The organism is Micromonospora sp. NPDC047644 (assembly GCF_040704315.1).
Taxonomy (GTDB): Bacteria; Actinomycetota; Actinomycetes; order Mycobacteriales; family Micromonosporaceae; genus Micromonospora.
The window spans coordinates 1-115,343 of the sequence record NZ_JBEYSY010000011.1; the positions used below are offsets into that span (position 1 = coordinate 1).

General features: G+C 72.5%; 84 protein-coding genes and 1 tRNA gene (1 of these 85 running past the window's edge). 61 read left to right on the plus strand and 24 right to left on the minus strand.

Annotation, left to right across the window (positions count from 1 at the left end):
- From AB0877_RS19065 to AB0877_RS19085, 5 genes are all read left to right on the plus strand, one after another.
- Positions 1 to 1,430 (plus strand): ATP-dependent helicase (locus AB0877_RS19065; protein WP_366610291.1); only part of this gene is annotated, 1,430 nt, incomplete at its 5' end.
- 1,038 nt (positions 1,431 to 2,468) lie between these two features.
- A complete protein-coding gene (gene mfd / locus AB0877_RS19070) occupies positions 2,469 to 6,101 on the plus strand; it encodes a transcription-repair coupling factor (RefSeq protein ID WP_366610292.1) in 3,633 nt (1,210 codons plus the stop codon).
- Positions 6,102 to 6,216: 115 nt separating this feature from the next.
- Positions 6,217 to 6,966 (plus strand): hypothetical protein, encoded by a 750-nt coding sequence (locus AB0877_RS19075; protein ID WP_366610294.1) that lies wholly within the window; start codon positions 6,217 to 6,219, stop codon positions 6,964 to 6,966.
- Between the two features lie 2 nt (positions 6,967 to 6,968).
- Positions 6,969 to 7,964 carry a nucleoside triphosphate pyrophosphohydrolase gene (locus AB0877_RS19080; RefSeq protein WP_366610296.1) on the plus strand — a complete coding sequence of 332 codons (996 nt, stop codon included), beginning with the start codon at positions 6,969 to 6,971 and terminating at the stop codon, positions 7,962 to 7,964.
- 98 nt (positions 7,965 to 8,062) lie between these two features.
- Positions 8,063 to 9,682, plus strand: coding sequence for a DUF885 domain-containing protein (locus AB0877_RS19085; protein WP_366610298.1), 1,620 nt, complete (start codon positions 8,063 to 8,065; stop codon positions 9,680 to 9,682).
- Positions 9,683 to 9,707: 25 nt separating this feature from the next.
- On the opposite strand, the gene nudC is transcribed toward AB0877_RS19085, so the two are convergent.
- Both nudC and AB0877_RS19095 read right to left on the minus strand, forming a co-directional pair.
- Entirely contained in the window at positions 9,708 to 10,577 is an 870-nt protein-coding gene (gene nudC / locus AB0877_RS19090; RefSeq protein ID WP_366610300.1) for an NAD(+) diphosphatase, read from the minus strand.
- Complete coding sequence (locus tag AB0877_RS19095; RefSeq protein ID WP_366610301.1) at positions 10,574 to 11,269, minus strand: hypothetical protein; 696 nt, start codon at positions 11,267 to 11,269, stop codon at positions 10,574 to 10,576. The genes nudC and AB0877_RS19095 overlap by 4 nt, the downstream gene beginning before the upstream one ends.
- A gap of 213 nt (positions 11,270 to 11,482) precedes the next feature.
- Here AB0877_RS19095 and eno point away from each other — a divergent pair, with 213 nt between their 5' ends.
- From eno to AB0877_RS19115, 4 genes are read left to right on the plus strand one after another with little or no spacing between them, the layout of a single operon-like run.
- Positions 11,483 to 12,766: a phosphopyruvate hydratase gene (gene eno, locus AB0877_RS19100; RefSeq protein WP_145786337.1), complete on the plus strand. Its 1,284-nt coding sequence runs from the start codon at positions 11,483 to 11,485 to the stop codon at positions 12,764 to 12,766.
- 32 nt (positions 12,767 to 12,798) lie between these two features.
- A complete protein-coding gene (locus AB0877_RS19105) occupies positions 12,799 to 13,437 on the plus strand; it encodes a septum formation initiator family protein (protein WP_366610303.1) in 639 nt (212 codons plus the stop codon).
- Positions 13,438 to 13,471: 34 nt separating this feature from the next.
- Positions 13,472 to 14,029: a DUF501 domain-containing protein gene (locus AB0877_RS19110; RefSeq protein WP_366610305.1), complete on the plus strand. Its 558-nt coding sequence runs from the start codon at positions 13,472 to 13,474 to the stop codon at positions 14,027 to 14,029.
- Positions 14,026 to 14,547, plus strand: coding sequence for an amino-acid N-acetyltransferase (locus AB0877_RS19115; protein ID WP_366610306.1), 522 nt, complete (start codon positions 14,026 to 14,028; stop codon positions 14,545 to 14,547). Before AB0877_RS19110 ends, AB0877_RS19115 begins: the two co-directional genes overlap by 4 nt.
- 1 nt (position 14,548) lies before the next feature.
- Here the strand turns inward: AB0877_RS19115 and AB0877_RS19120 are convergent, their stop codons facing one another.
- The gene (locus AB0877_RS19120; protein ID WP_366610308.1) at positions 14,549 to 15,439 is read right to left on the minus strand and encodes a PHB depolymerase family esterase; all 891 of its coding nucleotides are present in this window, start codon (positions 15,437 to 15,439) and stop codon (positions 14,549 to 14,551) included.
- A 97-nt stretch (positions 15,440 to 15,536) separates the two neighbouring features.
- Between AB0877_RS19120 and AB0877_RS19125 the strand changes: the two genes are divergently transcribed.
- The 13 genes from AB0877_RS19125 (at position 15,537) to AB0877_RS19185 (ending at position 27,530) form a co-directional block, all read left to right on the plus strand.
- A complete protein-coding gene (locus tag AB0877_RS19125; protein ID WP_366610309.1) occupies positions 15,537 to 16,577 on the plus strand; it encodes a helix-turn-helix domain-containing protein in 1,041 nt (346 codons plus the stop codon).
- Positions 16,578 to 16,599: 22 nt separating this feature from the next.
- Complete coding sequence (locus AB0877_RS19130) at positions 16,600 to 17,544, plus strand: Ppx/GppA phosphatase family protein (protein WP_366610616.1); 945 nt, start codon at positions 16,600 to 16,602, stop codon at positions 17,542 to 17,544.
- 156 nt (positions 17,545 to 17,700) lie between these two features.
- Positions 17,701 to 18,033, plus strand: a complete 333-nt coding sequence (locus AB0877_RS19135; protein ID WP_088986312.1) for a PadR family transcriptional regulator — start codon at positions 17,701 to 17,703, stop codon at positions 18,031 to 18,033.
- Positions 18,030 to 19,073: a hypothetical protein gene (locus tag AB0877_RS19140; RefSeq protein WP_366610311.1), complete on the plus strand. Its 1,044-nt coding sequence runs from the start codon at positions 18,030 to 18,032 to the stop codon at positions 19,071 to 19,073. Before AB0877_RS19135 ends, AB0877_RS19140 begins: the two co-directional genes overlap by 4 nt.
- Before the next feature lie 130 nt (positions 19,074 to 19,203).
- Positions 19,204 to 19,935, plus strand: coding sequence for a hypothetical protein (locus tag AB0877_RS19145; protein WP_366610313.1), 732 nt, complete (start codon positions 19,204 to 19,206; stop codon positions 19,933 to 19,935).
- Between the two features lie 234 nt (positions 19,936 to 20,169).
- Entirely contained in the window at positions 20,170 to 20,856 is a 687-nt protein-coding gene (locus AB0877_RS19150; RefSeq protein ID WP_366610315.1) for a dienelactone hydrolase family protein, read from the plus strand.
- A 19-nt stretch (positions 20,857 to 20,875) separates the two neighbouring features.
- The gene (locus tag AB0877_RS19155; protein ID WP_366610317.1) at positions 20,876 to 21,589 is read left to right on the plus strand and encodes a uracil-DNA glycosylase; all 714 of its coding nucleotides are present in this window, start codon (positions 20,876 to 20,878) and stop codon (positions 21,587 to 21,589) included.
- 22 nt (positions 21,590 to 21,611) lie between these two features.
- Entirely contained in the window at positions 21,612 to 22,397 is a 786-nt protein-coding gene (locus AB0877_RS19160; protein ID WP_366610318.1) for a DUF4129 domain-containing protein, read from the plus strand.
- Positions 22,394 to 22,978, plus strand: coding sequence for a hypothetical protein (locus tag AB0877_RS19165; protein ID WP_366610319.1), 585 nt, complete (start codon positions 22,394 to 22,396; stop codon positions 22,976 to 22,978). Before AB0877_RS19160 ends, AB0877_RS19165 begins: the two co-directional genes overlap by 4 nt.
- Positions 22,978 to 23,985: a MoxR family ATPase gene (locus AB0877_RS19170; RefSeq protein WP_091394243.1), complete on the plus strand. Its 1,008-nt coding sequence runs from the start codon at positions 22,978 to 22,980 to the stop codon at positions 23,983 to 23,985. The genes AB0877_RS19165 and AB0877_RS19170 overlap by 1 nt, the downstream gene beginning before the upstream one ends.
- On the plus strand, positions 23,985 to 25,427 hold the full coding sequence (locus tag AB0877_RS19175; protein WP_366610321.1) for a DUF58 domain-containing protein: 1,443 nt from the start codon (positions 23,985 to 23,987) through the stop codon (positions 25,425 to 25,427). The genes AB0877_RS19170 and AB0877_RS19175 overlap by 1 nt, the downstream gene beginning before the upstream one ends.
- Before the next feature lie 108 nt (positions 25,428 to 25,535).
- Entirely contained in the window at positions 25,536 to 26,096 is a 561-nt protein-coding gene (locus tag AB0877_RS19180; RefSeq protein ID WP_366610323.1) for a hypothetical protein, read from the plus strand.
- A 102-nt stretch (positions 26,097 to 26,198) separates the two neighbouring features.
- Positions 26,199 to 27,530 (plus strand): NAD(P)/FAD-dependent oxidoreductase, encoded by a 1,332-nt coding sequence (locus AB0877_RS19185; RefSeq protein WP_357207102.1) that lies wholly within the window; start codon positions 26,199 to 26,201, stop codon positions 27,528 to 27,530.
- A gap of 114 nt (positions 27,531 to 27,644) precedes the next feature.
- Here the strand turns inward: AB0877_RS19185 and AB0877_RS19190 are convergent, their stop codons facing one another.
- A complete protein-coding gene (locus AB0877_RS19190; RefSeq protein ID WP_366610325.1) occupies positions 27,645 to 29,504 on the minus strand; it encodes a hypothetical protein in 1,860 nt (619 codons plus the stop codon).
- A 101-nt stretch (positions 29,505 to 29,605) separates the two neighbouring features.
- Between AB0877_RS19190 and AB0877_RS19195 the strand changes: the two genes are divergently transcribed.
- From AB0877_RS19195 to AB0877_RS19210, 4 genes are all read left to right on the plus strand, one after another.
- Positions 29,606 to 29,686: transfer RNA gene (locus tag AB0877_RS19195), tRNA-Leu, on the plus strand.
- A gap of 106 nt (positions 29,687 to 29,792) precedes the next feature.
- The gene (locus AB0877_RS19200) at positions 29,793 to 30,608 is read left to right on the plus strand and encodes a Bax inhibitor-1/YccA family protein (protein ID WP_366610326.1); all 816 of its coding nucleotides are present in this window, start codon (positions 29,793 to 29,795) and stop codon (positions 30,606 to 30,608) included.
- 185 nt (positions 30,609 to 30,793) lie between these two features.
- Positions 30,794 to 31,552 carry a Bax inhibitor-1/YccA family protein gene (locus tag AB0877_RS19205; RefSeq protein WP_366610327.1) on the plus strand — a complete coding sequence of 253 codons (759 nt, stop codon included), beginning with the start codon at positions 30,794 to 30,796 and terminating at the stop codon, positions 31,550 to 31,552.
- A gap of 47 nt (positions 31,553 to 31,599) precedes the next feature.
- Positions 31,600 to 31,920 carry a hypothetical protein gene (locus AB0877_RS19210; protein WP_366610328.1) on the plus strand — a complete coding sequence of 107 codons (321 nt, stop codon included), beginning with the start codon at positions 31,600 to 31,602 and terminating at the stop codon, positions 31,918 to 31,920.
- Positions 31,921 to 31,932: 12 nt separating this feature from the next.
- On the opposite strand, the gene AB0877_RS19215 is transcribed toward AB0877_RS19210, so the two are convergent.
- The 3 genes from AB0877_RS19215 to AB0877_RS19225 all read right to left on the minus strand — a co-directional run bounded on the left by AB0877_RS19215 (position 31,933) and on the right by AB0877_RS19225 (position 35,120).
- On the minus strand, positions 31,933 to 33,195 hold the full coding sequence (locus AB0877_RS19215; protein ID WP_366610329.1) for an acetyl-CoA C-acetyltransferase: 1,263 nt from the start codon (positions 33,193 to 33,195) through the stop codon (positions 31,933 to 31,935).
- 66 nt (positions 33,196 to 33,261) lie between these two features.
- The gene (locus tag AB0877_RS19220) at positions 33,262 to 34,074 is read right to left on the minus strand and encodes an SGNH/GDSL hydrolase family protein (RefSeq protein ID WP_366610331.1); all 813 of its coding nucleotides are present in this window, start codon (positions 34,072 to 34,074) and stop codon (positions 33,262 to 33,264) included.
- The gene (locus tag AB0877_RS19225; protein ID WP_366610332.1) at positions 34,071 to 35,120 is read right to left on the minus strand and encodes an SGNH/GDSL hydrolase family protein; all 1,050 of its coding nucleotides are present in this window, start codon (positions 35,118 to 35,120) and stop codon (positions 34,071 to 34,073) included. The genes AB0877_RS19220 and AB0877_RS19225 overlap by 4 nt, the downstream gene beginning before the upstream one ends.
- Before the next feature lie 150 nt (positions 35,121 to 35,270).
- On the opposite strand from AB0877_RS19225, the gene AB0877_RS19230 reads away from it, so the two are divergent.
- Positions 35,271 to 35,627, plus strand: a complete 357-nt coding sequence (locus AB0877_RS19230) for a YkvA family protein (RefSeq protein WP_112582466.1) — start codon at positions 35,271 to 35,273, stop codon at positions 35,625 to 35,627.
- 72 nt (positions 35,628 to 35,699) lie between these two features.
- Positions 35,700 to 37,070 carry a cystathionine beta-synthase gene (locus tag AB0877_RS19235; protein ID WP_366610618.1) on the plus strand — a complete coding sequence of 457 codons (1,371 nt, stop codon included), beginning with the start codon at positions 35,700 to 35,702 and terminating at the stop codon, positions 37,068 to 37,070.
- Positions 37,071 to 37,271: 201 nt separating this feature from the next.
- On the opposite strand, the gene AB0877_RS19240 is transcribed toward AB0877_RS19235, so the two are convergent.
- From AB0877_RS19240 to AB0877_RS19260, 5 genes are all read right to left on the minus strand, one after another.
- The gene (locus tag AB0877_RS19240) at positions 37,272 to 37,781 is read right to left on the minus strand and encodes a GNAT family N-acetyltransferase (protein ID WP_366610333.1); all 510 of its coding nucleotides are present in this window, start codon (positions 37,779 to 37,781) and stop codon (positions 37,272 to 37,274) included.
- Positions 37,778 to 38,707 carry a ribonuclease Z gene (locus AB0877_RS19245; protein WP_366610335.1) on the minus strand — a complete coding sequence of 310 codons (930 nt, stop codon included), beginning with the start codon at positions 38,705 to 38,707 and terminating at the stop codon, positions 37,778 to 37,780. Before AB0877_RS19245 ends, AB0877_RS19240 begins: the two co-directional genes overlap by 4 nt.
- A gap of 351 nt (positions 38,708 to 39,058) precedes the next feature.
- A complete protein-coding gene (locus tag AB0877_RS19250; RefSeq protein WP_366610337.1) occupies positions 39,059 to 39,652 on the minus strand; it encodes a hypothetical protein in 594 nt (197 codons plus the stop codon).
- Positions 39,653 to 39,756: 104 nt separating this feature from the next.
- The gene (gene msrA, locus AB0877_RS19255; RefSeq protein WP_366610339.1) at positions 39,757 to 40,419 is read right to left on the minus strand and encodes a peptide-methionine (S)-S-oxide reductase MsrA; all 663 of its coding nucleotides are present in this window, start codon (positions 40,417 to 40,419) and stop codon (positions 39,757 to 39,759) included.
- A 76-nt stretch (positions 40,420 to 40,495) separates the two neighbouring features.
- Positions 40,496 to 40,918 (minus strand): HIT family protein, encoded by a 423-nt coding sequence (locus tag AB0877_RS19260; protein WP_366610341.1) that lies wholly within the window; start codon positions 40,916 to 40,918, stop codon positions 40,496 to 40,498.
- Positions 40,919 to 41,059: 141 nt separating this feature from the next.
- Here AB0877_RS19260 and AB0877_RS19265 point away from each other — a divergent pair, with 141 nt between their 5' ends.
- The 4 genes from AB0877_RS19265 to ilvA all read left to right on the plus strand — a co-directional run bounded on the left by AB0877_RS19265 (position 41,060) and on the right by ilvA (position 46,069).
- Positions 41,060 to 42,103 (plus strand): hypothetical protein, encoded by a 1,044-nt coding sequence (locus AB0877_RS19265; RefSeq protein ID WP_366610342.1) that lies wholly within the window; start codon positions 41,060 to 41,062, stop codon positions 42,101 to 42,103.
- Between the two features lie 111 nt (positions 42,104 to 42,214).
- Positions 42,215 to 43,357, plus strand: a complete 1,143-nt coding sequence (locus AB0877_RS19270) for a cystathionine gamma-synthase (protein WP_355005630.1) — start codon at positions 42,215 to 42,217, stop codon at positions 43,355 to 43,357.
- Between the two features lie 13 nt (positions 43,358 to 43,370).
- Positions 43,371 to 44,780 carry an amidase family protein gene (locus AB0877_RS19275; RefSeq protein WP_366610344.1) on the plus strand — a complete coding sequence of 470 codons (1,410 nt, stop codon included), beginning with the start codon at positions 43,371 to 43,373 and terminating at the stop codon, positions 44,778 to 44,780.
- Positions 44,781 to 44,848: 68 nt separating this feature from the next.
- The gene (ilvA, locus tag AB0877_RS19280) at positions 44,849 to 46,069 is read left to right on the plus strand and encodes a threonine ammonia-lyase (RefSeq protein ID WP_366610345.1); all 1,221 of its coding nucleotides are present in this window, start codon (positions 44,849 to 44,851) and stop codon (positions 46,067 to 46,069) included.
- A 97-nt stretch (positions 46,070 to 46,166) separates the two neighbouring features.
- Here ilvA and greA read toward each other — a convergent pair whose 3' ends face one another.
- Both greA and AB0877_RS19290 read right to left on the minus strand, forming a co-directional pair.
- A complete protein-coding gene (greA, locus tag AB0877_RS19285) occupies positions 46,167 to 46,664 on the minus strand; it encodes a transcription elongation factor GreA (RefSeq protein ID WP_366610346.1) in 498 nt (165 codons plus the stop codon).
- Between the two features lie 156 nt (positions 46,665 to 46,820).
- Positions 46,821 to 47,261, minus strand: coding sequence for a DUF4307 domain-containing protein (locus AB0877_RS19290; protein ID WP_366610348.1), 441 nt, complete (start codon positions 47,259 to 47,261; stop codon positions 46,821 to 46,823).
- 203 nt (positions 47,262 to 47,464) lie between these two features.
- Here AB0877_RS19290 and mca point away from each other — a divergent pair, with 203 nt between their 5' ends.
- The 6 genes from mca (at position 47,465) to purE (ending at position 55,410) form a co-directional block, all read left to right on the plus strand.
- Positions 47,465 to 48,346 carry a mycothiol conjugate amidase Mca gene (gene mca, locus AB0877_RS19295; RefSeq protein ID WP_091394187.1) on the plus strand — a complete coding sequence of 294 codons (882 nt, stop codon included), beginning with the start codon at positions 47,465 to 47,467 and terminating at the stop codon, positions 48,344 to 48,346.
- Positions 48,347 to 48,394: 48 nt separating this feature from the next.
- Complete coding sequence (locus AB0877_RS19300) at positions 48,395 to 48,688, plus strand: hypothetical protein (protein WP_238666652.1); 294 nt, start codon at positions 48,395 to 48,397, stop codon at positions 48,686 to 48,688.
- A gap of 178 nt (positions 48,689 to 48,866) precedes the next feature.
- The gene (locus AB0877_RS19305; protein WP_366610350.1) at positions 48,867 to 51,398 is read left to right on the plus strand and encodes a bifunctional diguanylate cyclase/phosphodiesterase; all 2,532 of its coding nucleotides are present in this window, start codon (positions 48,867 to 48,869) and stop codon (positions 51,396 to 51,398) included.
- Between the two features lie 52 nt (positions 51,399 to 51,450).
- A complete protein-coding gene (locus AB0877_RS19310) occupies positions 51,451 to 53,487 on the plus strand; it encodes a thioredoxin domain-containing protein (protein WP_366610352.1) in 2,037 nt (678 codons plus the stop codon).
- A 121-nt stretch (positions 53,488 to 53,608) separates the two neighbouring features.
- Positions 53,609 to 54,784, plus strand: a complete 1,176-nt coding sequence (locus tag AB0877_RS19315; protein ID WP_366610354.1) for a 5-(carboxyamino)imidazole ribonucleotide synthase — start codon at positions 53,609 to 53,611, stop codon at positions 54,782 to 54,784.
- 134 nt (positions 54,785 to 54,918) lie between these two features.
- Positions 54,919 to 55,410, plus strand: coding sequence for a 5-(carboxyamino)imidazole ribonucleotide mutase (gene purE, locus AB0877_RS19320; protein ID WP_366610356.1), 492 nt, complete (start codon positions 54,919 to 54,921; stop codon positions 55,408 to 55,410).
- A gap of 455 nt (positions 55,411 to 55,865) precedes the next feature.
- Here purE and AB0877_RS19325 read toward each other — a convergent pair whose 3' ends face one another.
- Entirely contained in the window at positions 55,866 to 60,761 is a 4,896-nt protein-coding gene (locus AB0877_RS19325; protein ID WP_366610357.1) for a permease, read from the minus strand.
- 150 nt (positions 60,762 to 60,911) lie between these two features.
- On the minus strand, positions 60,912 to 62,339 hold the full coding sequence (locus AB0877_RS19330; protein WP_366610359.1) for a UDP-glucose/GDP-mannose dehydrogenase family protein: 1,428 nt from the start codon (positions 62,337 to 62,339) through the stop codon (positions 60,912 to 60,914).
- Between the two features lie 250 nt (positions 62,340 to 62,589).
- On the opposite strand from AB0877_RS19330, the gene AB0877_RS19335 reads away from it, so the two are divergent.
- The 10 genes from AB0877_RS19335 to AB0877_RS19380 all read left to right on the plus strand — a co-directional run bounded on the left by AB0877_RS19335 (position 62,590) and on the right by AB0877_RS19380 (position 93,884).
- Positions 62,590 to 63,753, plus strand: coding sequence for an acyl-CoA dehydrogenase family protein (locus tag AB0877_RS19335; RefSeq protein ID WP_366610360.1), 1,164 nt, complete (start codon positions 62,590 to 62,592; stop codon positions 63,751 to 63,753).
- Between the two features lie 1,243 nt (positions 63,754 to 64,996).
- The gene (locus AB0877_RS19340) at positions 64,997 to 65,278 is read left to right on the plus strand and encodes an MbtH family NRPS accessory protein (protein WP_366610362.1); all 282 of its coding nucleotides are present in this window, start codon (positions 64,997 to 64,999) and stop codon (positions 65,276 to 65,278) included.
- Positions 65,278 to 73,332, plus strand: a complete 8,055-nt coding sequence (locus AB0877_RS19345) for an amino acid adenylation domain-containing protein (protein ID WP_366610363.1) — start codon at positions 65,278 to 65,280, stop codon at positions 73,330 to 73,332. Before AB0877_RS19340 ends, AB0877_RS19345 begins: the two co-directional genes overlap by 1 nt.
- A 39-nt stretch (positions 73,333 to 73,371) precedes the next feature.
- On the plus strand, positions 73,372 to 74,343 hold the full coding sequence (locus tag AB0877_RS19350; RefSeq protein ID WP_366610365.1) for a TauD/TfdA family dioxygenase: 972 nt from the start codon (positions 73,372 to 73,374) through the stop codon (positions 74,341 to 74,343).
- Complete coding sequence (locus tag AB0877_RS19355) at positions 74,340 to 74,894, plus strand: DUF6817 domain-containing protein (RefSeq protein ID WP_366610367.1); 555 nt, start codon at positions 74,340 to 74,342, stop codon at positions 74,892 to 74,894. Before AB0877_RS19350 ends, AB0877_RS19355 begins: the two co-directional genes overlap by 4 nt.
- Positions 74,895 to 74,901: 7 nt before the next feature.
- The gene (locus tag AB0877_RS19360) at positions 74,902 to 78,594 is read left to right on the plus strand and encodes an ATP-binding cassette domain-containing protein (protein WP_366610369.1); all 3,693 of its coding nucleotides are present in this window, start codon (positions 74,902 to 74,904) and stop codon (positions 78,592 to 78,594) included.
- Positions 78,591 to 84,329: an amino acid adenylation domain-containing protein gene (locus AB0877_RS19365; protein ID WP_366610371.1), complete on the plus strand. Its 5,739-nt coding sequence runs from the start codon at positions 78,591 to 78,593 to the stop codon at positions 84,327 to 84,329. Before AB0877_RS19360 ends, AB0877_RS19365 begins: the two co-directional genes overlap by 4 nt.
- Positions 84,329 to 91,498, plus strand: coding sequence for an amino acid adenylation domain-containing protein (locus AB0877_RS19370; RefSeq protein ID WP_366610372.1), 7,170 nt, complete (start codon positions 84,329 to 84,331; stop codon positions 91,496 to 91,498). The genes AB0877_RS19365 and AB0877_RS19370 overlap by 1 nt, the downstream gene beginning before the upstream one ends.
- Positions 91,499 to 91,510: 12 nt before the next feature.
- Complete coding sequence (locus AB0877_RS19375) at positions 91,511 to 92,287, plus strand: alpha/beta fold hydrolase (protein WP_366610374.1); 777 nt, start codon at positions 91,511 to 91,513, stop codon at positions 92,285 to 92,287.
- A 304-nt stretch (positions 92,288 to 92,591) separates the two neighbouring features.
- The gene (locus tag AB0877_RS19380) at positions 92,592 to 93,884 is read left to right on the plus strand and encodes a multidrug effflux MFS transporter (RefSeq protein ID WP_366610375.1); all 1,293 of its coding nucleotides are present in this window, start codon (positions 92,592 to 92,594) and stop codon (positions 93,882 to 93,884) included.
- A 47-nt stretch (positions 93,885 to 93,931) separates the two neighbouring features.
- Here AB0877_RS19380 and AB0877_RS19385 read toward each other — a convergent pair whose 3' ends face one another.
- Complete coding sequence (locus AB0877_RS19385) at positions 93,932 to 94,603, minus strand: hypothetical protein (RefSeq protein ID WP_366610376.1); 672 nt, start codon at positions 94,601 to 94,603, stop codon at positions 93,932 to 93,934.
- A gap of 23 nt (positions 94,604 to 94,626) precedes the next feature.
- On the opposite strand from AB0877_RS19385, the gene AB0877_RS19390 reads away from it, so the two are divergent.
- On the plus strand, positions 94,627 to 95,145 hold the full coding sequence (locus AB0877_RS19390; protein WP_203125586.1) for a hotdog domain-containing protein: 519 nt from the start codon (positions 94,627 to 94,629) through the stop codon (positions 95,143 to 95,145).
- Between the two features lie 143 nt (positions 95,146 to 95,288).
- Positions 95,289 to 97,286, plus strand: a complete 1,998-nt coding sequence (locus AB0877_RS19395; protein WP_366610378.1) for an acetoacetate--CoA ligase — start codon at positions 95,289 to 95,291, stop codon at positions 97,284 to 97,286.
- A 165-nt stretch (positions 97,287 to 97,451) separates the two neighbouring features.
- On the opposite strand, the gene AB0877_RS19400 is transcribed toward AB0877_RS19395, so the two are convergent.
- Positions 97,452 to 98,141, minus strand: coding sequence for a TIGR03089 family protein (locus AB0877_RS19400; RefSeq protein WP_366610380.1), 690 nt, complete (start codon positions 98,139 to 98,141; stop codon positions 97,452 to 97,454).
- A 154-nt stretch (positions 98,142 to 98,295) separates the two neighbouring features.
- Here AB0877_RS19400 and AB0877_RS19405 point away from each other — a divergent pair, with 154 nt between their 5' ends.
- Positions 98,296 to 99,441 carry a glycosyltransferase family 1 protein gene (locus AB0877_RS19405; protein ID WP_366610382.1) on the plus strand — a complete coding sequence of 382 codons (1,146 nt, stop codon included), beginning with the start codon at positions 98,296 to 98,298 and terminating at the stop codon, positions 99,439 to 99,441.
- A gap of 63 nt (positions 99,442 to 99,504) precedes the next feature.
- A complete protein-coding gene (locus tag AB0877_RS19410; protein WP_366610383.1) occupies positions 99,505 to 100,596 on the plus strand; it encodes a sugar phosphate nucleotidyltransferase in 1,092 nt (363 codons plus the stop codon).
- On the opposite strand, the gene AB0877_RS19415 is transcribed toward AB0877_RS19410, so the two are convergent.
- Positions 100,565 to 101,182 carry an NUDIX hydrolase gene (locus AB0877_RS19415; protein WP_366610385.1) on the minus strand — a complete coding sequence of 206 codons (618 nt, stop codon included), beginning with the start codon at positions 101,180 to 101,182 and terminating at the stop codon, positions 100,565 to 100,567. The two genes, AB0877_RS19410 and AB0877_RS19415, sit on opposite strands and share 32 nt — an antisense overlap.
- Positions 101,183 to 101,555: 373 nt before the next feature.
- Here AB0877_RS19415 and AB0877_RS19420 point away from each other — a divergent pair, with 373 nt between their 5' ends.
- The gene (locus AB0877_RS19420) at positions 101,556 to 102,548 is read left to right on the plus strand and encodes a winged helix-turn-helix domain-containing protein (protein WP_366610387.1); all 993 of its coding nucleotides are present in this window, start codon (positions 101,556 to 101,558) and stop codon (positions 102,546 to 102,548) included.
- Positions 102,549 to 102,559: 11 nt separating this feature from the next.
- Here AB0877_RS19420 and AB0877_RS19425 read toward each other — a convergent pair whose 3' ends face one another.
- Both AB0877_RS19425 and cofD read right to left on the minus strand, forming a co-directional pair.
- On the minus strand, positions 102,560 to 103,645 hold the full coding sequence (locus tag AB0877_RS19425; RefSeq protein ID WP_366610388.1) for a coenzyme F420-0:L-glutamate ligase: 1,086 nt from the start codon (positions 103,643 to 103,645) through the stop codon (positions 102,560 to 102,562).
- Positions 103,642 to 104,589, minus strand: coding sequence for a 2-phospho-L-lactate transferase (cofD, locus tag AB0877_RS19430; protein ID WP_366610389.1), 948 nt, complete (start codon positions 104,587 to 104,589; stop codon positions 103,642 to 103,644). The genes AB0877_RS19425 and cofD overlap by 4 nt, the downstream gene beginning before the upstream one ends.
- 97 nt (positions 104,590 to 104,686) lie before the next feature.
- Between cofD and AB0877_RS19435 the strand changes: the two genes are divergently transcribed.
- The 6 genes from AB0877_RS19435 to AB0877_RS19460 all read left to right on the plus strand — a co-directional run bounded on the left by AB0877_RS19435 (position 104,687) and on the right by AB0877_RS19460 (position 111,570).
- Positions 104,687 to 105,781, plus strand: a complete 1,095-nt coding sequence (locus AB0877_RS19435) for a hypothetical protein (protein WP_366610390.1) — start codon at positions 104,687 to 104,689, stop codon at positions 105,779 to 105,781.
- A gap of 294 nt (positions 105,782 to 106,075) precedes the next feature.
- Positions 106,076 to 108,619, plus strand: coding sequence for a bifunctional FO biosynthesis protein CofGH (locus tag AB0877_RS19440; RefSeq protein ID WP_366610392.1), 2,544 nt, complete (start codon positions 106,076 to 106,078; stop codon positions 108,617 to 108,619).
- 161 nt (positions 108,620 to 108,780) lie between these two features.
- The gene (locus AB0877_RS19445) at positions 108,781 to 109,059 is read left to right on the plus strand and encodes a hypothetical protein (RefSeq protein WP_355005597.1); all 279 of its coding nucleotides are present in this window, start codon (positions 108,781 to 108,783) and stop codon (positions 109,057 to 109,059) included.
- A 51-nt stretch (positions 109,060 to 109,110) separates the two neighbouring features.
- Positions 109,111 to 110,505, plus strand: a complete 1,395-nt coding sequence (locus AB0877_RS19450; protein ID WP_366610394.1) for a DUF4331 domain-containing protein — start codon at positions 109,111 to 109,113, stop codon at positions 110,503 to 110,505.
- An 18-nt stretch (positions 110,506 to 110,523) separates the two neighbouring features.
- Positions 110,524 to 110,853 carry a phospholipase gene (locus tag AB0877_RS19455; protein ID WP_366610395.1) on the plus strand — a complete coding sequence of 110 codons (330 nt, stop codon included), beginning with the start codon at positions 110,524 to 110,526 and terminating at the stop codon, positions 110,851 to 110,853.
- A gap of 459 nt (positions 110,854 to 111,312) precedes the next feature.
- The gene (locus AB0877_RS19460; protein ID WP_007455784.1) at positions 111,313 to 111,570 is read left to right on the plus strand and encodes a WhiB family transcriptional regulator; all 258 of its coding nucleotides are present in this window, start codon (positions 111,313 to 111,315) and stop codon (positions 111,568 to 111,570) included.
- Positions 111,571 to 111,749: 179 nt separating this feature from the next.
- On the opposite strand, the gene AB0877_RS19465 is transcribed toward AB0877_RS19460, so the two are convergent.
- Positions 111,750 to 112,199, minus strand: coding sequence for a metallopeptidase family protein (locus AB0877_RS19465; protein ID WP_366610397.1), 450 nt, complete (start codon positions 112,197 to 112,199; stop codon positions 111,750 to 111,752).
- 153 nt (positions 112,200 to 112,352) lie between these two features.
- Between AB0877_RS19465 and AB0877_RS19470 the strand changes: the two genes are divergently transcribed.
- The gene (locus tag AB0877_RS19470; RefSeq protein WP_124822852.1) at positions 112,353 to 112,721 is read left to right on the plus strand and encodes a DUF3499 domain-containing protein; all 369 of its coding nucleotides are present in this window, start codon (positions 112,353 to 112,355) and stop codon (positions 112,719 to 112,721) included.
- A 187-nt stretch (positions 112,722 to 112,908) separates the two neighbouring features.
- Here the strand turns inward: AB0877_RS19470 and AB0877_RS19475 are convergent, their stop codons facing one another.
- A complete protein-coding gene (locus tag AB0877_RS19475; RefSeq protein WP_366610399.1) occupies positions 112,909 to 114,255 on the minus strand; it encodes an aspartate aminotransferase family protein in 1,347 nt (448 codons plus the stop codon).
- Between the two features lie 714 nt (positions 114,256 to 114,969).
- Between AB0877_RS19475 and AB0877_RS19480 the strand changes: the two genes are divergently transcribed.
- Complete coding sequence (locus AB0877_RS19480) at positions 114,970 to 115,179, plus strand: DUF397 domain-containing protein (protein WP_366610400.1); 210 nt, start codon at positions 114,970 to 114,972, stop codon at positions 115,177 to 115,179.
- Here AB0877_RS19480 and AB0877_RS19485 read toward each other — a convergent pair.
- A protein-coding gene (locus AB0877_RS19485; protein ID WP_366610401.1) for an Lrp/AsnC family transcriptional regulator crosses the window boundary here: on the minus strand, positions 115,158 to 115,343 show its end. The gene runs 327 nt beyond the window's last position; the window shows 186 of its 513 coding nt (coding positions 328-513); its start codon lies off the right edge, out of view — the gene reads right to left on this strand; its stop codon occupies positions 115,158 to 115,160. The two genes, AB0877_RS19480 and AB0877_RS19485, sit on opposite strands and share 22 nt — an antisense overlap.

Sequence of the window (115,343 nt, forward strand, 5' to 3'; positions counted from 1 at the left end):
TCCACGGCGCGGTCGTCACCTACGCGCAGGTGGGCATGGCCCCGCAGGTGCACCGACGGCGCACCATGACCCGGCGCACCCTGGTCATCCTCGACGAGATCCACCACGCCGGCGACTCCCGGTCCTGGGGCGACGGGGTGAAGAACGCCTTCGAACCCGCCGTACGCCGGCTGATGCTCACCGGGACACCCTTCCGCTCCGACGACAACCCGATCCCGTTCGTCAGCTACGAGCGGAGCGGGGACGGGCTGCTGCGCTCCCGCGCCGACTCGGTGTACGGCTACTCCGACGCGCTGCGCGACGGGGTGGTCCGGCCGGTGCTCTTCCTGGCGTACTCCGGGGAGACCCGCTGGCGTACCAACGCGGGCGACGAGCTGGCCGCCCGGCTGGGCGAGCCGATGACCCAGGACCTGGTGGCCCAGGCGTGGCGTACCGCCCTGGACCCGGCCGGCGACTGGATGCCGCAGGTGCTGCGGGCCGCCGACGCCCGACTCACGGTGCTGCGCAACGCGGGCATGCCCGACGCCGGTGGTTTGATCATCGCCACCGATCAGCAGACCGCCCGCTCGTACGCCAAGCTCATCGAGCAGGTGACCGGTGAGAAGGCCGCCGTGGTGCTCTCCGACGACCAGGGCGCGTCCGCCCGGATCGCGACGTTCGCGGCGTCCGACCAGCGGTGGATGGTCGCGGTGCGGATGGTGTCCGAGGGGGTCGACATCCCACGACTGGCGGTCGGGGTCTACGCCACCAGCGCCAGCACCCCGCTGTACTTCGCCCAGGCGATCGGCCGGTTCGTGCGGGCCCGCCGGCCCGGGGAGACCGCGTCGGTGTTCCTGCCCAGCGTGCCGCACCTGCTCGGGCTGGCCAGCGAGATGGAGACCGAGCGCGACCACGTACTCGGTAAACCCAAGGAAGCCGACGGTTTCGACGACGACCTGTTGGAACGCGCGCAGCGCGACGACCAGGCCAGCGGGGAACTGGAGAAGCGGTTCGCGGCGCTCTCGGCCACCGCCGAGCTGGACCAGGTGATCTTCGACGGCGCGTCGTTCGGTACCGCGGCCCAGGCCGGCACCCCCGAGGAAGAGGAATACCTCGGCCTGCCCGGTCTGCTCACCGCCGACCAGGTTTCGCTGCTACTGACCAAGCGGCAGGCCGCACAGCTCGCCGCCCAACGCCGCCGTACGGCCGACGGGGCCGCTCAGCCGGCCGCTGCGGCCACGGCAGCGCCTCCCGCACCCATGAGCGCCGCCCAGCGTCGCGTGGCGCTCCGGCGCCAACTGAACGCTCTGGTGGCCGCTCGACACCACCGCACCGGTCAGCCGCATGGCAAGATCCATGCCGAGTTGCGCCGGCTCTGCGGCGGTCCGCCGAGCGCCCAGGCCACCATCGAGCAGCTTGAGGAACGCATCGCCACCGTGCAGACCCTCTAGACCGGCCAGCCGTGGCCGGTCGGTGGTCGGTAGGCGGCGCCTGTACCCCCGCAGATGCCCGGCCCGGCGCGGGCCCGGCGTGGAGCGGCGCAGGCCCGGCGTGCGGCCGGCGCGGGCCCGGCGTGCGGCCGGCGCGGGCCCGGCGTGCGGCCGGCGTGCGGTCGGCGACCGACGCGCGGTCGGCGACCGACGGCTGCTGGGCGTGCTGCTCCTGGCCGCCTCGACCGTTTCGACAATCCGGTGTAGTCGCGGTCCGTGCTTGCGGTGGTCGCGGTCCGTGCTTGCGGTGGTCGCGGTCCGTGCTTGCGGTGGTCGCGGTCCACGCTTGCGTTGTGGTCGCGGTCCCTGCTTGCGGTGTGGTCGCGGTCTGTGCTCGCGGTGTGGTGGCGGTCTGTGTTTGCGGTGTGGTCGCGGTCTGTGCTCGCGGTGTGGCGGCGGTCCGTGCTTGCGCCTTGATCCACTCGGCTTTCTTGAAGACGCGGTGTTCGAGCGAGGTGGAAAGCGCGACTTCACGGAACCCGAGTGGGTCAGCGGAGGCCCGGCTGGTGCTGCGGCTTGGCTGTCCAGAAACGGCGATGGATGCCTCTGTGCGGGCGTCCCGATCTCAAGATCGCGCAACATCCTGGTTCTAGTGGCTTCCCCGGCGTTCCGTGGCCACTACATCCTGGTTCGAGTGCGATCTTGGTGGCCATGGGCGCCACGCCGGGGCTCCCGTCACCCCAGAGGTGGCGTTTGTCCTCAAGATCCGTGCAGGATCAGGGATGTTGGTGTCTCCGTGCGTGTCGGAGGCAGCAGTATCGGGGAAGGTGTCGGATCTTGGGCGCGGGGCGCGGGGCGCGGGGCGCGGGGCGCGGGGCGCGGGGCGCGGGGCGCGGGGCGCGGGGCGCGGGGCGCGGGGCGACGCGCCGTGGTGGCGTCGGACCTCGGCGGAAGGGGGTGGCTGTCGGTCGACGGAGCTAGGCTTGTTGTCGCGCCCCCCCCGTCCGGCTGGACGAGGGGCCGCCGTCGTGTGCGTCGACTCCCCGGGAAGGATTTCCCTTGCTCACCGGTCTGTTCACCGCCGCCCTGGCCGACCCCGGCCTGGCCCGGGCGCGTGACCTGGCGCGCTCCGGTGCCGCCCAGGTCGACGGCCTCGACATCACCGCTCCGGCGGCACTGCGCCCGTTCGCCGTCGCGGCGGTCGCCGCGGACAACGACGGCGCCGGGCGACCGGTGCTGGCCGTGACCGCCACCACCCGGGAGGCCGACGACCTGGCCGCCGCGCTGGGCGGGTTGCTGCCGGCCGAGCAGGTGGTCGTCTTCCCCTCCTGGGAGACGCTGCCGCACGAGCGGCTGTCCCCCCGCTCCGACACGGTCGGCCGGCGGCTGGCCGTGCTGCGCCGGCTGGCGCACCCGGAGGCGACCGACGCGCACGGCGGCACCGGGCCCCTACGAGTGGTCGTGGCCCCGGTCCGTTCGCTGCTCCAGCCGCAGCTGAAGGGGCTCGGCGATCTGGAGCCGGTGCAGCTCGCCGCCGGTGAGGAGGCGGATCTGGAAGAGGTCGCCCGCCGGCTCATCGACATGGCGTACGCCCGGGTCGACCTGGTCACCAAGCGCGGCGAGTTCGCGGTGCGCGGAGGCATCCTCGACGTCTTTCCGCCCACCGACGAGCACCCGTCCCGGGTCGAGTTCTGGGGCGACGAGGTGGAGGAGATCCGCACCTTCGCCGTCGCCGACCAGCGGACCATCGAGCAGGTGCCGCTGCTCTGGGCACCGCCCTGCCGTGAGCTGCTGCTCACCCCGGCCGTCCGCGACCGGGCCGCCGCGCTCGCCGAGCAGCACCCCGAGCTGGCCGAGATCCTCGACAAGCTGGCCGAGGGCATCCCGGTGGAGGGGATGGAGTCGCTGGCCCCGGTGCTGGTCGGCCCCGACTCGCTGGAGCTGCTGCTGGACGCCATGCCGGCCGGCACCCACGTCCTGCTCTGCGACCCGGAGCGGATCCGCACCCGGGCGCACGACCTGGTGCGTACGTCGGAGGAGTTCTTGCAGGCCAGCTGGGCCGCCGCCGCGGTCGGCGGCCAGGCCCCGGTGGACGTCGGCGCCGCCGCCTTCCGCACCCTCGGCGAGGTACGCGCCGCAGCGGGCAAGCTCGGTCAGCCGTGGTGGACGCTCTCCCCGTTCGGATTGGTGGAGGGGGAGACCGCCGAGACGAGGCAGCCCTGGGAGGACGCGCCGGAAGAGGCCGCCGTCACCCCGGACGACGCCATCGCGGTGACCCTGGCCGCCCAACCGGCGCCGCTCTATCACGGCGAGACCTCGCGGGTGGTGGAGGACCTGAAGCGCTGGGCCGGTGAGGGTTGGTCGATCGCGCTGGTCTTCGAGGGGCACGGGCCCGCCCAGCGGGCGGTGGAGGTGCTGCGCGACGCCGGCCTGGGCGCCCGGTTGACCGAGGAGGTGCCGACCGCGCCCGTACCCGGCGAGCTGGTGGTCACCTGCGGTGCGCTGAGCAGCGGGTTCGTCGACGAGGCGTCCCGCTTCGTGCTGCTCACCGGCAACGACGTGACCGGCGGTCGGGGCACCTCGACGCGGGACATGCGCAAGATGCCGAGCCGGCGGCGCAACACCATCGACCCGCTGGAGTTGAAGACCGGCGACCACGTGGTGCACGAGCAGCACGGCATCGGCCGCTACGTCGAGCTGGTGCAGCGCACCGTCAACGGTGCCAGCCGGGAATACCTCGTCATCGAGTACGCGGCCAGCAAGCGGGGCCAGCCCGGCGACCGGTTGTTCGTCCCGACCGACCAGCTCGACCAGCTCTCCCGTTACGTGGGCGGCGAGCAGCCGACCCTGCACAAGATGGGCGGCTCGGACTGGCAGAAGTCCAAGGCCCGCGCCCGCAAGGCGGTCCGGGAGATCGCGGCGCAGCTCATCCAGCTCTACGCCGCCCGCAAGGCGTCCAAGGGGCACTCGTTCGGCCCGGACACCCCGTGGCAGCGGGAGCTGGAGGACGCCTTCCCCTGGCAGGAGACGCCGGACCAGCTCGCCGCGATCGACGAGGTCAAGCGGGACATGGAGCAGACCGTCCCGATGGACCGGCTGATCTGCGGTGACGTCGGCTACGGCAAGACCGAGATCGCGGTCCGGGCGGCCTTCAAGGCGGTGCAGGACGGCAAGCAGGTGGCGGTGCTGGTGCCGACCACCCTGCTGGTGCAGCAGCACTACAACACGTTCGCCGAGCGGATGAGCCAGTTCCCGGTCCAGATCCGGCAGCTGTCCCGGTTCCAGACGGCGAAGGAGACCGAGCGCACGCTGGAGATGGTCGGCGACGGCACCGTCGACATCGTCATCGGTACGCACCGGCTGTTGCAGACGGCGACCCGCTTCAAGCAGCTGGGCCTGGTGATCGTCGACGAGGAGCAGCGCTTCGGTGTCGAGCACAAGGAGCACCTGAAGACGCTGCGCGCGTCGGTCGACGTGCTCAGCATGTCGGCCACCCCGATCCCGCGCACCCTGGAGATGGCGATCACCGGCATCCGGGAGATGTCCACCATCGCCACCCCGCCGGAGGAGCGGCACCCGGTGCTCACCTTCGTCGGCGCGCAGGACGACCGGCAGGTGGCCGCGTCCATCCACCGTGAGCTGCTCCGCGACGGGCAGGTCTTCTACCTGCACAACCGGGTCGAGTCGATCGACCGCGCGGCACGGCGGCTGCGGGAGCTGGTGCCCGAGGCGCGGGTGGCGGTGGCGCACGGCCAGATGAGCGAGGAAGCCCTGGAGAAGGTCATGGTCGGCTTCTGGGAGAAGGAGTTCGACGTCCTGGTCTGCACCACGATCGTCGAGTCGGGCATCGACATCCCGAACGCCAACACGCTGATCGTGGAGCGGGCCGACCTGCTCGGCCTGGCCCAGCTGCACCAGATCAGGGGCCGGGTCGGCCGGGGCCGGGAGCGGGCGTACGCGTACTTCCTCTACCCGCCGGAGAAGCCGCTCACCGAGCACGCCCACGAGCGGTTGGCGACCATCGCCCAGCACACCGAGTTGGGCGCCGGCATGTACGTGGCGATGAAGGACCTGGAGATCCGGGGCGCCGGCAACCTGCTCGGTGGCGAGCAGTCCGGGCACATCGAGGGCGTCGGCTTCGACCTGTACGTGCGGATGGTCGGCGAGGCGGTCTCCGCGTTCAAGGGTGAGCGGCCCGAGGAGGAGACCGACGTCAAGATCGACCTGCCGGTCGACGCGCACCTGCCACACGACTACGTGAGTGTGGAGCGGCTGCGTCTGGAGATGTACCGCAAGCTCGCCGAGGCACGCGACGAGGAGCGGCTGGGCGAGGTGATCGCCGAGATGACCGACCGGTACGGCGAGCCGCCGGCCCCGGTGCAGAACCTCGTGGAGGTGGCCCGGTTCCGTCTGCTGGCCCGCCGCTACGGCCTGACCGACGTGTCCATGCAGGGCAAGCACGTACGGTTCGGCCCGCTGCCCCTACCGGACTCGAAGCAGTTGCGGCTCAAGCGCTACCACCCGGATGCCGTCTACAAGCAGGCCACCGACCAGGTCAGCGTGCCCCGACCGACCACCCGTCGGATCGGTGGCGAGCCGCTGCGTGACCAGGCGCTGCTCCAGTGGTGCGCGCAACTGCTCTCCGATGTGCTCGGTGCGCCCGCCGCACTCGCCGTGGCCGCGAGCGCCTGAGCCGGCGGTGTGCTCTCGACCAGGGGCGGTCCACGTCGACGCCGTCCCTGGTCGTGGCCTGAGCGAAGGTGGGGGGTGTCACAACCCCGGGTGACGGCGTGAGAGAGTGACGGCTATGCGTGCTCGCCGTCTTGCCGCCGTCGCCACTGTGGCGCTCGGCCTCGTCGCCCTCTCCGGTTGCCGTGCTGAGCCTGGTATCGCCGCTTACATCGGTGACCAGCGCATCACCGACGTTCAGGTCTCCACCGCGATGAAGGACCTGCGGACGAAGAACCCGACGCCGGAGTCCTCCGCCAGTGGACAGCCCGGGGCGGCGCAACCGACCCTGCCCAAGGTGGCCGACGTGGTTCGGACCATGGTGCTGACCAAGGTGTGCGAGAAGCTCTCCGCCGAGAAGAACTACCAGCCGCGTGGCCAGGTGGCGCCCGACCAGGCCGCCCAGCAGCTCGGTCTCGACCCGGAGACCGGGCACGTGCGGGAGGTGGCGAAGCTCTTCACCTGCCTGTCCGGGTTGCCGGCCGAGCCGGTCGAGCCGACCAAGGAGGAGATCGCCGACGTGATCGCCGCCGGTCGTGCGGCCGGCAAGATCCCCGCCGAGGTGACCGATGAGGCCGCCGTCCAGCAGCTCGACGGTGAGCAGCTGCGCGGCGCGCTGGCGACCAAGAGGATCCTGGCCGAGGCGGCCGGTCGATACGACGTCACCGTCAGCCCTCGCTACCGTCCGCTCGAGTTCCCGCTGCTCAGCTTCGCCGGCGACGCGCCCGCGGTGAGTGTGCCGCTGGGTGAGCCGGGCTCCGACGCGGTCACCGACATTTCCACCCCGGAGGCGACCGGGGCGCCGGAGGCCGAGGGCACGGCCAGCTGAGCATGACGGCACGGATCGTCCTCCTGGTCACCTCACCCCGGTTGCCCGCCGGCCTGCTGACGGCTGCGGCCTGGGACGTCGTACGCCAGCACCCGGTGTTGGCCGGCGCGGACAGCGAGTTGACCACGGCCGTTCGCCAGGCGGGCGCCGAGGTCACCGTGGTGGACGGCCCGGCGACGCAGCCGTTGCTGGACGCGGTGGCGACGCACGGCACCGTGGTGTGGCTGGCCGGTCCGGCGGGTGACGAGGCGCTGGCCCGGGAGTTGGGTCTGCGGCTGGCCCGGCAGCCGGGGTTGGCCGAGATGGAGTTGATGTACGGCTCGTGGGATCCGCCGGGTGCCCGGCTGCTCGACGCGGTGGCCGTGCTGGATCGACTGGCCTCTCCGGGTGGTGACCCGTGGAAGCGGGCGCAGACGCACCGCAGCCTCGCCGGTTACCTGCTGGAGGAGAGCTACGAGGCGTACGACGCGATCAGCGCCGACGACACCGACGCGCTGCGCGAGGAGTTGGGCGACGTGTTGTTGCAGGTGGTGCTGCACGCACGGCTCGCCGAGGAGTTGCCCGAGGACGAGCGGTGGACCATCGACGACGTGGCCGGTGGCCTGGTCGACAAGATGATCCGGCGTAATCCGCACGTCTTCGCCGGTGCCGAGGTGGGCACCCTGGAGGAGATCACCGAGAACTGGGAGCGGATCAAGCGCGCGGAGAAGGCACGGCACTCGGTGTTGGACGGGGTGGCCCTGAGCCAGCCCGCGCTGGCCCTGGCCGCCCAAATCCTGGAGCGCGCCGCCCGCAGGGGCATCAAGGTTCCACCGGCGTTGGCAGACACCCAGGTGGACGCCGAAGCAAGGTTGGGCGCGAGCCTGCTGGCCACGGTCGCCGCCGCCCGGGAGGCGGGCATCGATCCGGAAGCGGCCCTCCGCCGCGCCACCCTGGCCTACGCAGAGGCCATCCGCCAAGCCGAACCCCCCACCCCCGAGCCCTCTGACCCGCGTTGATCATGAAGTTGTTGCCACGACACGCCGATGTCGACGGCAACAACTTCATGATCGACGTATCAGGTGGCGGAGGGTGGGGCGGTCGGTAGGGTGGTGCGGTGGAAGCGTTCGGGGTGCTGGCTGAGCGGGTTGTCGAGGCGCTACTGGAGTCGCGGCCGGGGGTTGCCACCGCCGCGGGTGACCACCGCTTCGACGACCGGCTGCCGGATCTGTCCGCCGACGGGTTGGCTGCCGATCGGGCGATGCTCTTCGACGCGGCCAACGCACTGTCCGAGCTGGACCCGGACTCGCTCGACGTCGACGAACAGGTCGACCACGCCCTGCTCAGCTCATTCGTGGACCGGGAGCTGTTCGAGCTGACCGAGATCCGCTCGCACGAGTGGGATCCGCTGCGGCACAACCCCGGCCCGCTGCTGCACCCGCTGCTGGCCCGCCCGTACGCCCCCGCGGACGTGCGGCTGACCCACCTTGCCGGCCGGCTCGCCGCCGTACCGGACGTCCTCGCCACCGCCCGCGCGACGCTGCGGGACATGCCGCGCATCCATGCCGAAACGGCGGTGGGGCAGTTCACCGGCACGGCCGCGCTGATCCGCGACGAGCTGCCGGCGTTGCTCGCCCAGGCACCGGGCCACCTCGACCGGGTCGAGCCGGCGGCCACCGCCGCGATCGCCGCGCTGGACGAGTTCGTCGCCTGGCTGCGCACCGGTCTGGCCGCCGACGCCGGCCCCGGCCGTGACCCGCGACTGGGCCGACGCCGCTGGGAGGCCCGGCTCTGGCACACCCTCGACACCGAGTTGGGCGCCGCCGAGATCCAGCGCCGCGCCTGGGCCAACCTGGACCGGGTCACCGCGGAGATCCGCGAGGCCGCCGTCGAGCTGGTCGGTGGCCCGGCCGACGACGCGACGGTACGTCGGGCGTTGGACCTGCTGGCCGCCGAGCACCCGAACGACGCGACGATCGTCGAGCTGGCCGGGGTGACCCTGGACGAGGCGACCGACTTCGTCCGCGCACACGACCTGGTCACGGTGGTCGACGACCGGTGCGTCATCCAGGAGATGCCGGAGTTCGCCAGGGGGGTCGCGGTGGCGTACTGCGATGCGCCCGGCCCGCTGGAGACCGCCGTCGTGCCGACCTTCTACTGCATCGCGCCCACCCCGTCGGACTGGCCGGCGCAGCGGGTCGAGTCGTTCTACCGCGAGTACAACGACCACATGATCCGCAACCTGACGGTGCACGAGGCGATGCCGGGTCACTTCCTCCAGCTCGCCCACGCCCGCCGTTACGTCGGCGGCACCCGGGTCCGCGCGCTGGCCGAGTCCGGCCCGTTCATCGAGGGCTGGGCGGTCTACGCGGAGGAGATGATGACGGGGCTCGGCTTCGGCGGTCTGCCGGTGCGGTTGCAGCAGCTCAAGATGCAGCTGCGGATGACCATCAACGCGTTGCTCGACCAGTTGGTGCACGCCGAGGACCTGCCGGAGGCCGACGCGATGGCGTTGATGACCGGGCGTGGCTTCCAGGAGGAGGGCGAGGCGGCCGGCAAGTGGCGGCGCGCCCAACTGACCTCCACCCAGCTCTCCACCTACTTCGTCGGGTACAGCGAGGTGGCCGAGATTGCCGCCGCCCGCCCGGACGGGGTGTCGGTCCGCGACTGGCACGACGCCATGCTCGCCCACGACTGCCCGCCCCCGCGCCATCTGCGTACCCTGCTCGGTCTCTGAGGAGAAACGCCGGGCCGCGCGGGTTTCAGCGCCGCCCGGCGGTCACCGTCGCGTCGATCAACCAGCGCGAGATGGAGTACGCGGGCGGCAGTTGCGCCGGCAGCGCATCCAGGCCGAACCACTGCGCCCCGGTCAGCTCCCGCCCGTCGACGACCGGTTCGGCCTGCGGGTCGGCGGCACGGGCGGTGAAGCCGGCGAGCAGCACCCCGGGGCCGGAGATCGCCCACGGTTGGCTGCCGAAGTAGGCCAGCCGGTCGACGGGCAACCCGACCTCCTCACCGACCTCCCGGCGCACCGCCGCCTCAAGTGTCTCGCCGGCCTCGACGAAGCCGGCCACCAGCGCCCACAGTCCGGGCGGGCCGGTGGCGTGCCGGACCAGCAGCAGCTCGTCAGCGTGTCCGGGCGGCCCGGGTCGGGTGATCGCCACCAGTACGGCGGCGGAGAGCTGCATCGGCACGTACAGGCCGCAGTCGGGGCACTGTCGGGCGGTCTCGCCGGGTCGGTCGGTCAGCTCCGCTCGGCAGGCGCCGCACCACCGGTGGGTACGCCGCCAGGTCAGCACCGCCAGCGCCCGGCCGGCGAGCGTGGCGTGCGGCTCCGGCACCTCGGCGGCGAGTGACGCCCAGCCGCGCGCCCGGCCGGGAAGGTCGGTGGCGGTGGTGCTCAGGTCGGTGCCCCAGGCGGGCACTCCGTCGAGGGTGCCCAGCGGCACCCAGTCGGTGTCGGCGGGCAGGTCGGCGACCCGCAGCGGGTGGCCGTCGACGCTGGTCAGCAGCTTCGCGCCGATCACGGGCAGGGCCAGGTCGCCGGGGCCGGGAGGCCGGCTCCGATCGGCTCCGGGCAGGAACCCGGCGGGCGGCGCGACGGTGGTGGGCCCGCCCGGTGGATCGGTCACGAGCCGCCGGGGCGGCGGTCGACGACATCGGCGCCGGTGGGTGGTTCGAACGCGCTCTCGTCGACGGCCGCGGAGTAGTTGCTCATCGCCAGCTCCATCGGCTTGCCGTCGACCGGCCCGGTGAAGCTGCCGAGCACGCCCTCGGTGGTCACGCAGGCGGTGAAGTCGCCGGACGACGAGCTCTGCACCGCGACGCAGGCGGCGTGGTGCCCGGCGACCGTGGTGTCGCTCTGCTTGATGACCGCCTGGGGGTCGAGCGCGGCGGCGGTGAGCAGCCCGACCACCACCGGCGGCGTGACGAGGCCCTGCTGGTTGGCCTCGCCGAACAGCGTTACGGTGGGCTTGCTGCCGGGGGTGGGCGGGGTGATCAGCGTGCACTGCGGGCGGGCCCCGGTCGTCGTGCACCGGGTGATGGCCTCCGGGGTGACGGTGAGTTGCCCTCCGGGATAGGTGTACGTGGATCGCGCCGGGTCCTGCGCCTGCACGATCGCGGCGCGTTGGCCACCGGGCAACTGGTAGTCGGCCGAGTAGGTCAACTCCAGCGCCCGATCGAGCCGGGCGGCGAGGTCGTTGACGAGTTCCGAGCGGCCCATGGCGACTCCGGCGTCCTCGAATGTCTGACAGCCGGTGACCGTGAGCGACGCGATGACCGACACGGCGAGCATGCGGAGGGTGGTCGAGGCGGCGGGCATGGCGACCAGCCTGGTGGATTCGGTCCGCGCAGCGCAAACCCGTTGCCGGTTGACGCCCGGAAATCCGGGAATGTCCGTCGGTGCGGGGCGACTCGGGTGCGCGGGCGACGCCGTGCCGTTTCCCGTGGCCCGATACGCTGCGTTCAACACCTGCCTCAGCCGCACCGTCGCGGCCCACCCACGGACCGGATCACAACAACGAGGAGCGACTCAGTGGCAACCATCGAGGGAATCGTCGCCCGGGAGATTCTCGACTCGCGGGGCAACCCCACGGTCGAGGTCGAGGTCGGCCTGGACGACGGCACGGTGGCTCGCGCCGCGGTGCCCTCCGGCGCCTCCACCGGCGCGTTCGAGGCGATCGAGCTGCGCGACGGTGACGCCGACCGCTACCAGGGCAAGGGCGTGGAGAAGGCGGTCTCCAACGTCGAAGACAAGATCGTCGACCAGATCATCGGGTACGAGGCCAGCGAGCAGCGGCTGATCGACCAGAAGATGCTCGACATCGACGGCACCGACAGCAAGTCGGAGCTGGGCGCGAACGCCATCCTCGGGGTGTCCCTGGCGGTGGCGAAGGCCGCTGCCGGCAGCGCCGAGCTGAGCCTCTTCCGCTACCTGGGCGGCCCGAACGCGCACCTCCTGCCCGTGCCGATGATGAACATCCTCAACGGTGGCGCGCACGCCGACTCGAACGTCGACATCCAGGAATTCATGATCGCGCCGATCGGCGCGCCCACCTTTCGGGAGGCGCTGCGCTCGGGCGCGGAGGTCTACCACGCGCTGAAGTCGGTGCTGAAGAAGAAGGGCCTGTCGACGGGCCTCGGTGACGAGGGTGGCTTCGCGCCGAACCTGCCGACCAACGCGGCGGCTCTGGACCTGATCGCCGAGGCGGTCGAGAAGGCCGGCTACCGGCTCGGCAGCGACATCGTGTTCGCGCTCGACGTGGCGGCCACGGAGTTCTTCGACAACGGCACCTACACCTTCGAGGGTGCCGCGAAGTCCGCCGAGGACATGAGCACCTACTACACCAAGCTGGCCGACGAGTACCCGATCGTGTCGATCGAGGACCCGCTGGCCGAGGACGACTGGAGCGGCTGGCAGACGCTGACCGCCTCGATCGGCGACCGGGTGCAGATCGTCGGTGACGACCTGTTCGTCACCAACCCGCAGCGCATCGCCCGGGGCATCGCGGAGAAGTCCGCGAACGCGGTCCTGGTCAAGGTCAACCAGATCGGCTCGCTGACCGAGACCCTGGACGCGGTGGACCTGGCGCACCGGGCCGGCTTCAAGTGCATGATGAGCCACCGCTCCGGTGAGACCGAGGACACCACCATCGCCGACCTGGCAGTGGCCACCGGCTGCGGCCAGATCAAGACCGGCGCCCCGGCCCGCTCGGACCGCGTCGCCAAGTACAACCAGCTGCTCCGGATCGAGGAGGAGCTGGCCGACGCGGCGCGCTACGCGGGCGCCGGCGCGTTCCCGCGCTACCGTTCGGCCTGAGACGCACGAAGCCTCGGGGGAGGGGTGTGACGATGCAGCAGCGCCGCACACCGGGTGGTCAGCGTCCCGCCCGCCGGCCGGGTCAGTCCGGCCGGCCGGGCGGTGGGCGGGCCACGCGGGGATCGGTCCGGGAGGCCGGCGTACGCGCCGAGCCGCGCGCGGCCGGTCGCGCGCCGGGTGCTGCCCGTGGCGCCGAAGGAGTGCGCTCCGCGAATCGTCCCGCCGCCGCTCGGCGTACCGCTGCCGCCGGTTCGGTGAAGCGCCTCGCCGCACCCCACCCCCGTCGCTTCACCGGTCGGGCCACGGTGCTGTTCGCGGTCCTGATCGCGCTCGCGCTGGCCTACACCTATCCGGTCCGGGTCTACCTCGACCAGCAGGCCGACATCGAGCGGATGGAGGCGGCCCAGGCGGTGCAGGAGCGCGAGATCGCCAAGCTCGCCGCCGAGGCGGCCAACTGGAACGACGACGAGTACATCAAGACGCAGGCTCGGGAGCGGTTCTTCATGGGCGAGCCGGGCGAGAAGATAATGGTGGTCCTGCACGACCCGGAGGGTGCGGCCCGGGATGCCGGGAAGTCGGCCGGTTCGGCCCCACCAGCCGGGCCGGTGACCTGGTACGACACGCTCTGGTCGAGCGTGCGGGCGGCGGACAGCCAGCAGCCGGGCCAGTGATCCACCGACCAGCACACCAGGAGAGATGGGCACCGTGACTGTCGTACCACCGTCGGAGCCGGCTGCGGATTCCGTACCTCTGCCGCAGCGTGAGCCGGCCACCGAGGCCGACCTGGCCGCGGTGGCCGCGCAGCTCGGCCGGACGCCCCGGGGCACCCGCGCGGTGGCCCACCGGTGCCCGTGCGGCCTGCCCGACGTGGTGGAGACGACTCCCCGCCTCGCTGACGGCACCCCGTTTCCGACGCTCTACTACCTGACCTGCCCCCGGGCCACCGCCGCGTGCAGCCGACTGGAGTCGGCGGGGCTGATGAAGGAGATGGCGGACCGGCTGACGACGGATCCGGAGTTGGCCGCCCAGTACCGCGCGGCGCACGAGGACTACCTCACCCGCCGGGAGGCGATCGGCGAGGTTCCGGAGATCGCCGGCATCTCGGCCGGTGGGATGCCGGGCCGGGTGAAGTGTCTGCACGTGCACCTGGGTCACGCGTTGGGCGCCGGCCCCGGGGTGAACCCGTTCGGCGACGAGACGTTGGAGCTGGTCGACCCCTGGTGGTCGGCGGGGCCGTGCGTGGACGTGCCGGCAGCCGAATGAGCACGCAGGCCGCGGATCAGATCACGGTACGGCGGGCCCGCACCGGGGACGTGCGGGGCATCCGACGACTCGTCGACACCTACACCGACGACCGGCGGCTGCTGAGCAAGGCCACCGTCACCCTCTACGAGCAGGTGCAGGAGTTCCGGGTAGCGGTCCGCGCCGAGGACGACGTGGTGGTGGGCTGCGGCGCGCTGCACGTCATGTGGGAGGACCTGGCCGAGATCCGCACGGTGGCCGTCGACCCGTCCTGCCGGGGCCGGCGCATCGGCCACCGACTGGTCGGAGAGCTGATCGACGCGGCCCGCGAGCTGGGCGTGGCGCGGATCTTCGTGCTCACCTTCGAGAACCGGTTCTTCGGCTCGTTCGGTTTCCGCGAGATCGACGGCGCTCCGGTGCCGCAGCCGGTCTACGAGCAGTTGCTGCGCTCGTACGACGAGGGTGTCGCGGAGTTCCTGGACCTGGAGCGGGTCAAGCCGAACACGCTGGGCAACACCCGGATGCTGCTGCGTCTGTAGGTCAGGCTTTGCGGGGGTGGGCGGCGAAGAACTCCCACATCAGGTCGGTGGCGGACAGCCCCGCGGAGGATGCGGCGAGTTGGCCCGATGTCGCTCCCGGCCAACTGTGACCCATGTCGGCGATCGTGTAGACGCTGACCTCGCTGCCGTCCGCGCAGCCCGCCACCGTGTGCGTCACCCCGGGCACCCCGGACGCCTTCGGGCTCGGCCGGCACTGGAGCCTCTGCTGCCAGGTCTGCATGCCGGCCTGGAAGATCGAGGCGTAGCGGTCCTGGCCGCCGATGAAAGTGATCACGGAGACCGGGCTCTTCGGCACGTAACTGTCGGCGGTGGTCACGTTTCCGCTGTATCCACCGCTGACCACCCCAATCGCGGCGAACATGCCAGTGCTCTCCACCGCCGCTCGGAAGCTCATGTCGCCGCCGTTCGAGATGCCGGTGAGGAACACCCGGTTCGGGTCCGCGTGCCAGGTCTGCACCAGATGATCGGTGAGGGCCTTGAGGAAGCCGACGTCGTCCTCGCTTCCGCAGCAGATCAGCGCGTTGAAGCCGCCGCCCTGCCCGTCGGGGTAGGCGACCAGCACGTTGTCCTTGTCGGCTCGGGCGTCCAGGCCCGCCAACTCCCGCATCGACGATCCAAGGCCGGGATAGAAGTGCAGCGCGATGACCAGCGCGGAGGGTCTGCCTGGGTCGTACCCCGGAGGCGCGTGCAGCAGGTAGGTGCGGTCGCGTCCGTCGTGCCGCAGGGTGAGGTGGTGGTCGCCGGCCGCCGGTCGCTCGCTCGACGCGGACGGTGAGGCTGGTGGGGCCGACGAGGGTTGCCCCCGCTCACCACAAGCTGCGGCGACGATCATCAGGCAGAGCCCCGTTAACACCACCAGTGCTCGCCGCACGCCGGCCACCCCCCGTCGACCTCGCCGTCCACACTGGAGTTCGCTCGACCGCGGATCAACCCTTTCGGTCCTGGCCGAAGGCAGGCAGGCTGTTGCCATGCTTCGCCTCCAGCTCGGGTCGGCCGACCTGTGCCGGGTGCGGTTCGCCGATCGGCTGCATCCGGTCGGGATCGCGCTGCTGGCTGGTCAGTGGTTGCGCGATCCCACCGTCGCGGCGATGGCCCCGACCCTGGCCGAGCGGGTGGCGGCGGCCGAGGGCACGGCTGCCGCCCAGGCCGCCACCGCGATCCTGCGGCATCTGCTGCCCGACCGGGGACGTCTACCGGACTTCGTCACTCCGTTCGACGGCCTGGAGTCGGTGGAGGCCGGGCTGGAGGCGATCCGGGCCACCCCGGCGCGGCGGGTCCGTGACGAGGTCACCCTGGCGTACGCGGACACGTCGCCCAGCCCACTGCGGCGGCGGTTCGCGGCGGCCGACCCGGAGGTGCTGGACCTGTTCGGCGGGGCCGTGCGGACCTGGTTCGACGCGGTGCTCGAACCGCACTGGGCCGAGCTGGTGTCCGCGTACCGTCAGCAGGTGACGTCCGCCAGCCAGCGGCTGGCGCAGCATGGTCTGGCCAGCCTCTTCGCCGGTCTGCACCCGGGGATCCGGTGGCGGGAGCCGGTGCTGGAGGTGCGGACGTGGTGGGACGGCGACCTCCCCGGCACCGGCCACGGGATCATCCTGCTGCCCTCTCCGTTGGCCGGGCCGCGGCCCCGGGTGCTTGTCGAGGAGGGCTACCCGATCCTGCTCGTCTACCCGGTGGTCGTGCCCGCACGCGGGGCCCCTGTCGACGACGATGCCCTCGGTCGGTTGCTCGGCGTCACCCGGGCGCTGGTGCTGCGCCGACTGGCGACCGACGGGGGTCTGACCACCACCGTGTTGTCCCAGGCGGTCGGGATCAGTCTCTCCTCGGCCTCGGAACACGCCCGTGCGCTGCGCACCGCCGGTCTGGTGGCCAGCGAGCGCGAGGGCGGGGCCGTCCGACATCACCTGACCTCGCTCGGGGTGGCGTTGTTGCGGGGCCCGTCGGGCGACCTCGGCGAGTCGTGGCCCACGGCCAACCAAGCCGCCGGGTGGCCGCCCGTCCTGCCGTAAGGTTGCTGCCGTGACGACGCGTGTGGCGGCCATCGACTGCGGAACCAACTCGATCCGACTGCTGGTCGCCGACCTGCCCGACGCCTCCGCCGGGCCGCAGGCGCCGCTGGTCGACCTGACCCGGCGGATGGAGATCGTCCGGCTGGGGCAGGGCGTGGACCGCACCGGCCGACTGGCGCCCGAGGCGATCGAGCGGACCAGGGTGGCGTTGGCGTCGTACGCCGCGGACATCGAGAAGCTGGGCGCGCAGCGGGTGCGGATGTGTGCCACCTCGGCCTCCCGCGACGCCGACAACGCCGCCGACTTCACCGAGATGGTGCGGGCCACTCTCGGTGTCGCGCCCGAGGTGGTCAGCGGCGACGAGGAGGCCCGGCTGTCGTTCACCGGCGCGGTGCGCGGGCTGCCCGCCGACGCGAAGGAGCCGTTCCTGGTCGTCGACATCGGTGGTGGTTCCACCGAGTTCGTGGTCGGTGACCGGGCTGTCGGGGTGCGCTCGGCGATCTCGGTGGACATCGGCTGCGTCCGGATGACCGAGCGGCACCTGCCCGCTGACCCGCCCACGCCCGAGCAGGTCGCGGCAGCGCAGGCCGACATCGCCGCGGTGGTGGACCGGGCGCTCGCCGAGGTGCCCGGTCGCGAGGCGGCCACCCTGGTCGGCCTCGCCGGGTCGGTCACCACGGTGGTCGCGCTCGCGCAGGGCCTGCGGGAGTACGACCCGGAGCGCATCCACCACGCCCGGGTGTCGTACGAGGAGGTCGCCCGGGTGACCGCGGAGTTGCTGGGTCAGACCCGTGCGCAGCGGTTGGCGAACCCGGTGATGCACCCCGGCCGCGCCGACGTGATCGGCGCCGGTGCGCTCGTGCTACGCGTGATCATGGAGCGGGCCGGGATGCCGTCGGTGGTCGCCTCGGAGCACGACATCCTGGACGGCATCGCCTGGAGCCTCCAGCCGACCACGCGGCGCTAGCGATCTCGATCGACTCGTCTTCATTGAATCCGCGGTCTCCGAGCGCCTCGAACAGCCCGACTTCCTGAAAACCGAGTCGATCAACATTCGGCACGCCCCGGCGTGTCGGAGCCATCTCGTTGACGCTACTGCGCATTGCGCACTAGTGTGCAATGCGTGGACACCACACAGTTGTTGAAGGGCGTGCTCGATCTGGCCGTCCTGGCCGTGCTCCGGGAGGAGGACGGTTACGGCTACGACATCCTGCGCCGGCTGCGCGAGGCCGGCCTGGAAGAGGTCGGTGACGCCTCGGTCTACGGGACGCTGCGCCGCCTCTTCGCCGCCGGCCTGCTCACCACCTACGTCGTGCCGAGCGAATCCGGCCCGCACCGCAAGTACTACTCACTCAACGCGGCGGGGCGTGACCAGCTGACCCGCTCCGGCAAGCTCTGGCGCTCGTTCGCCACCACAATGGACACCTTGCTCGACGATCGGGGGTTGGCGGCATGACCGTCGCGGAGCAGGAGATCATCGACTATGTGGCGCGGGTCCGGGCCGCCCTGGCCGACCTGCCGCCCGGGCAGCGCGACGAGTTGACCGAGGATCTCGCCGACCACCTCACCGAGGTCGCCGCCGAGTCCGAGGGCACCCTGGTCGAGCGGTTGGGTGAGCCCGAGACGTACGCCGCCGAGCTGCGCGCCGCGGCGGGGGCGGCACCGGGCAGCGGGCGCAACCTCGACCAGCGGGTGGCGAGCGCGATGGCCCGGGTCCGCGGCCGGCTGCGCACCGTCGACACCCGGCTCGGCCCACCCCTGGGGTACGCGACGGCCAGCGACTTCCTCCGACTGTTGCGCCCGGCCTGGTGGGTGCTGCGCGGCTATCTGGCGGCGATGCTGGTCACCGTGATCACCACCGGTGGCGAATTCGGGCTGCTGCCGAGGTTCGGCGGCGAGCTGCTGGCCGGCCTGATCATGCTGATCGGCTTCGTGCTCGGCTCCATCTGGATCGGTCGTAGCTCGGCCCAGCTCACCCGTTGGCCGCGCTCCGCCGTTCAGGTCGGCAGCGCAGTGCTCGTGGTCTTCGCGCTCGCCGCTCTGGTGCAGGCCGAGGATCGGATGCGCTACGGCGACTACGGCTACGACCAGACCTCGGTCGACAGCCCGTACGACCGGGTCCGGGACGTCTTCGTCTACGACAGCGAGGGCCGCCTGGTGGAGAACGCCCGGCTCTTCGACCAGAACGGCAATCCGATCCGGCTCGGCTACCCGGACTGCTCCGAAGACGCCTATGCCAAGCAGGTACTGCGGGCGTACCCGTACTGCCCGGAGCAGGCGCCCTTCGTGCCACGTGCGCCGGGCGCGCCTCTTCCGGCCGGGTCACCGACAAGCACGCCGGACCCGAGCGGCACGGTGGACCCGACCAGCCCACCGGACCCGACCAGCCCACCGGAGCCGGGCGGCGCAACCGGACAGATCGGGACACCGTTGCCGGCCGGTACGGCCACCGGCGTGCCGTCGAGCGGAACGCCAACCCCCACCCCGACGAGCTGAACCACGGTGTGAACTGGATCATGCGGGTGATGCTGGGAAATGGCTGAACGGACGAGGCGAGCGGGACGGCACCGGAAATCAATGATCGTTACGGTGTCGTCTGCTCATCAACCCCTCGGAAGGAACCCCCGTGCCAGAGCAGGTCGCACCGCCCCCCGCGCCCGACGCCGCACATCCTGAGCCGGCCGTCGAGACGCCGCAAGCGGCCGCGCCGCAGCCTGCCGTGCCCCAGCAGCGGTCGGTCGAGCCGGACCCGGCCGCCGCGACGCCCGAAGCCGCCGCGACGCCGCCAGCGGCCGCGACGCCGCCAGCGGCCGCGACGCCGCCTGTTGCCGGGACGCCCGAAGTGGCCGGGACGCCCCAGGCGGCCGCGACGCCGCAGCCGGCCGGTACGCCGGCGGCCGAGACCCCGCAGGCCGCCGAGATGTCGCAGGCCGCCGAGATGTCGCAGGCGACGGAGCCGAAGGCGGAGAAGTCCGGTGGGAAGAAGGTCCTCGGCATCGTCGGCGCGATCCTCGCCGTCGTCGTCATCGCCGGCCTGAAGTTCGGTGTCGCCTCGGCGATCGGCGACTTCTTCAACAAGGACGCGACGGCGGACGCCAAGACCGGCGACTGCATCGCCGAGCTGCCCGAGGTCACCGGCACCGAGCAGGAGGAGGTCGACGGCGCCAAGGTCGTGGCGTGCACCTCCACCGACGCGGCGTACAACGTGGTCGGTCGGGTGGACGGCCAGAGCGAGGCGCAGGCGAAGGCCGACACCACCTGCACCCAGTTCTTCAAGGAGGGCGAGGAGGGGTACATCTTCTCCAGCATCGAGCCGGGCAAGACGGGCTACGTGCTCTGCCTGACCAAGAAGGTCTGACGACAGCGGCAGCTCGGCATCGACGGCGGCGGGGGCGGACCTCGCCGCCGTCGGCGTACCCGGAGTCACCGGGGGCGAGCAGCCGTCGGCGTACCCGGAGTCACCGGGGGGCGAACAGGAGGTGAATGCCACTGTTCCGGCGTCTTCCGGAGGGCCGCGTGGCGTGGCAGGCTACCGGCACGTAGGACCACTGGGCGACCAGCCAACGATGACTGACCGCTAGGAGGACGGCCCATGGGCGAAATGGTGAGCTACCGCAGCAACGGGGGCGCGAGCGAGGGGTATCTCGCGATACCCGCCAGCGGCACGGCCAGCCCCGCCGTCATCGTCATTCAGGAATGGTGGGGTCTGGTCCCGCACATCCGGTCGGTGGCGGACCGGTTCGCCGAGGCCGGGTTCGTCGCCCTCGCCCCGGACTTCTACCACGGTGAGACGACCAGTGAGCCGGACGAGGCGCAGCGGCTCCTGCTGGGGATGCGCATGGACGAGGCGGCGAAGGACATCGCCGGAGCGGCCGACTATCTCGCCGGGCGGCCCGAGGTCACCGGTAAGGTCGGTGCCGTGGGCTTCTGCGCTGGTGGCAGCCTGGCTCTCTGGTCGGCCACCATCTCCGAGCGGATCGTCGCGACCGCCGGTTTCTATCCCGTGCTTCCCTGGGAGTCGATGCGTCCCGACTGGGCCGACTACGCCGGCAAGGCGGCTGTCATCCACTGCTCCGAAGAGGACGGCACCTCGGCCACCGAGGGCGTACAGGCCGCCCGGCGGGCCATCGAGGAGGCCGGCGGCGACTGCCACCTCTACGACTACCCGGGCACCTCGCACGCCTTCTTCAACGACGACCGGCCGGAGGCGTTCGACCAGCGCGCCGCTGCCAGCGCCTGGGCCCGCACCCTGGAACTCTTCCGGGCCAAGCTTGGCTGAGACGCGTACCCCCGCACAGGTGGTCGCCCGCGCAGCGCGGGCGACCGACCTGGCCGACCTCGACGCGGCGGTGAGCGACTGCTTCGCCTGCCCGCGGCTGGTGCGGTGGCGGGAGGAGGTCGCCAGCACCCGCCGGGCCGCCTTCCGCGACCAGGAGTACTGGGGTCGACCGGTGCCGGGCTTCGGCACCGCTGACGCCCGGATCGCCATCCTCGGGCTCGCGCCCGCCGCGCACGGTGGCAACCGCACCGGCCGGATCTTCACCGGTGACCGCTCGGGTGACGTGCTGTTCGCCGCGCTGCACCGGGCCGGGCTGGCCAACCAGCCGACCAGCGTCGCCGCCGACGACGGGCTCACAGTGCGCGACCTGCGGATCTTCTCGGCCGTCCGGTGTGCGCCTCCGGACAACAAGCCGACCCCACCGGAACGGGACACCTGCGCGCCGTGGCTGCACCGCGAGGTCACGTTGATCCGGCCCACGCTGCGGGTCGTGGTCGCGCTGGGCGCGTTCGCCTGGGCCGCGTGGTGGCCGGTGCTCCGCGCGGTGTACGGGCAGCGCCCGCCCAGCCCGCGACCGGCGTTCGGTCATGGGGCACACTGGTCCGGCACGAACGCTCCGGACTTGCTCGGCTGTTACCACGTCAGTCAGCAGAACACTTTCACCGGGCGGTTGACACCAGAGATGTTGGACGATGTCTTCGGCCAGGCCAAACAGCTGGCCGGAGTGGACTGAGGCGACGCGTGGGGTGGTGGCGATGACAGACGGAACACGCCCGCCCACACCGGTACCGCCCGCCGAGCCAGGTGTGTTGCGGCCGGTGCTCGGCCTGTTCCGCCGGTGGTGGCCGATCGGCGCGGTCGCCGCCCTGCTCGCCGGTGCCGCGCTGGCGTCCGCCCACTCGTCGATCGGGGCCAGTCGCATTCCGCCGGCCGCGGACAACGTGCCCTGGGTTCCCGAGTATCCGACCGCCGAGCCGTCGCCGTCCATCCCGATCGAGCCCCGCGACGCCGGCGAGGCCACCCAGGCGCACATCCCGCAGTGGGTCGGCACCGTGGCTGTGGTCCTGCTCGGGTTGGCCATCCTCGCCGCGCTCGGCTATCTCAGCTGGGTCCTGATCCGGGGAGTGCTGCGCCGCACCACCCGGGCACTACCCGCGCAGCGGGCCCGCCGTACCGCCGAGGGCACCGCCCGTGAGGTGGTCGCCGCCCTCGACGCCGGTCTGGTGGAGCTCGACGACCGGGACACCGACCCCCGGGTGGCGGTGATCGCCTGCTGGGTGCGCCTGGAGGAGACCGCCGCCGCAGCCGGTGTGCCGAGGCTCGCCGGGGACACCCCCACCGACCTGGTCAGCCGCCTGTTGCAGGGTGACCCGGCGGCGGGCGTGCCGGCCATCGCCAGCACCGACGTGCTGGCCGAGTTCGCGCACGTCTACCGGGAGGCCCGCTACGCCACCCACCCGGTCGGCGAACGCACCCGGGACCAGGCCCGCGCCGCGCTCGGTCGGCTGCGCGGAGAGCTCACCGCGGCGGTGACCTCATGAGCAGCACCAGCATCGACGATCTGCTCGCGTTCGAGGAGGAGGCCGCGCCGGTCGGTCCGCAGGCGCGCCCGTCCCGGTGGCGTCCGGTGCTGCGTTCGCTCGCGTGGGCCGCCGCGGTGGTCGCGGTCCTGCTGGTCGGCCTCCGCGCGGTGGGCCTCCAGGTCTCGCTTCCCGTACTGGTCGCCGGGGTGCTCGCCGTGCTGGCGGTCCGCCGGGTCACCGCCCTGCTCGCGCCGCCACCCCCGTCGCCGCCGGCTCGCCGGGCCGGCGCGGGCGAGGAGGACGGCAGCTACAACTGGGACGCCCGGGACGCGCTGCGTGGCGCCGTCAACCAGTGGGAACGGCCCCTGGACTGGTCCTCGAACCGAACCGAGCGTTTCACCGAGGTGGTCCTGCCCCGCATCGGTGAACTGGCCGACGAGCGGATGCGGCTGAAACACGGCGTCACCCGTGAGTCGGATCCCGCCCGCGCCCGCGTCCTGCTGGGTGACCGCCTGTGGACGTTCCTGGAGACCCCGCCTCGCCGCACCCCGTCGCCGCGCGACCTCGCGGTGATCGTCGCCGAACTGGAGAGCATCTGATGAACGACGTGGACCGGAGCATTGCCCCCGCCGAGGTCGGGCACCTGGCTCGGGCGGTCCTGGACGCGGTCGGCACCGTCGTGGTCGGCAAGCGGGACGCGTTGGAGCTGGTCCTCGCCGGCATCCTCGCGGGCGGGCACGTGCTCCTGGAGGACCTGCCAGGGCTCGGCAAGACACTCACCGCCCGCTCGTTCGCCCAGGCTCTCGGGTTGGACTTCCGCCGGTTGCAGTTCACTCCCGACCTGCTCCCCGCGGACGTCACCGGCTCCTTCCTGTACGACCAGCGCAACGGTGACTTCACCTTCCGGGCCGGCCCGGTCTTCACCAACCTGCTCCTCGCCGACGAGATCAACCGGACGCCGCCGAAGACCCAGTCCGCGCTGCTGGAGGCGATGCAGGAGAAGCAGGTGTCGGTCGAGGGTGTGACCTACAAGCTCGACGAGCCGTTCCACGTGCTGGCCACCGCCAACCCCATCGAGTACGAGGGCACCTACCCGCTGCCGGAGGCGCAGCTGGACCGGTTCCTGCTGCGGGTCTCGTTCGGTTACCCGCAGCACGAGGAGGAATGGGAGGTGCTGCGCCGCCGGATGAGCCGCCGCCGGGAGGAGGCGGACATCAAGGCGGTGGTCGACGCGGCGACGCTGCGGGCCATGCAGGCCGCCCTGGAGGACGTGGTCGTGGAGGACTCCATCGGCCGCTACATCGTGTCGCTCACCGCGGCCACCCGGGAGCACCCGTCGGTGCTGGTCGGCGCCTCACCTCGTGGTTCGCTGGCGCTGCTGCTGCTGGCCCGGGTCCGCGCGGTGTTCGGCGGACGGGACTACGTGGTGCCGGAGGACGTCAAGTCGGTGGCGGCCCCCGCCCTGGCCCACCGGATCACCCTGCGCCCGGAGATGTGGTTGCGCCGGGTCGACCCGGCGTTCGTGGTGGGCGAGGTGCTGGAGGCGACTCCCGCCCCGGCCAGTGGCGCGCTGCCCAGCTACGCCGCCGGCGGGCCCCGGCACTGATGACCGGACCGACAGTGCCGACGGCCACCGAGGCGGAACCGGCTGCCGGCTGGGCACCCACCCCGGCGCTCGGCCGCGCGGTGCTGCTCGCCGGCCTGCTGCTGGTGGCCGGGGTGCTGCTGGGCCGGGTGGACCTCATCGTGCTCGCCGCCCCGTTCGCGTTGGGCACCGCGTACGCGCTGCGTCGACGACCCACTGCGCTGCCACAGGTGTGGATCACTCAGGGTGATGGTGGGCCGCTTGTCGAGGGCGGTGACGTGGCCGCGGCGGTGACCGTCGGCAACCCGGACACCGTCGACTACGACCTGGTGGTGACGCGTACCCGCGTGTCGCAGTGGCTGCGGATCGACCGGGCCGGCTTCGGCCGCGACGAGGCCGCCGACGACGGGGAGTCGAGCGTCACCCCGGGAACCGGTGCGACGGCGCCGGGCGACGGCGGGCGGCGATCCGTCGCGGACCGACCGTTCGTGACGTCGGTGCCGAGCGGCGCGGCAGTCGACCTGGAGCTGGCCGGCAAGGCCCTGCGCTGGGGCCGGCACCCGGTCGGCCCCGCCGGTGCCCGAGTCGCCACGGCCGGCGGTCTGCTGGTCTCCCGGGCGGTGATCACCGAGCCGGTACGGGTGCGGGTCTACCCCCGTACCGAGCCGTTCGAGGCGGTCGAGGCGATGCCCCGGGCCGCCGGCCTGGTCGGCGCGCACCACTCTCGCCGACCCGGAGAGGGCGGCGAACTCGCCGGCGTACGCGTCTTCGCTCCCGGTGACCGGCTGCGCCGGGTCGACTGGCGGGTCTCGTTGCGGGCCCGGCAGCTGCACGTGGCCGCCACCCTCTCCGACCGGGACGCGGAGGTGGTGGTGTTGCTCGACGTGCTCGCCGAGGCGGGCCGCTCCGGTGGGGCTGACGGTGCCGCCTCGGTGTTGGACACCACGGTCCGGGCCACCGCCGCGATCGCCGAGCACTACCTGCACCGTGGTGACCGGGTCTCGCTGCTGGAGTACGGGCCGTCCGCCCGCCGGCTCCGGCCGGCCGCCGGGCGGCGGCAGTACCTGACCGTCCTGGAGTGGTTGCTCGACGTCCGGGTCCACGCGTCCGCACACGAACCGTACGACCAGGTCTTCGGCCCGCAGTTGCTCTCCTCGGACGCGTTGGTGGTGGTGCTCACCCCGCTGCTGGACGAACGGTCGGCGCAGATGCTCGCCCGGTTGGCCCGTGGTGGGCGGTTCGTGGTGGCGGTCGACACGTTGCCGACCGACCTGGCGTCGCCGAAGGACCGGGGTTGGGCCGAGGTGGCGTACCGGCTGTGGCGCCTGGACCGGGAGACCATGATCGGGCAGCTCCGGGAGCACGGCGTACCGGTGGTGCGCTGGGCCGGTGCCGGCAGCCTGGACCAGGTGTTGCGGGACGTGGCCAGGTTGGCGACGGCCCCGAGGGTGGGTGGCCGGTGAGCGCGAGGAGTGAGCTTGCGAGCCCCGCAGTCGCGAACGGAAGGCGGGTGCGGTGAGCGCGAGGAGTGAGCTTGCGAGCCCCGCAGTCGCGAACGGAAGGCGGGTGCGGTGAGCGCTCTGGTGGAGCGGGTTCGGGCGGCGCAGTACGCCGTCGCTCGCGTCAGCGTGGCCCCGCTGCTGGTGCGGGCGGGGATCTTCGTCATCGTGTTTGCCGGGTTCGCGCTGGCGTTTCCCGCGGAGGTGCTGTCCGGCCGGCCGATCTTCTTCCTGGCGGTGGCCGCCCTGTTGCCCGCGTTCGGGCCGCGCAAGGTCTGGATGACCTTCACGGCGTTGGTCACGGTGGCCGGCTGGCTGCTCGCCACCGACGGGTACGGCCGTCCGGTCGCCCTCTGGCGGCTGCTCGCCGTCGCGGCCCTGCTCTACCTGGGTCACACCCTCTGCGCGCTGGCCGCGTTGTTGCCCTACGACGCGATGGTGGACCCCGAGTTGATCACCCGGTGGTTGGTGCGGTCGTCGGCCGTGCTGTTGGGTTCCGCTGTGCTCGGCGTGCTGTTGTTGCAGGCGACGGGGACGGGTGGGGGTGCCGGTCACCAGTGGGTGACAGTGCTGGGGCTGCTGGTGGCGGTGGGGACGGCAGTGTTGCTGGGCTGGCTGTTGCGGCGTCGGTGACCACTGCGATCCGAGGGTTACGCAGGTCACATGGGTTGTGCTCCGTCACAGATGGGGGCCGCGAGCGGGATTACCTGAGCCGGCCGGGGAAAGATAGACAACGTGAATCCGAAGCGGATCCTTGTGGTTGGTGCCGGGCACGTCGGTCTGTACGCGGCGCTGCGCCTGTCGAAGAAGCTCAGCTCCCGTGAGGCTGAGGTCATGGTGGTTGACCCCCAACCCCACATGACCTATCAGCCGTTCCTGCCCGAGGCGGCGGCGGGCAACATCTCCCCGCGGCACTCCGTGGTGCCGCTGCGACGGGAGTTGCGCCGGTGCAAGATGGTGGCCGGCACGGTCACGCGGATCGAGCACGACCGCAAGGTGGCCACCGTGCAGCCGATCAGCGGCCCGGCCCGGGAGATCACCTACGACCACGTGATCGTGGCCCCGGGTTCGGTCTCCCGCACCCTGCCGATCCCTGGCCTGCACGAACAGGGCATCGGGTTCAAGACCATCGGCGAGGCGATCTACCTGCGTAACCACGTGCTGGATCGGCTCGACGTGGCGGCCGCCACGCCGGATCCGGACGTCCGCCGTTCGGCGCTGACCTTCACCTTCGTCGGCGGTGGGTACGCCGGCATCGAGGCGCTCGCCGAGATGGAGGACATGGCTCGCGACGCCCTGCGGTACTACCCGGAGCTCAAGCAGGACGAGGTCCGCTGGGTCCTGGTCGAGGCCACCCAGCGGGTGCTGCCCGAGGTCGACCGGGACATGGGCGCGTACACCGTGCAGCAGTTGATGAAGCGCAACATGGACATCCGGCTGGACACCCGCCTGGAGTCCTGCGTCGACGGGGTGGTGAAGCTCTCCGACGGTGACAGCTTCCGCTCCGACACCATCGTCTGGACCGCCGGCGTGAAGCCGTCGCCGATGCTGGACTCGACCGACTTCCCGCGCGACGACCGTCGACGGATCACCTGCCTGCCCACGCTCCAGGTGGTCGACGGTGACCGGGTGCTCGAGGGCGCCTGGAGCGCCGGGGACTGCGCCGCCGTGCCGGACCTGACCAAGGAGCCGGGCAACTTCTGCTCGCCGAGCGCTCAGCACGCGGTGCGCCAGGCCGCCCGGATGGCCGACAACATCGCGGCCGTGATCCGGGGTCGCGAGCCGGTGAACTACAAGCACAAGCACGTCGGCAGTGTGGCGAGCCTCGGCCTGCACAAGGGCGTGGCCCAGGTGTACGGGATCAAGATGACCGGTTGGCCGGCCTGGGTGATGCACCGGACGTACCACATGAGCCGGATCCCGTCGTTCAACCGGAAGGTCCGCGTGGTGGTGGACTGGTCGTTGGCGTTCTTCCTCAAGCGCGAGGTGGTCGCCCTGGGCCAGTTGCACGACCCGCGCGAGGAGTTCGTCGAGGCCTCCCAGCCGGTCGGCGCGCCCCGCGTCTAGCCGCGGTCCGTCCCAACCACACCCCGTCGATCTTGCACTTTCGGATGCCTTGATACGCCTTTTGGCGCGTCTTGTCCCAACAGAAAGTGCAAGATCGACGGGGTTTTGGTTGGTCTAGACCCGCCACGTCCAGGCGTCGGCTATGCGGGTGGGCGGGCCGTAGAGGCTCTCCAGGGTTTTCCGTAGGGCGTCCGCGTGCGGGGTCTCGTCGGTGAGCGCGACGCAGGAGGCGCCCCAGAAGTCCGCGTCGCGGACGGCCTGGCGGCGCTGCTCGTCGCCGATGGCCGGTTGGTCACCGCGGCGGGCGACATCCGCCAGGAGCGCGGAGGTGGGCTGCTTGAAGGTGCCCATCGCCGCGCCGCCGCCCCTCCCGTAGGGGCCGATGAAGAAGCCTTCCGGCAGCCCGAAACCGGCGTCGGCGGCGGTCGCCCAGCGCATCGGCCAGGGCTCCTTCGGGGTGGGCAGTGGCACCGGGACCAGCACCCCGCCCGGCGGTACGCACTGCCGCCAGTGGCCGCCGCTGACGAACTCCGGCACGGCGGGTCGTCCGGCGGTCGGCAGGGGGGTCGGGAAGATCGGCAGCAGCGCCGCGCCGACGGCCAGCGGCACCAGCCGCCGCGCCTGGCCGGAGCTGCGCAGGGCCCGGTCCACCGCGAGCACCAGCAGCGTCGCGACGAGCGGCAGCAACGCCAGCGCGAACCGCATCGGCAACGCCCCGTCCACCAACGGCAGCCCTCCGATCAGGGCGTACGGGCCGGGGATCGCCGTCCTGGTGCCGCCGAGCACCACCTCCGGGCCGAGCGAGAGCGCCCCCATCACCAGGCCCGCCACGACGCAGGCGAAGACCAGCCGGCGCCGCCCGGCCCAGATCGCGCTCACCGCGGCGACCAGCAGCAGTGGCCAGCCGAGGAACGTGTTGTACTCGGCGGGCCCGGTGGTCAGCCGGGCGGATTCGTCGCTGCCGGCCACCGACAGTGGGGAGAGCGCCCACCAACTGCTCAGGTCGGCGGAGAAGTAGGCGGGGGTGAACATCCCGTTGGCGACTCCCTGCGGCCCGGCGAACTGGAACCACAGCGGATAGCCGAGCACCAGCAGGGCGAGCCCGGCGGCGATCGCCAACCCGCCGGCGAACCCGGGAAGCGCCCGGCGGGCCAGGTCCCGGTCCGCCACGGCGTAGCTGATCGCCATCGCCAGCAGCGTGATCGCGGCGAGGAAGAGCACTTCCTCGCCGATGAAGACCTGCGCGCTGACCGCGCCGGCCAGCCCCGCGGCCGAGGTGAACAGTCGCCGGCGGTCCGGCCCGGCGGCTCGGACACTGCCGGCTTCGTTAGCGATGCCGGGCCCCGGGTCGGCCGCCCGCAACAGCCGGACCACCAGCCAGACGATCACCGGCACCAGCCACTGGGCGGTCATGTGCAGGTGGCTGTTCGTCTGCGACACCATGCCGGGTCCGAATCCGCACAGCCCCCCGCCGAGTGCGGCGGCCAGCCGGCGGACGCCCAGCGTCCGGTGGAACAGCAGGTACCAGGCGAGTGCGGTGCCGGCCAGGTTGCCGGCGGCGAGCAGCGCGAAGGTGACCGGCGCGCCGAGCAGCAGGGTGACCGGCGAGAAGACGACGCCGAGGGCGATCACGGTGGTGTTGGCCATCAGGTTCACACCATCGGGAGCGTTGAGCCGGTCGGTGAGCAGGTCGAAGTCGCCGAGCAGCGCGCGGGCGTCCACCGCCAGGAACCACTCGTAGAGAGCCTGGTCCTCCGGGTTGAGCGCCAGGATGCGCCCGCCCGGGTCGGGCCACAGCCCGTGGGTGAGCCAGCCGGCCAGCACCGCGAAGATCACAGCGGCCAGCAAATCCGCCCGATGGCGGCGGACGGCGGCCAGCAGCCGGGTGGCCCGGGGTCGGCGATTGGCCCGATCGGCGAGGCGGAATGCCTGCTCAGGGGCGGCGTCGGGGGCCGTGGGGGCTGCGCTGCTCACGGCATCGACCCTAATGTGGCCAGCCCGTCGGGGTACGCCGGGTCGCCGTAGACCGGCTACGGTGACACTGCACCAGGCGTGTCGGCGCGCCGGTGCCACTCGCCCGGGTGGTGGAAAGGCAGACACGGCCGCCTTAAAAGCGGCTGCCGAAAGGCGTGCGGGTTCGACCCCCGCCCCGGGCACCGGTCGACTCACACATTCTCATTCGTGATCTCCAGGACTTGGCTCTGCCGTTTACTCTTGGAGGGCACGTTCACGTGCAAACGACCCCCTGAGGGAGGCCAGACAGTGAAGACCTCGAACCCGGTGCTCGCCCGGCTCGGCCAAGCGGCCGAGCGGGAGCGCTCCGCCGGGTACGCCCCGGCCGGGCCGTACGGACAGCCCGGCATTCCCCAGCAGTACCCGTCCCAGGCCGACTACCCGGCCGCGCCACCCACCGTGGCGCCGATGACCCTCGACGACGTGGTCGTCAAGACGGTCGCTCTGCTCGGCATCCTCGGCATCACCGCCGCGGCCGCCTGGGTGCTCGTGCCCGACGCGCTGGTCGGTACCGCCTGGATCGGCGCGGCAGTCGTCGGTCTGGTGCTCGGCTTGATCATTTCGTTCTCCCGGATGGCCAACCCGGCGCTCGTGATCGCGTACGCGGTCGTCGAGGGTGTTTTCGTCGGCATGGTCAGCAAGGCGTTCGAGACGGCCTACGACGGCATCGTGCTCCAGGCCGCCGCGGCCAGCTTCGGCATCTTCTTCCTGATGGCGATGCTCTACCGGGCGAAGGTCATCCGGGCCACCCCGGCCTTCGTCAAGGGCATGATCGCCGTGATGGTCGGCCTCTTCGCGGTCATGATGATCAACCTGGTGCTGGCGCTGTTCGGCGTCAACACCGGTCTGCGTGACGGCAGCCCGCTGGCCATCGGCTTCAGCCTGGTCTGCATCGTGGTCGCCTCGCTGAGCTTCGTGCTCAGCTTCAAGGAGATCGAGGACGGCGTCCGGATGGGCCTGCCCCAGCGCTACTCCTGGACGGCCGCCTTCGGCATCCTGGTCAGCCTGGTCTGGCTCTACATCGAGATCCTGCGGCTGCTGAGCTACTTCCAGGGCGACGACTGACCTCGTCCGCACTGCCGACCGGCGCCCGTCCCCACTCCGGTGGGGGCGGGCGCCGTCGTCCGCGCCGTTTGCCCGCCGCCGCCGGTCCGCCCGGGGCAGAGTGACTGCGAGGGCAGGTGTCAAAGCCTCGGCCGGTCGGGGCCTTTGACACACGCCCTGGGGGTACGTGGGCTGAGGAGGCGGCGGTGCGCAGCAACAACCCGGTGCTCAACCGGCTGGACGAAACCGGCCGGGTGGAGGCTCGGGTGCTCGGCGCCCGGGACGTCGAGCCGATGACCGTCGACGACGTGGTGGTCCGTACCGTCGGGTTGCTGCTGGTGACCGGCGCGGCCGCGGCGGTGTCCTGGGCGGTGATCCCCGACGCGGTGTGGCTGGGCGCGGCGCTGGCCGGCAGCGCGCTCGCCTCGATCGCGCTGGTCCTGGTCATCTCGTTGCGGGGGATCACCAACCCGGTGCCGATCGTCGGCTACGCCATCCTGCAGGGGCTGCTGCTGGGGGTGGCGAGCCGTACCTTCGAGCAGGTCTATCCGGGCATCGTGGTGCAGGCGGTGGCCGGCACCTTCGGTGTCTTCCTCGGCATGGCGGCGCTCTACCGGGCCCGAGTGATCCGGGCGACGCCCCGCCTGGCCCGCCTGGTGATCGGCACCCTGCTCGGTATCGCCGTGCTGAGCGTGGTCAACCTGGTGTCGTACCTGATCACCGGGCGGTCTGGCCTGGCGGTCTACAGCGTCAGCGGACAGGTCGGCTGGCTGCCGTACGCCTTCTCGGTGGTGGCCATCATCGCCGGGGCGTTCAGCTTCATCCTCGACTTCGACCTCGTCGAGCGTTCGGTGCGCGACGGCCGGGCCCGCCGGTACGCGTGGCTGAGCGCGTTCGGCCTACTCACCGGTCTGGTCTTCCTCTACTGGCAGTTGCTGCGACTGCTCAGTTACCTACGCCGCTGACCGGCCCGACCCGGACGCGGACGGTGTCGGCCGTAGACTCGGCGGCGATGAGCGCAGCGGAGTTGGACAAGGCCGTGCAGTTGCTGGTCCGTCAGATCGCGCACTGGCAGCAGCCCCGGTGGGCGGCGGTCGCGACCGCCGGCAACGTGTCCCGCGCCGACCTGGTGCACCGCCTGGTGCAGGAGGTCGCCAACCTGGCCGCCGACGCCGAGGGGCAGCCCCGTCGGGTGGTGCCCCGGCTCGACAACGATCTGGCCCTGCCCGATCAGCTGCGGGTGGTCGCGGCGGACCTGCTGGCCGCCCACCCGGGGCCCGAGGCGCTGGCCCGGGCCGCCGCCGAGGTGACGGCGACCCGCAGCGCGCTCTGAGGGCAGCTCGGCTCAGCTGAGCCGTTCCAGCACCATGGCCATGCCCTGGCCACCGCCCACGCACATGGTCTCCAGGCCGATGGTCTTGTCGTGCCACTCCAGTGCGTTGAGCAGGGTGCCGGTGATCCGGGCACCGGTCATGCCGAACGGGTGGCCGACCGCGATGGCCCCACCCATCACGTTCAGCTTCTCCTCCGGAATGCCCAACTCGCGGTAGGAGGGGATGACCTGCGCGGCGAACGCCTCGTTGATCTCGACGAGGTCGACGTCGTCGATGGTCATGCCGGCTCGGCGCAGCGCCTGCCGGGACGCCTCGACCGGCCCGAGTCCCATGATCTCCGGCGACAGGGCGGTCACGCCGGTCGACACGATCCGGGCCAACGGGGTGAGCCCGAGTTCCTCGGCCCGCTGGGCGCTCATCACCACCACGGCGGCAGCGCCGTCGTTGAGCGGGCAGCAGTTGCCGGCGGTGATCCGACCGTCCGGGCGGAACACCGGCTTCAGCCCGCCGACCGCGTCGAGGGTCACGCCGGCCCGGGGCCCGTCGTCGGTGCTCACCACTGTGCCGTCCGCCGTGGTGACCGGGGTGATCTCCCGGGCCCAGAAACCGTCGGTGATCGCCTTCTCGGCGAGGTTCTGGCTGCGTACGCCGAACTCGTCCATGTCGGCGCGGGTGACGTCGTACACCTGGGCCAGGTTCTCCGCGGTCTGCCCCATGGACAGGTAGATGTCGGGCAGCTCCCCGGCCTCACGCGGGTCGGTCCACACCTCGGCGTCGCCCTGCGCGCGGCGCTTCGAGCGCTCCGCGGCCGTCCCGAAGCGGGGGTTCTCCCAGCGGCCGCCGACCAGGGCCTGCGCCTCGGGGGGCAGCCCGTCGGAGCTGCCCCGGGCGTAGCGGGAAACCATCTCCACCCCGGCGGAGACGAACACGTCGCCCTCGCCGGCCCGGATGGCGTGCATCGCCATCCGGGTGGTCTGCAACGAGGACGCGCAGTAGCGGGTCAGCGTGGCGCCGGGCACAGTGTCCAGACCGAGGAGGGTGGACACCACCCGGGCCATGTTGAAGCCCTGCTCTCCGCCGGGCAGGCCGCACCCGAGGTAGAGGTCGTCGATCGTGGTCGGATCGAGGGCGGGGATCTTGTCCAGCGCGGCCTGGACGATGGTCGCGGCGAGGTCGTCGGAGCGGACGTCGCGCAGGGAACCCTTGTGCGCCCGACCGATGGGGGAGCGGGCGGTGGCGACGATGACGGCGTCGCGGGACGACTCAATCGGCATGGACCAACGTTAACCGCCGGTAACATGGCGCGGAAGAAGCCGGCGCGGCGGGAAATGTCACCCCGGCTAGCGCCGGGTCGTGGCCGCCGCCGCGGCGACGATGGCGGGCAGCAGCGCGTGCGCCCACACCCGGTAGCCGTCGGCGGAGGGGTGGAAGCCGTCCTGGCAGAGCGTCCCGGCGTCGGCCCGGAACACCGGCCCGGTCTCGGTGGCCAGGTCGACCACCGAGCCGCCCGCCTCCAGCACGGCAGTGGTCTGGGCACGGGCCACCCGACGCCCGGACCAGCCGACCACCTGGCGCAGCGGAGGCGCGATGGCACGCACCGCCCCGAGGTCGGGGCAGGTGCCCACGACCACCTCGACGCGCGCCTCGCGCAGGCGGTGCACCGCGGCACCGAGATAGGCCGCCGCGTCGGAGGGCCGGCGCAGCCCGGTGGCGTCGTTCGCGCCGATCAGGATCAACGCCACGTCGGGCCGCTCGCCGAGCAGGGCCCGGGCCACCTGGGTGGCGAGGTCCGTCGAGCGGGACCCGGAGACGCCGACGCTGGACAGGTGCACCCGACGGCCGGCCGGGCCCTCGGCCAGCAGGTTGGCCAACTGCCCGCCGATGGTGTCCTCCAGACGGTCGACACCGACGCCCAGTGCCGACGAGTCGCCCAGCAACACCAGCCGCAGCGGGGCAGCGCCCGCCCGGCCGATCGTGGCGCGCAGGGCAAGGCCGAACTCCGGCTCGGCGTAGCGTCGGTGCCGGGCGATGAACGCCTCGCCTGCGAGGACGGCGGCGCCCCCGACAGTGCCGGCGAACAGCGAGATCGCCGCCGCCCGACCCAGTCGGCCGGCGAGGCCGGAGGTCACGCTCCGCGCGCTGCGCTCGTTCATGCCAGTCCCTCCACTGTCGAGGTGTCCGAGGCGGACCCGTGCTGCGGCACCGCGCCGACACCGAAGAACGCCCGTCGGCGCAGCTGCGCCCACCGGCCGGCCGGCCCCCGATCGCGGCCTCGCACCTGGACGCCGCTGACCTCCGTGCCGGCGTGTCGGGCCGCCTCCTGCGCGGCCCTCGGCAGCGACCGTACGCCGTCCCCGCGCGTCGGTGTGACCCGTCGTTCCGGGGTCGCGCCGAGGGCGGAGAGCATCGTCGGCAGGAGCGCCGCGGCGGCCATCGCGTACCCCTCGGCGGAGGGATGGAACCGGTCCCAGGCGAACATCCGGGTCGGCTCGGCCGCGAACCGGGGGCCGAGCAGGTCACCGAGGGAGACCGTCCACCCGCCCGCCTCGACCACGGCCACCGTCTGGGCGGCCGCGAGCTGGCGGCTCCAGCGGTGCGCCAGCCAGCGCAGAGGAGGCTGGATCGGGCGGATCGCACCCAGGTCGGGGCAGGTGCCGACGACCACCTCACACCCCGCGTCCCGCAGGGTGTGCACCGCCTCGACCAGGTAGCGCACCGCCAGGCCGCGCGGGGTGCGGTTGGTGATGTCGTTGCCGCCGATGAGGATCACCGCGATGTCGGGTCGGCACTCCAGCGCCGCCTCCACCTGGTGGCGCAGCGCCGCCGAGATGGCGCCGACCACCGCGAAGCGGTGCAGTTGCACCGGCCGGTGCAGTCGACGGGACAGACCGGTGGCCAGCAGCGCCCCGGGCGTCTCACGACGGCGGTGCACCCCGTAGCCGGCCGCCGACGAGTCACCGAGCACGACCATGGTGAGCGCCGGGCCGGGGAACTTCGCGCCGTACATCCCGTCGCAGCGGGGCGGCGGTGCCTCGGCCATCGGGATGGTCCGTCGCGCCTGGCGGGCCTGGCCAACCAGCACCCCACCGGTCGCCACCACGGCCGCCGCTGTGGCGCCCGTCCCGATGGCCGCCAGCAGGGCGACGCGCCTGGCCTGCCGCCAGCGCTCATCGGGTACGACGAAACCTGCCACCCCCATATCTCGACATTATCGCGCTGGCCCGACACACCGCTGTCGTCGTGACGGCACCCGGGTGCCTGGAAACCGACGCGACGGGGTACCAGGGTTCCGGAGGCCGGCCGACTTGCGCCGACCCGCCACGCTGATCCGGCGGAGAGGAGCGCGACGATGGGTAAGACACTGAAGCGCAGCGCGGCGTTCACGGCCCTGGCGCGGGCCCTGGCGGCCGGGGCGCGCAACGGGCCGTCGATCGGCACGCGGTTGGCGGCGCTGCCCCGGATGATCAGGGCCACCACCAAGGGGGAGTACGACGGCGGCCTTCGGCTGGCCCTGATGACCGCGGCGACGGCGTACATCGTCTCGCCGATCGACCTGCTCCCGGAGATCCCGCTGGCGATCTTCGGGCTGGCCGACGACGCGGTGATGGTCACCTGGTTGGCTGGCAGCGTGCTCGCCGAGACCGACCGGTTCCTCGAGTGGGAGGCCCGCCGCAGCTCGGTCATCCCCGGGGGGTTGGTGCCCTGACGACACGTACGCTGGGCGGTGAGCAATAGTCTTCCGGCCGCCCACCGCCGGCGCCGCAACGAAGGGCACACCGTGCAGTACTACGACAACGTCGTCGACATGATCGGAAACACCCCGCTGGTGCGTCTGCGTAACGTCACCGAGGGCATCCAGGCCACCGTGCTGGCCAAGGTGGAGTACGTCAACCCGGGCGGCTCGGTGAAGGACCGGATCGCGCTGCGGATGGTGGAGGACGCCGAGGCCGCCGGCCTGCTCAAGCCCGGTGGCACCATCGTCGAGCCGACCAGCGGCAACACGGGTGTCGGGTTGGCCCTGGTGGCCCAGCTCAAGGGTTACCGGTGCGTCTTCGTCTGCCCCGACAAGGTCAGCCAGGACAAGCAGGACGTGCTTCGCGCGTACGGCGCGGAGGTGGTGGTCTGCCCGACCGCCGTCGCGCCGGAGGACCCGCGCTCGTACTACAACGTCTCGGACCGGCTGACCCGGGAGATCCCCGGCGCCTGGAAGCCCAACCAGTACAGCAACCCGGCCAACCCGCGCTCGCACTACGAGACGACCGGTCCGGAGCTGTGGAAGCAGACCGACGGCGAACTCACCCACTTCGTGGCCGGCGTCGGCACCGGCGGCACCATCTCCGGCATCGGCCGGTACCTCAAGGAGGCGTCCGAGGGTCGGGTGCGCGTCGTCGGGGCCGACCCGGAGGGCTCGGTCTACTCCGGTGGCACCGGTCGTCCGTACCTCGTGGAGGGCGTCGGCGAGGACTTCTGGCCGGAGACGTACGACCGGGGTGTCGCCGACGAGATCGTGGAGGTCTCCGACAAGGCGTCCTTCGAGATGACCCGGCGGCTGGCCCGCGAGGAGGGGCTGCTGGTCGGCGGTTCCTGCGGCATGGCGGTGGTCGCCGCCCTGGAGGTCGCCCGCCGGGCCGGCCCGGACGACGTGGTGGTGGTGCTGCTGCCCGACGGTGGTCGCGGCTACCTCTCCAAGATCTTCAACGACTCGTGGATGGCCCGGTACGGCTTCCTCGACAACTCGGGGGCGGAGCCGACGGTGGCCGACGCGCTGGCCAGCAAGCCGGGCGGCCTGCCCGAGCTGGTGCACGTGCACCCGACCGAGACCGTCCGCGACGCGATCGACTACATGCGCGAGTACGGCGTCTCGCAACTGCCGGTGCTCAAGGCCGAGCCACCCGTGGTGACCGGTGAGGTCGCCGGCTCGATCGCCGAGCGGGACCTGCTCGACGCGCTGTTCACCGGCCAGGCCCACCTGCACGACACGATCGAGCGGCACATGGGCGACCCGCTGCCGATGATCGGCGGTGGTCAGCCGGTGAGCGAGGCGGTGGGCATGTTGGAGAAGTCCGACGCCGCGCTGGTCCTGGTCGACGGCAAGCCCAAGGGCGTCCTGACCCGCCAAGACCTCCTCGCCCACCTAGGAGCCCACTAACCCCCCAGCCCCGCCCCTCGCCCCAGCCCCGCCCTCGCCCCGCCCCTCGCCCCCGCCCCCGCCCCTCGCCCCGTCGATCTTGCACTTACTGTCGCCCGAACGCGGTTCTTGTCAGGTTTTGTCCCGACAGAAAGTGCAAGATCGGCGCGGGCTTAGGGGCGAGCGCGGGGGCGGGGGCGGGGCGGGGCGAGGGCGTGGGGGTTAGAGGGGGCGGGTGTAGCGGATTTGGGGGGTTGGGGCGGTGCCTATGTGTTCTTCGCGCTCGGCGCCGGTGGGGGTCCAGCCGCCGCGTTCGTAGAAGGAGCGGGCGTGGGCGTTGTCCCGCAGCACCCAGAGCACGGCACGCCGCCAACCCTGCGTCCGCATGGCGTCCAGGGCGTCCACCATCAGGGTGCGACCGACACCGCGGCCCTGCTCGGCCGGGTCGAGATGGATCGCGTTGAGCAGCCCGGTGGCGGGGTCGTCCTCGTCGTCCGGGCCCAGGTGGCTGAACCCGACCAGCGCCCCGGCCCGTTCGGCCACCGTCATCCGGTGGGTGTCCCGCTCCCAGATCCACCGCTCGACCCAGTACCGCCCCATCGCCTCCGGTGTGGGTTCGGCCAGCGCCTCGGCCGGTACGAAGGCGGAGTACGCGGCGACCCGGGAGCGCTGGTGCAGGGCACCCACCGCCATCAGGTCACCTTCGGTCGCGGGGCGGAGCGTGACGGTCACCCGGCCGAGGCTACCCGGCGGGGCGGAACCTGCACCGTGGTCAGATCCTCGGCGATGATCAGTTCGCCGTCGAAGTGCGCGCGCGCCTCGTCGTGGAACCGGCGCGGGTCGGGATAGCGCTGGGAGAAGTGGGTGAGCACGAGCCGGCGTACCCCGGACTCGGTCGCCACCCGGGCGGCCTGCGCCGCGGTCAGGTGGCCGACCTCGGCGGCGAGCGCGGCCTCCGACTCCAGGAACGTCGACTCGATGACCAGCAGGTCGGCGCGCTCGGCGAGGGCGTACACCCCGTCGCAGAGGCCGGTGTCCATCACGAACGCGAACCGCTGCCCCGGCCGGGGCACGCCCACATCGGCCCGGGTGACGCGGCGTCCGTCGAGGTCCAGGTGCCCGACGCGGATCAGCTCGCCGACGGCCGGCCCCGCGATGCCGTACGCGGCCAGCTTCTCCGGCAGCATCCGGTGCCCGTCCGGCTCGACCAGCCGGTACCCGTACGTCTCGATGGGGTGCCGTAGCCGGCGTGCCTCCAGCGTGCCGCAGCGCAGGTCGATCCGCTGCCCGTCCGCCTCGATGGGCTCGACCCGCAGCTCGGCGGTCTCGTAGAACGAGGTCGCGTGCCGCAGCCGGGCGAAGTATTCGGCGCCGCCGGCGGGGAAGTGCACGGCGACCGGGTGCGGCACCCGGTCCAGGGAGAGCCGCTGGATGGTGCCGGGCAGGCCCAGGCAGTGGTCCCCGTGGAAGTGGGTGACGCAGATCCGGGTCAGGTCGGTGGCGGTGACGGTGGTGTGCAGGAGTTGGCGCTGGCTGCCCTCACCCGGGTCGAAGAGGATCACCTCGTCGTCCCAGCGCAACACGTACCCGTTGTGGTTGCGCTGACGGGTCGGCGCCTGGCTGGCCGTCCCCAGCACCACCAGCTCGCGCATGGACATCGCCACTCCCGCGGATATGGAGCGACCCCCGGGGCGCTCCGCGCATGTGCGCGGGCCGGCTGGACTTGGCCGGCACCCCGGGGGTCGGGTGGCTGTCGTGGATTCGCCGCACCGCTGCCACACGGTCTCGACGATGGTGCTTGTGCCCGCCTTGCGGCAGGCCGATCACTGTCGAGGACAGCGGCTAGCTGACAGCCACCTCACGAGTCCGATTGCTATACAAGTCTGGACCACCTCCTTTCACGTGTACGGCCACGTTATCGAGTTCTCGTCGGGCTCGGCAACGGATTTCGATCACAGGGCCGAACGGGAATGCCCGGACACCTCCGAAGGTGGCCGAACGACGGTGACTCAGGTGGCGAAGGTCGGGTCGGCGTACCCCATCGCCCTCATCTTCGCGGCGGTGAAGACGATCAGGATCTCGTCGCCCGGGATCAACACGTCGTCCACCTGGGGAAACCGTGGCATGCCGGCGACGAACCACACCGGCCCCGCGTCGAAGTCCAGCCGGAGGGCGGTCGGAAGGCGCACGTCACGCGGCGGGGCGACCACCTCGCCGTCCCACCGCGTGGCGGGCCCGAACGTGAGCGTGTCCCACCGGATCGTCGCGGCCCGGATCGGTTGGCCCAGGAAGGCGTCCCAGCGCGAATCGGCTGCCGGCCCGGCCCGCTGCGACTCGTCCTCATCGAGGTGGCGGGCGATGGGCTCCAGGAACACGTCGACGCCGTACGGGTGGAACGTCGCGTCCCAGGTGATCGTCACCGGGCCGGCCACGGTGGCCAGCTCGACCCCCAGGACGGCGCGGTGCCAGTCGCCGTAGTCCCAGTCCGGGTCGGGGCCGCTGGTGTGCAGGTCCCAGTAGTCGACGGCGAGCACCCGACGGCCTCGCAGGGCGTCGATTCGGCGCTCGAAGGCGGCCCGGACATCGGCCTGCTCGTTGGTCACGGCGGTCATGGTCCCGGGTGGCCCGTCGCTCCGCAACGGATCGGGGCCGTACAGCCGTCGGGGCGCGGCGAATCGCTCGCGCCCCGACAGGTGGTTCGTGGTGGTCAGCCCCCGACACGGGCCACGCCGACCGGGCAGCTCAGCCCGTTCGGGCCGTGGTTGCAGTACCCGTTCGGGTTCTTGGTCGGCGCCAGGTACTGCTGGTGGTAGTCCTCGGCGAAGTAGTAGCTGCCGAGCGGGGCGATCTCGGTGGTGATCGCGCCCTTGCCGGCCCGCGTCACGATCGGCTGGAACGCGTCGCGGGACGACTCCGCGATGGTCCGCTGCTCGTCGGTGGTCGTGTAGATCGCCGAGCGGTACTGGGTGCCCACGTCGTTGCCCTGGCGCATGCCCTGGGTCGGGTCGTGGTTCTCCCAGAAGACCTTCAGCAGATCCTCGTAGTTGATCTTGCTGGGGTCGTACACCACCTGGACGACCTCGGCGTGCCCGGTCCGGCCGGAACACGTCTCCTCGTACGTCGGGTTCTTGGTGATGCCACCCGCGTAACCGGCGGAGGTGGTGTAGACGCCGGGCAGCGTCCAGAACAGCCGCTCGGCACCCCAGAAACAGCCCATGCCGAAGACCGCGACCTGGAGACCCTCAGGGAACGGGCCCTGCAACGGGGTGCCCAGCACCTCGTGGCGGTCGGCGACCGGCATGGCGATCGGACGGCCCGGCAGGGCCTGGTCGGGCGAGACCATTTCGGCGTTCATACGGCGCAAAAACACGGTGGGGATCTCCTCTCGTACCTCTCCCAGCGTGTAACACCGGAGGGTCCAGCTTCCTTACCCGCGTGACAGTCGGTCAGGCCCCGCTCGGGAGCGCTGCCGCGATCCGGTCCGCGTACGTCTGGGCCTCGGTGTCGTCGTCGTACCGGGTGCGCGGCCAGAAGAAGCCCCGCAAACCGTCGCCCTTGGTACGCGGAACCACGTGGGTGTGCAGGTGGGGCACCGATTGGGACACCTTGTTGTTCATCGCCACGAACGTCCCACCGGCGCCGAGAGCGGTCTCGACCGCCACCGCCAGCCGTTGCACCATGGCGAAGTAGGCGGGCAGCAGGTCGGCCGGCAACTCCGCCAGGGTCACCAGGTGCGGCCGGGGCACCACCAGGACGTGCCCCTTGAACACCGGGCGGGTGTCCAGGAACGCCACCCCGTCCGGGGTGTCGGCCACCCGGAACGCCGGCACCTCGCCCGTCACGATCCCGCAGAACACGCAACCGCTCATCGGGTCAGGCTATGCCGGCGGCCTCGCGGGTCACGGCGCCCCCCACGCCAGAACCGACTGTGATAGTCATCTACGTGAATGAATGAGTGCCTGGCGATCCCGGCCGTCGGCGTCCGCGTCGACGCTCTGAGAGGACGAAGCTTGCAGATCAGAAGAGGTCTCACCCTGGCGTTGGCGGCGCTGACCGCCGGGCTGCTCACCGGCACGGCCCCGGGCCCCGCCCAGGCGGCCGCCGCGCAGACCGCCACCCCACTGCCGCTGAACACGGTGGCCGACGTGGTGTCGGCCGGTGACCGGGTCTTCGTCAGCGGTGGCAGCTCCGCCACCGAAGTCGTGGTGACCAGCGCGGCGGGCGCCGTGGTCGGCACGCTGTCGGGCCTGCCCGGCCCCACCGACCTGCTGCTCAGCGCCGACCGGCGGACCCTCTACGTGGCGCTGCCCACCGCCAACGCCATCGCCGCCTTCGACACCGGCTCACTGGTCGAGTCGGCCCGCTACGACACCGGCGCGGGCGAGTGCCCGTCGTCGCTGGCGTTGACCGGCCGGTACCTGTGGTTCGGCTACGGCTGTGACCAGTGGGGTGGCAACATCGGCCAGATCGACCTGGGACGGCAGCCGGCCCGGGTGACGACGGGGATGGCCACCACCCAGGACTTCTACGGCGCTCCGCTGCTGGCCGCCGCCAGCCAGAACCGATCGGTGCTGCTGGCCGGGCAGGTCTCGTTGAGCCCGGCGTCGGTCTACGCGTACGCGCTCGGAGCCGGGGGAACGCTGACCCTGCTGCGGGCCAACGAGTGGACGGTTGTCGGCAGCAACCTGCGGGACATCGCCCTCGACCCGACCGGCACCACCCTCTACACGGCGGCCGGCGCCCCGTACGAGGTGCAGGCGTTCCCGTTCGCCGACATCACCACCCCCTCGGCGATCTTCCCCACCGGCCCCTACCCGGCCGCCGTCGAGCCGTCCCGCGACGGGACCAGGGTCGCCGCGGCGGCGGACACCTCGTACCTGTTCGTCTATCAGCCGGACGGCACCGAACTGACCCGGTTCGTGCTGGGCGGCGGTGAGCTGGCCCCGGGTGGGCTGGCCTGGTCGCCGAACGGCGCACGGCTCTACGCGCTCTCCTACGACTGGGCCGGGCGGAACCCGGCGACACTGCACGTCCTGCCCGTACCGGCCGGCTGACCGACCGTCGGCCGCTGGCTGGCACGTGGGGGCCGGGCCGGAAGGTCCGGCCCCCAGCGGGAGCGCGGGTTCCGTTCCAGCCCTCTCCGACGGGGCACTAGCCTCACCAGAATGAGTCACGGCTTCGAGACGCTCGCCATCCACGCCGGTCAGGACCCCGAGGCCCGCACCGGCGCGGTGATACCACCGATCTACCAGACCAGCACGTACGCCCAGGACGCCGTCGGCGCACCTCGCCTCGGGTACGAGTACAGCCGCTCCGGCAACCCGACCCGTGACGCGCTCCAGGAGTGCCTGGCGGCGCTGGAGGGCGGGCCAGTCGGGCTCGCCTTCGCCAGCGGCCTCGCGGCGGAGGACACCCTGCTGCGGGCCGTGTGCCAGCCCGGTGACCACGTGGTGATCCCGGACGACGCGTACGGCGGCACGTACCGGCTCTTCGCCCGGGTCGCGCAGCGCTGGGGCCTGGAGTTCAGCCCGGCCAAGGTCTCCGACCCGGACGCGGTCCGGGCGGCGGTGCAGCCCGGCCGTACGAAGATCGTCTGGGTGGAGACGCCGACCAACCCGCTGCTCGGCATCGCCGACATCGCCGCCCTGGCCGCCGTGGCGCACGACGCGGGCGCCCTGCTGGTGGTGGACAACACCTTCGCCTCGCCCTACCTGCAGCAGCCGATCGCCTTCGGCGCGGACGTGGTGGTGCACTCCACCACCAAGTACGTCGGCGGGCACTCCGACGTGGTCGGTGGCGCCCTCGTCGTCGCCGACGCCGGACTCGGCGAGGAGTTGCGCTACCACCAGAACGCGATGGGCGCGATCAACGGCCCGTTCGACGCCTGGCTCACCCTGCGCGGCATCAAGACCCTCGGGGTACGCATGGATCGGCACTGCGACAACGCCGAGCGGCTCGCCGCGTACCTCGACGGTCACGCCAAGGTCGCCCAGGTGCTCTATCCAGGGCTGCCCTCGCACCCCGGTCACGAGGTGGCCGCCAAGCAGATGCGCCGGTTCGGCGGCATGATCTCGTTCCGCGCCGCCGGTGGTGAGGACCACGCCGTCGAGATCTGCAACCGGGCCAAGCTCTTCGTGCTCGCCGAGTCGCTGGGTGGCGTGGAGTCCCTGATCGAGCACCCGGGTCGGATGACACACGCAAGTGCTGCCGGCTCGCCGCTTGAAGTTCCCGGCGATCTCGTGCGACTGTCTGTCGGCATCGAGACGGTCGACGACCTACTCGCCGATCTGGAGCAGGCACTGGGCTGACCGCTGGGGAAGGATGGCCGTGCAGGACATCATGGCGACCTGGGTCGGAGCGACCGCCAAGCAGATCGCCCGGGGCGTACGCCGAGGTGACGTCTCGGCGACCCAGGTCGTCGCCGACCACCTCGAGTACATCTCCCGAGCCGACCGTGAGCTGGCCGCGTTCCGCGCCGTTCGCGGCGGTGAGGCGATCACCGAGGCGGAGAAGGTCGACGAGCAGGAGGACCTGGCCAACCTGCCGCTGGCCGGGGTTCCGGTGGCGGTCAAGGAGAACACCCCGGTCGCCGGCCTGCCCACCTGGAACGGGTCGGCCGCCGCCCGCACCGACGTGGCGGAGGCCGACCACGAGGTGGTGCGCCGGCTGCGCGGCGCCGGTGCGGTGATCCTCGGCGTGACCCGAATGCCGGAGCTGGGGCTGTGGGCGCTGACCGACGACGACAGCGCGGTGACCCGTAACCCGTGGGACAGCACGCGTACCCCCGGTGGGTCCTCCGGTGGTGCCGCCGCCGCGGTCGCGGCCGGGCTGGTGCCGATGGCGCACGCCAACGACGGCCTCGGCTCGATCCGGATTCCGGCGGCCTGCTGCGGACTCGTCGGGCTCAAGCCGGGTCGGGGTGTGGTCCCGTGCCAGCTCGGGGCGGACGACTGGTTCGGCCTCACCGAACACGGCATGTTGACCAGCACGGTCGCCGACGCGGCGGTGGGCTTCTCGGTGCTCGCCGGCCGGCGTCCGGAAAAGCTGGTGCCCCCGCAGCGGCTGCGGGTGGGTGTCTCGCTGCGCTCCCCGGTGCGCGGTGTCGCACCGGACGCGCCCAACCGGGACGCGGTCGCCGCCGCCGGTCGGCTCCTCGCCGCCGCCGGGCACGACACCGTGCCGGCCGATCCGGTCTACCCGACCGCGCTCGGCCTGCAGGGCATCGCCACCTGGCTCGCCGCTGCCGCGACCGACGTTCGGGCCTCCGGTCTGGACCGGCGTGGGCTGCAACGGCGTACCCGGCGACACGTCGCGCTCGGCGAGTGGGCGCAGCGTCGCGGCTACGTGCGGGAGGCGGACCGGGCCGCCTGGCGGCAACGGTCGGTCGACTTCTTCACCGACCACTCGGTCGACCTGCTCCTCACCCCGGCGCTGGCCAGCCCGCCACCGGAGGCGGCCCGCTGGTCGGAGCGGTCCTGGCGGGCGAACATGACAGCCAACATCCGGTACGCCCCGTACGCCGCACCCTGGAACATCGCCGGCCTGCCGGCGGTCGTCGTGCCGGTCGGACGCCGCCCCGACGGCCTGCCGGTCGCCGTGCAGCTGGTCGGCCCGCCCGGTTCGGAGCTGCTGCTGCTCGGTGTGGCCGGGCAGTTCGAGATGGCCGCCCCGTGGACGCGCCACGCCCCCGGTTATCCCCGCGTCGAGACGGGGTCGACGGCCACCGCGTGACCGTCTCCCGCACGTCTCGCACCGGTGTCGCCGCCGGGTGCCTTGGGGGCGAATGGCACGATCGGGGCATGACGGAACTGGTCGGTCTCGACGACGTGCGAGCCGCACGGGAGTTGCTCGCTGGCGTCACCCGCACCACCCCGCTTGAGCCCTCCCGGCCGCTCAGCGCGGCGCTGGGCGGGCCGACGTGGCTCAAGTGCGAGAACGTGCAGCGCGCCGGCTCGTACAAGGTGCGGGGCGCGTACGTGCGGATCTCCCGGTTGTCGGCGGCGGAGCGGGAGCGCGGGGTGGTCGCGGCGAGCGCGGGCAACCACGCGCAGGGCGTGGCTCTCGCCGCCGGCCTGGTCGGGACGCACGCCACCGTCTTCATGCCGGTCAACGCGCCGCTGCCGAAGGTGGCCGCCACCAAGGGGTACGGCGCGCAGGTCGAGTTGGCCGGAAACACGGTCGACGAGTCGCTGGTCGCGGCACACACGTACGCCGAGCGCACCGGAGCGGTGCTGATCCACCCGTTCGACCACCCCGATGTGATCGCCGGGCAGGGCACCGTGGCGCTGGAGATCCTCGAACAGTGCCCGGACGTGAAGACGATCATCACCGGGGTGGGTGGCGGCGGTCTGATCTCGGGCATGGCGGTGGCCGCCAAGGCGTTTCGCCCGGACGTCCGGATCATCGGCGTGCAGGCGGCCGGTGCGGCGGCGTTCCCGCCCTCACTGGTGGCCGGGGAACCGGTCCGGCTGCCCATCTTCTCCACCATCGCCGACGGCATCGCGGTCGGCCGGCCGGGCGAGATCACCTTCAACCACGTGCGCAAGCTGGTCGACGAGATCGTCACGGTCTCCGAGGAGGACATCTCCCGGGCCCTGCTGATGCTGCTGGAGCGGGGCAAGCAGGTGGTAGAGCCGGCCGGTGCGGTCGGGGTGGCCGCGCTGCTGGCCGGTGTGGTCGAGGTGGAGACGCCGGTGGTCGCGGTGCTCTCCGGCGGCAACATCGACCCGCTGCTGATGATGCGGGTGATCGAGCACGGGTTGGCCGCCGCGGGCCGCTACCTGCGGGTGACCGTGCGCTGTTCGGATCGGCCGGGGCAGCTCGCGTCGCTGCTCAGCCAGATCGCCGAGCACCGGGCCAACGTGGTGGACGTGGAACACCAGCGGGCCAACCCGCACCTCAGCCTCGGTGAGGTGGAGGTGGCGCTGTCGGTGGAGACCCGTGGTGTCGAGCATTCGGACACCCTGATCAGCGCTCTGCGGGCCAGCGGCTACCAGGTGGTCTTCGCGGCCGAGGCGTGACACCGGTGGGTGCCACGCCTCGGATGCGCGGTGTGTCGGCAGCGGGGTGCCGGCGTCGGTCGGCCCGGCCGGCAGCGGGTGACGCGATCGGCGACGGTCAGCCGGAGAACGGCTCGAAGCTGACCACTGTCACCTTGATGTCGGCGCCGCTGGGCGCCGTGTAGGTGCAGGTCTGCCCGGCGCGGCCGCCCAGGATCGCCTTGCCCAGCGCGGACTCGGGGCTGTAGACGGTCAGGTCGGTGGTGGCGGCGATCTCCCGGGAACCGAGCAGGAAGGTCTCGGTGTCGCTCGTGTCGTCGTCGAAGTAGATCGTCACCACCATGCCGGGCGACACCGCGTCCGCCGTCGGCGCCGCGCCGACCTTCGCGGTGCGCAGCAGCTCCTGGAGGTAGCGGATGCGACCCTCGGCCTTGCCCTGCTCCTCGCGGGCGGCGTGGTAGCCGCCGTTCTCCTTCAGGTCGCCCTCCTCGCGCCGAGCGTTGATCTCGGCTGCGATCACCGGACGGTTGGCGATGTGCTCGTCGAGCTCGGCCTGGAGGCGGTCGTACGCGTCCTGGGACAGCCAGGTGGCGGGCGCCTCGTTGCCAGTGGACACAGGCGTTCTCCTCAGTTGTGCGTGGCTGGCTGACAGGTGAACTACCAAGTTACCAGTGCGGTACGACACAGCGTGTCGGCCATCACCGCCGGTGTCCGGATCACACACCGGGGGTGAACGCCCCGCCAGTCCCGCTTCTGGTGGTGTTTCGCCAGCTCAGGAGGGTGCTCGGCAGCGCAGGACCTCACCGATGAACGGCCGCGCGGTGGTGGCCAGGCGGTGCCGGGTCGTGACGTGCCGATTCCCGGGATCGGCGGTCACGGTGACCTCTTCGCGGCCGACCTCGGCGCCGGCGCGGTCTCGGGCGCGCAGCACGCAGACCGCTGACCCACCGGACGGGACCGTCACCCGAAAGTCGACAAGCACCTGCTTGTCCGTGATGTCGGTGTAAGTGATCACCTGGGCGTCGTAGACCGGGTCGCCGTACTGGCGGTAGAGCCGGACCGAGATCACGGTCAGCGTCGCGACGAGCGCCAACAGCGCCAGCGCGGCCAGCAGCGTACGGCGGCGCTTTCCGCCCGGTGCCCGACGGCGGCCGTAGCGCCCGGCCGGGAATACCGGCGCGCCTGGTGAAATTGTGGCGTGCGTCTCGGTCACCGGCGGGTATCTCCTGGCGTTGTTGTCGGCGGCATCGGCAAGAATGACAGAGCCCCATCCTCCCACCCGGTCCAGCGGCAGGAATGGCAGGTCATGCCCGGCGCTGGTGGCCGGTGACAGGGTGCGGTGAGAAAAGATCCCGGCAGGTCAGCCGGTCGAGCCCGGTCGGGTCCACCGTCCGGCACAGACGAGGAGCGCCGAAGTTGGCAGAGCAACTGCGTCTCATGGCCGTGCACGCGCACCCGGACGACGAGTCGAGCAAGGGCGCGGCGACGACGGCGAAATATGTCGCTCAGGGGGTGGACGTCCTGGTCGTGACGTGCACCGGTGGCGAGCGCGGGAGCGTGCTCAACCCCAAGCTCGACCGACCCGACGTCTGGGCGAACATCGGCGAGATCCGGCGTGCCGAGATGGACGCCGCACGGGCGATCCTCGGCGTCGACCAGGCCTGGCTGGGCTTCGTCGACTCGGGTCTGCCCGAGGGCGATCCGCTGCCGCCGTTGCCCGAGGGCTGTTTCGCCCTCCAGGACGTCGAGGTCGCCGCGGGCCCGCTGGTGCGGTTGATGCGCGAGTTCCGTCCGCACGTGGTGACCACGTACGACGAGGAGGGTGGCTACCCGCACCCCGACCACATCATGTGCCACAAGGTGAGCGTGGCCGCGTTCGAGGCCGCCGGTGACCCGGAGCGCTACCCGGAGCTGGGCGCGCCCTGGCAGCCGCTGAAGCTCTACTACGACATCGGCTTCTCCAAGGGCAAGATCATGGCCTTGCACGAGGGCATGTTGGCCGCCGGTCTGGAGTCGCCCTACGAGGAGTGGCTCAAGCGGTGGGAGGACCGCCCCGACAAGGGCCCGCGGATCACCACCCGGGTCGAGTGCGCCGAATACTTCCCGGTCCGCGACGACGCGCTGCGCGCCCACGCCACCCAGGTCGACCCGGACGGCTTCTGGTTCCACGTGCCGATGGAGCTCCAGCAGCGCGCCTGGCCGACCGAGGACTACGAGCTGGCCCGGTCGATGGTCGACAGCCCGCTGCCCGAGTCCGACCTCTTCGCCGGGGTGCGGGAGACGGCGCACGCGCGCTGATTCCCGGCGGGGCTACCCTGGTTACCAACCGCACATCGGAGGAACGCCATGCTGACCGCTGCCCAGGTGCTCGCGGAGAACAACTTCGGGGACACCCGCACGGGTGGTCTGGCCGGGCCGATGGGCCTCTTCCTCATCCTGCTGCTGGCCACCGCGACCATTCTGCTGATCCGCAACATGAACGCCCGGCTGCGCCGTCTGCCGGACCGTTTCCCCCAGCAGTCCGGGCCGACCGACCCGACCAGGGCCGATGCCACAGTCGTCGATCCGACAGACGGGACCGGGGGGCGTGATTCATCCACGCCCGCTCCCAACGGGCACCAGCAGCACCTGAACGGGTAGTCCGCGCGTGAATCACGCCGAACCGGGTGGTCGCCCCCTGTTGCGACCACCCGGTTTGGCTTAGCCTTCCGCCGGGGGACCAAAAGTCTCCGAGCCGTGTGCGGGAGGGGGCGCCGATGACCAGCACAGCACCGGCCGCCCACCGCGACGTCGGTCGGTCGGCTGACGGGGACGGTCGATGACCTCCGGTCCGGCCGGCGACCCGTTCGATCGGCTCGGGGTGCGTGGCACACCGGGCCGGCTGCTCGTGCTCACCGCCGCCGTCACGCTGACCGCCCTGGCCGCCGCCGCGGTCGGGCTGACCCTCCCGGTCCGGCTGCCGGTCGACGACCCCCTCGGCGGTCCGGCCCGGTTCGGCATCGCCGTCGCCATCCTGGCCCTCGCCCAGCTCGCCCGGCTGCGATTCCGCTCGGCCGCCGGCATGGTCAGCATCACCTGGGGCGAGGCGGCCCTGATCGTCTGCCTCTACCTGACTCCAGCCGGCTGGCTCCCGTCCGCCACGCTGCTCGGCACCGGGCTGGCCTGGACGCTGCTGTCACTGCACAGCGACCGCCGTCCGGCCCTGGAGATCGTCCGGATCGCCGCTTCGCTGGCCGCCGCATCGGCCCTCGCCGTCTCCGTGACCACCGCGCTCGGGCGGCCCCTGCTCTCGCCACCCACCCCGACCCTGGCGCTGGCCGTGATCGCCGGTTCGGTGACGTACCTCCTGGTGACCGCATGGCTGGGCGGCGTGACGTTGGGTCTGCGGCACGGGCTGCCGATCGGGCCGCCGCTGCTCGCCGCGCTGCGTGGCAAGCTGCTGATGTTCGTCGGCAACGTGGCGGTCGGCCTCGTGGTGGTCGCCCTGCTGGAACTCGATCCGCGCTGGTTGCTGCTGCTACCGCCGCTGCTGTGGCTGTTGCAGCAGACCTACCGTTACCGACTGCGCTCCGATCAGGAGCGGCGCACCTGGCGTGCCTTCGCCGAGGCCACCGCGGCCCTCAACCAGCTCGACGAGCGGGGCGTGGCCAGCGCGGCGGTCACCGGGGCGCTGGCCCTGTTCAACGCCGAGCTGGTGGACGTCGACGTGGCCCGTGCCGACGGCCGGTGGCACCGCTACCGGGGCGACGCCAGCGGTCAGCTGGTCGACCGGGAGACCAGCCCGCCGGACCAGTCGGAGCCGGACGAGCACGAGCTGAGCCGGTCGCTGTCGGTCGGTGCCACGCCGGTCGGTCGGCTGCGGGTGCGGTTCCCCCGCTCGGCCCCACCCACGGCCCGGGAACGTGACGCGGTGGCCGCGTTCGGCGACGCCCTCGCCGCCGCCCTGCACGACGCCGCGACCCACCACGAGCTGCGGCTGGTGACCGCCCGTTCGTCGTACGAGGCGGTGCACGACCCGCTCACCGGGCTCGCCAACCGGGCGGCGATGCTGAGCAAGGGCGACCAGTCGCTGCGACAGCTCGGCCACGACCACCCGGTGGCGCTGTTGCTGCTGGACATCAACCAGTTCAAGGAAGTCAACGACACCCTCGGTCACGCGGCGGGTGACCAGCTACTGCGACTGACCGCGAACCGGCTCAACGCGCTGGTCCGCGCCGGTGACCTGCTCGGTCGGCTCGGTGGCGACGAGTTTGCCCTGCTGCTCACGGCGGCGCCGGTGCTCGGTGACCGGGCCGCCCCGATGGCCCACGCGTTGCGCCAGGCCCGCGAGATCGCCGAACGGCTGGCCGCACCGACCGAGGTGGCCGGCGTACGGATGTCCATCGAGGTCTCGGTCGGGGTGGTGGTGGCCGCCGCGGGCACCGCGGACCTGACCGAGCTGCTGCGTCGGGCCGACATCGCGATGTACCAGGCCAAGGAGGGCGGGGGCAACGTCGCCGCGTACGACGGCACCCGCGACGCGGCCAGCACCGACCAGCTCGCCCTGCTGGCCGAGCTGCGGGAAGCGTTGACGGTCGACGATCAGCTGGTGCTGGCGTTGCAGCCGGCTGTCGACCTGGCCACGGGTGCGCCCACCGGGGTCGAGGCGCTGATCCGTTGGCAGCACCCCCGGCGTGGATGGCTGAATCCGTCCGACTTCATCCGGCCGGTGGAGAACAGCGAGCAACTCGGCACCTTCACCCGCTACGTGCTGAACAAGGCGCTGAGCGTGGCCGCCGGTTGGGCCCGGGACGGGCTGGACGTGCCGATCTCGGTCAACCTCTCGGCGCGCAGTCTCCTCGACCCCCGGTTGCCGGCGGAGATCGCCGAGGCGTTGCGCCGCCACCAGGTGCCGCCGCACCGGCTCGTCCTGGAGATCACCGAGACGGTGGTGATGAGCGAGCTGGAGGTCATCGACGAGGTGCTGGCGACGCTCCGGTCGATGGGCGTGCAACTCGCTGTCGACGACTTCGGCACCGGCTTCTCGTCGCTGACCTTCCTCACCCGGATCGCGGTGGACGAGTTGAAGGTGGACCGCTCCTTCGTCATCCGGATGGCCGACTCGCCGGAGGCCGCCGCGATCGTCCGGACGACCGTCGGCCTCGCTCACGAGTTGGGGTTGCGGGTCGTCGCCGAAGGCGTGGAGACCGCCGAGCAGCGAATGGCCCTGGCCGAGTTGGGTTGCACCTCCGCGCAGGGCTACCACTTCTTCAAGCCCATGCCGGCGGACAAGATCGGCGCGGTGCTGGGGTCGCTGCGCGACTCGGCGGAGTCGAACGTGTTCCGGCTCCGCGCAGACGGCGCGTCCTGACCGTCCGGGTGGACCCCGCGCGGTCCGCGCCGGGGCTGGCTATGGTCGTCAGGTGAACCGACTCGCCGAGGCCACCAGTCCGTACCTGCTCCAGCACGCCGACAACCCGGTCGACTGGTGGCCCTGGTCGGACGAGGCGTTCGCCGAGGCGAAGCGGCGTGACGTTCCGGTGCTCATCTCGGTGGGCTACGCGGCCTGCCACTGGTGTCACGTCATGGCGCACGAGTCGTTCGAGAACGAGCAGGTCGGTGCCCTGATGAACGACAACTTCGTGTCGATCAAGGTGGATCGCGAGGAACGTCCGGACGTGGACGCGATCTACATGACCGCCACCCAGGCGATGACCGGCCAGGGCGGTTGGCCGATGACCGTCTTCGCCACCCCGGACGGCACCCCGTTCTTCTGCGGCACCTACTTCCCGCGACCCAACTTCGTCCAGTTGCTCCAGTCGGTCGCCACCGCCTGGCGGGAGCAGCGCGAGGCGGTGCTGGGCCAGGGCGCCGCCGTGGTCGAGGCGATCGGCGGCGCGCAGGCCGTGGGCGGCCCCACCGCGCCGCTGGACGCCCCGCTGCTCGACGCCGCGGCCGCGAAGCTGGCCAGCGAGTACGACGCCACGAACGGCGGGTTCGGTGGCGCCCCGAAGTTTCCGCCGCACATGAACCTGCTCTTCCTGCTGCGCCACCACCAGCGCACCGGTGACCCGGGCAGCCTGGAGATCACCCGGCACACGGCCGAGGCGATGGCCCGGGGCGGCATCTACGACCAGCTCGCGGGCGGCTTCGCCAGGTACTCGGTGGACGCGCACTGGACGGTGCCGCACTTCGAGAAGATGCTCTACGACAACGCGCTGCTGCTGCGGCTCTACACCCAGCTGTGGCGACTCACCGGTGACCCGCTGGCCCGCCGGGTGGCTCGGGACACCGCCCGGTTCCTCGCCGACGAGCTGCACCGGCCCGGGCAGGGGTTCGCGTCCGCACTGGACGCCGACACCGACGGCGTCGAGGGGCTCACCTACGCCTGGACGCCCACGCAGCTCGTGGAGGCGTTGGGCGAGGAGGACGGCCGGTTCGCCGCCGACCTGTTCACCGTCACCGACGACGGCACCTTCGAGAAGGGCATGAGCGTGCTGCGGCTCGCCCGGGACGTGGACGACGCCGCGCCCGAGGTGCGCGCCCGCTGGCAGCAGGTGGTCGGGCGACTCCTCGCCGCCCGGGACACCCGCCCCCAGCCGGCCCTCGACGACAAGGTGGTGGCCGCCTGGAACGGCCTGGCGATCACCGCCATCGCCGAGTTCCAGCAGGTCGCCGCTGGGTACGCGTCCCCGCAGGATGAGGACGCCAACCTGATGGACGGCGTCAGCATCGTCGCCGACGGGGCGATGCGTCAGGCCGCCGAGCACCTGGCCACCGTGCACCTGGTGGACGGCCGGCTGCGCCGGGTCTCCCGCGACGGCAGGGTCGGCGAGCCGGCCGGCGTCCTGGAGGACTACGGCTGTGTCGCCGAGGCGTTCTGCGCGCTGCACCAACTCACCGGCGAGGGCCGCTGGCTGACCCTGGCCGGTGAACTGCTGGACACCGCCCTGGCGCACTTCGCCGCGCCCGGTGGCGCCTTCTACGACACCGCCGACGACGCGGAGCGGCTGGTCGCCCGCCCGGCCGACCCGACCGACAACGCCACCCCGTCCGGCCGGTCGGCGTTGATCGCCGGGCTGGTGGCGTACTCGGCGCTGACCGGAGAGACGCGCTACCGGGAGGCCGCCGAAGCGGCCCTCGGCACAGTCGCGCCGATCGTCGGTAAGCACCCCCGGTTCACCGGGTACGCGGCGGCCGTCGGCGAGGCGTTGCTCTCCGGGCCGTACGAGATCGCCGTGGTCACCGACGACCCGGCCGGCGACCCCCTGGTGGCCGCCGCCCGCCGGCACGCGCCGCCCGGGGCGGTGGTCGTCGCCGGGCGTCCGGACCAGCCGGGTGTGCCGCTGCTCGCCGACCGTCCGCTGGTCGAGGGGGGTTCCGCGGCGTACGTCTGCCGGGGTTTCGTCTGCCAGCGGCCGGTCACCTCGGTCGAGGAGCTGGTAGCCGAGCTGAGCTGAGCGCACGGCCACGCCCGGTAGTCACCCGCCCCGCCCGCCTGGTCGTCCCGCCAGCGCTCGCGAGGCGGGTCGCCGGCCCTCCCGATGGGCCCGTCGGCGGCCCGGATAGGCTGGCCGCGCTATGGATTCCCGTACCGGTCTGCCAGTTGTCGGCATGGTGGGTGGCGGCCAGTTGGCCCGAATGACCCACCAGGCCGCGATCGCCCTCGGCCAGTCACTGCGTGTGCTCGCCACCGCCCCTGACGATGGTGCGGCGCTGGTCGCCGCCGACGTCCAGTACGGCGACCACACCGATCTGGCCGCGCTGCGCACCTTCGCCAAGGGCTGCGACGTCGTCACCTTCGACCACGAGCACGTGCCCACCGAGCACATCCGCACACTGGCGGCGGAAGGGGTGCCCCTCTACCCGCCGGCGGACGCACTGCTGCACGCCCAGGACAAGCAGGTCATGCGGGAACGCCTGACCGAGCTGGGTGCGCCCAACCCGGCCTGGCGGCCGGTCGCGGAGCCCGCCGACCTCGTCGGCTTCGGCGAGCAGGTCGGCTGGCCGGTGGTGCTCAAGGCGGCTCGCGGTGGGTACGACGGCCGGGGCGTCTGGATGGTCGACGACGCCGACCAGGCCACCGAGTTGGCGACCACGCTGCTCGCCGGCGGCACCCGGCTGATCGTCGAGGAGCGGGTGCCGCTGCGGCGGGAGCTGGCCGTCCAGGTGGCCCGTTCGCCGTTCGGTCAGGTGGCCGCGTACCCGGTGGTCGAGACCGTGCAGCGCGACGGCATCAACGTGGAGGTCCTCGCTCCGGCGCCCGGCCTGGACGAGGAGCTGGCGGTCTCCGCTCAGCAGCTCGCCATCGACCTGGCCACCGCGCTCGGTGTGATCGGGCTGCTGGCGGTGGAGTTGTTCGAGGTACGCGACGACGCCGGACGGTCCGCGATCGTGGTCAACGAGCTGGCGATGCGACCGCACAACTCCGGGCACTGGACCATCGAGGGTGCCCGGACCTCGCAGTTCGAGCAGCACCTGCGGGCCGTGCTGGACTACCCGATGGGCGACACCGCGCTGACCGCCCCGGTGGTGGTGTCGGCCAACGTGCTCGGCGGCGAGCCGGGCGGGATGTCGATCGACGAGCGGTTGCACCACCTCTTCGCCGCCGAGCCGGGTGCCAAGGTGCACCTGTACGGCAAGCAGGTGCGGCCCGGCCGCAAGATCGGGCACGTCACCGTGCTCGGTGACGACCTGGACGACCTGCGGGCGCGGGCCGCAAGGGCCGCGCGCTGGCTGCGCGAGGGCCACGAGTGAGCCACGGTTTCAAGTGAGCCTTGGCCTCGGCTGAGCCATGGTGTCGGGTGAGCCTTGGTGTCGGGTGAGCCATGGTCTCGGCTGAGCCTTGGTGTCGGGTGAAGCACGGTTTCGGGAACGAGGAGAGGGCCGCAGTGAGCACGGTTGGCTTGATCATGGGTAGCGACTCGGACTGGCCGACAATGCGGGCCGCGGCCGAGGTGTTGGACGACTTCGGCGTGGCGTACGAGGTCCGGGTGATCTCGGCGCACCGGACTCCGGTCGCGATGATCGAGTACGGGCGCGACGCTGCCGACCGGGGCCTCAAGGTGATCATCGCGGGGGCCGGGGGTGCCGCCGCGCTGCCCGGCATGGTGGCCTCGGTGACGCCGCTGCCGGTGATCGGCGTGCCGGTGCCGCTGAAGCACCTCGACGGCATGGACTCGCTGCTGTCCATCGTGCAGATGCCGGCCGGGATCCCGGTCGCCACCGTGTCGATCGGCAACGCCCGCAACGCCGGTCTGCTCGCCGTACGGATCCTGGGTGCCGCCGACGAGGACCTGCGCGCCAGGATGGCGACCTACCAGCAGGACCTGGAGAAGCTGGTGGCAACAAAGGAAGCCGCCCTCCAAGCAACCCTCCCCTAACCAGCCCGCCCCGCCCCCGCGAGCCCCCGCCCCGCCCCGCGAGCCCCGCCCCGCGAGCCCCGCCCCGCGAGCCCCGCCCCGCGATCTTGCACTTTCGGTTGCCGTTCTGCGGCTTCCACGCCTTATGTCGCAACAGAAAGTGCAAGATCGCGCGAGGACAACCGAGCCACCGCGCCCCAGCCCTGCCCCAGCCCCGCCCAGCCCGCGAACCCGACCTTGACGGGGTCGATCATGGACTTGTGGTGCCCGGAGCGAGGGCATTCGCGGACTTTGTCCCCCACCACAACTCCATGATCGACCCGAGTGGGAGCGGGCTGGGGCGCGAGTGGGGGCAGGGTGGGGCGCGAGTGGGGGCGGGCTCGGGTGGGGCGCGAGTGGGGGCGGAGCGACAGCGGGGGCGGCGGGCGGACTGGGGCGCGTCTGCTCGTTACTCGCCCTGCGGTGACCCTTCGGGTTTATCTCATGCCGCGCAGGGCGGTCTGTAGGCGTTCCTGGGCGCGGCGGCGGCGCTCGTTGCTGGCGCCGAGCACCAGCAGCAGGATGCCCACCGGGATCAGCGCCAACCACGGGCCCAGGCTGAACAGGGCGTGGATGGCCGTGATCGCGGTGACCGACGCGCCGACGATCACCGGGGCCTGCTGCCGACTGGACGAGCCGAAGATCAGCACCGCGACCGCGCCGAGCAGCAGGAGCATCTGCCGGACCGTGCTGGATTCGGTGGCCAGAACGATCGCCAGTGTCGGTACGAAGGCCGCTACCAGCGCAGGGCCGTACGCCACCCAACTGCTCATGTCGGGCCGGTGACGCAGCTCCAGGACTCCGACGAGGAGAGCCAGCACGGCGAACGGCAGGGTGTACGCCTCTGGCAACGCCACGTCGGCGACTCGCATCAGGATCCACCACGCGGTGATCTCACAGACCACCACCGCCCAGAACAGGATCCGGCGTTCCACCGGCCGACGACCGGGTCGGGTCGCCGCCACCCCGAGGACGGCGCCCCAGGCGGCCAGCAGGGCGGCGATGTGGCGGGGCGAGTCGAAGGCGAGGGCCAACGCGATCAGCGCGGCAGCGTACCCGGTCCACTCCACGGTGGAGGCCTCTCGCTGCGCCTCGGGGCGGCGCAGCCGGGGCAGGGTCGCGGCGAGCACCTGTAGGACCGCGCCGACGGCGAGCACCCCGAACGCCGACCAGACCGCCGCCAGCCCGGCGACCAGGCCGACGGTGAGCACGAAGAGCTGCGCCATGAGTGAGGCGAAGAGCCAGCCGAGGATGCGCGCCCGCTGGGTGGTGCCGAACAGCGCCGCCACCGCGCCCACCGCGACCGCGCTGCCGAGGGTGAACAGGGTCATCTGCCGGTCGGCCAGGCTGCCGGCGAGACCGGCGCTGCCACCGGCCAGACCGATGGCGAACACCAGCACCCGGGCCAGCCGCAGCGAGCGGGCCCGCTCGACCAGCGCCGGCGGTGGGGTCAGCGCGAGACCGAGCATCGCGATGGTGAAGACGGACAGCGCGGCGACGGTGCTGGCGGGCCAGCCCTGGCCCAGCGCGATGGGTGCGATCAGCAGCGTGACGGCCGCTCCGGGCAGCACCACCGGCACGGCCCGGGAACGCCGTCCGCCGCTGAACCCGGTGGCGGCCAGCGCGGCGGTCGCGGTGAGCAGCAACGCCGTCAGCACGTGGGTCGGGTTGACCACGTCCGGTGGTGGAGTGAGCAGCTCCGGCGGCGGGCCCTGCCAGATCCGGGTCAGTGTGCGGTGCGGCTCGACCAGGGCGGTGACCAGCGCGGGCGCGATCGAGGCGAGGGCCAGGGCAGTCGGCAGCGCCGCCACGGCCAACGCACCCGCGGCCGGGTTGACCCGCCACCGCCGTCGTTCCGCGTCGTCCGGCAGCCGCCGCAGGGCCCCGTCGAGTCGTACCGCCCAGCGCCGGACCGGCTGGGCCGCGCCGGTGGGCGGCACGGTGGCCGCGCGGATCAGCTCGGCCAATACGCCGAGCAGGGCGGCGGCGGCCGCGTAGACGCCGGCGGCGAGGCCGGTGGGGATGGCGGCGAGGGCGCTGATGGTGGCCCCGCCGACGACCGCCACGCTGACCCAGGGCAGATACTGCGGCACCAGTCGGCGGACCGCTGCCACGGCAGCCAGCCCGAGGCTGGTCGCGGCCAGCGCGGCGGTCAGCACCACCTCCGCCGAGTGGTCGAACTCGGCGGACAGTGCCGCCACCGCACCCGGGAGGGCCAGCAGGGCGGCACCGATCGCCGCGCCACCGATCTGCGCCAGGTGCGGGGGCATCCCCTCGGTGTCGATGTCGGCGACCTGTGGGCCGGCGAGGACGCGGGCCAGCGTGGCCACCACCACGCCGATCAGCGCGATGCTGCCCAGCGCCAGGGCCGTGGTCCACGGGCGGACCAGTCCGGCTCCGGCGGCGTGCAGCGCGACGACCCCGGCCACCGTGGCCCGGGACAGCCCGGCGCGCGCCTCCTCCGTGGCCACCGCGGCCATGCCGAACACGGTGGCGACCATTCCGCCGACCAGGACCGGTGACCACCAGGCCAGATCGAATGCGGCCGGTGCGCCGATCGTGGCGAGCACCACCGCCGCACCGGACACGTCCCAGCGCCACGGCGGCGGGAGCAGGATGCCGGCGGCGAGGGCCAGCAGGGCCAGCGCGACCGGCGCCTGCCAGGTGGCGCCGCCGACGGGGGCGGCCGGCCAGCCGCTCAGGTCGCCCCTCCAGATCGGGCCGGGGGTGGCCAGCACGCCGAGCCCGCCGCGTACCGCCGTCCAGCCGGCGAGGACGCCGATCAGGACGCCGCCGACGGTGAGGCCGAGGATGGGGCCGCGTCGCCACTCCTCCGGCATGCTGCGGGCGGCCACGGCGACCACCAGGAGCAGGGCGGCGGCCACCGCCAGCTGCCCGCCCGGGGCGAGCACCGCTCCGATCCGTACCAGCGTGGCGATCAGGGCGGTGGTGACCGCGGCGGCGGCCAGGTCCGAGCCGTCGAGGGTGAGGTCGGCGCGACGGCCGGCGTCGATGGAAGGGGCCAGGAAGAGCAGCACCGCCGCGACCAGCAGGAGCGCGCCCACCCAGGCGTCGGCGACGGTCGCGCCGGGCGCCCCGAAGGCGGCGGCGGTGACCATCAGCGCGCCCAGCCCGGTGCCGACCGACAGCGGAACGGGAATGTGGCGCTGGGAGACCTGCACGACCGCCGCGTAGCCCAGGGTCACGCAGACCGCCAGGAAGCTGGCCGCCAGGATCGGGACGGTCACCTCGCGCAGGCTCGCCGGGGTGAGGAGGGGGTCGCTCGGCATGGTCGCGGCCACGAACGCCGCCACCGCCCCGGGCAGCGCGAACGCGGCGCCACCGGCGGCCCAGGCGGTGACCGTCTCGGAGGCGGCCGAGGCGATCCGGATCCGGGGTGCCAGCGTGACCAGCGTGCCGGCCACGAACAGGGTGATCAGGACGGCGGCGGTGAGGGTGGGGCTGGCCAGGCTGGCACCCGCGCCGAACAGGCCGACCACGGCCGCTCCGATGGCGTGCGCCACGGCGGCCCGGTCGGTGCGGGCGGAGAGCCCGATGACCCCGATGCCGATCGCGGTGATCACCATTGGCCAGGGTGCCGTCGCCCAGCCGAGACCGAACGAGGCCGGAACGGCGAGCGCGGTCAGCGCCGCGCCGGCGACCGCGAACTCCCGGCGGATCTCGGTGGGCAGGGCCAGCACCGCCGCGATGGTGAGCAGGAACGCGGCACCCGCGAGTTGCCAGGTCGTCGGCCCGACCGCGGCGGCCAGCTCGCCCGGGTACCGGCTGAGGTCGGGGTTCCAGGCGGGCAGTGCCGCCCGGACCGGTGCCACCCCGGCGCGTAGCGCACCGCCGGCGACCACCAGTCCACTGACGGTCAGCGCCACCGCGGAGGCCAGCTGTGGGCCACGTCGGGCCGCCTCCGGGACCGCGCGCACCGCCAGCCCGGTCACCGTGATGACCGCCGCGATCAGCAGCAGCGCCCGGCCGGGGAGCGCCACCGAGGCGATCCGGCTGAGCGAGCCGATCACCGCCAGGGTGACGATGCCGGCCGCGACGTCCGGCAGCGGCGGGCGACGCAGCATCAACGCGCCGGCCAGCCCGATCACGGCGGCCAGCAGCAGCACCACGCCGCTGCCGGTAGCGGTCGGCACGGTCTGTGCCCGCAGCAGGGCGGTGACCGCGTACGCCAGCGAGACGGCGACCGCCAGGGCGTGCAGCAACCAGGTCAGCTCACGCAGGCCGGGCACCGGCCGGGTCGGCTGCGGGTCGGTCGCGCCGCCACTGACGTCGATCAGCTCGGCGGCCTCCTCCGGGTCGCCCTCCGGCCGGCTCTCGGCGTCCCGCTGACGGGGCGCGGACGGCGTCCCCGGCGTGGGCGGGTCCTGCCGGGCCTGGCGTTCGACGGTCACGCCGGAGCGGGCCAGGCCGAGGTTGACGAGGGCGACCAGGGCCAGCACCAGCGCCCAGCCACCCGGACCGGTGATCCGGTCGTACGCCAGCAACGGCAGCACCGGCTGGGCGGCGAGCACGGTGGCGAAGCGGGGCGCGCGCAGACCGGTCCAACCGGCGTACCCGAATGCGACGGCGGCGGTGACCGCGAAGATCACCCCGGCGAAGACCGTGCCGGAGCCGCCGCCGACGCCGATCCGGTCCACCGCCCAGAGGGCGTTGCCGGCGAGCGGCACCAGCAGCAGGCCGACGGCGGCGATGGTCTCGGCGGTCGAGGTGAGCCCGCGTCGGGCCAGTGCCGGCGGGGCGAGCAGCATCAGCACGGTGGCCAGGAGCAGGATGCCGAGCCGGGCCAGCGCGTCCATCGAGCTGGTGGCCACCGCGGCGAAGACCACGGCGGCCACGCCGAGCAGCAGCGCGCCCAACCCCAGCGGGATGTTCTGCACCTCGCGCGAGGACGCCTCCGGCGGGTGCTCCGGGTCGTCCACGTCCAACCAGGCGGCCCGGGGCGGGGGCGGCGGCGGGTCCTCCGGGGCGGGCGGAGTGCCCTGGCGGGGCACCCGGGGCGGCGCTCCCATGGTGGCAGTCGGTGGCCGCCGGCCGGGACGGCGGCGCAGCACCCGGCGTGGCCGGGTGGCCTGCTTGAGCCGCTCCTCGCTGGCGTGGGCGAGGATGTCCCGCTGGAAGAGCGCGGCCTGCATCTTGGCGGCGATCTGCCGCTGCTCGCGGGCGATGGCGGCGTCGCGCGCCTTCATCTCCGCGATCGAACGCTCGATGTCGGCCAGGTGCTCGACCCACTGTGGTTGATCTGCCCCACAGTGCGGGCAGCGAACGGCCGGCTTGATCTCCCGGCCGCACGAGGAGCATTGAAAGGTCGCCACGACACCCCTCCACCCGCACTGTGGACTCCCACTGTCGCAGCATGCCCAAAGCTGGCGCGGATTTCGACTCTTGTCGGCGGGTCCGGGGCAAACAACGACACCGGCCGGCCATCGAGATGCGCGATGGCCGGCCGGTGGTGCGTCGGTTGGTCAGGGGCGACCCATGCCCCGGTACTCCCAGCCCGCCTGGGCCCAGAGCGCCGGGTCGAGGCAGTTGCGGCCGTCGACGACCTTGCGACCGTTGACCAACTCGCCGAGGGCGACCGGGTCGGCGTTGCGGAAGTCGGCCCACTCGGTGAGGACGCAGACCAGGTCGGCCTCGTTGACCGCGTCGTTGATGCTGCTCTCGTACGTCAACTCGGGGACCGCGCGGCGGGCGTTCTCGGTGCCCTGGGGGTCGTACACGTGCACCTCGGCGCCGGCCTTGTGCAGCAGCGCGGCGACGGCGAGCGCCGGGGCGTCGCGGACGTCGTCGGTGTTGGGTTTGAAGGTGGCGCCGAGTACGGCGATCCGGGTGCCGGAGAAGTCCGGGCCGGCCGGGCCGGAGCGGCGGCCGAGCAGGTCAGCGGCGAGCTGGAGCACCCGCGTACGCCGGCGCAGGTTGATCAGGTCGACCTCGTGGAGGAAGCGCAGCGCCTCGCCGGCGCCCAGCTCCTGGGCGCGGGCCTGGAAGGCCCGGATGTCCTTGGGCAGGCAGGCGCCTCCGAAGCCGAGGCCGGCCTGGAGGAACCGGTTGCCGATGCGCGGGTCGTAGCCGATCGCGCGGGCCAGCTGGGTGACGTCGCCGCCGGAGGCCTCGCAGACCTCGGCCATCGCGTTGATGAAGGAGATCTTGGTGGCCAGGAAGGCGTTCGCGGCGACCTTGACCAGCTCGGCCGTGGAGAAGTCGGTCACCACCAGGGGCACCTCGCGGTCCTCCGTGGCGGCCAGGTCGAACACGCCCTTGTGCGCGGCGTAGAGCATGCCGTTGGCCCACTCGCTCTTGACGCCGACCACGATCCGGTTGGGCCGCAGGACGTCGTCGACGGCGAAGCCCTCCTGGAGGAACTCGGGGCTCCACGCCACCTCGACGTCCAGGTCGTTCGGGGTGTGCTTGCCGACGAGCTGCTCGACCCACTCGGCGGTGCCGACCGGCACGGTGGACTTGCCGACGATCAACGCCTTGCGGGTCAGGTGCTGCGCGAGGCTGGTGACCGACGCCTCGACGTACGACAGGTCGGCGCCCATGCCGTCGGCCCGCTGCGGGGTGCCGACGCAGATGAAGTGCACGTCACCGAACTCGGCGGTCTCGGCGATGTCGGTGCTGAACCGGAGGCGGCCGGCGGCGAGGTTGCGCCGGAGCAGCTCGTCCAGGCCGGGCTCGTGGATCGGCACCTGACCGGCGTTCAGCATCGCGATCTTGTCGGCGTCGACGTCGAAACCGAGAACCTCGTAGCCCAGTTCGGCGTAGCAGATGGCGTATGTCGCACCGAGGTAACCAGTCCCTAGGAACGTCACCCTCGGCCGGGGTGCGCCCGAGGGCGGGGTCACCGCGGCGATGGCGGGGGTCGGCTGGATGGTGGGGTAGGGGATCGTCACGCCTGTCTTCTCCGCTCGCGCTGGCGCCGCGTCGTCGCGTCGCATTCTGCTGCGGCGCCTGGGCGGGGCACCGGAGGGTGGCTCACTGTCTCAATCTCCATCATCGCTGAGCGCGTTAGGTGCGCCGTCCTGCCCATACCTACGCGCCGGTAACATCACCTGAACTGCAGTCGCTAGTCTTCAGTCTGCGCGGTCGGCGGTCAGGAGTCGTCACAGACTGCGCATGATAGTGGTGAAGGGGAGGGCCGAGATGGCCGCAGGGGAGTCGTTCGACGTCTACCGGTTGCCCGAGGAGCACGAGGCGATCCGGGAGGCCGTGCGCGATGTCTGCGTCGCGAAGGTGGCTCCGCACGCCGCGGAGGCCGACGAGACGGGGGAGTTCCCCAAGGCGTCCTACGACGCGCTGCGCGCGGCCGACTTCCACGCACCGCACATCCCCGAGGAGTACGGCGGCGCGGGCGCGGACGCGCTGGCCACCGCCATCGTGATCGAGGAGGTGGCCCGCGCCTGCGCGTCCTCCTCGCTGATCCCGGCGGTGAACAAACTCGGCACCATGCCGCTCCTGTTGTCCGGTTCCGCCGACCTCAAGACCCGCTACCTGACGCCGGTCGCGGCCGGTGAGGCGATGTTCTCGTACTGCCTCTCCGAGCCCGAGGCGGGCAGCGACGCGGCGTCCATGACCACCAGGGCGGTACGTGACGGGGATCACTGGGTGCTGAACGGGGTCAAGCGTTGGATCACCAACGCCGGGGTGTCCGAGTTCTACACCGTATTCGCCGTCACCGACCCGTCCGCCCGGTCCCGGGGTATCTCGGCCTTCGTGGTCGAGAAGTCCGACGCCGGGGTGAGCTTCGGCGCGCCGGAGAAGAAGCTCGGCATCAAGGGCTCGCCCACCCGCGAGGTCTACCTCGACAACGTGCGGATCCCGGCCGACCGGATGATCGGCGCGGAGGGCACCGGCTTCGCGACCGCGATGAAGACCCTGGACCACACCCGGGTCACCATCGCCGCGCAGGCCGTCGGGATCGCGCAGGGCGCGCTCGACTACGCGAAGGGGTACGTGGCTGAACGTCGCCAGTTCGGCAAGGCGGTCGCCGAGTTCCAGGGGATCCAGTTCATGCTGGCCGACATGGGCATGAAGCTCGAGGCGGCCCGGCAGCTCACCTACGCGGCTGCCGGCAGGTCGGAGCGGGGCGACGCGGATCTCACCTACTTCGGGGCGGCGGCCAAGTGCTTCGCCTCCGACGCGGCCATGGAGATCACCACCGACGCGGTGCAGTTGCTGGGTGGCTACGGCTACACCCGGGACTACCCGGTCGAGCGGATGATGCGGGACGCCAAGATCACGCAGATCTACGAGGGCACCAACCAGGTGCAGCGGATCGTGATGGCCCGGCAGCTATTGCAGGACTGACCGAGGTGTTTCCGGACGCCGTTGCACAAGCGTCCGGTGCCGGCGGTCGCGGGTGCCGGCGTACGACATCCCGGCGCTCGGGTAAAGGCCGAGCAGCGCCGCGCCGGGCCTGATTCGGCGCGCACGCACACTGATTGCCGTCGATGGGCTTGTTTACGCGTCCGCCCGGATTCGGGTGTCGACGGCCGGCTGGGTGCCCGGCGTCGGAGGTGCCCTCGGGTGCGCCGGGCGCCTGCCCCCGGGCCACGTACGCGTGGTGGCGCGCCTGTGCGACAAAGGAATCCGGCGCTCGCCGCGTCGTCCCGGCCTGATCCTGTCGGGCAATCGAACACAATCGTCCGGCGGCCGGAGCGTCGGCTTGTCGGCCTGGATGGTCGAGGGCTTGGCGGGGGCGGTGATCCGGCGACAGTGGGCTCTCTGTGGTGCCGCGCGTTGCGCACGTTAACAACCATTACATTGACTGCCGTCCAACCATTCGGATGCTCGACCAATGGATGATCGGTCGTTCTTTCCGCCTGTCGTGTGAAACGCGTCTCCGTGTCGGATCGTGACCACAATTTCCGCGATGAATGCCTCTCCCTGCTTGGGTAGGTGATTCGTCCGACGCGCCTCGTGCAGGGCGGGCGGGCGGCGGCGTCGTTGATCGGTCAGCACGCCGCAGAGAGTTGCCGAAGGTGCCTCTGTAGTGCACAGACGCCTTGCTGGCAACGAATTTACGACCGATTCCGGTCGTCTCGCCCGTCCGCCCGCAGGCCCGTTGGACAGAGCGCGGGCGGACCCGCCGGAGTGCTCGGTCGACCACCCACCTCTGGAGCATTTGTCATAAATACGTCCCGGTTGGGATGGTGGAGATCAGCGGCAGGCAAGGGTCTTGACACGCTCCGTGTCTGGTGGTTTTCTGTGCCTCGCTTGCGTTTACATTCATGAACGCTGTTGGGTCGCAACTTCGGGGGGGAGCGCGACGTGGGCTCAGCGTGGCTTGCCGCAATCTGCTTGACATCGACTGGTATGCGTCCGAAAAGGGCCCTCGGTCTCGGGTCGGATAGCCGATTAACGTGCAGGTGGCCGGCCATGGCCGTGGTGGAATCCGATAGCGAGACACGCGGCGGTGAAACCCCGCACGTCCTCTGAGCGACGCATAGCAAAAGTCTCCGCAAACGACAGTTGACGACGCCCGATCTGGGGACGCGCGTCCCGACTGCGACGCCGGCAGGTCGACCGCACCGGTCCCTGCCTGGCCGCCGTGCCGGTTCAGCGCTTCCTCGTCGGGTCCTGGGACCAGGCGCAGAGTGAGGAAGACGTGAACATTCTCGACAACCCCGACGGACGCTTCTTCGTGGTGGTGAACGACGAGGGGCAGCACTCGCTGTGGCCCGAGTCGCTCAGCCTGCCGGCCGGGTGGACGGTGGCCCACGGGCCCGCCGACCGCGCGTCCTGCCTGGACCACGTCACGACGGCATGGACGGACATGCGGCCCCGCAGCCTCGTGACGCACCTGGAGAGCGTCGCTCGGGAGGTGGCCTGATGACCACCGACGCGAGTGCCAGCCGTCCCGCGCCACCCGGCGCGGCGCTCGCGCCCGGCCGGTCACGCCTCGACTCGATGTCGCCCTCGAAGCGGGCCCTGTTCGAGAAGCGTCTCGGCGGTCGGCGCCCCCGGCCGGTCGAGGCGCTCGCCCGGGTGCCGCGCGGTGGCGACCTGCCCGTCTCCCCGGCACAGCGCCGGCTGTGGTTCATGGACCAGCTTGTCCCCGGCTCGGCGATGTTCAACGTGCCGACCGCCCTACGCCTGACCGGTGCGCTCCGGCTCGACGTGCTCACCGACGCGGTGCGCGCCCTCGTCGACCGGCACGAGGCGCTGCGGACCGTGTTCGCGGCGGACGAGGGCGACCCGGTGCAGCGCATCCTGTCCGACATCGAGGTGGACCTCACCCCGCGCCCACTGCCCGTCGACGACGCGGCGGTGCTGGCCGCCGTCCGCGACGAGGCGAGTCGTCCGTTCTCGCTCTCCGACGGGCCGCTGGCTCGCGCCGCGCTGTTCCGGCAGACGCCCACCGTGCACGTGCTGGTGCTGACCCTGCACCACAGCATCTGCGACGGCTGGTCGGTCAGCCTGCTCATCGATGAGCTGCTGGAGCTGTACCGCGCCGGAGCAGAGGACCGGGCTCCCACGCTCGCGCCCCTCACCGTCCAGTACGCGGACTACGCCGCCTGGGAGAGCCGCCCCGACCGTGCCACCGAGCTGGCCGAGGGTCTCGACTACTGGAAGCGCGCACTGGCCGGCGCGGTACCCGTGATCGACCTGCCGTTGGACCGTCCCCGCCCGCCCGTGCAGTCCTTCCGGGGCGAGCGGCACCGCTTCGCCCTGCCCGATGGCCTGTGGCCGGCGGTGACCCGCCTGGCCCAGGAGGAGCGGGCCACCCCGTTCATGGTGCTGCTCGCCGGGTTCGCCGCGCTGATGTCGCGGTACGCGGCCCAGGACGAGGTCTCGGTGGTGACCCCGGTGGCGAACCGCCCCCGGGTCGAGCTGGAGACGATGGTCGGCTCCTTCGTCAACTCGATCGTCGTGCGGGTCGACACCTCCGGCGCGCCCACCTTCCGGGCCCTGGTGGGACGGGTCCGCGACCTCGTGCAGCAGGGCATGGCGCACGGCGAGGTGCCCTTCGACACGGTGGTGGAGGCGGTCGACCCGGAGCGCGACCTCGGCCACACGCCCCTCGCGCAGGTGATGTTCGCCCTGGTCGAGGACCAGGCGTTGGAGGCCGAGGCGGCGGGGTTGCGGGTCACCGCCGTCGAACACCACCTGCCGATCAGCAAGCACGACCTGACGGTCGAGGTGTGGCCGGACGCTGACGGCCGGCTGCGGGGGGTGGCCGAGTACGCGACCGACATCCTCGACGAGCGCACCGTGGCGCGGATGGCCGCTCACCTGGGGGTTCTGCTGGTCGGTCTGACCGCCACGCCGGACGCGCCGGTCGGGTTGGCCCGCCTCCTGTCCGCCGAGGAGACCCGGGCGGCGGTCGTGGACGGCAACCGCACCGAGGACCCGCTCCTCGGTGACGTGCGCGCGCACGAGCTGTTCGCTCGGCAGGCCGCCCGTACCCCTGACGCGCCCGCGCTGCTGGTCGGCGACCTGACTGTCACGTTCGCGGAGTTGGACCGCCGGGCCGACGCCCTCGCCGCGCGGCTGCGTCGGCACGGGGTGGGTCCGGAGACCCGCGTCGGCCTCTTCCTGGACCGGGGTGTCGACCTCGTCACGGCCGTGCTGGCCACCCTCCGGGCCGGCGGCGCGTACGTGCCGCTGGACGTGGGTGAGCCCGCCGAGCGGGTGCGGTTCATGCTCACCGACGCCGAGGTGCGGGTGGTCGTCACCAGCGCGGGCCGGGTCGCGGACCTGCCGGACATCGACGTGCCGGTGCTGCTGCCCGACGGCGACGAGGACGCCACCACCGACCTGCCGCCGCTGCCGCGTCCGCACCCGGACAGCGCCTGCTACGTGATCTACACCTCGGGCTCGACGGGGCGACCCAAGGGTGTGGTGGTGACCCACCGCGGCCTGACCAACTACCTAACGTGGAGCCTGCGGGCGTACCGGGTGGCCGAGGGCGGGGGCGTGCCCCTGGTCTCGCCGTTGCGGTTCGACCTGTCGGTGACGACGCTGTTCTGTCCGCTGCTGGCCGGGCGCCCGGTGCTGCTCGTCGCCGACGGCACCGAGCTGGAGACCCTCACCGAGCTGCTCGGCAGCGACCTGGACCTCGGGCTGGTCAAGCTCACCCCGGCCCACCTGGAGGCGCTGGACCGGGCCGTTCCGAGCCGGACCATCGCTGCGGACGGCTATCTGATCGTCGGTGGCGAGTCGCTGCACGGCGCCACCGCCGCCGCCTGGCGGCGGCGGGCTCCGGGCCTGCGGATCGTCAACGAGTACGGGCCCACCGAGACCGTCGTCGGCTGCTGCGTGCACGAGGTGCACGACGGCACCGACCTGTCCGGTGTGGTGCCGATCGGTCGTCCGATCGCCAACACGCGGCTCTACGTGCTGGACGGCAACCTGCTGCCGGTGCCGCCCGGCACTGTCGGTGAGCTGTACGTCGCCGGTGCCGGTGTGGCCCGTGGCTACCACGGTCGTCCGGATCTGACCGCCGGGCGCTTCCTGCCCGACCCGTTCGCCCCGACGCCGGGGGAGCGCATGTACCGCACCGGCGACCTCGTCCGGGTGCGACCCGACGGCGAGCTGGACTGCCTGGGCCGGGTCGACACCCAGGTGAAGATCCGGGGGTACCGGGTCGAGTTGGCGGAGATCGAGACCACCCTGACCCGGCTGCCGCAGGTCCGCGAGGCGGTGGTCCTGCTGCGCACCGACCGGCCCGGTGAGGAGCGGCTGGTCGCGTACGTCACAGCGGCCGGGGATTCCGTGGCCGACGACCCACGTGACGCGCTGCGCGCGGAGTTGCCGGACTACATGGTGCCGGAGGTCGTCGTCACGCTCGACGCGCTGCCGTTGGCCGCCAACGGCAAGGTGGACCGGGCGGCCCTGCCCGCGCCCGCGGCAGCCGAGCCCGCGCCCACCCTGGTCGCTCCGCAGAGCCGGCTGGAGGAGGCCATCGCCGAGGTCTGGGCCGACGTGCTGGGGCGGCCGATCGAGTCGATCGGGCGGGACGCGAACTTCCTCGATCTGGGTGGACACTCCCTGCTGGCGGTCCGGGCCATGGCCCGGCTGCGCAAGAAGCTCGACATCGAGCTGCCGCTGGCGGTGTTCCTGGAGTCCACCTCGCTGGCCGACCTGGGGGCCCGGATCGAGGCCCTCGGCGGGCGGGCCCCCCGGCCCGGTCTCGTCTCCGTCGCGAGGACCGGCCCGGTGCCGTTGTCACACGCGCAGGGACGCCTGTACTTCCTCAACCGGCTCGCCGAGGACAGCGCGTTCTACAACGTGCCCCTCGCGCTGCGCTTCGACGGTGACCTGCGCGCCGACGCGCTGCGGGCGGCCTTCGGCGCGCTGTGGACCCGCCACGAGGGCCTGCGCACCCGGTTCCCCTCTGTGGACGGCGAACCGGTGCAGGAGTTCCTGCCCGTCGACGCCGTGGCGTACGCCGAGGTGGACGTGCGGGGTGACGCCGACCCGGAGGGCCGACTGGCCGCCCTCTTCGACGCCGAGGGACGCACTCCGTTCGACCTGGCCGCCGGGCCGCTGCTGCGCGGCACCCTGGTGCGGGTACGCCCCGACTCGCACGTGCTGCTGCTGACGCTGCACCACACCGTCTCCGACGGCTGGTCCCTGAACATCGTGCTGGACGACCTGGTGACGCTCTACCGGGAGATCGCCCAGGGGCAGCCGTCGTCGTTGCCGGAGCTGACCCACACCTATGTGGACTACACCTTCTGGCAGCGGTCCTGGTTGACCGGCGCCGAGCTGGACGACCAGCTCGACTGGTGGAAGCGGCAGCTCGACGGCGTACCCACGCTGGACCTGCCGACCGACCGGCCGCGACCGGCGGTGCAGACCTTCCGCGGAGCGCGCCACGACGTCAGCTGGTCGGCGGAGCGGTCCCGGGCGGTGGCCGACCTGGCCCGGCGGGAGAAGGTCTCCCTGTTCATGGCGTTGCTGGCCGGCTTCGACGTGCTCATGGCCCAGCTCAGTGGCCAACGGGACATCACCGTCGGCACGCCTGTCGCCAACCGCACCAGCACCGACTTGGAGAAGCTCGTCGGGTTCTTCGCCAACACCCTGGCGCTGCGGGTCGACCTCTCCGGCGACCCCACCTTCCGCGAGGTGCTGCGGCGGGTCCGCAGCACGGCGCACGGCGCGTACGCCCACCAGGACGTCCCCTTCGAGATGGTCGTCGACGCGGTCGCGCCCACCCGCAGCCTCAGCCACTCGCCGCTGTTCCAGGTGCGCTTCGCGTTGCAGAACGCCCCGGGCGGCCTGCCCGACCCGGGCCCCGGCCTCACCCTCACGTCGATCGACAACGAGCAGTGCACCGCCCGCTTCGACCTGCTGATCGACCTGTGGGAGACCGAGGGCGGCATCGAGGGGCACGCCGAGTACAGCACCGACCTGTTCGACGCGGGCACCGTCGAGGCGATGATGAGCCGCCTCGGGGTGTTGATGGACCGGTTGGTCGGTGACCCCGACCAGCGCGTCTTCGACGTGGATCCGCTCCTGCCGGGCGAGCGGGAGCGTCTCGACGCGCTCGCGCACGGTCCGGCGCTGCCGGTGGGGGCCGTGCACCGCACGCTCACCGCCCGGGTGGCCGAGCAGGCGCGACGCCGACCCGACGCTCCGGCGGTCACCAGCGGCGAGACGACTCTCTCCTACGGCGACCTGCACCGCCGCAGCGGCGACCTGGCCCGGGTGCTCGCCGAACGCGGCGCGGGCCCGGAAACCGCGATCGCCCTGCACCTCGACCGTGGCGTCGACGTCGTCGTGGCGGCGTTGGCGGTCCTGGAGACGGGTGCCGCGTACGTGCCGCTGGACCCCGCGTACCCCGCGCAGCGGTTGGCCGCGATCGTGGCGGACGCCCGGCCGACGATGACGCTCACCACGCGCGACCTGGCGGGTCGTACGCCCCGGGGCGCGGGCGAGGTGGTGACGATCGAGGACCTGCCGGCCCCGGTGGGCCCCCGGCCGACACCGGCGCTGCGACCGGAGCACCCCGCCTACGTGGTCTACACCTCCGGCACCAAGGGGCTCCCCAAGGGTGTGGTGGTGACCCACGGCGGGCTGTCGGCGTACCTGGACGGGCTGCCGGCCGCGCTGGCCCTGCCCGAGGAGCCGGTGTTCCTGCACACCGCGTCGTTCGCGTTCTCGTCGTCGGTGCGGCAGTTCGCCGTTCCGCTGACGCTGGGCGGCCACGTGGTCGTCGCCGGGCGCGCGCACCTGGCCGACCCGTTGGCGCTGCTCACCTTCGTCACCGCGCACGGCGTGCAGGTGCTGGACCTGGTGCCGTCGTACCTGCGGGTCCTGCTGCCGGCGCTCACCTCGCCCGGCGGGTGGCGGCCACGCGTGGTGCTCACCGCCAGCGAGCCGCTGCGCTACGAACTTCCCGAGGCCATCCGCAACGCGCCCGGGACGGCGCCCCGGCTGGTCAACATGTACGGCCAGACCGAGACGACGGGCATCGTCGCCGTGTCGGAGGTCCGCATCGACCGGGCGGGCCGCCAGGCGGTGGTGCCGCTCGGTCGGCCGATCCCGGGCGCACGGCTGTACGTCCTCGACGAGAGGCTGCGGCCGGTGCCGACCGGCCTGCCCGGCGAGATCGTCGTCGGGGGAGCGGGCCTGGCCCGGGGCTACCTGGGGGACGCCGCGTCGACCGCCGAGCGGTTCGTGCCCGATCCGCTGGGCGCGCCGGGCGGCCGGCTCTACCGCACCGGTGACCGGGGGCGGCTGCTGCCGGACGGCACCGTGGAGTTCCTGGGCCGGATCGGCGACCAGGTCAAGATCCGGGGTCACCGGGTCGAGCCGGACGAGGTCGCCTCGGCGCTGTCCGCTCTGGACGGCGTGGGCGAGTGCGTGGTGCTCTGCGACGACGACGGTGCGGACGACCGGCGGCTGGTGGCCCATGTGGCGCTGCGGCCGGGTGCCGTGCTCTCCACCGACGACCTACGTGCGGCGCTGCGGGAGCGGCTGCCGGACTACATGGTGCCGACGGTGGCGCTCGTCGACCGCCTGCCCCGGCTGCCCAACGGGAAGGTCGACCGGGCCGCGTTGACGGCGCCGACCCCCACTGCGGCTCCGGCCACCGCCACCGCCACCGCCACCGCCGCCACCGCCAGCGCCGAGACCCGGCGTGGGCCGGTGGAGGGGATCCTGACCGGGATCTGGCGGGAGGTGCTGCGGGTGCCGTCGGTGGGTCCGGAGGACAACTTCTTCGCCCTGGGTGGGGACTCGCTGCACGTGATCCGGGTGGTGGACCGGGCCCGTAAGGCGGGTGTGGTCATCACGCCCGCGCAGTTCATCGCGTACCCGACCGTCGCCGCGCTCGCCTCGGTCGCGACCGCCGCGCAGACACCGGCCGACACGGCGCGGGAGGTCCTCGCCGGGATCTGGCGGGAGGTGCTGCGGGTGCCGTCGGTGGGTCCGGAGGACAACTTCTTCGCCCTGGGTGGGGACTCGCTGCACGTGATCCGGGTGGTGGACCGGGCCCGTAAGGCGGGTGTGGTGATCACCCCCGCGCAGTTCATCGCGCACCCCACCGTCGCCGGCCTCGCGTCGGTGGCCGCTGGGCCGACGACCGCCGGTGGTGACGGAGGCCGGCGTACGGACCCTGGTGTGGTCCCGCTCGTCGCGTCGCACGTCGCCTTCGCCGAGCGGAACTTCGCCGACCCGCACAAGTACACACACATCTTCATGTTCGACGCGCTGCGGCCACTCGACCCGGCGCTGGTGGAGCGGGCCCTCGCAGCGGTGATCACCCATCACGACTCGCTGCGGATCAGCTTCCCCCGGGCCGGGGGCCGGATGTCGGTCCGGGTCAACGAGCCGTACCAGCCCACTCCGTTCACCAACGTGGACCTGTCCGCCCTCGACCCGGCGGACCAGGAGGTCGCCTTCCAGCGCCTCGATCGCACCCTGCACCGCAAGCTCGACATCGAGAACGGGCCGCTGCTCCAGGTCGCCCTGGTCCGCTTCGGAGCCGACCGTCCCGATCTGCTCGTGGTGATCGTCCACCACCAGTTGATGGACAACAGCTCCTGGGACGTCCTGATGGCGGATCTCCAGACCGCGTACCAGGCGGTGGAGGCCGGCGAAGAGGTGCGCCTGCCGCTGCCGACGGCGTCGTTCGCCGAGTGGTCGCGCAACCTGGACGCGCTCGCCCGTGGCACGGAGCTGACCGAGGACATCGCGTACTGGACGGCGCTGGCCAAGGAACCCGTCCCGACCTGGCCGCTGGACCACCCCGACGGAGACGACTGCATGTCGTCGGAGGAGACGGTCGTGGTCGGGCTCGACGCGGAGGAGACCGCCGCGCTGCGCCGGCTGGTGCCGCAGGAGTACGGCCTGAGCGTCAACGACGCGCTGCTGGCCGCCACCCTCCAGGGCTTCACCGACTGGTCCGGTCAGTCGTCGATCCTGGTCGACCTCGTCGCCCGGGGTCGGGAGATGGGCGGTCAGGACCTCGACCTGTCCCGTGCCATCGGCCGGTTCTCGATGACCTCACCCCGGCTCGTCCGCCGACCCGAGAAGCCCGGCCCGCGGGCGCTGCTGGAGTCGGTCCGCGAGCAGATCGAGGCGGTGCCCCGGCGCGGCCTCGCCTTCGGCCTGCTGCGCTACCTCGGCGGGCATCCGGAGGTGGCGGACGCGCTCGCTCCACTCGGCAAGCCGGACATCCTGCTCAACAACTGGGGCGAGTTCGCCCACGAGCCGGAGGAGTCGCCACTGCTCGGGCCGGCCATGGACGACTCCTGGCCGATGCCGAAGCTGCAACGCATGCACCGGCTCCAGGTGTTCGCGCGGTTCGCCGACGGTGAGCTCAGCCTGCACCTGAAGTACAGCAGCAACCTCAACGAACGGGCGAGCATCGAGCGGCTCGCCGCCCTGACCCTGGCCGCCCTCCGGTCGTTCGTCCGGCCGGACGCCGACTGACCCGGACCACGACCCGACGTACGCGGAAGGACCTCCGACATGGACCACGTGAAAGAGAGCTGCCTGTTCCCGGAGCACAACCGGGTGGCCTGCATCGAGGCCACCTCGCCCGGCATCTCGCCGGCGCAATGGGCCACCGAGCACCTCGACCTGATCAACGACCGACTGGACAGCCACGGCGCCGTCCTGCTGCGCGGGTTCGACGCCCCGGACGCGCCGGCCTTCTCCGCCTTCGTCAAGGTCTTCGGTGAGGAGATGGCCGAGTACACCTACCGGTCCACGCCGCGCAGCAAGGTCGGCGACGTCTACACCTCCACCGAGTACCCGGCCAGCGAGGTCATTCCGCTGCACAACGAGATGGCGTACACCAGCGTGTGGCCCCGGCGGTTGTTCTTCTACTCGAACATCCCGGCGCAGACCGGCGGGGAGACCCCGCTCGCCGACAGCCACGCCGTCTGGCAGCGCATCCCCGCGGAGGTGCGCGAGCGCTTCGAGCGGCACGGTGTGCGGTACGTGCGCAACTACCGGGTCGGTCTCGGGGTGTCCTGGCAGGAGACGTTCCCCGGGATGGACCGGCAGGGCGTGGAGGAGTTCTGCCGCGAGCGGGGCATCACCTTCGAGTGGTTCGACGACGGCTCGCTGCGGACCACCGAGACCTGCCAGGCCGTCACCGTGCACCCGGTGTCCGGGCGGACGGTCTGGATGAACCAGGCCCACCTGTTCCACGTCTCCAACCTGCCCGAGGCCACCCGGGAGGCGCTGCTGGAACTGCTGGCCGAGGAGGACCTGCCGCGTAACGCGTACCTCGGTGACGGAAGCCCGATCACCGACGCCGACCTCGCGGCGATCCGCGCCGCGTTCGACGCGGAGTCTCTGGCCTTCCCCTGGCAGCAGGGTGACCTGCTGGTCGTCGACAACATGGCGATGGCGCACGGTCGGTCCAGCTTCACCGGGCCGCGTAAGACGTTGGTGGCGATGACCGGGTCGTACGGCAGTCGGGAGGCGGCGTGAGCGGGCTCGCCGAGAAGATCGCCTTCCTGGAGTCGCACGGGGTGGCCGAGTTGGCGCACTCGGAGGCCAACCTGCTGGCGCACCTGCGCGGCGTGCACGACCTGCTGGCCCAGTGGGGGTCGCGGCAGGAGCTGTGCGACGCGGGGTTGTTCCACTCGGTGTACGGCACGGAGATCTTCCCGACCGGCGCGATCCCGCACGAGCTGCGGCCCGCCGTGCGGGAGCTGATCGGCGCGGAGGCGGAGACGCTGGCGTACCTGTTCGGCACCGTCACCCGCAGCGCCCTCTTCGACGCCGCCTTCGACGGTCCGCCGTTCCTGTTGGAGGACCGCTCGGGCGGTTGCGTCGGTGTCAGCACCGGCCAGTACGCCGACCTCGCCGCCCTGACGGTGGCGAACTGGCTGGAGCAACGTCCCCGGTTCGCCGAGTCCAGCAAATTCAGCCGCGCCCGCGAGTTCGACGCCATGCGCCGCTATCTGCCGGACAGTGTCCGTATCGCCCTGGAGCGCGCCTACGGGTTCGCTCCGCTCGCCCTCGCTGGAAACGAGTAGACGCACCGTGTCGACAATCACCACGCCGGACCGCCCGAGTGCCGAACAGGACGCGGGAGTGCTGTCCCGACTCTTCGTCCAATGGCCCTCGATCCTGGTGAAGGCGTCCCTGCGCCGACCACTGAAGCTGTCGGACAGCCTGACGCCGCCCCGGTACGACCACCTGGAGCGGGTGACCCCGGTCTTCGAGCGTGCCTGGGCCACCCGGCGGGACCAACCGGACGGGCTGCGACGGGCCCTCTACCAGACCTACCGCCGGCGGTTCTGGTGGGCGGGCCTGATCTTCCTGGCCTACCAGACCTGCGCGACCCTCGGGCCGCTGCTGGTGCGGGAGCTGATCGCCTGGTTCGAGGGCGACGGCCGGGGCCCGGTGGTGGAGGGTCTGCTGATCGCCGCGGGCCTGGCCGGCTTCTACGTCCTGGACGCGTTGAGCCACAAGCACCAGTGGTCCGAGGTGTGGAAGACCGCGCACTCGATCACCGCGCTGCTGCGGACCGAGATCCTGCGCAAGTACCTGCGGATGGACCGCGGCGCCCGACTGGCCCACCCCGCCGGGGAGGTCATCACCCTCGCCTCGTCCGACGCCCGCAGGGTCGGGCGGGTCGCGTTCACGCACATGGCGTGGGCGGTGCCGCTGGGCATCGCCGGCTCCTGCGTGGTCCTCTGGGTGCTGCTGGGCTGGGCGGCGCTGGTGGGCATCGTCATCCTCATCGCCGGCCTGTGGCTGTCGCACGTGGCCAACGAGAGGGTCTTCGCGCTGGTGCCGGCGATCCGGGACGCGAACGGCGTCCGGATCGGGCTGGTCGGCGAATACCTCGGGGCCATGCGGACGCTGCGCACCCACGGCTGGGAGGACGTCGCCGAGCGGGCTGTCGGGCGGGAACGCGCGACGCTCAACGCGTTGCTGGTCCGCCGGCAGAAGCGGCTCGCCACGCTCTACCTGGTGAACGCCGCCGCGCCGGTGCTGATGGTGATGGCCACCCTGGTCACGTACGCGGCGTTGGGCAACGAACTGAAGGCGGCGGACGTGTTCGCGGCGATCGCCGTGCTCACCGTCCTCCGGTCCCAACTGCCCGAGCTGGTCCGCTACCTGGACATGCGCAACGAGTGGCGGGTGGCGTTCGGGAAGGTGACCACCTTCCTGCGGGCCGCCGACACCGCCGAGGCGTCGACCGACGGCGACGCGCCGGCCGGGGCGGTCGACCTCGACGGCGCGTCGTTCACCTGGCCCGGGGCTGACGCGGACGCCCGGCCGGTCCTGACCGGCGTCGACCTGCGGGTCGCGCCCGGTGAGTTGATCTGCGTGCTGGGCCGGGTCGGCAGCGGCAAGTCCGCTCTGCTGGCGGCGCTGGCCGGGGCGCTGCCGACGGTGGCGGGTACCGCCCAGGTCGGCGGCAGCGCCGTCTACCTGCCGCAGCGCCCCTGGATCATGCAGGGCAGCATCGTCGACAACATCCGCTGCTTCTCGCCCGACGATCCGGACCGGTACGCGGCTGTCGTCCGCGCCACCGCCCTGGAGGCGGACCTGGCGGCGATGCCGGCCCGCGACGGCACGGCCATCGGCGAGCGGGGCGTCAACCTCTCCGGCGGGCAACGGCAGCGCATCGCGTTGGCCCGCGCCGCCTACGAGGACGCCGACGTCTACCTCTTCGACGACCCGACCAGCGCCGTCGACGACGCGGTCGCCGGCACCATCCTGGAGGCGCTGTTCGACGGGGTGCTCGCCGGGCGTACCCGGATCGTTGCCACCCACCGCCTCGACGTGGCCCGGCGGGCCGACCGGGTGGTGGTCCTCGACGGCGGCCGGGTGGTCGCGGCGGGCCGGTTCGCCGACGTCGCCGCGCAGATGCCGGACCTGCTGCCGGCCATGGCCGCCGAGGCCGCGACGCCGTCCGACCCGGACGGCGCCACGCTGGACGAGGTGGCCGAGGAGGTGGCCGCCGAGGAGGAGGAGACGGTCCGCGCCGGTCAGGTCGGTTCCGCCACCTACCGCCGTTACCTGCAGGTGCTGACCCCGGGCCTGCTCGCCGTCGTCCTGCTCGGCCTGGCCGTCGGCGGGCAGGCCGTCCTGGGCGGCTCGTCGTTCTGGCTCGGCCACTGGACCGAGAACGCCGGGCAGGACACGCTGTACTACGCGGGCGTGTTCGCCGCCATCGGTCTGCTGGCGCTCGTGCTGGATCGCGGGCTGTTCAGCTTCGCCTTCGCCCGGGGTGTGTCCGCCGGTCAGAACCTGCACGCGTCGATGCTGAACCGGGTCTTCCGGGCCCCGCTGTCGTTCTTCGACCGCAACTCCTCCGGACGCGTCCTGGCGCGCTTCTCCGGTGACATGGAGACCATCGACCTGGAGTTGCCGGAGACCACGATGGACACCCTCCGGGTCGCCGTCGGCCTGGTCGTGCCGTTGGCGGCGCTGGCCTTCACCAGTCCGCTGATGCTGGTGGCGGCCCCGCTGCTGCTGGTGGTCTACCTCCGCTGGCAGCGGCTCACCCGGGCCAGCACGGTCGAGGCGTCCCGGCTGTCGAAGCAGGCGAACGAGCCGATGCTCGCGCTGCTCAACGAGGCCGTCGACGGGGTGACCTCGATCGAGGGCCGGAACAGCCGGGTGCGCGGCTATCAGGCCGCGTTCGGTGAGCGGGTCCGCGTCGCGCACCACGCCGACTACACGGTCAACGCGCTGTCGCGGCACTTCAACCTGAAGCTCGACATGCTCGGCGCGGTCGTCCTGCTGACGTACGGGGTGCTGATCGTCGCCGTGGGCGGGATCGGCGCCGGGCTGGCCGGTGTCGGGATCAGTTTCGTGTACGCGCTGATGGAGGCGCTGGCCATGAGCCTGATGACGGTGCAGATGATGGACCTGTCGCTGGCGAGCTTCGAACGTGTCGACGACTACACCCGGCTGCCGGTCGAGCCGACCGACGGGCGACCGGCCCCGGCCGGCTGGCCCACCGCCGGCGAGGTCCGCTTCGAGAACGTCACCCTGCGCTACTCCGAGGGTGGCCCGGCCGCGCTGAACGGTGTGTCGTTCGACGCCCCGGCCGGCAGCAAGATCGGCATCGTCGGCCGGACCGGCAGCGGCAAGTCCAGCCTGTTCACCGCGCTGCTGCGGTTCGTGCCGGCCGAGCAGGGGCGCATCCTCATCGACGGGGTGGACGCCGCCACGCTGCGGCTGGCCGACCTGCGGGCCGCCGTCGAGGTGGTACCGCAGGATCCGGTGCTGCTGCCCGGCACCCTGCGGGACAACATCGACCCGACCGGTGCGTACCCCGACGCGGCGGTCACCGACGTCCTCACCGAGGTGGGTCTCGCCGACCGGCTGCTCGGCGTGGGCGGTGGCGGTCTCGACGCGGTCCTGTCCACCGGCGGCGGACAGCTCAGCGCCGGTGAACGACAGCTGCTCTGCCTGGCCCGGGCGTTGCTGCGGGACGCGAAGCTGGTCCTCATCGACGAGGCCACGTCGAGCCTCGACGCCGAGACCGACGCCCGCATCCAGCGGCTGCTGGCGGTGGACCTCGCCGGCGCGACGGTGCTCACCATCGCCCACCGCCGGGAGACCCTGGCCGGCGCCGACCGGGTGGTGACGCTCGACGGTGGGCTGGTGGCCCGGGTGACCGACCGCGATGCGGCCGAGGTGCTGGCCGGGGCGACGAACCCGGTCGGGCAGCGCGCCGGCCGGTCGAGTCTCGGGGAGCCGGTGCAGTGACCGGGTCGCGTGCGGTGGCCGCGGAGGCGGACGCGCTCGCCCACTGGCGGGCCGGTCTGGCCGGTGTGCCCACCCTGGACCTGGTCACCGACCGGGTCCGCCCGGCCCGTCGACGCCAGCACACCGACCGGGTGACGCTCACCGTCGGTGCGGACACCACCCGACGGCTGCACGCGGTGAGCGCGGCGGCGGGCGTCGCACCGTCCGTGCCGTTGCTGGCCGTCGGGCAGGTGGTGCTGGGCCGGCACGCCGGCGCCCGGGACCTGGCCACCGCGACACCGCTGGACGGTGCCCTGGTGCCGTTGCGCGGCAGGTGGGACGACGACCCGTCGGCGGTCGACCTGTTCGCGCGGGTCGACGCCGGGTTGCGGGCGGCCGCGCCGTACACCGGCGTCGGGCTGCACCGGGTGGCCGAGGCGCTCGGCCTACCCCACGACCCGAGTCGCGCCGTGCTCTGCCCGGTCGTGCTGGGGGTGGGAGCGGCCCCCGCCACCACCGGGGCGGTGCCGCCCGACCTGAGCGTGCTCTGGGACGAGCCGGGGCCCGGCGGGGCGTCCGGCGTCCTCGCCTACGACCCGGACCTGTTCGACAACGCGACGATGCGCCGGTTCGCCGACCACTACCTGACGTTGCTCGACAACGCCCTGACCGACCCCGACGCGCCGATCTCCACCCTCGTCCACACGTCGGCGCGGGAGCGCGAGCTGATCGCCGGGTGGGGCACCGGCGGCGGTACGGCAGGTCCGCCGAGCGTGCCGGCGGCGTTCCTCAGCCAGGCCGAGGCGACACCGGACGCCGTCGCACTGGAGTACGACGGCACCACCCTCACGTACGCCGAGGTGCGCGCCCGGGCCGACGCCCTGGCGACCGTCCTGACCGGACACGGGGTCACCCCGGGCGGTGTCGTCGGCCTGGCGATGGGCTCGTCCGCGCAGCTCGTCGTGGCGATGCTCGCGGTGCTCGCCACCGGAGCGGCGTACCTGCCCCTGGATCCGTCCTACCCGGAGGCGCGGCGGGAGTTCATGCTGCGCGACAGCGGAGCGCGACTGCTGCTCGCCGACGGTCCGGTGGCCGTCGTCGACGACCTGCCGGTGCTGCGGCTCGACCGGCTGGTGCTGCCCGCGGGGCGATCCGCGCCGACGTGGCCGCCGACGTACCCGACCCAGCGGGCCTGCGTCCTCTACACCTCCGGGTCGACCGGACAGCCGAAGGGGGTCGAGACCACCCACGAGGGGATCGTCCGGCTGGTTCACCGCGCCGACTACTTCCCCGTCGGGCCCGCCGACGCGGTCGCCCAGGCGGCCAACGTGTCGTTCGACGCGGCGAGCTTCGAGGTGTGGGGTGCGCTGCTCAACGGCGCGCGCCTGGTGGGCATCCCCAAGGACGACGTGCTCACGCCGTCCCGGCTGGGTCACCGACTCGCCGAGCACGGCGTCACGGTGCTGATGCTCACCACTGCCCTGTTCCACAGGTGCGTGGACGCCGACCCGGCGATGTTCGCCCCGCTGCGCGCCCTCTACTTCGGCGGCGAGCCGGCCGACGCCCGCCGGGTCGCCACGCTGGCCGCCGCCCTGCCGGGCTTGCGCCTCGTCAACGGGTACGGCCCGACCGAGTGCACGACGTTCTCCAGCACCTGGGACGTGACCGACCTGCCCGGCGACGCGGCGCGGACCCCGATCGGCCGACCGATCGGTGGGGAACTGCTCTACGTCCTCGACGACCACGGCCGGCTGACCGGCATCGGCGCCCCGGGGGAGCTGTTCATCGGCGGCGCCGGTCTCGCGCACGGTTACGTCGGCAGGCCGGACCTGACCGCCGAGCGGTTCGTGCCGAGCCCCTTCGAGCCCGGTGCCCGCGTCTACCGCACGGGTGACGTGGTGCGGTGGCGCGAGGACGGTCAACTGGATTGCCTGGGCCGGGCCGACCAGCAGGTCAAGATCCGCGGTGTCCGGATCGAGCCGGACGAGATCGCCAGCATCCTCACCACCTGCCCGGGTGTCCGGGCCGCCGCCGTCACGGTGCACGGGGACGGCGACGAACGTCGGCTCGTCGCCTACGTCGTCCCGGACGACGCCCCGGTCCCGGCGGGTGAGCTGCGCGCCCACCTCGCGGCCCGGCTGCCCGAGGCGATGGTGCCGACCTGGTACGTGCCGCTGGCGGCGTTGCCGGTCACCCCCAACGGCAAGGTGGACCGCCGAGCGCTGCCCGCGCCCGACGCGCACCACGGCGTCCGGGCCGCCGACGGCGAGCCGCCCAGCGGCCCGATCGAGGAACTGGTCGCACGGACCTGGCAGGACCTGCTCGGGGTGCCGGTGGTGTCCGCCGCCGACGATTTCTTCGCCCTCGGCGGCCACTCCCTGCTGGCGGCGCAGATGGTGGCGCGGATCGCCGCCACCGCCGGCGTGCGGCTGGGCGTGCGCGTCGCCTTCGAGGCACCCACCGTCGCCGCGCTCGCGGCACGTGTCGCCGACGCCGGCCCGGACGACGCCCACCCGCCGGTGCCGGCCGCCGGCCCCGGGCCGCACCCCCTGTCGTACGCCCAGCAGCGGCTGTGGTTCCTCGACCGGCTCGACGCCGGTCAGGCGGTCTACTCGGTGCCGCTGGTGCTCACCGTGCACGGCCCGCTCGACGTCGACGCCCTCGACGCCGGCCTGCGAGGGCTGGTGACGCGGCACGCGGCGCTGCGGACCCGGCTGGTGACCATCGACGGCGAGCCCCGGCAGGTGGTGGACGACGAGCCACCGGTCGTCCTCACCGTGGACGACCTGCGCGACCGGGCCGACCGTGACGAGCAGGCCGACGCCCTGCTGCGCCACGCCGCCGCCCGACCCTTCGACCTCGCCACCGGGCCGCTGGCGCGCTGGCACCTGATCCGGCTGACCGACGAGCACGCGATGCTGCTCATGACGTTGCACCACGCGGTCTGTGACGGCTGGTCGATCGGTGTGCTGATCCGTGACCTCGGCGCGTTCTACGCCGCCCGGACCATCGGCACGCCCGCACCGCCCCCGCTCACCGTCGAGTACGTCGACTACACCCGGTGGCAGCGCGCGCTGCTGGCCGGCGACGCGCGGACGACCCAGCTCGCGTACTGGGTGGACCGGCTCGCGGGTGCGCCCGCGGCACTGGACCTGCCGACCGACCGTCCCCGCCCGGCCAGCGCAAGGCACCGGGGGGCGACGTTCGACGTACGGCTGCCCGCCGCCCTGGTCGAACGCCTCGACGCGGTGGGACGGCGGCACGGCGTCACCCGGTTCATGGTGCTGCTCGCCGTGTTCCAGCTGGTGCTGGGCCGGTACGCGGACGTCCGCGACGTCAGTGTCGGCAGCCCGGTGTCCGGTCGCACCCGCCCCGAGTTCGACGACCTGGTGGGTTTCTTCGTCAACACCGTCGTGCTGCGGACCCGTTGGCAGGACACCGAGACCTTCGTCGACGTCCTGGCCCGGGCGCGGGACGCGGTGCTCGGCGCGTACGAGCATCAGGACGTCCCGTTCGAGCAGGTCGTCGAGGCGGTCCGGCCACCACGCGACCCCAGTCGTACCCCGCTGTTCCAGGTCATGCTGTCGGCACAGAACCTGCCCGAGCGGACCGACGCGGTGCCCGGTCTGTCGGTCGGGGTGACCGAGCCACCCGGCCGGGTGGCGAAGTTCGACCTCACGGTGGCCTGGGACGAGGTGCCCAGCGCCACGGGCGAGCTGCGCGGCACCGTGGAGTACGACGTCGACCTGTTCGACAGGGACACCGCCGAGCGGCTGGCGCACAGCTACCGCACCCTGCTGGAGTCGGCGCTGAGCGCCCCGGACGCCCCGGTGTCCACCCTGGACCTGCTGCCGGGCCCCGAGCCGGTCCCGTCGGCCGGCGGGTCGACCGACGCGCCGACCGCGTCGACTCTGCACGGCCTGGTCGCCGCCGCCGCGGCGCGCTGGCCGCAGCGCCCGGCGCTGGTGCAGGGCGACCGGCAGGTCAGCCACGCGGAGCTGGACCGCCGTGCCGCCGCGGTGCACGCCCACCTGGCAGCCCGGGGCGTACGCCCCGGTGACACCGTCGCGGTCCTGCTGGAGCGCAGCCCCGACTGGCCGGCGGCGCTGCTCGGCGTCCTGCGCGCCGGGGCCGCGTACGTGCCACTGGACCCGGCGATCCCGCCGGGGCGGTTGGCGCACGTCCTCGCCGACTCGTCGGCGGCGCTGCTGCTCGGCTCCCGCGAGACCGGCCCGCCCGCCGTCGACCTGCCGTTCGTCGCGATCGAGGACGCGTTGCTGGCCGCCCCGGCCGCCGCCGGCCCGCCGGTGCACCCGTCGGCCCCGGCGTACGTGCTCTACACCTCGGGCACCACCGGGCAGCCCAAGGGTGTGCGCGTCAGCCACGCCAACCTGGTGCACACCCTGGAGGCGGTGGCCGGGCACTACGCGCTCACCCACGCCGACCGGGTGCTCCAGTTCGCCGCGCTCGGCTTCGACGTGGCCGTCGAGGAGCTGTTCGGGACGCTGATCCGGGGCGGGGCCGTGGTGCTGCCGCCGGCCGGGCCGGTGCCCGGTCTCGACGAGTTGACCGCGCTGGCCCGCCGGGAGCGACTCACAGTGCTCAACCTGCCGGCGTCGTACTGGCACGAGTGGGTGGCGGCGCTGGACCATCACCCGCCCGCCTCCTGCCCGGAGCTGCGGCTCGTCGTGGTCGGCAGCGAGCGGGTCGACGCGGGACGGCTGGCCCAGTGGCGCGCCGCCGCGCCGCAGGTGCGCTGGCTCAACGCGTACGGCCCGACCGAGACCACCATCACCGCCACCGTGCACGAGCCGGGCGACGACCGGGAGCCCGTCACCGGCAGCGTCCCGGTGGGACTGCCGCTGCCGGGGGTGCGGGCGTACGTCCTCGATCGTGGACTGCGGCCGGTGCCGCGCGGGGTCCCGGGGGACCTGTGGCTCGGCGGACCGGGGGTGGCGCAGGGCTACGTCGGGGACCCGGCCCGCACCGCGGTCAGCTTCCTGCCCGACCCGTGGGGCCCGCCCGGCGACCGCATGTACGGTACCCGGGACCGGGTCCGCCTCGGTGTCGCCGGGGTGCTCGAGTTCCTCGGCCGGGAGGACGACCAGGTCAAGGTGCGCGGCTTCCGGATCGAGCTGGGCGAGATCGAGGCGGCGCTCGGTGCCCACCCCACGGTCGGGGAGGCGGCGGCGGTGCTGCGCGAGGACGTGCCGGGCCGACCCATGCTGGTCGGCTACGTGACGCCCGTCGACGTGGACGTGGCGCTGCTGCGCGCGCACCTGGCCGACCGGCTGCCCGGCTACATGGTGCCGGCCACGATCGTCACGCTGGACCGGCTGCCCCGCAGCGAACGCGGCAAGGTCGACCGCGCCGCCCTCGCCCCGCCCGCCGCCCCGACCCCGGCCGGGGTGGGCGTGCCCGGCAGCGAGTTGGAGCGCGCGGTGGCGGCGATCTGGCGTGACGTGCTGGTGGTCGACGAGGTGGGCGTCGACGACAACTTCTTCGACATCGGTGGGCACTCGCTGCTCGTGATGCGGGTGCAGACGCACCTGTCCGAGCGGCTGGGTCGCACGGTGCCGGTGGTGGAGCTGTTCCGCCACCCCACGGTGCGGGCACTCGCCCGGCACCTGGCGTCCGGGGACCGGGCGCCGGCGATGTCCGCCGCGCACCACCGCGCCGAGACACGCGCCGCCATCCAACGGGCGCGCACACCGCGACGTCGGCCGGGCCGGCATCACGACAGGGGGGACGCATGATGACCGAGGAACGTACGCTGCCCGACACCGCCATCGCCGTCGTCGGAATGGCGCTCCGGGTTCCCGGGGCCGCCACCCTGGACGCCTTCTGGAGCAACCTGCGCGACGGGGTCGAATCGCTCACCACCCTCGACGACGCCGACCTGATCGCCGACGGCGTCGCACCCGAGGAGTTCAACCACCCCGAATACGTCCGTGCCCTGGGCGTCCTCGACGACCCGGCCGGCTTCGACGCCCGCTTCTTCGGGTTCTCGGCCCGAGAGGCGCAGCTGCTCGACCCGCAGCACCGGATCTTCCTGGAGTGCGCCTGGGAGGCGTTGGAGCACGCGGGTCACCCGTTCGACTCCACGACACCGGTGACAGGTGTCTACGCCGGGGTGGGGGAGAGTTCGTACCTGCTGCACAACCTGCTGCCCAACGCGGACCTGGTGGCCCGGGTCGGGGCGTTCCAGACCTCCATCGGCAACGACAAGGACTTCCTGCCGACCCGGGTGTCGTACAAGGTCAACCTGCGGGGCCCCAGCATCAGCGTGCAGACCGGCTGCTCCACCTCCCTGGTCGCCGTGCACATGGCCGCGCAGGCGCTGCTGGCCGGCGAGTGCGACGTCGCGCTGGCCGGCGGCGCGACGGTCATCGCCCGCCGCCGTGGCTACCGGCACACCCAGGGTGGCATCCTCTCCGCCGACGGCCACTGCCGGGCGTTCGACGCCGAGGCGACCGGCGCGGTTGCCGGCAGCGGCGCCGGCGTGGTCGTGCTCAAGCGGCTCGCCGACGCGATGACGGACGGCGACCTGGTGCACGCCGTGATCCGCGGCTCGGCCGTGAACAACGACGGCGACCGTAAGGTCGGCTTCACCGCCCCGAGCGTGGACGGGCAGGCCGACGTCATCGCCGAGGCGCTCGCCGTCGCCGGGGTCGATCCCGCCACGATCGGTTACGTCGAGGCGCACGGCACCGGCACCCCGCTCGGTGACCCGATCGAGGTGGCCGCGTTGGCGAGCGCCTTCGGTGACCTGCCACCGGGCCGCATCGGGCTCGGCTCGGTCAAGACGAACGTCGGGCACCTCGACACCGCCGCCGGGGTCGTCGGTCTGATCAAGACGGTGCTGGCGCTGCGGGCCGGCGAGATCCCGCCGTCGCTGCACTTCCGCACCGCCAACCCCGAGCTGGGTCTGGACGCGACTCCCTTCCACGTCGTCGCGGCCCGCACCCCGTGGCCCGGCACGGTGCGCCGTGCCGGGGTCAGCTCGTTCGGCATCGGCGGCACCAACGCGCACGTCGTCGTGGAGGAGGCCCCGAACCGCGCGGCGGGCCAGGAGAGCCGCCGGCGGCACGTGCTGCCCCTCTCCGCCGCCACACCCACCGCCCTCGACGCGGCTGCCGAGCGGCTCGCCGCGCACCTGAGCGCCCACCCGGACAACCCGCTGGCCGAGGTGGCGTACACCCTGCAACGCGGTCGGCGGACCCTGCCGTACCGCCGGACGGTCGTCGGCGGCAGCCCCGCCGAGGTGATCGAGGCACTGCGCCGACCGGTGACCCCGCCGGCCGAGACCGGCACCGACCGCGCGGTGCTGTTCACCTTCCCCGGTCAGGGCGCGCAGCGTACCGGTATGGCGCATGCCCTCTACGTCGCTGAGCCGGTGTTCCGCTGCGAGGTGGACCGGGCCGCGGACCTGCTGACGCCGTTGCTCGACACGGACATCCGGGACCTGCTGTTCCCCGCCGACGACCGGCGGGAGAGCGCTGCGGAACAGCTCCAGCAGACCCGGTACGCACAGCCGGCGCTGTTCGTCGTCGAGTACGCGCTGGCGAAGCTCTGGGAGCACTGGGGCGTACGACCGGCGGGGCTGCTCGGGCACAGCGTGGGTGAGCTGGTGGCCGCCTGCCTGGCCGGGGTGTTCGCGCTGCCCGACGCGGTGCGCCTGGTCGCGGCACGCGGGCGGCTCATGCAGGCGGCGGAGCCGGGCGTGATGCTCGCGGTGCCGCTGGCCGAGGCCGAACTGCTGCCGCTGCTCGACGATCTGCTGGACCTCGCCGCCGTCAACGGTCCCCGGCAGTGCACCGTCTCCGGGCCGGCCGAGGCCGTGGCGGCTCTCGAGGCCCGGCTGCGCGAGCGGGCGGTGGCCTCGACCCGGCTGGTCACCTCGCACGCGTTCCACTCCCGGGCGATGGCCGCCGCCGCGTCGGCGTTCGAGGCGGAGGTGGCCCAGGTGCCGCGCTCGGCGCCGGAGATCCCCTTCGTGTCGAACGTGACAGGTGCCTGGATCACCGCCGAGTCGGCCACCAGCCCCGCGTACTGGTCCCGGCAACTGCGGTCGACCGTCCGCTTCGGCGACGGCCTGGCGGCGCTGCGCGACGCCGACACCGACGCCGTGGTGCTGGAGGTCGGCCCCGGGCGGGTGCTGACCCGCCTCGCCGGTGGGTCGGCCGCCCGCGCGGTGGCGTCGCTGCCGTCGGCCGGCCGGGACGCCGACGCCGAGACGGAGCTTCTCGCCGCCGCCGGTGCGCTGTGGCAGCTGGGCGTCGCGATCGGGTGGGAGGCGCTGCACGGTGATCTGCCGCCCCGGCGGACGGTCCTGCCGGCCTACCCGTTCGAGCGGGAACGCTGCTGGGTCGATCCTCCCCGCGACGCGGTGACGAGCCGGGCGGGTGCCGACGGGCTCGTCGTGCGCGGCTACCGCCGGATCGGCGGTACCGGGCCGGCGACCACCGGGACCGGTACCTGGCTGGCCGTCGATGCCGGGCTACCGGACGGCGTCGTCGACGAGCTACGCGCGGCGGGGGCCCGGGTGATCGCCGCTGACCTTGATCCGGCCAGCGGCGCGCTCCACACGTCGCTGTCGCCGCAGGAACGGGTCAGCGGGGTGCTGCTGGCAGTTCCGCAGGGCGACCCGGCGCCCACGCTCGCGGCCCTGGGTGACGCGCTCACCAGGCGCGGCGACGCGTACGCCCGGGTGGTCGTCGTCACCGACGGCGCGCTCGACGTGACCGGCACCGAGACGTTGGTGCCGCCGCGCGGCGTGCTCGCCGGTTGGGCGACCGGCGGCGCGCCCGGCACCCGGACGCTGCTCGACGTGCTCCCGGCCACGACGCCGGTGGCCGCCCGCCGCCTCGCCGCCTCGGTGGCGCGGGAGGTCAGGTGCGCGCACCCCGAGCCGGTGGTGGCCCTGCGCGGCGGGCACCGCTTCCTGCCCCACGTGACCGCGGCTCCGGCTGCCGCCCCCGAGCGGCACACCGGCGCCCACTATCAGCTCGCCGGCGACACGGTGGTCGGTGCCGCGTTCCGGCGGGCCCTCACCACCGCCGGTGCGAGCGTCGACGATCCGGGGGGTGCCGGTCAGTCCGGTTCGGTGACGGTGCTGGTGCCGGTGGACGCCCGCACCTCCGTCGACGAGGCCCTGGCCACGCTGGCCGCCGTGGGCGTCGGCGCGCGGGAGCCGGTCACCGCCGTCGAGGTGCACCTGCTCGGCGGTACGCCGGACAACCCGCTCGCCGGCCACCTCGTCGCGCAGGCGGCGGCGTTCGGCCGGGAGTCCGACGCGGAGTGGGTGACCTACGGGTGGCCGGTGGCGGACCTGTCGGCCGTCGAACGGACAGCCGCCCGGGTGGTGGGCGCGGTGACCTCCACCGGGCACGTGGTGGTCACCGTGCTCGACGAGACCGAGGGCGGCGCGGCGCAGGACCCCACCGAGGTCCAGCCGGTCGAGGACCCCACCGAGCGCGAGGTGGCGGCGATCTTCGCCGACCTGCTCGGCGAACGGGACGTCGCGCCCACCATCGGCTTCTTCGAGCTGGGCGGGCACTCCCTGCTCGCCGCTCAGCTCGTCGCCCAGGTCGGCCGGGTGTGCGGGGCGGACGTGCCGCTGCGCGCCTTCGTCGCCGACCCGACGGTCCGTGGTCTCGCCGCCGCGGTACGCGCGGCCCGCGCCGATGCCGGTGTCAGCGGCCCCGAGTCGTTGCCGGCCGTCGTGCCGGACCCGGCGTCGGCGCACCTGCCGTTCCCGCTGACCGATGTGCAGCAGGCGTACTGGATCGGCCGCACCGGCGTGTTCGAGCTGGGCAACGTCGGCATGCACGGCTACGAGGAGTTCGACGTCCCCGAGCTGGACGTGTCGCGGTTGCAGCGGGCGCTGCGCCGGCTGATCCGGCGGCACGGGTCGCTGCGTACCGTCGTGCTGCCGCACGGCGAGCAGCAGGTTCTCGACGAGGTGCCGGACTATGTCGTCGTCACCGAGGACGTGCGGGGTCGCCCGGCCACCGAGGTGGACGCGAGCCTCGAGCGGACCCGCGCCGCCATGTCGCACCAGGTGTTCGTGCCGGACCGGTGGCCGCTGTTCGAACTGCGCGCCACGCTGCTCGACGAGGGTCGGGGGCGGGTGCACTACAGCATCGACGGCCTGATCACCGACGCCTGGGCGTCGAGCATCGTGATGCGGGAGTTGACCCTGCTCTACCACGAGCCGGACGCGACCCTGCCCGAGCTGGAGTTGAGCTTCCGCGACTACGTGCTCGCCGCGCGGGCCGCGGAGTCGACCGAGCGGTACCAGCGCGCCGCCGCGTACTGGCAGGAGCGGGTGCCGACACTGGCCCTCGCCCCGGAGTTGCCGCTGGCGGCCGACCCGCACACCATCGCTTCGCCCCGCTTCGCCCGGCTCACCGGGCAGGTGCCGGCGGACGAGTGGGACGCCGTCAAGGCCGCCGCGTCCCGGCGCGGCCTCACTCCGACCGCGCTGCTGCTGGCCGCGTACGGCGAGGTGGTCGCCACCTGGTCGAAGAACCAGCGGTTCAGTCTCAACCTGCCGATGGCGCACCGGTTGCCGCTGCACCCGCAGGTCGACGCGATCCTGGGCGACTTCACCTCGGTGACGCTGTTGGAGATCGACGCGGGCGGCGCGGTGTCGTTCGAGACCCGCGCCCGGACGATCCGGGACCAACTCCTCGCCGACCTCGACCACGGACTGTTCAGCGGTGTGCGGGTCGCGCGGGAGTTGAAGCGGGTACGCGGTGACGCCGCCGCCGTCATGCCCGTCGTGTTCACCAGCCTGTTCCAGGGCATCGGCGGGCACCCGCAGATCGGCGATGTGGTCTACTCCATCTCGCAGACACCGCAGATCTGGATCGACACCCAGGTGTACGAGATGGACGGTGCCCTGGTGCTGGACATCGACGCCGTCGAGGGCCTCTTCCCCGAGGGCATGGTCGCCGCCATGCACGCGGCAACGCTGTCGGTGCTGCACTGGCTCGCCGCCGACGAGGCGCACTGGGCCGACCCGGCGCCGTCGCTGGTGCCCCGCGCGGAGCTGGCCGCCCAGGCGGCGTACAACCGCACCGAGGCGCGGTTGCCGGTGGGCCTGCTGCACGAGCCGTTCTTCGCCACCGCCGCCCGGGTGCCCGAGCGCCCGGCCGTGATCACGCCGACCCGGACGCTCACCTACGGCGAGCTGGCGGACCGCGCCCGCACGATCGCCGCCCACCTCGTCGGTCTGCGGGTACGCCCCGACGACCTGGTCGCCGTGGTGATGGACAAGGGCTGGGAGCAGTGCGCCGCCGTCCTCGGTGTGCTCGCCGCCGGGGCCGCGTACCTGCCGATCGACCCGGACCTGCCGGACGAGCGGGTGCGTTTCCTGCTGACGCACGGCCGGGTGCGGGTGGTGCTGACCCAGGGTCGCCTCGCCGGTCCCGCTGCGCACCGGTTCGGTGACGTCGAGGTGTTGCGGGTGGACGAGCTGCGGGTCCTCCCGGCGGGCGCGCTGCCGGCGATCGACACCACGCCCCACAACCTCGCGTACGTCATCTTCACCTCCGGGTCCACCGGCCTGCCCAAGGGCGTGATGATCGAACACGAGGGTGCGTTGAACACCGTCGTCGACATCAACGAGCGCTTCCGGGTGGGCGAGGACGACCGGGTCCTGGCGCTGTCGTCGCTGAGCTTCGACCTGTCCGTGTACGACGTCTTCGGCCCGCTCGCCGTCGGCGGCGCGGTGGTGCTCCCGGAGGCGGCGGCACACCGTGATCCGGCTGCCTGGCTCGACCTGCTCACCAAGGCCAACGTGACGATCTGGAACTCGGTGCCGGCCCTCATGGAGCTGTTCGTCGAGCACCTCACCGTCCGGGAGGCCACCGGCGGCCTGCGCCTGGTCATGCTCAGCGGTGACTGGATCCCGGTCGCCCTGCCGGACCGGATCCGGCAGACGCTCGACGGGCCCGAGGTGGTCAGCCTCGGTGGCGCGACGGAGGCGTCGATCTGGTCGATCCTCTACCCGATCGGTGCGGTCCCGGCGGAGTGGACCAGCATCCCGTACGGCCGGCCCATGGTGAACCAGACCTTCCACGTCCTCGACGACGCGTTGCGACCCCGACCCACCGGGGTTCCTGGGCACCTGCACATCGGTGGGGTCGGCCTGGCCCGCGGCTACCTGCACGACGAGGCGCGCACGGCGGCGAGCTTCGTCGTGGACCCGGCCACCGGAACCCGTCTGTACCGCACCGGTGACCTCGGCCGGTTCCTGCCGAGCGGGGAGATCGAGTTCCTGGGCCGGGAGGACTTCCAGGTCAAGGTGCAGGGTTACCGCATCGAGCTGGGCGAGATCGAGACCGCCCTCGCCCAGCACCCCGAGGTGCGCGGCGCGGTGGTGGTGGCGCAGGGCGAGCAGCGTGGCGCGAAGCGTCTCGTCGCCTTCGTCGTCCCCCGGGTCGCCGGCGCCGTACCGGCGGACGTGCGCGAGTTCCTCGCGGGCAAGCTGCCGGGGTACATGGTGCCGGCGGCGTTCCACGAGATCGACGAGCTGCCGCTCACCGCCAACGGGAAGGTCGACAGGCGACCACTGGTGGAGTTGGCCCACGCGGTCGAGGCGGACGACGTGCCGTACGTGGCACCCCGCTCCACCCTGGAGGAGACCATCGCCGAGGTCTGGGCCGGCATCCTGCGGGTCGACCGGATCGGCGTGCACGACAACTTCTTCGCCCTCGGCGGTGACTCGTTGCTGGCGATGCGGGCGGTGGTGCACCTGCGCAAGGCGTTCGACGTGCAGGTGCCGATCCGGGTGTTGTTCGACAGTCCCACCCTGGAGGCCGCCGCGTTCGCCATCGAGGACCACCTGCTCAGTGAGCTGGAGGAGATGTCCGACGAGGAGGCCAGCGCCCTGCTGGCCGACGAGCCGACGTACTAGGAGAGCCGTTCCGTGAACCGCCTCACCACCCACGCGCCCGCCCGCGCCCAGGGCTGGCTGGCCGCCGGGCCGCGCCGCCGCGTCACTCCCGCCGTCCGACTGATCTGCCTGCCGTACGCCGGTGGTGGGTCCTCGGCGTACCACGGGTGGCAGGAGCTGCTCGGCGACGACGTCGAGGTCTGCCCGGTCGAGCTGCCCGGGCGGCAGTCCCGCTGGCGTGAGCCGGCGTACACCGGGGTGCGGCGGCTGGTGGAGGCCCTCGCCCCGGCGCTGGCCCCCGAGCTGGGGGTGCCCTACGCCCTGTTCGGGCACAGTATGGGGGCGCTGGTCTCCTTCGAGCTGGCCCGCGAACTGCGTCGCCGCGCGGTGCCGCCGCCCCGGGTCCTCTTCGCCGCCGGTGCCCTCGCGCCGGGGCTGCGGCGTACCTCGCCGAACATCCACGACCAACCGGACGCGGTGGTCGTCGAACGGCTGCGGGAGTTGGGCGGTCTGGACGAGGAGATCCTGGCCGAACCCGAACTGCTCGACCTGCTCCTGCCCGCGATCCGCGCCGACTTCGCCGTCTGCGAGACCTACGAGTACCGGCCGGAGCCGCCGCTGAGCTGCCCGATCGTCGCCTTCGCGGGCGACCGGGACCGGGAGGTGCCGCCGGATCGGGTCGCGCCGTGGCGGGAGCACACGTCGGCCGGGTCCACCCTGCACGTGCTGCCGGGCGGGCACTTCTTCCCGATGACGGCCCGGGAGGCCCTGCTGGACACCGTCCGGGCCACCCTGGCGGCGGGAAGTTAGACGGAGGGCGGGCCGGTCACCCGGCCCGCCCGACCCGGCATGGTCCGGCAGGCGAGTCGCGCGGCGGACGGGGTGGGGTGACTCCTCACACATCGGGAACGTCACACAGCGCCGAGGTGTTGCCGACCGAGAGGATCACCCTCGGATCATCGCGCCATCCGGCCACCCCGCCACGACCCCTGCCTCGTCACATCCACGCTGCCCACCGCCGGGCACCCCACACCGGGACGCCGCGTCCGCGCGGCGCCGGTGACGCCCGCGCCGCCGCTCGTGACGACGCACCAGCTTCCGCAGAGAGATCGAAATGACAGAGCAGTTGGTGGACAAGACCGGACACGAACCAGCCGTCGCGCAGGAGGTGCTGCCCGGCGACCTGATGACCAACCGTCAGCGGGCGCAGCTCGTCCTGGTGCTGGGCGCCCTGATCGCGATCGGGCCGCTGACCATCGACATGTACCTGCCCGCGCTACCCGCCATCACGGCGGGCCTGCAGACCACCGAGACCGCTGTGCAATTGACGCTGACCGGCACGCTTGTCGGTCTCGCGTTGGGCCAGTTGCTGATCGGGCCGCTCTCCGATGTGGTCGGGCGACGGGTTCCGCTGCTGGCCGGTCTGGCCGCGCACATCGTGGCATCCGTGCTGTGCGTCTTCGCACCCAACATCGAGGTCCTCGGCGGGCTGCGCGTACTCCAGGGGCTCGGCGTCGCCGCCGCCACCGTGGTCGCGACGGCAGTGGTCCGCGACCTGTTCAGCGGTGCCTCGTTCGCCCGGATCTTCTCCCGGCTGATGCTCGTCATGGGCCTGGCGCCCATCCTCGCGCCGACGCTCGGCAGCGGTCTGCTGAGCTGGACCGACTGGCGGGGCGTCTTCGCGGCGCTGGCGGTGCTGGGCGCGCTGCTGATCGTCGTGGCCGCGTTCCGGCTCCCGGAGACCCTTCCGGTGGCGCGTCGGCGGCACGGCGGGGTGAGCGCCACCCTCCGCGACTATCGAGGGCTGCTCAACGACCGGGCGTTCGTCGGCCTTGTGCTGGTCGCCGGGCTGGCGATGGCCGCCCTGTTCGCGTACGTCTCCGGTTCGTCGTTCGTGCTCCAGCAGGAGTACGGCCTCGACGAGCAGCAGTTCGGCATCGCCTTCGGGGCCGGCGCGGTGGGCCTGATCGGGGCCACCCAGTTCAACGTGCGGCTGCTGCGCCACTACACCCCGCAGCAGATCCTGGTCAGCGCCCTGATCGCCGGAACGGCAGCCGGACTGCTGCTGGTCATGTTCGCGGCGACCGGCATCGGTGGCCTGGGCACCCTGCTCGTGTCACTGTGGCTGGTCCTGGCCGCCGCCGGTCTCGCCCTGCCGAACGCGCCGGCACTGGCCATGAGCCGGCACAGCGAGGCCGCCGGCACCGCCGCAGCGCTGCTCGGCGCGGTGCAGTTCGGCATCGGTGCGTTGTCGGCGCCACTGGCCGGTCTGTTCGGCACCGGGAGCGTACCGATGGCGATAGTCATCGCGGGCGGCATGGCCGCCGCGCTGATCGTCATGCTCCTCGTCGTACCCCGCGCCGGCCTCGGCACAGTCGACCCGGACCTGGCGATCGCGCTGCACTAGCCCGCAAGAGACGGAGGGCGGGCCGGTCACCCGGCCCGCCCCGGCGATCAGCGGATCTCGGTGGTGTCCTCGGGGCGCGGTTGGCTGCGCGGTGGGGCGGACCAGGGTGATTCGCCACCCACCCGGCGGGGCAGCGGCTCGGTCGGTGTCGAGTCGGCCGGGTAACCGAGAGTGAGGGGTGCGGTGTCGCGCTCGGCGGGTGCGGGGGCCGGCCAGTCGGTCAACGTGAAGTCGTCGTTGCGGGGGCCTCCGTCCGACCCGGGGGTCGGTGCCGCGGCCGGTTCGGTCGCCGGCCTCGGCCACTGCCGCCACCGCTGTTGACTGAAGGTCGCCATCAGCAGCAGCAGACCGAGCAGGAAGAGCGTGCCGTTCTCCACCGGCAGTCGCAGCGGCAGAGGATCGCCGAACACCTTCCACTCGTGCGGGATCGCGTCCCGCACCGAGAAGGGCGCCACGAACATGCCGATGTACGGGGTGACCAGCAGCGCACCGGCCACCAACGGGCCCAGTGGCGAGAAACGCAGCGTGCCGAGCAGGCCCAGCAGGACACCGCCGACACCGAGGTACACGGCCGGCTCGATCAGGTTGGCGGTGTTGAACGTGCCGATCTCCACCCAGCGGTCGACCGTCCGGCTCGACCCGTCCTGCCCCAGTGTGACCAGCACCCAGGTGATGGGCGCCACCACCAGCCCGGCGAGGAAGCTCCAGAGATGTCGCATCCGCGCACCGTACCGTTTTCGACATGACTGAGCACCTCTCCGCCCCTCCAACCGGCAAGCCGACGTCGTACTCGCGCGTCACTCTCAGCAAGATCATGACCGCGGTGGACGTGAACCTCTACGGCACCGTGCACGGCGGGGTCCTGATGAAGTTCGTCGACGACGTGGCCGGGGCCGCTGCCGCCCGACACAGCGGAGGGACCGCGGTGACGGCGGCGATCGACGAGATCGTCTTCTCCGAGGCGGTCCGGGTCGGCGACCTGGTGCACGCGCACGCCCAGGTGAACTGGACCGGCCAGACCTCCATGGAGGTGGGCGTGCGGGTGGTCGCCGAGCGGTGGGACTCGGCCGAGGACGCACCGGTCCGGGTCGCCACCGCGTACCTGGTGTTCGTCGGCGTGGACGTGGGTGGGGCGCCGCGGGCGGTCCGCCCGGTGCTGCCCGAGACGGCGGAGGACGAGCGCCGGTACAAGGAGGCGGAGATCCGCCGAGCGCACCGGCTGGCCCGCCGCCGCGCCATCCAGGCCCACCGCGCCGGCTGACCCACATGAGGTGACGGGTCGCAGTGTGGGACGGGCACGCGTCGGTTGGCCTACCCGGTGCGCAGAATGGCGCTTCGAGGTAGGGCAAGATGGCGCCACGGCCCAGTCACAGTGTCGTGTCGGGCCAGGGGGAGGGTGGAGCAGTGGGTGACATGCTGTGGACGCCGCCGGCGGACGTCCGTGAGCGGTCCCGGATCGGTGCCTACCTGCGCTGGCTGCGGGAGCACCGCGGGTTGGACTTCGCCGACTACGACGCGCTGTGGCGCTGGTCCACCACCGACCTGGACGGGTTCTGGCGCTCGATCTGGGACCACTTCGAGGTGATCGCGCACACCCCGCCGAGTGCCACCCTCGCCGAGCGGGGGATGCCCGGCGCCCGCTGGTTCCCCGACGCCACGCTCAACTACGCGGAGAACGTGCTGCGGATGCCGGGGCGGGCCGACGACGACCCGGTGGTGATCGCGCACGGGCAGACCCGCCCGCCGATCACGCTCACCGCGGGGGAGCTGCGCGAGCAGGTCCGCCGGGTGTCGGCCGGGCTGCGCCGGCTCGGCGTCACCGCCGGTGACCGGGTGGCGGCGTACGCCCCGAACATCGCCGAGACGTACGTCCTGCTGCTGTCCACCGCCAGCCTGGGCGCGACCTTCTCGTCCTGCGCGCCCGAGTTCGGCACCCGGAGCGTCACCGACCGTTGGCAGCAGATCGAACCGACGGTGCTGGTCGCCGTGGACGGCTACCGGTACGGCGACAAGCCGGTGGACCGGCGTGCCGAGGTCGCCGCGATCCGGGCCGCCCTGCCGTCGCTGCGCCACACCGTCAGCATCGGCTACCTCGACCCGACCCGCCCCGCGCCGGACGGCGCGCTGGGCTGGGCCGAGCTGGCCGCGCCCACCGACGAGCCGTTGACCTTCACGCCGGTGCCGTTCGACCACCCGCTCTACGTGCTCTACTCCTCGGGCACCACCGGGCTGCCGAAGCCGATCGTGCACGGCCACGGCGGCATCCTGCTGGAACACCTGAAGATGCTCGCCCTGCACCACGATCTGGGCCCGGCCGACCGGTTCTTCTGGTTCACCACCACCGGCTGGATGATGTGGAACTTCCTGGTCTCCGGCCCGGCGGTGGGGGCGGCCATCGTGCTCTTCGACGGCAACCCGGGGGTGCGGGCGGAGCCCGGCCGGCCGGCCGAGCCTGACCTGGGCGGGCTGTGGCGGCTGGCGGCGGAGACCGGGACGACGTACTTCGGCACCTCCGCGCCGTACCTGCTGGCCTGCCGTAAGGCCGGCTTGGTCCCCCGGGAGGTCGCCGACCTGTCGGCGCTGCGCGGCGTGGGTTCCACCGGTGCGCCGCTGCCCGCCGAGGGCTTCCGCTGGGTGTACGAGAACGTCGGCGACCACGTCCAACTCCAGTCGCTCTCCGGTGGCACCGACGTGTGCACCGGTTTCGTCGGCGGGGTGCCGCTGCTGCCGGTGTACGCCGGTGAGATCGCCTGCCGGGCGTTGGGCGCCAAGGTGGAGGCCCGTTCCGCCGACGGCACGCCGGTCATCGGCGAACTCGGCGAGCTGGTGATCACCGAACCGATGCCGAGCATGCCGGTGGGCTTCTGGAACGACCCGGAGGGCACCCGTTACGCGGAGGCGTACTTCGACGTCTACCCGGGCGTCTGGCGTCACGGTGACTGGATCACCATCAACGAGCGAGGTGGCTGCGTGATCACCGGCCGCTCCGACGCCACCCTCAACCGTGGTGGGGTGCGTCTGGGCACCGCCGAGTTCTACTCGGTGGTGGAAGGGCTCGACGAGGTCCTCGACTCGGTCGTCGTGCACCTGGAGGACGACGAGGGCGGCGCGGGTGAGCTGCTGCTCTTCGTGGTGCTGGCCGAGGGTCTCGAGCTGGACGACCCGATGCGCGCGAAGATCTGCCGTGAGCTGCGCACGGCGCTCTCACCCCGGCACGTCCCCGACGAGATCCACCAGGTGCGTTCGGTGCCCCGCACCCTCTCGGCGAAGAAGCTGGAGGTGCCGGTCAAGAAGATCCTCACCGGCACCCCGGTCGACCAGGCCGCTGCGAAGGGCGCCCTCGCCAACCCCGAGTCCCTGACCGCCTTCGCGGCCCTCGCCAAGTCCCGCCCCCAAACCTGACCCCCGCCCCCGCCCCCCGCCCCCCGCCCCCGTCCCCGCCCCTCACCCCGTCGATCTTGCACTTTCTGTCGCGGCATACCGGGCGATCTGCGCATACCGGCAACCGAAACTGCAAGATCGACGGGGCGGGTAGGGCGGGGCGGGGGCGGGCGGGGCGGGGCGGGGTTACGGGAGGGGGTGGGTGACTTTTTCTGCCGTCAGCCTGTTGGCTAGGCGGGCTGGGTCCTGGTTGGCGCAGAGGACCACTGTGGCGGCTCGGGTCAGCGGGGCCAGCAGCCAGTCGACCGGGTCGGTGTGCCGGTCGGCGTCGACGAGGATCCGCGCGCCCGGATCGATGCCCAACTCGGTCGCGCGGGCCTCGGCCCGGGCCAGCAGGTGCGCGTCGGTGGGGCCGGGGCCGGATTGCGGCGTGAAGTGGTCACCGTGTCCGCGTACCTCGACGACGTAGTCGGCGAATCCGGGCGGCACCTGCCGGAGCGGGGCGGCCAGCGGGGCCAACCCGAGGGCGTACCGCTCGTCGGCGGACCAGGACTGCGCCTCGTCGAACCGGTCGGCGGCGGCGAAGAGCACCCCTACCTCGCCCGGCGTGTCGACGACGCTCAGCTTGGCCGACCAGCAGGCCAGCAGCACCGCCGCGGTCTGCCAGTGTGGCGGCAGCACCACGCCGGCCGGGGTGCCCGGCGCGAGGCCGACCTCGTCGACGAGCAGGTTGACGGTCTTCGCCACCCAGTTCGCCAACGTGACGCCGGAGAGTTCGGTGCGGTCGCCGGTGGCGTCGTCGTACCAGGTGAGCAGCGGTCGGGTCGGGTCGGTCGCGATCGCGTCGGCGAACACCCGGGCAATGTTGTCGGCCATCGGCGCGAACGATACGCCCCCGCGGGCCGTACTCGATGACGATGACAAGTCGGCGTACCGTCGGGTCGCAGTCAGCGTCGGCCCCGTGCCCCGGCGTAGGCTTTACCCCCGGAGTGTTGTTCCCCACAGTCTCGCCAGTACAAGGAGTCGCCCCGTGACCGCCGGTCGCCCGCCCCGCGTGCTCATCGACGCCACGAGTGTCCCCACCGACCGCGGTGGTGTCGGTCGATACGTCGACGGTCTGCTCGGCGCCCTCGGCAAGGTGTGCGGGTCGGGGGTGGAACTGGCGGTGGTCAGTCTCCGCACCGATCTGGAGCGGTACACCCGCATGCTGCCCGGCGCGGAGATCATCCCGGCCCCGGCCGCCGTGGCGCACCGCCCGGCCCGGCTCGCCTGGGAGCAGACCGGCCTGCCGCTGCTCGCCCAGCAGGTCGGCGCAGAGGTGCTGCACTCGCCCTTCTACACCTGCCCGCTGCGGGCCGGATGTCCGGTCACGGTCACCGTGCACGACGCGACGTTCTTCACCGAGCCGGAGCATTACGACAAGTCGCGCCGCACCTTCTTCCGCAGCGCCATCAAGACCTCGTTGCGCCGCGCCGACCGGGTGATCGTGCCCAGCAAGGCCACCCGGGACGAGCTGATCCGGTTGCTCGACGCCGACCCGACGCGGATCGACGTGGCCTACCACGGCGTCGACCAGGCTGCCTTCCACGCTCCCACCGAGGAGGAGAAGGCTCGGGTGCGAGCGCGTCTGGGGCTGGGCAACAGCAGCTACGTCGCCTTCCTCGGCGCCAAGGAACCTCGCAAGAACGTGCCCAACCTGATCCGTGGGTGGGCGCGGGCGGTGGCCGACCGGGTCGACCCGCCGGCCCTGGTGATCGCCGGTGGGCAGGGGCACGACGAGGACATCGACCGGGCGGTCGCCGAGGTGCCGTCGCACCTGCGTCTGCTGCGCCCCGGCTACCTCCGCTACGCCGACCTGCCAGGTTTCCTCGGCGGTGCCCTGGTCGCCGCGTACCCGTCCTACGGTGAGGGGTTCGGGCTGCCGATCCTGGAAGCGATGGCGTGCGCCGCCCCGGTGCTGACCACGCCGCGGCTCTCGCTGCCCGAGGTGGGCGGCGACGCGGTCGCGTACACCTCGGAGGACCCGGAGCAGATCGGCATCGACCTGGCCGCCCTGCTCGACGACGAGCAGCGGCGGTTGTCGCTGGCGAAGGCGGGGTTCGACCGGGCCAAGGAGTTCACCTGGGAGTCCAGCGCCGAGGTGCACATCTCCGCGTGGAGTCGCGCCCGTTCCTGACCCTCCGCACCGCTGCGGGTGACCCGTGCCACTTTGGGCAGGTACGTCGGGCATGATGTGCGGATGCTTTATGCGGTCATTCCGGCAGGTGGCAGTGGCACGAGGTTGTGGCCGTTGTCCCGCGCCGGCCATCCCAAGTTCCTCCACCCGCTGACCGGCACGAGCGCCTCGTTGCTCCAGGCGACCGTCGAACGGCTCGCGCCGCTGACCACACCGGACCGGATCCTCGTGGTCACCGGTGCCGCGCACGTGACGGCGGTGGCCCGGCAGTTGGCCGTGCTGCCGGAGGAGAACATCCTGGTCGAGCCCTCCCCCCGGGATTCCTGCGCGGCGATCGCGTTGGCCGCCGCGGTGATCGCGACGCGCGACCCGAACGCGGTGATGGGCAGCTTCGCGGCCGACCACCTGATCCGCGACCCGGACAGCTGGGTCTGCACGGTCCAGGAGGCGGTCCACGGGGCCCAGCAGGGAATGCTGATGACCGTCGGGATCACTCCGACCCGTGCGGAGACCGGCTACGGCTACCTGGAGACCGGCGATCCGACCGAGGGTGTGCCGTGGCGACCGGTGGCCGAGTTCAAGGAGAAGCCGGCCGCCGAGGTCGCCGAGGCGTACGTCCGTTCGGGCCGGCACCTGTGGAACGCGAGCATGTTCGTGTGGCGGGTGGACGTCTTCCTCGCCGAGCTGGCCCGCCAGCAGCCGGCGCTGCACGCCGGCGTCGCCTCGATCGCCGCCGCCTGGGGCACCCCGGAGCAGGACGACGTCCTGGGCGCGATCTGGCCGACCCTGCCGAAGATCTCCGTCGACTACGCGGTGATGGAGGGTGCGGCCACGGCGGGTCGGGTCGCGACGGTGCCGGGCGACTTCGGTTGGAACGACGTCGGTGACTTCCACACCCTCGGCGACGTGCTGTCGGCCGACGACGCGGGCAACGTGGTGCTCGGCTCGGAGGCCAAGCCGGGCGTGCTGCTGCGGGACAGCAGCAACCTCGTGGTCGTCCCGCAGTCGGGTCGGTTGGTGGCGGTGCTCGGTCTGCGCGACCTGATCGTGGTGGACACCCCGGACGCGGTGCTGGTCTGCCCGCGCGACCGGGCGCAGGACGTCAAGGGCCTTGTCGACGAGCTCAAGGGGCGAGGCGAAGAGGGCTACGTCTGAGGGCGGCGAGGGCCGGTGCGACCAGTTGCGCGGTCCCGCCGGCCAGCGGCTCGGGCAGTTGGTCCGGTGGGAACCAGCCCAGCTCCTCGGCCTCGTCGCTGACCTGCTCCACGGCCGACGGCGGGGCGATCACCGCGAACCGGACGTCGTAGTGCGCCGAGCCGCCTTGACACTGCACCTGGTGCACGTCCACGTCGATCGGCACCGGGTCGATGCGCAGGCCGGTGATCCCGGACTCCTCGGTGGCCTCCCGGAGCGCCGCGCCGACCAGGGTCTGGTCGGTCGGCTCGCAGTGCCCGCCGAGCTGCACCCACCGCCCGAACTTGCCGTGCAGGCAGAGCAGCACCCGGGAGCCGGTGGCGTCCAGCACCAGAGCGCTGGCGGTGACGTGCCCCGGGCGGTGCTGCCGGCTCATCGCGACCGGACCGGCGGCGAGCAACGCCAGGGCCCGGTCCCGCGCGCTGGCCGCGTCCGGGCTGGTGGACTGCCAGCCCTCCAGCAACGCGGTGGCGTCGGCGTGCAGCGCCTGGTAAGTCTCGGGGTCGGTCGGCTGGGCGGTCGGGCCGGTGATCACGGTGTCGGGCACCCCGCCACTGTACGAGCGTGTGCTCCGTAGGGCGGCTCGGTGACCCTGCGACTCGTCGAATTCGTGGTGGCCGGTCGCGCTCCGGGTCGGTTGAGCCGGCGCGGGGGCGGGATGACCGGACGGCACCTCTGCGGAGCAAGGGCCGCAGACCCTCGTGGTGCCGTCCGATCACCGGGGCCTCCCCGGTCCCGGTGCCCCCGGCAGCACGGGCGTCAAGGACGCGCGGCGCCGTGTGCGGGCATGGGAAGCATGCCCAACCGGCCCAGGAGGCGTCGAGGTTTTTCAGTCCAGGCTTAAAGATGGAGATTACTGCCGGCCAGGTAGAGTCGAACGGTCATCCGGCATCCCCCTGTCGGCGACACAGGAGCGCTCCATGCTGAAGATCCACTTTTCTGGGGAGGACATCCTCCGGACCCGGGTGGCGCCGGCGGCGGACCCGGTCTGGGAGCTGGTCCTCAGCCTGCACGTGTTGCGCGGCCGCACCCGCGATCCGCTGACCGCCAACTGGCGACGCAGCGTGGCCCGGGATCTGCGTCAGGACTCCGCCTCCGAGCAGCTCCGCCTGCTCTTCGCGTTGAACCCGCCGCGTGGCTACTTCCCCGACTTCCTCACCCCGTACGCCAGTGTCGAGGGCTTCGAGGCCGGGCTGGACGCGCTCCGCCGCACCCCCGCCGAGCTGCTGCACCGGGACCTGAGCGTGCTGGCCGCCGAGAATCAGCTGCCCTCCTCCGCGGCCGCGCTCGCCCGCGGTGAGCTGTCGGCGCTGCACCACCTCGCCGAGTCGATGGAGCAGTACCGGTCGCTGGCGATCAGCCCGTACTGGAGCCGGATCCAGGCCGCGGTCGCGGCGGACCGTACGCGGCGGGCGCGGGCGCTGCTCGACGGCGGCGTCGAGGGCCTGCTCGCCAGTCTCCGCCCGGCGATGCGCTGGGAGGGCGGTGTGCTGGAGGTACGCGGCTACCCGCACACCAGGGAGCTGCACCTGGACGGCCGTGGGCTGCTGTTGGTGCCGTCGTTCTTCTGCGCTGCCACCCCGGTCGCGCTGCTCGACCCGGCGCTGCCGCCGGTGCTGGTCTATCCGGTGGACCGGCTGGGCGCGCTGGTCTCCGCCGACAACGACGCCGCGTCCGACGCCGCCCGCGAATCACTCGCCGCGCTGCTGGGTCGCACCAGGGCGGCGGTGTTGCAGGCCAGCGACGAGGGCTGCACCACCGGGGAGGTCGCCCGCCAGCTCAACATCTCACCGGCGGCGGCGAGCCAGCACGCCACGGTCCTGCGCAACGCTGGCCTGCTGGTCAGCCACCGTGAACGCAACAGCGTGCTGCACACGTTGACCCCGCTGGGCCGGGCCATGCTGGACGCGTGACCCGGCCAGCTCTAGAGGGCGAGCGCTGCGCTCGCCGGGCTGCCGGGCGGTGGCGGCAACAGCGTCGACCCGACGCCCTGGGCGGCCAGGGCGACGCGCAGCCGGTGCAGATCGGCGCCGAAACGAACCAGACCGATCGGCTCGACGGGCGTCGGTGCCGAGCCGAGCAGCAGGTCCGCACCGTCCGGCCAGCCGGGCATCTCGGCGACCAGACCGGCGCGTACCTCGGCCTCGTCGACCAGTGTGAAGACCGTGCCGGGGGCGACCACCTCGGCGACCGCGTCGATCGCCCGTCGCACCGCGGTCAGGTCCGCCGGTGTCGGGCCCGGACCGTCGGTCAGGGTGGCGGCGTCGGCGAGCCCGGCGGCGCGGGCCTCGGCGGTACCGAGCGAGAACAGGTCCTGCGCCGCGTCACGGATCAGCGCCCGTGCGCCACCGGCGTCGTCCGGGTCGCTGGCCGGCAGATAGCCCCGCACCACAGCGACGGGAACCTGATCGCACTTGCCCTTGATCAGCTCGCCGGCACCCGCCAGCTCGTCCACCACGGCCATCTGGGTCAACTGCAACTCGTTGCCGTACGGGTCGACCTCGCCCCGGTGGTCCCGGATGGCCGGCATCCCGGCCACCCCGAGCGCCACGTCGGTGAGCCCGTTGCGCCAGGGCCGGCCCATCGTGTCGCTGATGATCACGGCGAGGTCCAGGTCGTAGCGCTCCAGAAGCGCGTCCCGAAGAGCCCGCGCCGAGGCGTCCGGGTCGACCGGCAGCAGCACCAGTTGGGTCTTGTCCACGTTCGACGCGTCGATCCCGGCCGAGGCCATGACGAAGCCGTGGTGGGTCTGCACGATCCGGGTCGCCCCCCGACTGGCCACCACCCGGGCGGTCTCACCGGCCAGGACCTCGTCCCGGGCGGCCAGCCGCTCCGGGCCGTCCGCCGGCACGTCGACGAGCCGCCCCTCCGCCTTGGAAACGATCTTGCTGGTCACCACCAGCACGTCACCGTTGCGCAGCCACGGCGCGGCAGTCGCGATCATCGCGGCCAGATCGTCACCCTCGGTCACGTGGCCGATGCCGAGCACCGGCAGAATCTCCAGCCTCACGTCAACTCCACCGCGGCGCGGACCATGGCCGCCGTCGCCGCCTCGTCGGTCATCCGCAGCGGCACCGCGCGGACCGTCACCTCGGGCACCACAGTCCCCGCGTCCTCCTCGGCCACCAACCAACCGTCGAGCAGACCGCCGCTCGCCCGGCCGCCGTAGAGCCGACCCACCCCCGCCGCGCTGCACTCCGCACCCAGCACGGCCAGGCACCGGTCGGCCATCCCCCGCACCGGCGCGCCACCGATGATCGGGGAGACACCCACCACCGGCGCCGGGCCGTCCGCCACCGCGGCACGCAGCCCCGGTACGGCCAGCACCGGCGCGACGCTCACCACCGGGTTGCTCGGCGCGATCAGCACCAGGTCGGCCGAGGCGATCGCGTCCAGCACCCCCGGTGCCGGCTTCGCCGTCTCCGCGCCCACGAACACGAAACGGTGCGTGAGGATGTCGGCCCGGTACCGCACCCACCACTCCTGAAAGTGGATCGCCCGCTGACCCTCGTCGTCCTGGACCACGGCGTGGGTCTCCAGGCGGTCGTCCGTCGCCGGCAACAGACGTACGCCCGGCTCCCAGCGGCTGGCCAGCGCCTCGGTGACCGCGCTCAACGGGTAACCGCCGTTGAGCATGGTGCTGCGGACCAGGTGGGTGGCGATGTCCTTGTCGCCGAGGCCGAACCAGGTCGGCTCCGCCCCGTACGCGGCCAACTCCTGTTTGACCGTCCAGCTCTCGCCGACCCGACCCCAACCCCGTTCCGGGTCGGCGCCCCCGCCGAGGGTGTACATGACGCTGTCCAGGTCGGGGCAGATCTTCAGCCCGTGTAACCACAGGTCGTCGCCGACGTTGACAACGGCGGTCACCTCCGCGCCGACGTCACGGGCGTACGCCCGGACGCCGAGCAGGAACCGGGCGCCGCCGATGCCGCCGGCCAGAACCACGATGCGCATGTCGACCATCCTCGCGCACGTGACGCCTCCGATCGGTAGGTGGCCCGGGAGACTAGGCTCACGGTCACCTGTCCGTTGATGCCCCGAGGGGGAGCTCGTGACCAGCCCCGCCGAGCCCGCGTCCGCCGACGCGACGCAGGCCCGCCAGCTGACCAAGCCACTACGGGAGCTCGCCGCGCTCGCGCTGCTCGGCGCCAACGCCGTGTTCCTCTTCGTGGGCCTGCTCCGGCTGATCGCCCCGAACGACTACGGCTCCTTCACCGACCGCGCGGGTAGCGCCTTCTACGCGTTCGTCGGGGTGGAGGCGGTGGGCCTCCCGCTGCTGGCGGTGCTGCTGGCCACGCACATCTCGCCGGTGCTGCCGAAGGCCAAGCTGATCACGCAGGCGGCTCTCGTCGAGTACGCGGTCAGCGCACTGTTCGGCACGCTGACCATGCTGATCTGGACGGTGGGTCGGCTGGCCGAGGCCGAGGTGTTCGACGCGCTGCTCGGTGTGCTCACCCGGTTCGCCTGGATGGTGATCTTCGCGGTCGCCGCCTGGGTCGTCTACACCATCTGGCGTGCCCACTACTACGTGCCGCGAGCCAAGCCGCAACCGGGCGTCTACGGGCAGCCCCAGCCGGGCTGGCCGCAGCAGCCGGGCGGTTGGCCGGCCCCGGGTCAGCCCGGCGGCCAGCCGCAGGGTGGGTGGCCCGCTCCCGGCCAGCCCGGCGGCTACCCGCAGGCCGGTCAGCCGGGTGGCTACCCGCAGGCCGGCCAGTACGGCCAGCAGTCGCCGCCGTTCCAGGCCCCGCAGTCGGCCCCGCCGTACCCGCAGTCCGCGCCGCCGTCCCCGCAGTACCCGCAGTCCGCGCCGCCGTCCCCGCAGTACCCGCAGTCCGCGCCGCCGTCCCCGCAGTACCCGCAGTCCGCGCCGCCGTCCCCGCAGTACCCGCAGTCCGCGCCGCCGCACCCGCAGTCCGCCCCGCCGTTCCAGGCGCCGCAGTCCGCGCCTCAGGCGAACCCGGCCCCCCAGTCCGCGCCGCCGTCCCCGGCCGCGCCGCCGTTCGGGCAGCCGCCGTCGGCCGACCCCACTCAGGCGATCCCGCGCCAGTCCGCCGACCCCACCGAGGTCATCTCGAACCCCACCGACCCCAACAACGACCGCACCCAACACATCAAGCCCAACGACCACCCCGACCAGCCTCGCTGACCCGAAGTCCGCGCCGATCTTGCACTTTCGGTAGTCGAAACAAGCGAGATGTCCCGAAAGTCGGGACACAAACCGCAAGATCGCGAACCTCCGGCACCACAACTCCGTCGATCATGGAGTTGTGGTGCCGGATCCGCGCTTTACGAGACACTTTGTCACCCACCACAACTCCTTGATCCACGGGGCGATGCGGGGCGCGTGCGCCCGGAGCGGGGTTGGCGCACGGAGCACGGTGCGGCGCGGGGCTCGGTGGGGACTGGTGGGGTGGCGTCGGGCTGCGCATAGGGTGAGTGGATGGTTGATCGCACCCACTCCGGCCCGAGCGATGCGAGCGTGCGGCGGGCCCTGGGCCGGGCCGCGAACGGGCGGGCGCTGGATGCCGACGAGGCGACCGCGCTGCTGTCCGCTCGTGGCGACGCGCTGGACGAGTTGCTGCGGCTCGCCGGGGGAGTCCGCGACGCCGGACTGCGCGACGCCGGGCGGCCGGGTGTGGTCACGTACTCCAAGAAGGTTTTCATTCCGCTGACGCGGCTCTGCCGGGACCGGTGCCACTACTGCACGTTCGCGACGGTGCCGCACCGGTTGCCGGCGCCGTTCCTGGACCGTGACGAGGTCCTGGCGATCGCCCGGGCCGGTGCCGCGCAGGGGTGCAAGGAGGCGCTGTTCACCCTGGGTGACCGGCCGGAGGAGCGTTGGCCGGCGGCGCGGACCTGGCTGGACGAACGCGGTTACGACTCGACCCTCGACTACCTGCGGGCGTGTGCGGTGGCGGTGTTGGAGGAGACCGGGCTGCTGCCGCACCTCAACCCCGGGGTGCTGTCCTGGTCGGAGTTGCAACGGCTCAAGCCGGTCGCGCCGAGCATGGGCATGATGTTGGAGACGACCGCGACGCGGTTGTGGTCCGAGCCGGGGGGCCCGCACTTCGGCTCACCGGACAAGGAGCCGGCGGTCCGGTTGCGGGTGCTTGAGGACGCGGGCCGGGTCGGGGTGCCGTTCACCACGGGCATCCTGATCGGCATCGGGGAGACCCCGGCGGAGCGGGTGGACGCGCTCTTCGCGATCCGCCGCGCGCACCGGGAGTACGGCCACCTCCAGGAGGTGATCGTGCAGAACTTCCGCGCGAAGCCGGACACGGCGATGCGCGGCATGCCGGACGCGGAGCTGCACGATCTGGCCGCCACAGTGGCGGTGGCCCGGCTGCTGCTCGGCCCGAAGGCCCGGATCCAGGCTCCGCCGAACCTCATCGCCGGCGAGTACGACCTGCTGCTGCGCGCCGGCATCGACGACTGGGGTGGCGTCTCCCCGCTCACCCCCGACCACGTCAACCCTGAGCGCCCCTGGCCGCAGATCGACGAGTTGGCCCGGCACACCGAGTTGGCCGGGTTCACGCTGCGGGAGCGGTTGACGATCTACCCGGAGTACGTGCGCGCGGGTGACCCGTGGCTCGATCCCCGGCTGCTGCCGCACGTCGGCGCCCTGGCCGATCCGTCGACGGGCATGGCGGTCGAGTCGGCGACGCCGCAGGGGCGACCGTGGCAGGAGCCGGAGGAGGTGTTCGGCGGGCGGGTCGACCTGCACGCCACCATCGACACCACCGGCCGTACCGACGACCGGCGTGGCGACTTCGACAGCGTCTACGGCGACTGGTCGGAGGTCGCTGGCAAGGTCACCCCGGAGGCGACCGCCCGCCGGGCGGGCGTACCCCCGGTGCCGGCCGGGGTCGGCGCGGACCGTGACCTGGCGGCCGGGTTGCGGCTCGCCGCCGACGACCCGGCGGCGCTGCTCGACCCCGCGCACACCGATGCCGCGCTCGCGCTGTTCGGCGCGGACGGGCCGGCGCTCGACGCGTTGTGCCGCCTCGCCGACGACGTGCGCCGGGCGGCGGTCGGCGACGACGTCACCTACGTGGTCAACCGCAACATCAACTTCAGCAATGTCTGCTACGTGGGCTGCCGCTTCTGTGCGTTCGCGCAGCGTGAGCGGGACGCCGACGCGTACCGGCTCTCCGTCGAGCAGGTCGCCGACCGGGCGGAGCAGGCGTGGGCCGCCGGGGCCAGCGAGGTGTGCCTCCAGGGCGGCATCGATCCGAAGATGCCGGTCACCGGGTACGCCGACATCGTGCGCGCGATCAAGGCCCGGGTGCCCGAGATGCACGTGCACGCGTTCTCGCCCATGGAGATCGTCACCGCCGCCGCGAAGGCCGGGGTGCCGATCCGTGAGTGGCTGCTCCAGCTGCGCGAGGCCGGGCTGGACACCATTCCGGGCACCGCCGCGGAGATCCTCGACGACGACGTGCGCTGGGTGCTGACCAAGGGCAAACTCCCGGCCGCCGCCTGGGTCGAGGTGGTCAGCACCGCCCACGAGCTGGGCATCCGGTCCAGCTCCACGATGATGTACGGCCACGTCGACCACCCCGGGCAGTGGCTGGCGCACTTCCGGGTGCTGGCCGGGGTGCAGGACCGCACCGGCGGGTTCACCGAGTTCGTGGCGCTGCCCTTCGTGCACACGAATGCTCCGATCTATCTGGCGGGTATCGCCCGCCCGGGGCCGACGTGGCGGGAGAACCGGGCGGTGCACGCGATGTCCCGGCTGCTGCTGCACGGCCGGATCGACAACATCCAGTGCTCCTGGGTGAAGCTCGGCGACGAGGGCACCGTGGCGATGCTCCAGGGTGGCTGCAACGACCTGGGCGGCACGCTGATGGAGGAGACCATCTCCCGGATGGCCGGCTCCGACAACGGTTCGGCGCGTACCGAGGAGCAGTTGCGGGCCATCGCGAAGGCCGCCGGCCGTCCGGCGCGCAAGCGGTCGACTGCGTACGGTCACGCCCGGCCCTGACGTCGAACCTTTCCCCGCCACCGGCCGTACCACGCGATGCCGGCGGCGGTCGCGGCGAGGACCGCCGCCGGTGTCCCCTCAGGGGCCCGGCGGCGTCGCGAGACGGCACCGGCCCGTCCGTCTCCGCGGGCGCGTTCGCGCCACCGCCGGAAAGGTTGCCCATGACCAGTGATCAGCGGAAGCGGCAGTGGCCGCGACTGACCCGCCGGCAGACGTTGACCGCCGCGGCCAGCGCCACCCTCGGCGCCGCCGCGCTCACCGTGCCGGGCCTGTCGGCCGCGCAGAACGCCCCCGGCGCGGCCGGACGCGCCGACGAGCCGATCGTCGTGCACCTGCGTGACGCCGACTCCGGGACGATGGACGTCTTCGTCGGTGAGAGGCGCATCGAGGTACGCGACCGCGGCCTGGCGGACCGGCTGCGGCGCGCCGCCCGGCGCTGACCCACCTTCCGCCCCGCCAATCCTGTCCCCGCCCAGTGAGGTTGGTCCGTCATGTCTTCCCACCGCGAGGCCCCGGAGATAGCCAAGGATCCGGTCGCCGACAGCTCCGACCTGTACGCGTTCGTCAGCCCCGACAAACGCGACACGGTCACGTTGATCGCCAACTACGTGCCGTTGCAGCTCCCCTCCGGGGGTCCGAACTTCTTCGAGTTCGGCGACGACGTGCGCTACGAGATCCATATCGACAACGACGGTGACGGTCGTCCGGATGTCACCTACCGGTTCGAATTCACCACCGAGATCACCAACCCGAACAGTTTTCTCTACAACACCGGTCCGATCGACTCGCTGGACAGCAGAAACTGGAACCGGCGGCAGTTCTACAGCCTGACCCGGGTGGCCGACGGTCGCGAGCACCGGCTGGCGCACAAGCTGCAGTGCCCGCCGTGCAACGTCGGCCCGCTGTCCACTCCGAAGTACGCCGACCTGGTGCGGCAGGCCACCTACTCGCTCTCCACCGGGGAACGGGTGTTCGCCGGGCAGCGCGCGGACGGGTTCTTCGTCGACCTCGGGGCGATCTTCGACCTGGGCACGCTGCGGCCGTTCCAGCAACTGCACGTCGCGGGGAAGAAGATCTTCAAGGCCGAGGGGGAGCCGGTCAACGCCACCGACCGGATGAACGTGCACAGCATCGCCGTGCAGGTGCCGATGGAGCGGGTTCGTCGGCGCGCCAGCCGCTACGGTGCCGGCGATCGGGCATCGGTGATCGGGGTGTGGACGTCGGCGTCGCGCCGGCAGGTGCGGGTGCTCGGCGACCGGGGCGCGGCGGACACCAGCACCGGCCCGTTCACCCAGGTCTCGCGGTTGGGCAATCCACTGTTCAACGAGGTCGTCGTGCCGATGTCCAAGAAGGACCTGTGGAACTCGCTGCCGCCGTCGGAGGACAAGCGGTTCGCCCCGTTCGTCGAGCAGCCCGAGCTGGCCGCGTTGCTGCCGGCGCTCTACCCGGACGTCTTTCCCAACCTGGACAAGCTCAACAAGACGAAGAAGGCGCGGGCCGACCTGGTGGCGATCCTGCTCACCGGCGTGCCGGCCGGGCTGATCGACGGCTTCACCAACACCACGGGTGACGTGCAGGCCGACATGCTGCGACTGAACACCGCGATCCCGCCGACCAGGCGCCCGGACCGGTTCGGGGTGCTCGGCGGCGACCTGGCCGGGTTCCCGAACGGGCGGCGGGTCGGCGACGACGTGGTCAGCATCGCCCTGCGGGCCATCGCCGGGGTCACCGTCCCGTTGGTGGACAAGACGTTCCGACCGGACGCGGCCGCCGCCGCGGTCACTCCGGGGTTGAGCGCCGCCGACGTGACCGCGCCGTTCCTCGGAAACTTCCCCTACCTGGGTACGCCGTACGACGGGTTCAACAACCCGTCGGCGGCGTCCTGAACGGGGCGGGGAGCGCGGATGCACGAGCACGCGTACGGGCCGACGGAGACGGGGACCGTCGTCCTCGATCTGGGCGGCGACACCGGTGCCCTGATCGTCTACACGGGTCGGGACCTGCACGGCCGGGAGATCGAGATCAGCCGCGACGACGACCGGCGGGTCCACTCGGCGGTGCGTGAGCGCCTGGTCCGCGACGGCTCGTTCCACAGCGCGGTCTATCCCGATCTGCCGAGCGGGATCTATACCGTCTGGTGGGATGATCACACGTCTGCCGGCACGGTCACCGTCCATGGTGGAGCGGTGGCCGAGTTTGTCTGGCCGAGCAGCGGTTTTGGGGTCGCCGGCTGACCTCGACGCACCTGTTTCACCACCGCGCCCCGTCCACATTGTGGACGGGGCGCGAGTGCTGTCCAAGGCTGGACGGGCGGTCTGCGCCGCACCGCGTTAACCTGTCTCCCACCCAAGATCAGCTTAGGGGTGACGATCTTTGGTGCCGGCCGGTCATGGACTCGTCGGAGAAGCGCCACGGCAGAAAAGTCGGGCAACTCGCCGGAGAGGGCGTTACTCGGCCGGGGTCTGAATCGATAGGGCAGGTTGCGAGGCTGGACGGCCCGAGTGGCCGACCGGGGGTGTCGGGAGGGCGACTCCATTATCAAGTTTGGCTTGACGGCGCACGCATTACACGCGTGTAATTTGAATGGGGTTGTTCGCGCGGAACGCAACAAAACGGGACGGGACGGACAAGCACGCCTTTCGCGTGGGGGGTTGCAGCGGCGATGACGCCGGTGCGCGACAAGGAGGCATTTGATGGACGGCCAGCTTGAGGTGGCCGACCTGCTCGGAAACGCGCCGGAGTGGCAGGAGCGGGCATTGTGCTCGCAGACCGACCCCGAGGCGTTCTTTCCCGAGAAGGGCGGCTCGACCCGCGAGGCGAAGCGGATCTGCTCGCGTTGCGAGGTCAAGACCGAGTGCCTCGAATACGCACTGGGTCACGACGAGCGGTTTGGCATCTGGGGTGGGCTCTCCGAGCGGGAGCGGCGCAAGTTGAAGCGGCGGGCCGCCTGAGCGGTGCGCGGGGCCTGCCTGCGCGTGGCTCGACGGGCCGACGTTATTCGAGGGTCGAGGCGAGGGCTGCCTCGGCGGGTGTGCGGGCCGGGACGGGGCTGCCGGGGGGCGACCTGAGGTCGGGGCGGCGGGGGCCGCCCGACCGTCCGCTTCCCGCGCGGTCGGCCGTCGGGCTCGGCTCAGGCGAGTTCGTCCGGGTCGACCCCGAGAAGGTTCGCCACCTGTTCGATGATCACGTCATGGACGAGATCGGCGAGGTCCTCACGGTCCATCGCCCGGAACTCCAGGGGCCGCCGGTACAGCACGATCCGCGGCGGCACCTCCTGCCGGCCTGGGCGCCCGGGCAGCAGCCGGGCCAACGGGACCTCGCCGTCCTCCAGCACGTCCGAGTCGTAGACGTTCAAGTCCGGCGGGACGTCCTCGACAGCGAACTCGACCCCGGCCAACTCCTTGGCGAACCGACGCTCCAGCGTCTCGACGGTGTCCAGGACCAGGTCGTCGAAGACCTCGGCCTTGGTCCGCGCCAGCGGCACGGTGGCCGGAACCAGCCGCCCGCGCAGGCCGCGCCCGTGCCGGTCACGATGCCCACGCCGACCAGCGGCGGGGCGGCGGTGTTCCGGGCTCGTCATGAGGCAAAGGGTAGCGCCCGTGCCGGGCTGGCCAGCGGCAGCGCCGCTCCCGTGGCGCGGCGCGCCCAGAACGTTCGACTGTGATCACCATGACGGGCGTGTCGCAACGCGAAGCGATGCGCCGGACCCGGTAATGGAGATACCCTGCCGCACGTGAGGTCACCACGGCGCTGCTCCCGTAACGGCTGCCCCCGGCAAGCGGTCGCCACATTGACCTATGTCTACAACGAGTCGACAGCGGTGGTGGGGCCGCTGGCGGCGTTCGCCGAGCCGCACACGTACGACCTGTGCGAGCCGCACGCCCGCAGCCTGACCGCGCCGCGCGGCTGGGACGTCGTCCGGCACGAGGGCGAGTTCGAACCGCCGCCGCCCACAACGGACGACCTGGTCGCGCTGGCCGAAGCGGTCCGCGAAGCCGCCCGCCCGGCCCCCCGCCCCCCGGAGCCGGACCAGAGCCGTCCCGAGAACCCCCACCAGACCGGCCGCCGAGGCCACCTCCGGGTAATCCCCCCCAACCACTAAAACCCCGCGCCCACCAACCCGCCGCGCCCCCTTCCGGCCCGGCCGGGCCGGCCGCGCCTTCCTTCCGCCGTTGATCATGAAGTTATTGCCCCGCCCCTCGGCGTGTCGTGGCAATAACTTCATGATCAACGGGGCGGGGGCGGGGCGGGGGTGGGGGGGGGTGGGGTGGGCGTGGGGGTGGGTGGGGTTAGAGCTTGGTCCAGGCTTGGGTCAGGACTGCGCGGAGGGTCTGCTCGATCTCGTCGAAGTGCTGCTGCTCCGCGATCAGGGGTGGGGCCAACTGGATGACGGGGTCGCCCCGGTCGTCGGCCCGGCAGTAGAGGCCCGCCTGGAACAGGGCGGTGGAGAGAAAGCCGCGCAGCAGGCGCTCCGACTCGGCCTCGGTGAAGGTCTCCCGGGTGGTCTTGTCCTTGACCAGTTCGATGCCGTAGAAGTAGCCGTCACCGCGGACGTCGCCGACGATCGGCAGGTCGTGCAGCTTTTCCAGGGTGGCGCGGAAGGCGTCCTCGTTGGCGCGTACGTGCCCGACCAGGTCCTCGCGGGCGAACACCTCCAGGTTGGCCAGCGCCACCGCGCAGGAGACCGGGTGCCCACCGAAGGTAACCCCGTGGGCGAACATGCCAGTCTCGGTGAGGAACGGTTCCATCAGCCGGTCGCTGGCGATCATCGCGCCCAGCGGGGCGTAGCCGGAGGTGATGCCCTTGGCGGTGGTGATGACGTCCGGCTGGTAGCCGTAGCGCACCGCGCCGAAGTATTCACCCAACCGCCCCCACGAGCAGATCACCTCGTCCGAGACGAGCAGCACGTCGTACGCGTCGCAGAGCTCCCGTACCCGTTCGAAGTAACCGGGCGGTGGTGGGAAGCACCCGCCGGAGTTCTGCACCGGCTCCAGGAAGACCGCGGCGACGGTGTCCGGGCCTTCCCGCTCGATGGCCCGCCCGATCTCGTCGGCGGCCCAGCGACCGAACGCCTCGGCGTCGTCGCCGTGCTCCGGGGCCCGGTAGAAGTTCGTGTTCGGCACCTTGATCGCACCCGGCACCAGTGGCTCGAAGTCGCTCTTGATGCCGGGCAGGCCGGTGATCGACAGGGCGCCCATCGAGGTGCCGTGATAGGCGATGTAGCGGCTGATCACCTTGTACTTGTTGGGCTTCCCGGTGCGCTTGAAGTAGGCGCGGGCCAACTTCCACGCCGCCTCGACGGCCTCGGAGCCGCCGGTCGTGAAGAAGATCCGGTTGAGGTCGCCGGGGGTGAGCGCGGCGATCCGCTCGGCCAGCTCGACGGCCTTCGGGTGCGCGTACGACCAGAGCGGGAAGTAGGCCAGCTCGCCGGCCTGCTTGGCGGCGGCCTCGGCCAGCTCGGTGCGGCCGTGGCCGGCGTTGACCACGAAGAGCCCGGCGAGCCCGTCCAGGTAGCGGCGACCCTGCGCATCCCAGACGTACGCTCCCTCGCCGCGCACGATGGTCGGCACCTCGCCGGCGGAGTAGCTCGCCATCCGGGTGAAGTGCATCCAGAGGTGGTCGGTGGCGTTGGCCATGTCAGCCCCATCGGTCGTCGGGCCGGTCAAAGGGGTGAGGCCGGCCGCTCTGCCAACGGTTATCGCACAGTCGATACCTCTAGGGCAAGTGTTATCGGCGGTACCACGGTCAGTTGGCGACGGATTCAGCGTGACGACGTCACAGCGGCAACGGAATCCGTACTGCTGCCCGTCCGGGTGATCACCGGGCGGCGGGAGTTGAACGTGTGCTGCTGGCGGCCTTTGGAGCTGAATCGCTTGCGACGTCACGGCCGCCCGTCGGGGTGGGCCTTGGTTCGGTGTCCCTGTCCTTCAGGGTTTGCCCTGCCCGTCGCCGAATCGTTTGCGACATCAGCTCCAAAGGGCCCGCCCGGTGGTTGTGCCTCCCTCGGCCGCCGGCTCGATCCACACCGGTTCGCTGAAAACGCGGTGTCCGGACGTGGTGGACGCCGCGATATCGGTGAAGTCGAGTGGATCAACCGCGGAGGAGGGGGCCTCGCGGGGCCGGGGAGGCGCGGGCTGGAGGTCGGGAGGGGTGGATCTTGGGTCGGGGAACGTGCGGGCTGGAGGTCGGGAGGGGTGGGTCTGAGGCGGGGATCTCGACAATCAGCTCCGCGGTCAGGTCGTGACCGACCCCCTGGACGTCGCTAGCCTGGGACGCAGGTGGGAGGGCGTCACCGGCGAGGCGCTCCCCCGACGACGGTCGATCGAGCTGATCAGGGAAGTGGCCACGACATGGACATGAGCGACGCCCGGTGGCGCACCGCGACCCGGAGCAGCAACAACGGCGGTGACTGCGTCGAGGTGGCCGACAACCTGCCCGGTCGGGTGTTGGTGCGCGACAGCAAGGACCGCGACGGCGGCACCCTGGTCTTCGCCCCGAGCGCCTGGGCGTCGTTCGTCGGCGCGGTGAAACCGGGGCGTCAGGCCGTACCCCAGGTGTAGGTCTGCTTGCGCAGCTTGAGGTAGACGAACGCCTCGGTGGAGAGCACCCCGGGCACCGCGCGCAGCCTCTGCAGGATCTCCAGCAGGTGGTCGTCGTTGCGGCAGACCACCTCGGTGAGCAGGTCGAACGACCCGGCGGTGATCACCACGTAGTCGACCTCGTC

Coding starts and splice junctions, on each gene's coding strand:
- AB0877_RS19075 (WP_366610294.1), top strand. CDS start 6,217: ATGCGTGCTCGCCGTCTTGCCGCCGTCGCCACTGTGGCGCTCGGCCTC.
- AB0877_RS19080 (WP_366610296.1), top strand. CDS start 6,969: ATGACGGCACGGATCGTCCTCCTGGTCACCTCACCCCGGTTGCCCGCC.
- AB0877_RS19095 (WP_366610301.1), bottom strand. CDS start 11,269: ATGCCCGCCGCCTCGACCACCCTCCGCATGCTCGCCGTGTCGGTCATC.
- AB0877_RS19105 (WP_366610303.1), top strand. CDS start 12,799: ATGCAGCAGCGCCGCACACCGGGTGGTCAGCGTCCCGCCCGCCGGCCG.
- AB0877_RS19115 (WP_366610306.1), top strand. CDS start 14,026: ATGAGCACGCAGGCCGCGGATCAGATCACGGTACGGCGGGCCCGCACC.
- AB0877_RS19125 (WP_366610309.1), top strand. CDS start 15,537: ATGCTTCGCCTCCAGCTCGGGTCGGCCGACCTGTGCCGGGTGCGGTTC.
- AB0877_RS19140 (WP_366610311.1), top strand. CDS start 18,030: ATGACCGTCGCGGAGCAGGAGATCATCGACTATGTGGCGCGGGTCCGG.
- AB0877_RS19150 (WP_366610315.1), top strand. CDS start 20,170: ATGGGCGAAATGGTGAGCTACCGCAGCAACGGGGGCGCGAGCGAGGGG.
- AB0877_RS19160 (WP_366610318.1), top strand. CDS start 21,612: ATGACAGACGGAACACGCCCGCCCACACCGGTACCGCCCGCCGAGCCA.
- AB0877_RS19165 (WP_366610319.1), top strand. CDS start 22,394: ATGAGCAGCACCAGCATCGACGATCTGCTCGCGTTCGAGGAGGAGGCC.
- AB0877_RS19170 (WP_091394243.1), top strand. CDS start 22,978: ATGAACGACGTGGACCGGAGCATTGCCCCCGCCGAGGTCGGGCACCTG.
- AB0877_RS19175 (WP_366610321.1), top strand. CDS start 23,985: ATGACCGGACCGACAGTGCCGACGGCCACCGAGGCGGAACCGGCTGCC.
- AB0877_RS19210 (WP_366610328.1), top strand. CDS start 31,600: ATGAGCGCAGCGGAGTTGGACAAGGCCGTGCAGTTGCTGGTCCGTCAG.
- AB0877_RS19215 (WP_366610329.1), bottom strand. CDS start 33,195: ATGCCGATTGAGTCGTCCCGCGACGCCGTCATCGTCGCCACCGCCCGC.
- AB0877_RS19220 (WP_366610331.1), bottom strand. CDS start 34,074: ATGAACGAGCGCAGCGCGCGGAGCGTGACCTCCGGCCTCGCCGGCCGA.
- AB0877_RS19225 (WP_366610332.1), bottom strand. CDS start 35,120: ATGGGGGTGGCAGGTTTCGTCGTACCCGATGAGCGCTGGCGGCAGGCC.
- AB0877_RS19230 (WP_112582466.1), top strand. CDS start 35,271: ATGGGTAAGACACTGAAGCGCAGCGCGGCGTTCACGGCCCTGGCGCGG.
- AB0877_RS19245 (WP_366610335.1), bottom strand. CDS start 38,707: ATGTCCATGCGCGAGCTGGTGGTGCTGGGGACGGCCAGCCAGGCGCCG.
- AB0877_RS19260 (WP_366610341.1), bottom strand. CDS start 40,918: ATGAGCGGTTGCGTGTTCTGCGGGATCGTGACGGGCGAGGTGCCGGCG.
- AB0877_RS19270 (WP_355005630.1), top strand. CDS start 42,215: ATGAGTCACGGCTTCGAGACGCTCGCCATCCACGCCGGTCAGGACCCC.
- AB0877_RS19275 (WP_366610344.1), top strand. CDS start 43,371: ATGGCCGTGCAGGACATCATGGCGACCTGGGTCGGAGCGACCGCCAAG.
- ilvA (WP_366610345.1), top strand. CDS start 44,849: ATGACGGAACTGGTCGGTCTCGACGACGTGCGAGCCGCACGGGAGTTG.
- AB0877_RS19300 (WP_238666652.1), top strand. CDS start 48,395: ATGCTGACCGCTGCCCAGGTGCTCGCGGAGAACAACTTCGGGGACACC.
- AB0877_RS19305 (WP_366610350.1), top strand. CDS start 48,867: ATGACCTCCGGTCCGGCCGGCGACCCGTTCGATCGGCTCGGGGTGCGT.
- AB0877_RS19315 (WP_366610354.1), top strand. CDS start 53,609: ATGGATTCCCGTACCGGTCTGCCAGTTGTCGGCATGGTGGGTGGCGGC.
- AB0877_RS19335 (WP_366610360.1), top strand. CDS start 62,590: ATGGCCGCAGGGGAGTCGTTCGACGTCTACCGGTTGCCCGAGGAGCAC.
- AB0877_RS19345 (WP_366610363.1), top strand. CDS start 65,278: ATGACCACCGACGCGAGTGCCAGCCGTCCCGCGCCACCCGGCGCGGCG.
- AB0877_RS19350 (WP_366610365.1), top strand. CDS start 73,372: ATGGACCACGTGAAAGAGAGCTGCCTGTTCCCGGAGCACAACCGGGTG.
- AB0877_RS19370 (WP_366610372.1), top strand. CDS start 84,329: ATGACCGAGGAACGTACGCTGCCCGACACCGCCATCGCCGTCGTCGGA.
- AB0877_RS19380 (WP_366610375.1), top strand. CDS start 92,592: ATGACAGAGCAGTTGGTGGACAAGACCGGACACGAACCAGCCGTCGCG.
- AB0877_RS19385 (WP_366610376.1), bottom strand. CDS start 94,603: ATGCGACATCTCTGGAGCTTCCTCGCCGGGCTGGTGGTGGCGCCCATC.
- AB0877_RS19390 (WP_203125586.1), top strand. CDS start 94,627: ATGACTGAGCACCTCTCCGCCCCTCCAACCGGCAAGCCGACGTCGTAC.
- AB0877_RS19400 (WP_366610380.1), bottom strand. CDS start 98,141: ATGGCCGACAACATTGCCCGGGTGTTCGCCGACGCGATCGCGACCGAC.
- AB0877_RS19410 (WP_366610383.1), top strand. CDS start 99,505: ATGCTTTATGCGGTCATTCCGGCAGGTGGCAGTGGCACGAGGTTGTGG.
- AB0877_RS19420 (WP_366610387.1), top strand. CDS start 101,556: ATGCTGAAGATCCACTTTTCTGGGGAGGACATCCTCCGGACCCGGGTG.
- cofD (WP_366610389.1), bottom strand. CDS start 104,589: ATGCGCATCGTGGTTCTGGCCGGCGGCATCGGCGGCGCCCGGTTCCTG.
- AB0877_RS19440 (WP_366610392.1), top strand. CDS start 106,076: ATGGTTGATCGCACCCACTCCGGCCCGAGCGATGCGAGCGTGCGGCGG.
- AB0877_RS19445 (WP_355005597.1), top strand. CDS start 108,781: ATGACCAGTGATCAGCGGAAGCGGCAGTGGCCGCGACTGACCCGCCGG.
- AB0877_RS19450 (WP_366610394.1), top strand. CDS start 109,111: ATGTCTTCCCACCGCGAGGCCCCGGAGATAGCCAAGGATCCGGTCGCC.
- AB0877_RS19455 (WP_366610395.1), top strand. CDS start 110,524: ATGCACGAGCACGCGTACGGGCCGACGGAGACGGGGACCGTCGTCCTC.
- AB0877_RS19460 (WP_007455784.1), top strand. CDS start 111,313: ATGGACGGCCAGCTTGAGGTGGCCGACCTGCTCGGAAACGCGCCGGAG.
- AB0877_RS19465 (WP_366610397.1), bottom strand. CDS start 112,199: ATGACGAGCCCGGAACACCGCCGCCCCGCCGCTGGTCGGCGTGGGCAT.
- AB0877_RS19475 (WP_366610399.1), bottom strand. CDS start 114,255: ATGGCCAACGCCACCGACCACCTCTGGATGCACTTCACCCGGATGGCG.
- AB0877_RS19480 (WP_366610400.1), top strand. CDS start 114,970: ATGGACATGAGCGACGCCCGGTGGCGCACCGCGACCCGGAGCAGCAAC.